The sequence below is a fragment of the Streptomyces resistomycificus genome, assembly GCF_001514265.1.
In the GTDB taxonomy this organism is placed as follows: domain Bacteria; phylum Actinomycetota; class Actinomycetes; order Streptomycetales; family Streptomycetaceae; genus Streptomyces; species Streptomyces resistomycificus.
In genome coordinates, this window is the sequence record NZ_KQ948993.1 from 259,335 (window position 1) to 361,262 (window position 101,928).

At 70.9% G+C, this 101,928-nt stretch carries 89 protein-coding genes and 5 pseudogenes; 48 read left to right on the forward strand and 46 right to left on the reverse strand.

Annotated elements, in window-relative coordinates:
• The first annotated feature begins 37 nt into the window (after positions 1 to 37).
• From AQJ84_RS22415 to AQJ84_RS22455, 9 genes are all read left to right on the forward strand, one after another.
• Positions 38 to 889, forward strand: a complete 852-nt coding sequence (locus AQJ84_RS22415) for a sugar phosphate isomerase/epimerase family protein (RefSeq protein WP_030044655.1) — start codon at positions 38 to 40, stop codon at positions 887 to 889.
• Positions 890 to 1,044: 155 nt separating this feature from the next.
• Positions 1,045 to 2,049, forward strand: coding sequence for a 5-dehydro-2-deoxygluconokinase (gene iolC / locus AQJ84_RS22420; RefSeq protein ID WP_053191773.1), 1,005 nt, complete (start codon positions 1,045 to 1,047; stop codon positions 2,047 to 2,049).
• A 4-nt stretch (positions 2,050 to 2,053) separates the two neighbouring features.
• Positions 2,054 to 2,926, forward strand: a complete 873-nt coding sequence (locus tag AQJ84_RS22425) for a Cgl0159 family (beta/alpha)8-fold protein (RefSeq protein WP_030044657.1) — start codon at positions 2,054 to 2,056, stop codon at positions 2,924 to 2,926.
• Entirely contained in the window at positions 2,923 to 3,804 is an 882-nt protein-coding gene (gene iolB / locus AQJ84_RS22430; RefSeq protein WP_030044658.1) for a 5-deoxy-glucuronate isomerase, read from the forward strand. Before AQJ84_RS22425 ends, iolB begins: the two co-directional genes overlap by 4 nt.
• The gene (gene iolD / locus AQJ84_RS22435) at positions 3,804 to 5,687 is read left to right on the forward strand and encodes a 3D-(3,5/4)-trihydroxycyclohexane-1,2-dione acylhydrolase (decyclizing) (protein ID WP_053191771.1); all 1,884 of its coding nucleotides are present in this window, start codon (positions 3,804 to 3,806) and stop codon (positions 5,685 to 5,687) included. The genes iolB and iolD overlap by 1 nt, the downstream gene beginning before the upstream one ends.
• 29 nt (positions 5,688 to 5,716) lie before the next feature.
• Entirely contained in the window at positions 5,717 to 7,213 is a 1,497-nt protein-coding gene (locus tag AQJ84_RS22440) for a CoA-acylating methylmalonate-semialdehyde dehydrogenase (protein ID WP_030044659.1), read from the forward strand.
• A 39-nt stretch (positions 7,214 to 7,252) separates the two neighbouring features.
• Positions 7,253 to 8,695 carry a sugar porter family MFS transporter gene (locus AQJ84_RS22445; protein ID WP_030044660.1) on the forward strand — a complete coding sequence of 481 codons (1,443 nt, stop codon included), beginning with the start codon at positions 7,253 to 7,255 and terminating at the stop codon, positions 8,693 to 8,695.
• A 27-nt stretch (positions 8,696 to 8,722) separates the two neighbouring features.
• Complete coding sequence (locus tag AQJ84_RS22450; protein ID WP_053191768.1) at positions 8,723 to 9,919, forward strand: Gfo/Idh/MocA family protein; 1,197 nt, start codon at positions 8,723 to 8,725, stop codon at positions 9,917 to 9,919.
• A 106-nt stretch (positions 9,920 to 10,025) separates the two neighbouring features.
• Entirely contained in the window at positions 10,026 to 11,039 is a 1,014-nt protein-coding gene (locus AQJ84_RS22455; RefSeq protein ID WP_030044662.1) for a sugar phosphate isomerase/epimerase family protein, read from the forward strand.
• Positions 11,040 to 11,335: 296 nt separating this feature from the next.
• On the opposite strand, the pseudogene AQJ84_RS22460 reads toward AQJ84_RS22455, so the two are convergent.
• A pseudogene (locus AQJ84_RS22460) lies at positions 11,336 to 12,216 on the reverse strand (helix-turn-helix domain-containing protein).
• Between the two features lie 142 nt (positions 12,217 to 12,358).
• On the opposite strand from AQJ84_RS22460, the pseudogene AQJ84_RS22465 reads away from it, so the two are divergent.
• Together AQJ84_RS22465 and AQJ84_RS22470 are read left to right on the forward strand one after the other, a co-directional pair.
• Positions 12,359 to 12,586, forward strand: a pseudogene (locus AQJ84_RS22465) (L-histidine N(alpha)-methyltransferase); the annotation flags it as partial.
• Positions 12,587 to 12,710: 124 nt separating this feature from the next.
• Positions 12,711 to 12,926 carry a dodecin gene (locus AQJ84_RS22470; RefSeq protein WP_030044664.1) on the forward strand — a complete coding sequence of 72 codons (216 nt, stop codon included), beginning with the start codon at positions 12,711 to 12,713 and terminating at the stop codon, positions 12,924 to 12,926.
• A 39-nt stretch (positions 12,927 to 12,965) separates the two neighbouring features.
• Here AQJ84_RS22470 and AQJ84_RS22475 read toward each other — a convergent pair whose 3' ends face one another.
• Positions 12,966 to 13,457, reverse strand: a complete 492-nt coding sequence (locus AQJ84_RS22475; protein WP_030044665.1) for a phosphatase domain-containing protein — start codon at positions 13,455 to 13,457, stop codon at positions 12,966 to 12,968.
• 98 nt (positions 13,458 to 13,555) lie between these two features.
• On the opposite strand from AQJ84_RS22475, the gene AQJ84_RS22480 reads away from it, so the two are divergent.
• From AQJ84_RS22480 to AQJ84_RS22495, 4 genes are all read left to right on the forward strand, one after another.
• On the forward strand, positions 13,556 to 14,785 hold the full coding sequence (locus AQJ84_RS22480) for a right-handed parallel beta-helix repeat-containing protein (RefSeq protein WP_030044666.1): 1,230 nt from the start codon (positions 13,556 to 13,558) through the stop codon (positions 14,783 to 14,785).
• A 64-nt stretch (positions 14,786 to 14,849) separates the two neighbouring features.
• Positions 14,850 to 15,254 (forward strand): (2Fe-2S) ferredoxin domain-containing protein, encoded by a 405-nt coding sequence (locus AQJ84_RS22485; RefSeq protein WP_030044667.1) that lies wholly within the window; start codon positions 14,850 to 14,852, stop codon positions 15,252 to 15,254.
• 131 nt (positions 15,255 to 15,385) lie between these two features.
• Complete coding sequence (gene rpmF / locus AQJ84_RS22490; RefSeq protein WP_030044668.1) at positions 15,386 to 15,556, forward strand: 50S ribosomal protein L32; 171 nt, start codon at positions 15,386 to 15,388, stop codon at positions 15,554 to 15,556.
• 6 nt (positions 15,557 to 15,562) lie between these two features.
• The gene (locus AQJ84_RS22495; RefSeq protein ID WP_030044669.1) at positions 15,563 to 16,717 is read left to right on the forward strand and encodes a GTP-binding protein; all 1,155 of its coding nucleotides are present in this window, start codon (positions 15,563 to 15,565) and stop codon (positions 16,715 to 16,717) included.
• On the opposite strand, the gene AQJ84_RS22500 is transcribed toward AQJ84_RS22495, so the two are convergent.
• Complete coding sequence (locus AQJ84_RS22500) at positions 16,678 to 17,391, reverse strand: nucleotidyltransferase domain-containing protein (protein ID WP_053191766.1); 714 nt, start codon at positions 17,389 to 17,391, stop codon at positions 16,678 to 16,680. The genes AQJ84_RS22495 and AQJ84_RS22500 overlap by 40 nt on opposite strands.
• Positions 17,392 to 17,591: 200 nt before the next feature.
• Between AQJ84_RS22500 and AQJ84_RS22505 the strand changes: the two genes are divergently transcribed.
• The 4 genes from AQJ84_RS22505 to AQJ84_RS22525 all read left to right on the forward strand — a co-directional run bounded on the left by AQJ84_RS22505 (position 17,592) and on the right by AQJ84_RS22525 (position 23,540).
• Entirely contained in the window at positions 17,592 to 18,590 is a 999-nt protein-coding gene (locus AQJ84_RS22505) for an LLM class flavin-dependent oxidoreductase (protein ID WP_053191763.1), read from the forward strand.
• 97 nt (positions 18,591 to 18,687) lie between these two features.
• Positions 18,688 to 21,066 (forward strand): ATP-binding cassette domain-containing protein, encoded by a 2,379-nt coding sequence (locus tag AQJ84_RS22510; RefSeq protein WP_030044672.1) that lies wholly within the window; start codon positions 18,688 to 18,690, stop codon positions 21,064 to 21,066.
• An 830-nt stretch (positions 21,067 to 21,896) separates the two neighbouring features.
• Positions 21,897 to 22,727 carry a hypothetical protein gene (locus AQJ84_RS22520; protein WP_051870249.1) on the forward strand — a complete coding sequence of 277 codons (831 nt, stop codon included), beginning with the start codon at positions 21,897 to 21,899 and terminating at the stop codon, positions 22,725 to 22,727.
• Between the two features lie 132 nt (positions 22,728 to 22,859).
• The gene (locus tag AQJ84_RS22525; protein ID WP_053191761.1) at positions 22,860 to 23,540 is read left to right on the forward strand and encodes a hypothetical protein; all 681 of its coding nucleotides are present in this window, start codon (positions 22,860 to 22,862) and stop codon (positions 23,538 to 23,540) included.
• Positions 23,541 to 23,774: 234 nt separating this feature from the next.
• Here AQJ84_RS22525 and AQJ84_RS22530 read toward each other — a convergent pair whose 3' ends face one another.
• The 5 genes from AQJ84_RS22530 to AQJ84_RS22550 form a co-directional block, all read right to left on the reverse strand.
• Positions 23,775 to 24,662, reverse strand: a complete 888-nt coding sequence (locus tag AQJ84_RS22530; RefSeq protein WP_051870250.1) for a lysophospholipid acyltransferase family protein — start codon at positions 24,660 to 24,662, stop codon at positions 23,775 to 23,777.
• Positions 24,662 to 25,432: a GNAT family N-acetyltransferase gene (locus AQJ84_RS22535; protein WP_030044676.1), complete on the reverse strand. Its 771-nt coding sequence runs from the start codon at positions 25,430 to 25,432 to the stop codon at positions 24,662 to 24,664. Before AQJ84_RS22535 ends, AQJ84_RS22530 begins: the two co-directional genes overlap by 1 nt.
• 289 nt (positions 25,433 to 25,721) lie before the next feature.
• The gene (locus tag AQJ84_RS22540; RefSeq protein WP_030044677.1) at positions 25,722 to 26,471 is read right to left on the reverse strand and encodes a succinate dehydrogenase/fumarate reductase iron-sulfur subunit; all 750 of its coding nucleotides are present in this window, start codon (positions 26,469 to 26,471) and stop codon (positions 25,722 to 25,724) included.
• Positions 26,468 to 28,417, reverse strand: a complete 1,950-nt coding sequence (locus AQJ84_RS22545; RefSeq protein WP_030044678.1) for a fumarate reductase/succinate dehydrogenase flavoprotein subunit — start codon at positions 28,415 to 28,417, stop codon at positions 26,468 to 26,470. Before AQJ84_RS22545 ends, AQJ84_RS22540 begins: the two co-directional genes overlap by 4 nt.
• 1 nt (position 28,418) lies before the next feature.
• Entirely contained in the window at positions 28,419 to 29,090 is a 672-nt protein-coding gene (locus AQJ84_RS22550; RefSeq protein WP_030044679.1) for a succinate dehydrogenase, read from the reverse strand.
• A 120-nt stretch (positions 29,091 to 29,210) separates the two neighbouring features.
• On the opposite strand from AQJ84_RS22550, the gene AQJ84_RS22555 reads away from it, so the two are divergent.
• Complete coding sequence (locus tag AQJ84_RS22555) at positions 29,211 to 30,095, forward strand: LysR family transcriptional regulator (RefSeq protein ID WP_030044680.1); 885 nt, start codon at positions 29,211 to 29,213, stop codon at positions 30,093 to 30,095.
• Positions 30,096 to 30,102: 7 nt separating this feature from the next.
• Here AQJ84_RS22555 and AQJ84_RS22560 read toward each other — a convergent pair whose 3' ends face one another.
• The 4 genes from AQJ84_RS22560 to AQJ84_RS22575 form a co-directional block, all read right to left on the reverse strand.
• The gene (locus AQJ84_RS22560; RefSeq protein WP_051870251.1) at positions 30,103 to 30,432 is read right to left on the reverse strand and encodes a nuclear transport factor 2 family protein; all 330 of its coding nucleotides are present in this window, start codon (positions 30,430 to 30,432) and stop codon (positions 30,103 to 30,105) included.
• Positions 30,433 to 30,536: 104 nt separating this feature from the next.
• Entirely contained in the window at positions 30,537 to 32,672 is a 2,136-nt protein-coding gene (locus AQJ84_RS22565) for a putative bifunctional diguanylate cyclase/phosphodiesterase (RefSeq protein ID WP_053191760.1), read from the reverse strand.
• A complete protein-coding gene (locus AQJ84_RS22570) occupies positions 32,669 to 33,481 on the reverse strand; it encodes an SAM-dependent methyltransferase (RefSeq protein ID WP_030044684.1) in 813 nt (270 codons plus the stop codon). The genes AQJ84_RS22565 and AQJ84_RS22570 overlap by 4 nt, the downstream gene beginning before the upstream one ends.
• Positions 33,482 to 33,787: 306 nt before the next feature.
• On the reverse strand, positions 33,788 to 34,747 hold the full coding sequence (locus AQJ84_RS22575; protein ID WP_030044685.1) for an SCO0930 family lipoprotein: 960 nt from the start codon (positions 34,745 to 34,747) through the stop codon (positions 33,788 to 33,790).
• A gap of 677 nt (positions 34,748 to 35,424) precedes the next feature.
• Here AQJ84_RS22575 and AQJ84_RS44760 point away from each other — a divergent pair.
• Positions 35,425 to 35,556 carry a hypothetical protein gene (locus tag AQJ84_RS44760; RefSeq protein WP_263972038.1) on the forward strand — a complete coding sequence of 44 codons (132 nt, stop codon included), beginning with the start codon at positions 35,425 to 35,427 and terminating at the stop codon, positions 35,554 to 35,556.
• A gap of 21 nt (positions 35,557 to 35,577) precedes the next feature.
• A complete protein-coding gene (locus AQJ84_RS22585; RefSeq protein ID WP_078632042.1) occupies positions 35,578 to 36,342 on the forward strand; it encodes a bestrophin-like domain in 765 nt (254 codons plus the stop codon).
• A 301-nt stretch (positions 36,343 to 36,643) separates the two neighbouring features.
• Here AQJ84_RS22585 and AQJ84_RS22590 read toward each other — a convergent pair whose 3' ends face one another.
• Positions 36,644 to 37,141, reverse strand: a complete 498-nt coding sequence (locus AQJ84_RS22590; protein WP_053190334.1) for a hypothetical protein — start codon at positions 37,139 to 37,141, stop codon at positions 36,644 to 36,646.
• A gap of 332 nt (positions 37,142 to 37,473) precedes the next feature.
• Here AQJ84_RS22590 and AQJ84_RS22595 point away from each other — a divergent pair, with 332 nt between their 5' ends.
• Entirely contained in the window at positions 37,474 to 38,145 is a 672-nt protein-coding gene (locus AQJ84_RS22595; protein WP_053190335.1) for a class F sortase, read from the forward strand.
• Between the two features lie 33 nt (positions 38,146 to 38,178).
• Here AQJ84_RS22595 and AQJ84_RS22600 read toward each other — a convergent pair whose 3' ends face one another.
• Positions 38,179 to 39,024, reverse strand: a complete 846-nt coding sequence (locus AQJ84_RS22600) for a polysaccharide deacetylase family protein (protein ID WP_030041773.1) — start codon at positions 39,022 to 39,024, stop codon at positions 38,179 to 38,181.
• Positions 39,025 to 39,146: 122 nt separating this feature from the next.
• Positions 39,147 to 42,425, reverse strand: a complete 3,279-nt coding sequence (lysX, locus tag AQJ84_RS22605) for a bifunctional lysylphosphatidylglycerol synthetase/lysine--tRNA ligase LysX (protein WP_053190336.1) — start codon at positions 42,423 to 42,425, stop codon at positions 39,147 to 39,149.
• 90 nt (positions 42,426 to 42,515) lie between these two features.
• Here lysX and AQJ84_RS22610 point away from each other — a divergent pair, with 90 nt between their 5' ends.
• The gene (locus AQJ84_RS22610) at positions 42,516 to 42,986 is read left to right on the forward strand and encodes a universal stress protein (RefSeq protein WP_030041770.1); all 471 of its coding nucleotides are present in this window, start codon (positions 42,516 to 42,518) and stop codon (positions 42,984 to 42,986) included.
• Positions 42,987 to 43,066: 80 nt separating this feature from the next.
• Here AQJ84_RS22610 and AQJ84_RS22615 read toward each other — a convergent pair whose 3' ends face one another.
• Positions 43,067 to 44,224, reverse strand: coding sequence for a CapA family protein (locus AQJ84_RS22615; RefSeq protein ID WP_053190337.1), 1,158 nt, complete (start codon positions 44,222 to 44,224; stop codon positions 43,067 to 43,069).
• Between the two features lie 213 nt (positions 44,225 to 44,437).
• Here AQJ84_RS22615 and AQJ84_RS22620 point away from each other — a divergent pair, with 213 nt between their 5' ends.
• The 3 genes from AQJ84_RS22620 (at position 44,438) to AQJ84_RS22630 (ending at position 46,436) form a co-directional block, all read left to right on the forward strand.
• The gene (locus AQJ84_RS22620) at positions 44,438 to 44,983 is read left to right on the forward strand and encodes a sigma-70 family RNA polymerase sigma factor (protein ID WP_030041767.1); all 546 of its coding nucleotides are present in this window, start codon (positions 44,438 to 44,440) and stop codon (positions 44,981 to 44,983) included.
• Between the two features lie 135 nt (positions 44,984 to 45,118).
• Positions 45,119 to 45,634 (forward strand): hypothetical protein, encoded by a 516-nt coding sequence (locus AQJ84_RS22625; RefSeq protein WP_030041766.1) that lies wholly within the window; start codon positions 45,119 to 45,121, stop codon positions 45,632 to 45,634.
• A 151-nt stretch (positions 45,635 to 45,785) separates the two neighbouring features.
• Positions 45,786 to 46,436, forward strand: a complete 651-nt coding sequence (locus AQJ84_RS22630; protein WP_053190338.1) for a zf-HC2 domain-containing protein — start codon at positions 45,786 to 45,788, stop codon at positions 46,434 to 46,436.
• A gap of 1 nt (position 46,437) precedes the next feature.
• Here AQJ84_RS22630 and AQJ84_RS22635 read toward each other — a convergent pair whose 3' ends face one another.
• The 3 genes from AQJ84_RS22635 to AQJ84_RS22645 all read right to left on the reverse strand — a co-directional run bounded on the left by AQJ84_RS22635 (position 46,438) and on the right by AQJ84_RS22645 (position 50,880).
• Entirely contained in the window at positions 46,438 to 47,301 is an 864-nt protein-coding gene (locus AQJ84_RS22635; RefSeq protein WP_053190339.1) for an Fpg/Nei family DNA glycosylase, read from the reverse strand.
• 36 nt (positions 47,302 to 47,337) lie between these two features.
• Complete coding sequence (locus AQJ84_RS22640) at positions 47,338 to 49,413, reverse strand: SpoIIE family protein phosphatase (protein WP_053190340.1); 2,076 nt, start codon at positions 49,411 to 49,413, stop codon at positions 47,338 to 47,340.
• A gap of 99 nt (positions 49,414 to 49,512) precedes the next feature.
• Entirely contained in the window at positions 49,513 to 50,880 is a 1,368-nt protein-coding gene (locus AQJ84_RS22645) for a DUF6777 domain-containing protein (protein WP_030041762.1), read from the reverse strand.
• A gap of 136 nt (positions 50,881 to 51,016) precedes the next feature.
• Here AQJ84_RS22645 and AQJ84_RS22650 point away from each other — a divergent pair, with 136 nt between their 5' ends.
• On the forward strand, positions 51,017 to 52,438 hold the full coding sequence (locus AQJ84_RS22650) for a lipase maturation factor family protein (protein WP_030041761.1): 1,422 nt from the start codon (positions 51,017 to 51,019) through the stop codon (positions 52,436 to 52,438).
• A 63-nt stretch (positions 52,439 to 52,501) separates the two neighbouring features.
• Here AQJ84_RS22650 and AQJ84_RS22655 read toward each other — a convergent pair whose 3' ends face one another.
• The 4 genes and pseudogenes from AQJ84_RS22655 to AQJ84_RS22670 all read right to left on the reverse strand — a co-directional run bounded on the left by AQJ84_RS22655 (position 52,502) and on the right by AQJ84_RS22670 (position 55,720).
• Positions 52,502 to 53,488 carry an aldo/keto reductase gene (locus tag AQJ84_RS22655; RefSeq protein ID WP_030041760.1) on the reverse strand — a complete coding sequence of 329 codons (987 nt, stop codon included), beginning with the start codon at positions 53,486 to 53,488 and terminating at the stop codon, positions 52,502 to 52,504.
• Positions 53,485 to 53,829 (reverse strand): annotated as a pseudogene (locus AQJ84_RS22660) (SDR family NAD(P)-dependent oxidoreductase); the annotation flags it as partial. The pseudogene AQJ84_RS22660 and the gene AQJ84_RS22655, both read right to left, overlap by 4 nt.
• Positions 53,830 to 53,900: 71 nt before the next feature.
• A complete protein-coding gene (locus AQJ84_RS40310) occupies positions 53,901 to 54,467 on the reverse strand; it encodes a TetR family transcriptional regulator (RefSeq protein ID WP_030041758.1) in 567 nt (188 codons plus the stop codon).
• Positions 54,468 to 55,246: 779 nt separating this feature from the next.
• The gene (locus tag AQJ84_RS22670) at positions 55,247 to 55,720 is read right to left on the reverse strand and encodes a small multi-drug export protein (protein WP_051870036.1); all 474 of its coding nucleotides are present in this window, start codon (positions 55,718 to 55,720) and stop codon (positions 55,247 to 55,249) included.
• Between the two features lie 80 nt (positions 55,721 to 55,800).
• Here AQJ84_RS22670 and AQJ84_RS22675 point away from each other — a divergent pair, with 80 nt between their 5' ends.
• The 4 genes and pseudogenes from AQJ84_RS22675 (at position 55,801) to AQJ84_RS22690 (ending at position 59,808) form a co-directional block, all read left to right on the forward strand.
• Positions 55,801 to 56,217, forward strand: a complete 417-nt coding sequence (locus AQJ84_RS22675) for a PPOX class F420-dependent oxidoreductase (protein ID WP_051870035.1) — start codon at positions 55,801 to 55,803, stop codon at positions 56,215 to 56,217.
• 138 nt (positions 56,218 to 56,355) lie between these two features.
• Positions 56,356 to 57,858, forward strand: coding sequence for an MFS transporter (locus tag AQJ84_RS22680; RefSeq protein WP_030041755.1), 1,503 nt, complete (start codon positions 56,356 to 56,358; stop codon positions 57,856 to 57,858).
• Positions 57,859 to 58,356: 498 nt separating this feature from the next.
• Positions 58,357 to 59,324, forward strand: a pseudogene (locus AQJ84_RS22685) (3-oxoacyl-ACP synthase III family protein).
• A gap of 268 nt (positions 59,325 to 59,592) precedes the next feature.
• Positions 59,593 to 59,808, forward strand: coding sequence for a hypothetical protein (locus AQJ84_RS22690; protein ID WP_030041754.1), 216 nt, complete (start codon positions 59,593 to 59,595; stop codon positions 59,806 to 59,808).
• Between the two features lie 245 nt (positions 59,809 to 60,053).
• On the opposite strand, the gene AQJ84_RS45115 is transcribed toward AQJ84_RS22690, so the two are convergent.
• Complete coding sequence (locus AQJ84_RS45115) at positions 60,054 to 60,308, reverse strand: hypothetical protein (protein WP_030041752.1); 255 nt, start codon at positions 60,306 to 60,308, stop codon at positions 60,054 to 60,056.
• Between the two features lie 248 nt (positions 60,309 to 60,556).
• Here AQJ84_RS45115 and AQJ84_RS22700 point away from each other — a divergent pair, with 248 nt between their 5' ends.
• On the forward strand, positions 60,557 to 61,894 hold the full coding sequence (locus AQJ84_RS22700) for an amidase (protein ID WP_030041751.1): 1,338 nt from the start codon (positions 60,557 to 60,559) through the stop codon (positions 61,892 to 61,894).
• Positions 61,895 to 61,900: 6 nt separating this feature from the next.
• Here AQJ84_RS22700 and AQJ84_RS22705 read toward each other — a convergent pair whose 3' ends face one another.
• Both AQJ84_RS22705 and AQJ84_RS42410 read right to left on the reverse strand, forming a co-directional pair.
• Positions 61,901 to 62,383 (reverse strand): GNAT family N-acetyltransferase, encoded by a 483-nt coding sequence (locus tag AQJ84_RS22705; RefSeq protein ID WP_030041750.1) that lies wholly within the window; start codon positions 62,381 to 62,383, stop codon positions 61,901 to 61,903.
• A 62-nt stretch (positions 62,384 to 62,445) separates the two neighbouring features.
• Entirely contained in the window at positions 62,446 to 62,619 is a 174-nt protein-coding gene (locus AQJ84_RS42410; RefSeq protein ID WP_107082809.1) for a hypothetical protein, read from the reverse strand.
• Between the two features lie 448 nt (positions 62,620 to 63,067).
• On the opposite strand from AQJ84_RS42410, the gene AQJ84_RS22710 reads away from it, so the two are divergent.
• Both AQJ84_RS22710 and AQJ84_RS22715 read left to right on the forward strand, forming a co-directional pair.
• Positions 63,068 to 63,517 carry a hypothetical protein gene (locus tag AQJ84_RS22710; protein ID WP_030041749.1) on the forward strand — a complete coding sequence of 150 codons (450 nt, stop codon included), beginning with the start codon at positions 63,068 to 63,070 and terminating at the stop codon, positions 63,515 to 63,517.
• 25 nt (positions 63,518 to 63,542) lie between these two features.
• Positions 63,543 to 64,418 carry an SDR family oxidoreductase gene (locus AQJ84_RS22715; RefSeq protein ID WP_053192566.1) on the forward strand — a complete coding sequence of 292 codons (876 nt, stop codon included), beginning with the start codon at positions 63,543 to 63,545 and terminating at the stop codon, positions 64,416 to 64,418.
• A gap of 95 nt (positions 64,419 to 64,513) precedes the next feature.
• Here AQJ84_RS22715 and AQJ84_RS22720 read toward each other — a convergent pair whose 3' ends face one another.
• From AQJ84_RS22720 to AQJ84_RS22740, 5 genes are all read right to left on the reverse strand, one after another.
• Positions 64,514 to 66,016 carry an SDR family NAD(P)-dependent oxidoreductase gene (locus AQJ84_RS22720; protein ID WP_030041748.1) on the reverse strand — a complete coding sequence of 501 codons (1,503 nt, stop codon included), beginning with the start codon at positions 66,014 to 66,016 and terminating at the stop codon, positions 64,514 to 64,516.
• Between the two features lie 104 nt (positions 66,017 to 66,120).
• A complete protein-coding gene (locus AQJ84_RS22725; RefSeq protein ID WP_030041747.1) occupies positions 66,121 to 67,449 on the reverse strand; it encodes a wax ester/triacylglycerol synthase family O-acyltransferase in 1,329 nt (442 codons plus the stop codon).
• A gap of 229 nt (positions 67,450 to 67,678) precedes the next feature.
• Entirely contained in the window at positions 67,679 to 68,899 is a 1,221-nt protein-coding gene (glgC, locus tag AQJ84_RS22730) for a glucose-1-phosphate adenylyltransferase (protein WP_030041746.1), read from the reverse strand.
• 80 nt (positions 68,900 to 68,979) lie between these two features.
• Positions 68,980 to 70,131: a glycogen synthase gene (glgA, locus tag AQJ84_RS22735; RefSeq protein ID WP_030041745.1), complete on the reverse strand. Its 1,152-nt coding sequence runs from the start codon at positions 70,129 to 70,131 to the stop codon at positions 68,980 to 68,982.
• A gap of 38 nt (positions 70,132 to 70,169) precedes the next feature.
• Positions 70,170 to 70,925: a (2Fe-2S)-binding protein gene (locus AQJ84_RS22740; protein ID WP_030041744.1), complete on the reverse strand. Its 756-nt coding sequence runs from the start codon at positions 70,923 to 70,925 to the stop codon at positions 70,170 to 70,172.
• Between the two features lie 210 nt (positions 70,926 to 71,135).
• Here AQJ84_RS22740 and AQJ84_RS22745 point away from each other — a divergent pair, with 210 nt between their 5' ends.
• On the forward strand, positions 71,136 to 72,383 hold the full coding sequence (locus tag AQJ84_RS22745) for a DMT family transporter (protein WP_030041743.1): 1,248 nt from the start codon (positions 71,136 to 71,138) through the stop codon (positions 72,381 to 72,383).
• Here the strand turns inward: AQJ84_RS22745 and AQJ84_RS22750 are convergent.
• Positions 72,373 to 73,563 (reverse strand): transglycosylase family protein, encoded by a 1,191-nt coding sequence (locus AQJ84_RS22750; RefSeq protein ID WP_030041742.1) that lies wholly within the window; start codon positions 73,561 to 73,563, stop codon positions 72,373 to 72,375. The two genes, AQJ84_RS22745 and AQJ84_RS22750, sit on opposite strands and share 11 nt — an antisense overlap.
• A gap of 57 nt (positions 73,564 to 73,620) precedes the next feature.
• On the opposite strand from AQJ84_RS22750, the pseudogene AQJ84_RS45120 reads away from it, so the two are divergent.
• The 3 genes and pseudogenes from AQJ84_RS45120 to gndA all read left to right on the forward strand — a co-directional run.
• Positions 73,621 to 74,136 (forward strand): annotated as a pseudogene (locus AQJ84_RS45120) (toll/interleukin-1 receptor domain-containing protein); the annotation flags it as partial.
• A 152-nt stretch (positions 74,137 to 74,288) separates the two neighbouring features.
• A complete protein-coding gene (locus tag AQJ84_RS22755) occupies positions 74,289 to 76,217 on the forward strand; it encodes a KGGVGR-motif variant AAA ATPase (protein WP_051870034.1) in 1,929 nt (642 codons plus the stop codon).
• Between the two features lie 151 nt (positions 76,218 to 76,368).
• A complete protein-coding gene (gene gndA, locus AQJ84_RS22760; RefSeq protein ID WP_030041740.1) occupies positions 76,369 to 77,808 on the forward strand; it encodes an NADP-dependent phosphogluconate dehydrogenase in 1,440 nt (479 codons plus the stop codon).
• A gap of 843 nt (positions 77,809 to 78,651) precedes the next feature.
• Here gndA and AQJ84_RS22765 read toward each other — a convergent pair.
• The 5 genes from AQJ84_RS22765 to AQJ84_RS22780 form a co-directional block, all read right to left on the reverse strand.
• The gene (locus AQJ84_RS22765) at positions 78,652 to 79,302 is read right to left on the reverse strand and encodes an aspartate/glutamate racemase family protein (RefSeq protein WP_053192568.1); all 651 of its coding nucleotides are present in this window, start codon (positions 79,300 to 79,302) and stop codon (positions 78,652 to 78,654) included.
• A gap of 23 nt (positions 79,303 to 79,325) precedes the next feature.
• Positions 79,326 to 79,670, reverse strand: coding sequence for a GNAT family N-acetyltransferase (locus AQJ84_RS22770; RefSeq protein ID WP_030041739.1), 345 nt, complete (start codon positions 79,668 to 79,670; stop codon positions 79,326 to 79,328).
• A 28-nt stretch (positions 79,671 to 79,698) separates the two neighbouring features.
• A complete protein-coding gene (gene panD / locus AQJ84_RS22775; RefSeq protein WP_030041738.1) occupies positions 79,699 to 80,118 on the reverse strand; it encodes an aspartate 1-decarboxylase in 420 nt (139 codons plus the stop codon).
• 444 nt (positions 80,119 to 80,562) lie between these two features.
• Positions 80,563 to 80,736 carry a hypothetical protein gene (locus AQJ84_RS43125; RefSeq protein ID WP_157875003.1) on the reverse strand — a complete coding sequence of 58 codons (174 nt, stop codon included), beginning with the start codon at positions 80,734 to 80,736 and terminating at the stop codon, positions 80,563 to 80,565.
• A 141-nt stretch (positions 80,737 to 80,877) separates the two neighbouring features.
• Positions 80,878 to 82,416 (reverse strand): carboxylesterase/lipase family protein, encoded by a 1,539-nt coding sequence (locus AQJ84_RS22780; RefSeq protein WP_053192570.1) that lies wholly within the window; start codon positions 82,414 to 82,416, stop codon positions 80,878 to 80,880.
• 98 nt (positions 82,417 to 82,514) lie between these two features.
• Here AQJ84_RS22780 and AQJ84_RS22785 point away from each other — a divergent pair, with 98 nt between their 5' ends.
• Positions 82,515 to 83,483 carry a helix-turn-helix transcriptional regulator gene (locus AQJ84_RS22785; protein WP_030041735.1) on the forward strand — a complete coding sequence of 323 codons (969 nt, stop codon included), beginning with the start codon at positions 82,515 to 82,517 and terminating at the stop codon, positions 83,481 to 83,483.
• A gap of 186 nt (positions 83,484 to 83,669) precedes the next feature.
• On the opposite strand, the gene AQJ84_RS43130 is transcribed toward AQJ84_RS22785, so the two are convergent.
• Together AQJ84_RS43130 and AQJ84_RS22790 are read right to left on the reverse strand one after the other, a co-directional pair.
• Positions 83,670 to 83,834 carry a hypothetical protein gene (locus AQJ84_RS43130; protein ID WP_157875004.1) on the reverse strand — a complete coding sequence of 55 codons (165 nt, stop codon included), beginning with the start codon at positions 83,832 to 83,834 and terminating at the stop codon, positions 83,670 to 83,672.
• Between the two features lie 438 nt (positions 83,835 to 84,272).
• A complete protein-coding gene (locus AQJ84_RS22790) occupies positions 84,273 to 85,403 on the reverse strand; it encodes an amidohydrolase family protein (protein ID WP_225889118.1) in 1,131 nt (376 codons plus the stop codon).
• Positions 85,404 to 85,605: 202 nt separating this feature from the next.
• Between AQJ84_RS22790 and AQJ84_RS22795 the strand changes: the two genes are divergently transcribed.
• Positions 85,606 to 86,082, forward strand: coding sequence for a MarR family winged helix-turn-helix transcriptional regulator (locus AQJ84_RS22795; RefSeq protein ID WP_030041731.1), 477 nt, complete (start codon positions 85,606 to 85,608; stop codon positions 86,080 to 86,082).
• 547 nt (positions 86,083 to 86,629) lie between these two features.
• On the opposite strand, the gene AQJ84_RS22800 is transcribed toward AQJ84_RS22795, so the two are convergent.
• Positions 86,630 to 87,430: an SDR family NAD(P)-dependent oxidoreductase gene (locus AQJ84_RS22800; RefSeq protein WP_037803305.1), complete on the reverse strand. Its 801-nt coding sequence runs from the start codon at positions 87,428 to 87,430 to the stop codon at positions 86,630 to 86,632.
• Between the two features lie 72 nt (positions 87,431 to 87,502).
• Here AQJ84_RS22800 and AQJ84_RS22805 point away from each other — a divergent pair, with 72 nt between their 5' ends.
• The 3 genes from AQJ84_RS22805 to AQJ84_RS22815 all read left to right on the forward strand — a co-directional run bounded on the left by AQJ84_RS22805 (position 87,503) and on the right by AQJ84_RS22815 (position 90,075).
• A complete protein-coding gene (locus tag AQJ84_RS22805; protein WP_051870032.1) occupies positions 87,503 to 88,015 on the forward strand; it encodes a MarR family winged helix-turn-helix transcriptional regulator in 513 nt (170 codons plus the stop codon).
• Between the two features lie 207 nt (positions 88,016 to 88,222).
• Positions 88,223 to 89,419 (forward strand): sensor histidine kinase, encoded by a 1,197-nt coding sequence (locus AQJ84_RS22810; RefSeq protein WP_053192578.1) that lies wholly within the window; start codon positions 88,223 to 88,225, stop codon positions 89,417 to 89,419.
• Complete coding sequence (locus AQJ84_RS22815; protein WP_030041726.1) at positions 89,416 to 90,075, forward strand: response regulator; 660 nt, start codon at positions 89,416 to 89,418, stop codon at positions 90,073 to 90,075. Before AQJ84_RS22810 ends, AQJ84_RS22815 begins: the two co-directional genes overlap by 4 nt.
• Before the next feature lie 229 nt (positions 90,076 to 90,304).
• Here the strand turns inward: AQJ84_RS22815 and AQJ84_RS22820 are convergent, their stop codons facing one another.
• The 6 genes from AQJ84_RS22820 to AQJ84_RS22845 all read right to left on the reverse strand — a co-directional run bounded on the left by AQJ84_RS22820 (position 90,305) and on the right by AQJ84_RS22845 (position 98,870).
• Positions 90,305 to 92,272, reverse strand: coding sequence for a glycoside hydrolase family 97 protein (locus AQJ84_RS22820; RefSeq protein WP_225889119.1), 1,968 nt, complete (start codon positions 92,270 to 92,272; stop codon positions 90,305 to 90,307).
• A 276-nt stretch (positions 92,273 to 92,548) separates the two neighbouring features.
• Positions 92,549 to 94,054 (reverse strand): RICIN domain-containing protein, encoded by a 1,506-nt coding sequence (locus AQJ84_RS22825; protein WP_030041723.1) that lies wholly within the window; start codon positions 94,052 to 94,054, stop codon positions 92,549 to 92,551.
• Between the two features lie 72 nt (positions 94,055 to 94,126).
• Positions 94,127 to 95,662 (reverse strand): arabinosylfuranosidase ArfA, encoded by a 1,536-nt coding sequence (arfA, locus tag AQJ84_RS22830; RefSeq protein ID WP_051870031.1) that lies wholly within the window; start codon positions 95,660 to 95,662, stop codon positions 94,127 to 94,129.
• 65 nt (positions 95,663 to 95,727) lie between these two features.
• On the reverse strand, positions 95,728 to 96,600 hold the full coding sequence (locus AQJ84_RS22835) for a carbohydrate ABC transporter permease (protein WP_030041721.1): 873 nt from the start codon (positions 96,598 to 96,600) through the stop codon (positions 95,728 to 95,730).
• Positions 96,600 to 97,580, reverse strand: a complete 981-nt coding sequence (locus tag AQJ84_RS22840; RefSeq protein WP_030041720.1) for a carbohydrate ABC transporter permease — start codon at positions 97,578 to 97,580, stop codon at positions 96,600 to 96,602. The genes AQJ84_RS22835 and AQJ84_RS22840 overlap by 1 nt, the downstream gene beginning before the upstream one ends.
• Before the next feature lie 15 nt (positions 97,581 to 97,595).
• Positions 97,596 to 98,870 carry an ABC transporter substrate-binding protein gene (locus AQJ84_RS22845; protein WP_030041719.1) on the reverse strand — a complete coding sequence of 425 codons (1,275 nt, stop codon included), beginning with the start codon at positions 98,868 to 98,870 and terminating at the stop codon, positions 97,596 to 97,598.
• Between the two features lie 319 nt (positions 98,871 to 99,189).
• On the opposite strand from AQJ84_RS22845, the gene AQJ84_RS22850 reads away from it, so the two are divergent.
• The 4 genes from AQJ84_RS22850 to AQJ84_RS22865 form a co-directional block, all read left to right on the forward strand.
• Positions 99,190 to 100,374 carry an ROK family transcriptional regulator gene (locus AQJ84_RS22850; RefSeq protein WP_053192572.1) on the forward strand — a complete coding sequence of 395 codons (1,185 nt, stop codon included), beginning with the start codon at positions 99,190 to 99,192 and terminating at the stop codon, positions 100,372 to 100,374.
• A gap of 137 nt (positions 100,375 to 100,511) precedes the next feature.
• Positions 100,512 to 101,003 (forward strand): type 1 periplasmic-binding domain-containing protein, encoded by a 492-nt coding sequence (locus AQJ84_RS22855; RefSeq protein WP_059198859.1) that lies wholly within the window; start codon positions 100,512 to 100,514, stop codon positions 101,001 to 101,003.
• A gap of 272 nt (positions 101,004 to 101,275) precedes the next feature.
• Positions 101,276 to 101,596, forward strand: a complete 321-nt coding sequence (locus AQJ84_RS22860) for a DUF6807 family protein (protein WP_059198860.1) — start codon at positions 101,276 to 101,278, stop codon at positions 101,594 to 101,596.
• Positions 101,593 to 101,928: cupin domain-containing protein (locus AQJ84_RS22865; protein WP_225889120.1), on the forward strand; the 336-nt coding region annotated here is incomplete at its 3' end. The genes AQJ84_RS22860 and AQJ84_RS22865, both read left to right, overlap by 4 nt.

The following is a 101,928-nucleotide window of genomic DNA, read 5'->3' on the forward strand; positions in this document are numbered from 1 at the left end:
TGATCCACCCTTCCTCCCGACCCGAAGGCAAACGCCCATGAAGATCGCCCTCGACCCCTACATGATCCGCAACGTCCCGCTGCTCGAACTGCCAGGCGTGGTGGCCGAGTTGGGCTACGAGTGGATCGAGCTGTCCCCCCGCGAGGACTTCATCCCCTTCTTCCGTCACCCCCGCGTGGATGACGCAACGGTCCGCAAGTTCCGTAAGGCGCTGGACTCGGCGGGCGTCGGCATCTCCTCCCTGCTGCCGCTGTTCCGCTGGTCGGGACCGGACGAGGACGCCCGTCAGGCCGCCGTACGGTACTGGAAGCGCTCCATCCAGATCGCCGCCGACCTCGGCGTGGACAGCATGATCTCGGAGTTCAACGGCCGCCCCGAGGACCCCGACCGCAGCGAGGCGCAGTTCTGGAAGTCCCTGGACGAGCTGCTGCCGGTCTTCGAGCGTGAGGGCATCAAGCTCACCCTGGAGCCGCACCCGGACGACTTCATCGAGAACGGCTACGACGCGATCAATCTGATCCGGGGCATCAACCACCCCAACGTCACCTTCCTCTACTGCGCCCCGCACACCTTCCACATCGGCAACGACGCCCCCGGCATCATCGAGTACGCGGGCGATCTGCTCACCCACGTCCACCTGGCCGACGCCTTCGACCACACCGCCTCCTCGGGCAACCGCTACATCCTCAACCCGCCCGGCACCACGGCCCGTATCCACCAGCACCTGGACATGGGCGAGGGCGAGGTCGACTTCGACGAGCTCTTCCGCGAGCTGCGCACCCACGGGTTCGACGGCACGCTGACCGCCTGCGTCTTCGCGTGGGAGGAACGGGCCAAGGAGTCCTCGGTGCTCATGCGCGAAAAGATCGCGGAGTACCTGGCGCGCTGACCTCCGTGGGAGCTCTGCCTCCCGTCGGCGAATTCTCGTCGTAACAACCTATTGACATGACATTTAAGGGAGGGCAAGGTCCTCCACAAGGCGTTTTTAAAGCGCTTTAAGCCCTCGCTCCACCTGCTGATTCCTCCGAAACGAAGGAAAGAACGATGCCGTTCGAAGTGCTCACCCTTGGCCGCGTCGGGGTGGATGTGTATCCGCTCCAGACAGGCGTGGGACTGGCGGAGGTCACCTCGTTCGGCAAGTACCTCGGCGGCAGTCCGACGAACGTGGCGGTGGCCGCCGCCCGCTACGGGCGCTCCGCGGCCGTGATCACGAAGACCGGCCGGGACCCGTTCGGCGACTTCGTACGGACGGCCCTGAACGGATATGGGGTGGACAGTCGGTACGTCGGTACGTCGGACATCGCGCCGACGCCGGTGACGTTCTGCGAGATCTTCCCGCCGGACGACTTCCCGCTGTACTTCTACCGGCTGCCGAAGGCACCCGACCTGGACATCCAGGCAGCTGAGCTGGACCTGGACGCGGTGCGGGACGCGCGGATCTTCTGGTTCACCGGCACCGGGCTGAGCGAGGAGCCGAGCCGGTCGGCCACGCTGGCCGCGCTGGCTCACCGGGCCAAGGCCGGGGCGACAGTCTTCGACCTCGACTGGCGTCCCATGTTCTGGAGCGACCCCGCTGAGGCGCGTTCCTACTACGCCGAAGCCCTGCGGCACACCACGGTCGCGGTCGGCAACCTCGACGAGTGCGAGGTCGCCACCGGCGAGCGTGAGCCGTACGCGGCCGCGAAGGCACTGCTGGCCGCCGGTGTGGAACTGGCCGTCGTGAAGCAGGGCCCGAAGGGGGTCCTGGCCATGGACCGGGACGGCACCACCGCCGAGATCCCGCCGGTGCCGGTAGACGTCGTCAACGGCCTGGGGGCCGGTGATGCCTTCGGCGGGGCGCTGTGCCACGGGCTGCTGTCCGGGTGGGACTCCGCACGCACGGTGTCCTTCGCCAACGCCGCCGGCGCGATCGTCGCGGGCAGGCTGTCCTGCTCCGACGCGATGCCGACCAAGGCCGAAGTCGACGCCAAGCTTCAGGAGGCCTCTCTCGCCTCCGCCGAAGCCGCCACCGAAGCCTCCGCCGAGGCGTCCACCGAACGAAAGGCGTGACGACGTGCTGTCCGACAACGTGAGCCGGATCGTGGCCGCCCGAGTGAGCGACCCGGGCGCTATCGCGGCCGCCGCCGCCCGCCGTATCAAGGCCACCTCGCTGTTCGGCGAGCACGGCAAGACCATGATCATCGCCGCCGACCACCCCGCCCGCGGCGCCAACGGCGTCGGCGGCGACCCCAACGCGATGGCCGACCGCGCCGAGCTGCTGGACCGGCTGTGCATCGCCCTGGACCGGCCCGGCGTGACCGGTGTGCTGGGCACCGCCGACATCCTCGAAGACCTGCTGCTGCTCGGCGTCCTCGACGGCAAGAGCGTCTTCGGTTCCATGAACCGGGGCGGGCTGGCCGGTTCGGTGTTCGAGATCGACGACCGGTTCACCGGCTACGACGCCGAGACGATCGCGGCGATGGGCTTCGACGGCGGCAAGACGCTGACCCGGATCGCTCTGGAGGACCCGGCGACCCCGTCGGTCTTGGAGAACACCGCCCGCGCGGTCAGCGAGCTCAATGACCGTCAACTCATCGCCATGGTCGAGCCGTTCCTGTCGGTCTGGCAGGACGGAAAGATCCGCAACGACCTGTCCACCGACGCCGTCATCAAGTCGGTCACCATCGCCTCCGGCCTGGGCCGCCGTACCGCCTACACCTGGCTGAAGCTGCCCGTCGTGCCCGACATGGAGCGTGTACTGGCCGCCTCGACGCTGCCCGCCGTGTTGCTGGGCGGCGAGGTCAAGGACGCCGAGGCCGCGTTCGCCTCCTGGGGCAAGGCCCTCAAGCTCCCCACCGCGCAGGGGCTGGTCGTCGGGCGCTCGCTGCTCTATCCCGCGGGCGGCGACGTCGCCGGCGCGGTCGACAAGGCGGTGAGCCTGCTGTGACCGCTGCAAGCAAGTACCACCTGCCGAAGGGGACTTCGGCCGACGGCCCCTACGACCTCCTGGTCACGCCCGAGTCGGCGGGCTGGGGATACTCCGGCCTCAGGATCCTGACCCTGAAGCCGGGCGAGGCGCACGCCCTGTCCACCGAGGACTCCGAGTTCCTGGTCCTGCCGCTGACGGGGTCTTGCACCGTCACCACGGACGGCAAGGCTTTCGAGCTCGAGGGCCGGACAGGCGTGTTCGCCTCGGTCACCGATTTCGCGTATCTCCCCCGCGAGTCGGAGGCCTTGATCAGCAGCGCGACCGGTGGAACGTTCGCGCTGCCCTCCGCCCGTACCGAGCAAGGGGGTCACTCGGCTCGGTACGGGCGCAAGGAGGACGTTCCCGTCGAACTGCGAGGCGCGGGCGCCTGCTCGCGCCAGGTCAACAACTACTGCCTGCCCGGGACGTTCGAGGCCGAGCAGTTGCTCGTGTGCGAGGTGCTCACACCCGGCGGCAACTGGTCCTCGTACCCGCCGCACAAGCACGACGAGGCCCATCCGGGCGTGGAGTCGGAGCTGGAGGAGATCTACTACTTCGAGGTCTCCGGCGGCGAGGACGGCTTCGGCTACCAGCGGGTCTACGGCACCCCCGAGCGGCCCATCGAGGTGCTCGCCGAGATCCGCTCCGGCGACACCGTGCTGATCCCGCACGGCTGGCACGGCCCCTCGATCGCCGCGCCTGGCTACGACCTCTACTACCTCAACGTCATGGCCGGCCCCGGCCAGGACCGTGCCTGGCTGATCTGCGACGACCCCGCCCACGGCTGGGTCCGCGTCACCTGGGACACGCAAGACATCGATGACCGGCTGCCGTTCGGGGCCGAGGAGAAGCACTGATGGAAACGATCCGGCTCACCACCGCGCAGGCCCTGGTCCGCTTCCTCGCCGCCCAGTACAGCGAGCGCGACGGCCAGGAGCAGCGCCTGATCCCCGGGGTGTGGGGCATCTTCGGGCACGGCAACGTCGCCGGCATCGGCCAGGCACTGCTGCAGGCCGCGGTCACCGAAGAGGCGGACCTGCCCTACTATCTGGCCCGTAACGAGCAGGGCATGGTCCACGCGTCGGTGGCGTACGCCAAGATGCGCGACCGGTTGGCCGCCTTCGCCTGCACCGCCTCCACCGGTCCCGGTTCGACGAACATGATCACGGGTGCGGCACTGGCCACCACGAACCGCATCCCGGTCCTTCTGCTCCCCTCGGACATGTTCGCGACCCGGGTCGCCGACCCTGTACTCCAGCAATTGGAGGACACCCGGGGCGGGGACGTCACCGTCAACGACGCCTTCCGCGCCGTGTCCAAGTACTTCGACCGCATCCAGCGACCCGAACAGCTCATCCCGGCCGCGCTGGCGGCGATGCGGGTGCTCACCGACCCGGTGGAGACCGGCGCTGTCACTCTGGCCCTGCCGCAGGATGTGCAGGCGGAGGCCTACGACTGGCCGGTGGACTTCTTCCGGCGGCGGGTGTGGCACGTCGGCCGGCCGGTGCCGGAGCCCGCCGCCGTCGAGCGGGCGGCCGCGCTGCTTCGCAACGCGAAGAAGCCCCTGATCGTGGCCGGTGGCGGGGCCGTGTACTCCGGCGCCGAAACGGCCCTGCGGGCCTTCGCCGAGGCCACCGGCATCCCGGTCGCCGACACCCACGCGGGCAAGGGCGCGGCGCCCTGGGACCACCCCTGCGCCGTCGGCGGTGTCGGGTCCACCGGCGCCTACGCGGCGAACGAGCTGGCTCGCGACGCCGATGTCGTGCTCGGCATCGGCACCCGCTACTCCGACTTCACCACCGCCAGCCACACCGTGTTCGGCAACCCGGACGTCGCCTTCGTCAACCTCAACGTCGCCCGCCTCGACGCCGTCAAGCACTCGGCGGAGCCACTGGTCGCCGACGCCCGGCTCGGTGTCCAGGCACTCGCCGGCGCGCTCACGGACTGGCAGGTCGACGAGGAGTACCGGGAGCGCACCCGCCAACTCATCGCCCGCACACGGGAGATCGAGGAGGAGTGCTTCGCCCCGGACCGCAACACCGGCGAGCTGCCTGCCCAGACGCAGATCCTGGGCGCCCTCAACGACACCCTGGACGACCGGGCCGTGGTCATCAACGCCGCCGGGTCCATGCCCGGCGACCTCCAACAGCTGTGGCGGGCCCGCGACCCCAAGGCCTACCACGTCGAATACGCCTACTCCTGCATGGGCTACGAAGTCGCCGCCGGCGTCGGCACCAAGATGGCCGACCCGACGCGTGAAGTCGTCGTCCTCGTCGGCGACGGCTCCTACCTGATGATGGCCCAGGAGATCGTCACCATGATCTCCGAGGGACTGAAGGTCATCATCGTCCTCGTCCAGAACCATGGCTTCGCCTCCATCGGCGCCCTGTCCGAATCACTCGGCTCCCAGCGCTTCGGCACCAAATACCGCTTCCGCGACGACCGTTCGGGCCACTTGGACGGCGGCATCCTGCCCGTCGACCTCGCCGCCAACGCCTCCTCGCTCGGCGCCGACGTCCTGCACGCCACGTCGGTGGACGAGTTCCGTACGGCGATGGAGAAGGCCAAGGCCGCCAGTCGCACCACGGTCGTCCACGTCGAGACCGACCTGTACGGCCCGAACCCGCCCGGCCACGGCTGGTGGGACGTCCCCGTCAGCCAGGTCTCCGCCCTCGACTCCACCCAGGCGGCGTACGAGACCTACGCCGCGAACAAGCGCGCCCAGCGGCACTACCTGTAAGTCCCGTCCCCGCAAAGGAAACCCGCACCGTGAAGACCATCCAGCACTGGATCGACGGCTCACCCACCCAGGGCTCCACCTCGGACACCCAGCCGGTGTTCAACCCGGCCACCGGCGCCGAGCAGGCCCAGGTCGTCCTCGGCGGCACCGCCGACGTGGACACCGCCGTCGCGGCCGCCGCGAAGGCGTTCGAGACCTGGTCGGAGTCCTCCCTCTCCCAGCGCACCCAGGTGATGTTCAACTTCCGTCAGCTGCTCGTGGAGCACGAGGAGGAGCTGGGCCGGATCATCTCCGCCGAACACGGCAAGACTGTCGACGACGCCCGCGGCGAGATCACCCGCGGCCGGGAGGTCGTGGAGTACGTCTGCGGTCTCGGCGACGTACTCAAGGGATCCTTCTCCGACCAGGTCTCCCGCGGCATCGACGTCCACAACTTCCGCCAGCCCCTCGGCGTCGTCGCCGGCATCACCCCCTTCAACTTCCCCGCCATGGTGCCCCTGTGGATGCACCCCGTCGCCATCGCCACCGGCAACACGTTCATCCTCAAGCCCAGCGAGCGCGACCCCTCCGCCGCCAACTTCGTCGCCGACCTCTACAAGAAGGCCGGCCTCCCGGACGGCGTCTTCAACGTCGTGCACGGTGGCAAGGACGCGGTCGACGCGATCCTGACCCACCCCGGCATCGAAGCGGTGTCGTTCGTCGGCTCCACCCCGATCGCCAAGTACGTCCACGAGCAGGCCACTTCGCACGGTAAGCGCGTCCAGGCCCTCGGCGGCGCCAAGAACCACGCCGTCGTCCTCCCCGACGCAGACCTGGAGTTCGCCGCCAACCACATCACCGCCGGCGCCTACGGCTCCGCGGGCGAGCGCTGCATGGCCGTCTCCGTGGCCGTTGCCGTCGGCGACGCGGCCGACGCCCTGGCCGAGATCCTGGAGCGCAAGGCCCGCGAGGTGAAGGTCGGGCCTGGTGACAAGCCGGGTGTGGAGATGGGGCCGTTGGTCACCAAGGCCGCTCAGGAGCGCGTGGAGAACGCCGTCGGCACGGCCGCCACGCAGGGCGCCACCGTCGTCGTCGACGGCCGTGGCCTCAAGATCGACGGGCATGAGGAGGGCTTCTTCACAGGTCCGTCCCTGCTCGACCACGTGACGGCGGAGATGGACGCCTACAAGGAGGAGCTCTTCGGCCCGGTCCTCGTCATCGTCCGCGCCGACAGCCTGGACGAGGCGATCGACCTGATCAACGGCAACCCCTACGGCAACGGCACCGCCCTGTTCACCGCCTCCGGCGAAGCCGCCCGCCGATTCCAGCGCAACATCAAGGTCGGCATGATCGGCATCAACGTCCCGGTCCCGGTCCCGATGTCGTACTACTCCTTCGGCGGCTGGAAGGACTCCCTCATCGGCGACAACCCCATCCACGGCCCCGAAGGCATCCGCTTCTACACCCGGCCGAAGGTCGTCACCACGCGTTGGCCCCAGCAGTCCCAGCAGGTCGCCGCGGGCTTCAACTTCCCCACCTCCAGCTGACCCCTGTCCCCCACACGCTTCGACTCACAGGAGGTGGCCATGGACGTCAGGGACGACACGACACCGGCCCCCACCACCGACGCGGCCGACACGGGACAGGCCTCGCCCGAGGTCTACCGGCGGCTGCGGACCATCACCGTCATCGCCACGTTCGGCGGGCTGCTCTTCGGTTACGACACCGGTGTCATCTCCGGTGCGCTCCCCTTCATGTCACGCTCGCCCGACGAGGGCGGGCTGGGGCTCACCGCGCTGGCCGAGGGGGTCGTCGCCTCGTCGCTCGTGCTCGGCGCCGCCTGCGGTGCCCTGTTCGGTGGTCGGCTCGCCGACCGGCACGGGCGCAGGCGGACGATTCTCGGGCTCGCGGTGCTGTTCTTCGTCGGTGCGCTGGGAACCGCGCTCGCGCCGGAACTCTGGACGATGGTGCTGTTCCGGGTGCTGCTCGGGCTGGCCGTCGGTGGCGCGTCGGCCACGGTTCCCGTGTTCATAGCCGAGCTGGCCCCGGCCGACCGTCGTGGCCGGCTGGTGACCCAGAACGAACTGATGATCGTCACCGGGCAGTTGCTCGCGTACACCTCGAACGCGGTCATCGCCCGGACCGTGGGCGAGGGGGGTGTGTGGCGCTGGATGCTCGCGATCGCCACGATCCCCGCCGTGCTGCTGTGGATCGGGATGCTCTTCGTGCCCGAGTCCCCCCGCTGGCTGGCCTCACGCGGCCGGTTCGAGGACGCCGAGCGCACCTTGGGCCTGATCCGCGACGCACGGCACGTCGACGAGGAGTTCGCCGAGATCAAGCGGCGGGTCACGGCGGATGCCGGGGAGCCGCGCGCAGGGTGGCATGACCTCGGCACGCCGTGGGTGCGGCGCATCGTGGTCTTCGGCTTCGCGCTCGCGTCCCTGACCCAGCTCACCGGCGTCAACTCGATCATGTACTTCGCACCGACGATCCTGCTGGACACCGGCCTCGGCACCCAGGCGGCCCTGACCGCCACCATCGCCAACGGCGTCGTGGCCGTGCTCGCCGTCTCGACCGGCATGTGGCTGCTGGGCCGGTACGGCCGGCGCCCGATGCTGCTGACCGGGCAGGTCGGCGTCACGTTCTCGCTGCTGCTGATCGCGTTCTTCTTCATGGTGCTGCCCGAGTCGCCCGCCCGCAGCTATCTGGTGCTCGGGGCCATGCTGACCTTCCTGCTGTTCATGCAGGGCTGCATCGCGACCGTGTTCTGGCTGATGCTCTCGGAGATCTTCCCGCTCCGGCTGCGCGGCTTCGCGATGGGCACGGCCGTCTTCGGCACCTGGATGGCCAACTTCGTGGTCACTCTGGTCTTCCCGCCGCTCATCGACGCGGTCGGCGGAACCACGTTCCTGCTCTTCGCCGCGGTCAACGCCGCCACGTTCGTCTACTACCTCCGTGCCGTCCCCGAGACCAGGGGCCGCTCCATGGAAGCCATCGAGTCCTACTTCCGTCGGCAATACGCCGCCTGATCACTCTTCCTTTTGAAAGGCACCGCCATGACCTCGTCCAGCAAGCCGATCTCCGTCGCGGTGATCGGGGCCGGTATGGCCGGCCGCAGCCACGCCGCCGGATACCGCAACGTCAACACCGTTTTCGGGGCCGGTCTGCCGCCGGTCCGACTGGCCGCGATAGCCGACGCCAACACGGCCCTCGGCGAGGACGCCGCCCGCCGGTACGGCTTCGAGAAGGCGCTCCCGAGCTGGGAGGCCGTCGCCGAGGACCCGACGATCGACGCCGTCAGCATCGTCGTAGGAAATGCTCTGCACCGCCCGATCGCGGAGGCGCTGGTCGCCGCCGGAAAGCACGTGCTGTGCGAGAAGCCGCTGGCCGGGTCGCTCGAAGACGCCCGCGCCATGGCCGAGTTGGAGCGCACCGCCGACGTCGTGACCGCCGTCGGCTACACCTTCCGCCGCTCCCCCGGCATCGCCGCGATCCGCGAGCATGTCCAGCGCGCCGAGCTCGGTGACCTCACGCTCTTCAGCGGCCGCTACTGGTGCGACTACGCCACCGACCCCAACGGGCCACTGAGCTGGCGGTTCAAGGGCGGCCCGGGTTCGGGTGCGCTCGGCGACGTCGGCTCGCACGTCATCGACGCCGCCGAGTACGTCGCCGGACCCATCGTCTCCGTCTCCGGTGCCGTGCTGTCGACGCAGATCACCAAGCGGCCCCTGCCGCTGGGCGCGGTCATCGGACACAACGCGGCCCCGGTCTCGGACGAGTTCGGCGAGGTCGAGAACGAGGACACCGCCTCCTTCACCGCCCGCTTCGAGTCCGGCCTGGTCGGCACCTTCTCCGTCACCCGCACCGGCTTCGGGCTGCCCAACGGGCTCGCCTTCGACGTCCTGGGCGTCGGCGGCCGGGCCGCATTCGACCAGCACCGGCCCGCCGAGTACCTCTTCGACGACGCCCAGCCCGACGCCCGTACCCGCGGCGCCCGGCAGATCATCGCCGGCCCGCAGATGCCGTACTTCGCGGGCGGTGTCCCGATGGAGGCACCCGGTGTCGGCGCCAGCAACGGCGACAACTTCACCTACCAGGCCCGAGCCTTCCTCGACCAGGTCGCGGGGGTCACCGAGCCGCTGCCGCCCTGCGCCACCTTCGCCGACGGCCTGCGGACCATGGAGATCATCCGGGCCGTCGTCGACTCCTCCCTCAACGACGGCGCCGTCACCGCCGTCCCGCCCGTCGCCTGAACCCACCCGTACCCAGACGGAACACGCACGTCCGGCGCCGGCTCCCCACCGGCGCCCCCCCTGCCGCCGACGCCACCGGCCCCGAGAAGGACTGAGGAAACACACCATGAAGCTCGGCCTCTACAACGCGGTCCTGCACGACCGCCCACTGCCGGAAGCGATCAAAGTCGTCGCCGACCTGGGCCTGACCGGCCTTGAACTCAACACCGGTGGCTTCCTGCCGGCGGTCCACGTGCAGACGTTCGACGACATCCTCGTCAGCGACACCGCACGCGACGACTTCCTCGGCCTCTTCGAGGGCACCGGCGTCTCCATCGCGGGACTGAACGCCAACGGCAACCCGCTGCACCCGAACCCCGTCATCGGCGACAAGCATGCCGAGGACATCCGCCGCTCCATCCGGCTGGCCGAGCGGCTCGGACAGAACCGCCTCGTGACCATGTCAGGACTGCCCGGCGGCGAGCCCGGCGCGACCCGCCCCAACTGGATCGTCAACGCCTGGAACTCCGCGGCCCTGGACGTCCTCGACCACCAGTGGAAGATCGCCGCGGACTTCTGGCGCGAGACCGACCGCCTCGCCCGCGACCACGGCGTCAAGGTCGCCCTCGAACTGCACCCGCAGAACCTCGTGTTCAACTCCGCCGACGTGCACAAGCTCATCGACCTCACCGGCGCCACCCATGTCGGGGTCGAGCTCGACGCCTCCCACCTGTTCTGGCAGCAGATGGACCCCGTCGCGGTCGTGCGCCACCTCGGCGAGCTCGTCTTCCACGCCGCCGCCAAGGACGTCCGCATCAACCCCGAGTACGCCGCCCTCAACGGCGTCCTCGACAACAGCTTCCGCCGTCTGTCGCCCGACGAGCCCCGCACCAACCTCGGCGGCGACGAGTGGGCCAACGAGTGGCCCAAGCAGTCCGCGTGGGACTTCGTCGCCCTCGGCAAGGGCCACGACGTCTCCTACTGGACCGAGTTCCTGCGCGCCCTGCACGAGGTCGACCCGGACATCCTCGTCAACATCGAACACGAGGACACCGAACTCGACCGCGTCGAGGGCGTCGCCGTGGCCGCCGAGGTACTCAAGGCGGCCGACGCGGCACTCCAGGAGTCCCTGCGATCGTGACCGCCAAGGCCCCCTGCAAGAGCCTGCCCGGCGCAGCAGCCGGACCGTAGTCCGGCCGTGCTGTACGGCCTCCCGCCCAATGTCGGGGCGCGAGGCCGTACCCGTCCTTGAATGCGCGGGGCCCATTTCGCCGTGGGGTCGAGGGCCGCTGTCGATACTTCGGTTCGTCGCGGCTGCACGCCCGATCACGATCGGCTAGTTGTGCCATCTCATGAGGTTGGTTCCACTGGTGTCCGCTGGGTCCAGCCGTGGTACGTGGTGCTGGAGCCGCCTGACGGGTCTGGCCGGTCGGGTGGTCACGGCGCCGAGAACAGTCCGGGCCCCGGACGGGGGGACCCGTCGGCGCCGGCTCCGTTCGTGACCCGGAGGAACTCCAGCCTTTCGGCATCGAGGGAGCCCGCGGCCACGGTGTAGACGACGAGGCGGATGTCGCAGCCCGGGACGGTGAGCACATCGCAGTCGCACGTCACCTCGCCGACCTGCGGGTGCACGACGGTTTTGCGGGCCGAGACATGCAGACCGACCGCGCCCTCGTCCCAGAGGCGGGCGAACTCCGCGCTGGTGGAGCGCAGTTCCTCCACGAGATCAACCAAGCCACGGTCGTGGGGATAGGTGACGAGAGCGGTGCGCAGATCGGCCACGAGGGCGGAGGTCAGGGTGTCGCCTTCCTGCTGCACGGGCCAGGCGGCGAGCCCGGTGGGCCCCGAGGCGAAGACCGCCCGCACCAGGTTCCGCTCCGCGTGTGTCCGCCCGCTGGGGTCGCCCAGCAGCGCCGCCCATGCCGGAGTCCAGGACAGCAAGGTCCAGTCGGCGCTGAACACGCCCACGGGGAACTCCCCGAGGCGAGCCAGCATCCGCTGGACCCCCGCCGGAACATGCGTGGAGATCGCCCCGTCGTGCGGGGGCAGGAGGCCGGCCAGCCGGTACGCGTAGTCGCGCTCCTCGGGTTCCAGCTGCAGTGCTCTGGCCAGGCTCGCGACGACCTGTGCCGAAGGGTTTGTGGCGCGCCCCTGTTCGAGCCGCACCACATATAGTCGACCGAGAGTCCGGCGAGCTCGGCCAGCTCCTCGCGCCTCAGCCCCGCCGCACGCCGTCCGGGCCGTGCGGTCCGCCCGATGTCTATGGGGGAAAGCCGGTCGCGCCAGCGGCGCAGTGCCGTGCCAAGGGTCTCGTCCACTCGGCCATTGTGTCCGCCGGACGGCCGCTGTGCCTGGTACCGGCAGTCCTACCGTCGCAGAGGGCACTGGCTCTCCTCTCGGCGTCAGCCGAGAGTGAACGCATGACGACCACATTCATCACAGGTGCCATCAAGTCCCTCGGAGTGGATCGAGATGCGGCTGCGCTCCCGTACGGCACAGACCGTGAAGATCCCCGCGCTCGACCTCGCGGTCGACTTCGCGGCGCGGGAGGAACTGCGCACCGAGGTGTCGGCGAAGTTCCGCAGGGACGGTGTCCGTGCGGAACTGTCCGCGGCGGGCCTGGATCTGGCCCACTGGTGGACGGACGGCGAGGGCCGGATCGCGCTGTCCCTCAGCGTGGCGCGGTGACAGCGGGCGACGGGCCGTCTCGCGCTCCGCCACGGCTTGGGGCACGGTGGAAATGACGCGCCCAGACGCGCCCGACACACCCGACACAGGTGACACCGTCGTCACCGCGGAGAGGAGCCCCCGCATGTCGAACCACACCTACCGGGTCACGGAGATCGTCGGTACCTCGCCCGACGGCGTCGACCAGGCGGTCCGCAACGGTATCTCCCGCGCCTCGCAGACCCTCCGCAACCTCGACTGGTTCGAGGTCACCCAGGTGCGGGGCCAGATCGAGGACGGTCAGGTGGCGCACTGGCAGGTCGGCCTGAAGGTCGGCTTCCGGCTGGACGAGTCGGACTGACGGGCGCGAGGTTCTGCGGAGCGTCGACGGGCCGGGCCCTCAGGTCCGGCCCTCCCGCTCCTGTGCCGCCTCGAGTTCCGCGGACCGGGCCGCCCAGCGTGCCCGCACGACGGTGAAACCCGCCCGTTCGGCGTCCTCGCACACCAGCTCGTCGTCGTCCACGAGCACCCGGATCTCGCGGGTGCGGGCGAGGCGGCGGAGGATCTCCAGCTTGGTGCGCCGGGCGGGCCTGCGGTCGTCGTTGCGCCGCATGTACACGCTGCCCTCGGGCAGCCCCTGCGCGGCGAGCCAGTCGAGCGTGTCGCGCCGGCAGCGCTCGGGCCGCCCGGTGAGGTAGACGACCTCGCACTCCCGCGCGCTCTCCTTGGCCAGCGCGATGCCCTCGGCGATCGGCGGGTCGTGCGGCGCGGCGGCGAAGAAGGCGTCCCAGTCGCGGGGTTTCCTCTCCAGGAACCGCTGCCGGTGGGCCGTGTCGGCGAGGGTGTTGTCCAGGTCGAACACGGCGAGCGGGCGCTTGTTGCTGTCGGTCACGGTGCCCACCCTAGACCGGCCCGCACCCCCGGCAACCTTCCCGCCCCGGGCGACCACTGCTGTGCGACACGGCAGGCACGGCGAGGGCGGGAGATCCCATGCGCAACACGTCGATCTGGACGGCGGCACTGGCGAGCGCGGCGTTGCTGACGGGCCTGGGGCCCGCGGGCGCAGCGTCCGCCGCGCCCGTGGGCGAGGCGTCCGCCGCCGCGACCACCCTGATCGTGGCCACGGGCGGCAGCGACTCCGCGGCGGGGACCCTCGCCCAGCCCCTGCGCACCGTCCAGCGGGCGGTGGACCTGGCCAGGCCCGGTGACACCATCGCGATACGCGGGGGTACGTACACCCTCACCGACAACATCACCCTCACCACCTCGGGCACCGCCTCCCAGCCCATCACCCTCGGCGCCTACCAGGGCGAGCGGGTCGTCATCGACGGCGAGCAGCTGCCCGCGAGCCACACCCCGGTCGGCGGCAGCATCCCGCGAGCCGAACGCGGAGCGATCCACCAGGAGGCGTCGTACTGGCGGATCTCCGATCTGGAGATCGTCAACGGCCCCTACGGCGTGTACTGCGACGGCTGCGACAACAACGTCTTCGCGCGCCTGAGGACCCACGACAACTACGAGTCCGGCTTCCAGCTCCAGGGTGCCTCCAGCAACAACCAGATCCTGAACCTGGACAGTCACTCCAACCGCGACCCGCGCAAGAACGGCGAGAGCGCCGACGGTCTCGCCGTCAAGGAGGGCAGCGGTACGGGCAACGTGGTGCGCGGCGCCCGGCTGTGGAACAACGTCGACGACGGCTTCGACAACTGGAAGTTCACCTCGCCGATCCTGGTCGAGAACACCGTCGCGTACGGCAACGGCTTCAACCGCTGGGGCTTCCCCGACTTCGCGGGCGACGGCAACGGCTTCAAGCTCGGCGGCGGCAGCCCGGCGCCGGCCGTGGCCCACGTCCTGCGCAACAGCGTCTCCTTCAAGAACGCGGCGCACGGTGTCACGGACAACGGCAACCCCGGCGCGCTGGCTTTGACCCGCAACTCCACCTACGGCAACGCGGGTACGGGCTTCGACGTGGACGTCTCGGGCGGCAAGGCCTCCCTCACCGCCAACCTGTCGGTCGCCGACGCGCGTGCCGTGGCGCTCGGTTCGGCGACCGTGTCCAGCGGCAACTCCTGGAATCTCGGCGGCACTTGGAACGCGGCCTCGGTGCTGAGCACCGACCCGGCCCCGCTCACGGGCGCGCGGACGGCGGACGGTTCGCTGCCGTCGGCACCGTCGTTCCTCGTTCCGCGGAACGGGGCGAGCGTCGGGGCACGCCTCTGACCGCGAACGCGTCCAGACCACCCCGGCGGCACCGGGTGATCAGTGGAGGACGCATGCTTCTCCCATGCCTTCGACGCCCCGTACGCTCCTGACCGGCTCCGGCTCCTGCACCCTCGTCGTCTGCCGGGGCTGCTGCTGCGGCAACGCCCGCAAGCAGCCCGGCACCGACCCCGTCTGGCAGCTCGAACTGCTGCGCGCGGGCGCGGCCGAGCACGGCTTCCAGGTCCGTACGACCGATTGTCTCGGCCCCTGCGACCAGGCCAACGTGATCGTCGTGCGCCCCTCGACCGCCGGGCGCCGGGCCGGCGGACGGGCCGTGTGGGTGGGGTTCGTGATGGACGACGACAGCACCGAGGAGGTCGTGCGGTGGGCGGCGGCCGGGGGCCCCGGTGTCGCCGAGCCGCCGCCCACGCTGGAGCTGCAGTTCATCAAGCCGCCTCGGGACGCGCGGGTGCGCTCCCGCCGCTGAAGGCCACCGGACCCCGCCGGACCCCGCCCGGCCCCGCCCGGCCCCGCCCGGCCCCGCCGGACCCCGCTAATTGTTAATGGGATCCATTTTCATGTAGCGTCCTCGGTGCTCACCCACCGAGGAGGACCGTCATGGCCGTACCCAAGCGGAAGATGTCCCGCAGCAACACCCGCCACCGCCGCGCGCAGTGGAAGGCCGCCACCCCCACGCTCGTACCCGTCACGATCGACGGCGTGCGTCACCTCGTACCGCAGAACCTGGTCAGGGCGTACGAGCGCGGGCTGCTGCGCCCCGAGGGCTGAGCGCCGGTGCCGCACGACCTGCTGCCCGTCACCGTGCTGTCCGGGTTCCTCGGAGCGGGCAAGACGACCCTGCTCAACCACGTCCTCGCGAACCGCGAAGGACTGCGCGTCGCCGTCATCGTCAACGACATGAGCGAGGTCAACATCGACGCCGCCCTGGTGCGGGGCGGCGAGGCGGCCCTGTCCCGGACCGAGGAACGGCTGGTGGAGATGACCAACGGGTGCATCTGCTGCACCCTGCGGGACGATCTCCTGGAGGAGGTCGACCGACTGGCCCGCGAGGGCCGCTTCGACCACCTGCTCATCGAGTCGTCCGGCATCTCCGAACCGATGCCCGTGGCGGCCACGTTCGCCTTCGCCCGGGACGACGGCGCCACCCTCGGGGACCTCGCCCGTCTGGACACCATGGTCACGGTCGTGGACGCCGCCAACTTCCTGCCCGAACTCGAGCGGGGCGACGAACTGGCCGAGCGGGGACTCGACCAGTACGAGGAGGACGAACGCACCGTCAGCGACCTGCTCGTCGACCAGGTCGAGTTCGCCGACGTCATCGTGCTCAACAAGCTCGACCTCGTCGACGAGGACTCAGCGGACCGGCTGAGGGCGGCGCTCGGCCGGCTCAACCCCCTGGCCCGTATCGTCCCGGCGCTGCACGGCCGGGTCGCCCTCGGCGAGGTGCTGGACACCGGCCTGTTCGACCTCGAGCGGGCCCAGCAGGCACCCGGCTGGGTGCGGGAGCTCAACGGCGACCACGTGCCGGAGACCGAGGAGTACGGGGTCTCCTCCATCGTCTTCCGCTCCGGACTTCCCTTCCATCCGGGCCGGTTGTGGGACTTCGTGACCGAGGAGCTGGACAGCGGCAGGTACGGGCGGATCCTGCGCTCCAAGGGCTTCTTCGCCCTGGCGAGCCGTCCGGGAGTGACGGGCCTGTGGTCCCAGGCCGGTTCGGTGGCGCGGTTCGAGCCGTCCGCCGCCCGCGATCCGGAGGCTCCGTACGCGCAGGAACTGGTCTTCATCGGGACCCGGTTGGAGGCCGAGGCGCTCCAGGACGCCCTGGCCGGCTGCCTGGTGAGGTCCGATGAGCCCCTTCCGCCCGTCGATCCGTTCCCCGGCTGGGACACCTACGGCATCGACGAGGCCTGCGACCACGCAGAGGTGTAGAAGAGGTCGCGCACCCGGTGCAACCACGCCTCGACGACCGTCTCGTCGGGGCGCTCCGGCAGCGCCGGGGTCGCCTCGTCGAAGGCGGTCTCGTAGTACCTGAGCAGCGGCAGCGCGGCCGACGGGTCGGCGGCGACCCGCTCACCGAAGGCGTGGTACTCCTCGGGATCCTCGACCCGGATCGCCAGCCGCCCGGTGGCGTACAGCTCCAGCCCCTGGTGGCACAGCCGCTTCAGGTGCCGGGCGTGCTTGGCGGTCCGCTTGCGGGTGTCCGCGGAGAACGAGCCGTCGCCGCGGTTCTCGAGGCGCCGGAACTGCTGGGTGGCGTAGCCGAGGTAGGCGTCCCGGACGCGCTGTGCGCACAGGAACGACGTGCGGATGCCGATCAGTTCGTCGCCGAGCGGGGTGCGCACCTCGTACAGCTCGTCAGGCAGCCACACCAGTTCCATGGCGGTCGGGTTGCCGCCGAGGGCGAGCCGGCACCACTTGGCGGCCTCGTGCAGCGTGCGGTCCGGTGCCGTGGTGACGTGGGACTCCTTCGGGCCGCGCAGGCCGTGCAGCTCGGCGGTGGGCGCGGCGAAGAGGCCGAGCCGGTCGACGTCGGATCCGGCGTGGGCGAGGCCGTACGCGGTGGAACCGACGATGCCGGACAGCAGGATGTTCGGGACGGTCACGGCGGGCCGCCTTCCGGTGCGGGATGACAGGGACGAGCGGCCGCCACGCGGACCTGGGCGGACGGGCGGCCACCGCGAAGACCGGGACGCACCTGGGCCGCCGCGGGGACCTGCCCCATTGTGGTGACCTGCCCGATCGCGGTCACGCGGTTTTCCGCGGGGCGCGGGAATGCCGCCGCCCCTCACGCGTTGAACCACCTGTGAGTTCTTCGATCGCCGGCACCCGCTTCTCCGTCCTCGACCGTTCCCGCACCCGCGAGGGCCGCCCGGACGCCGAGGCGCTGCGCGACACCGTACGGCTGGCGCAGGAGCTGGAGGAGCTCGGATACCACCGGTTCTGGGTCTCGGAGCACCACGGGGTGCCCGGCGTCGCCGGTTCGGCGCCGACCGTGCTGGCCGCCGCCGTGGCGGCCGCGACGCGGACGATCCGGGTCGGCACCGGCGGAGTGATGCTGCCCAACCACCGGCCGCTGGTCGTGGCCGAGCAGTTCGGGGTGCTGGAGTCGCTCTTCCCCGGGCGGATCGACATGGGCCTCGGGCGTTCGGTGGGCTTCACCGACGGGGTGCGCCGGGCGCTCGGGCGCGACAAGGGCGACGCCGGGGACTTCGCGGCGCAGCTGGACGAACTGCTCGGCTGGTTCCGAGGCACCTCCCCGACGGGTGTGCACGCGCGCCCCGCGGAGGGGCTGACCGTGCCGCCGTTCGTGCTGGCCATGGGCGAGGGCGCGACGATCGCGGCGCGCGCCGGCCTGCCGATGGTCATCGGTGATCTGCGCGGCCGCGAGAAGATGCGGCGCGGTATCGACCACTACCGGGCGCACTTCCGGCCCTCGCCCTGGGCGCGGGAGCCGTACGTCGTCGTCTCGGGCACCGTCGCCGTGGCCGCCACCCCCGAGGAGGCACGGCGGCTGCTGATCCCCGAGGCCTGGTCGATGGCGCACTCGCGCACCCACGGCACCTTCCCTCCGCTGCCGCCCGCCGAGCGGGTGGAGGCGCTGACGATGAGCGGCAGGGAGCGCGGCTTCTACGAGGCCGGGCTCGTCGGCCAGCTCGCGGGCACCGAGGAGCAGGTCGCCCACGAGCTGGAGTCCCTGCTCAAGGAGACGGGGGCGCAGGAGGTCCTGGTCACCACCAGCACGTACGACCGCGAGGCCCTCCGGGACTCCTACCGGCGGCTCGCGAGGATCACCGCCGGGTAGCCTCTGGAGACTGCCACCGGCACCGATCACGTAGAATTGTGTGGTTTGTCCCCGGCTCGGCCAGGTTCGGCCAGAAGACCTCGTACGGAGTTCCCCCATGCCCGACCCGAACGACCCTCAGGTCTCCCCGGACCCGCACCACGCCCCCGGCCCTCACGACCCGTACGTCCGCGTCCGCGGTGCGCGCGAGCACAACCTCAGAGCCGTGGATGTCGACGTTCCCCGGGACGTGCTGACCGTGTTCACCGGGGTGTCCGGTTCGGGGAAGTCGTCGCTGGCGTTCGGCACGATCTACGCCGAGGCGCAGCGGCGCTACTTCGAGTCGGTCGCGCCGTACGCGCGCCGGCTGATCCACCAGGTCGGGGCGCCCAAGGTCGGTGAGATCACCGGGCTGCCGCCCGCGGTGTCACTGGAGCAGCGCCGCTCGGCGCCGACGTCCCGTTCCTCGGTCGGCACGGTCACCAACCTCTCCAACTCCCTGCGGATGCTCTTCTCCCGCGCCGGCGAGTATCCGCCGGGCGCTCCGCGGCTCGACTCCGACTCCTTCTCCCCCAACACCGCGGTGGGTGCCTGCCCGGAGTGCCACGGCCTGGGGCGGGTCCACCGTACGACCGAGGAGTCGCTGGTCCCTGACCCGTCACTGTCGATCCGCGAGGGCGCGATCGCCGCGTGGCCGGGGGCCTGGCAGGGCAAGAACCTGCGGGACATCCTGGACGCGCTGGGTCACGACGTGGACCGGCCGTGGCGCGAACTGCCCGCCGGACAGCGCGAGTGGATCCTGTTCACGGACGAGCAGCCGGTCGTCACCGTGCACCCGGTCCGGGACGCGGACCGCATCCAACGCCCCTACCAGGGCACGTACATGAGCGCCCGGCGGTACGTCATGAAGACGTTCGCGGACTCCAAGAGCCCGGCGCTGCGGGCGAGGGCGGAGCGCTTCCTCATCAGCACGCCCTGCCCTGCCTGTGACGGCAGCAGGCTGCGTCCCGAGGCGCTGGCGGTGACCTTCGCGGGCCGTACGATCGCCGAGCTGGCGGCCCTCCCGCTGGTGGAGCTGGCCACGCTCCTCGACGCCGGCACGTCGCAGGCCGCCCGCGTCCTCACCGCCGACCTCAAGTCCCGCATCGCGCCGGTCGTCGAACTCGGCCTCGGCTATCTCGGCCTGGACCGCGCGACCCCCACCCTGTCGGCGGGTGAGCTTCAGCGACTGCGCCTCGCGACACAGCTGCGGTCCGGACTGTTCGGGGTGGTGTACGTGCTCGACGAGCCGTCCGCCGGACTGCACCCGGCGGACACGGAGGCGCTGCTGACGGTGCTGGCGCGGCTGAAGGCGGCCGGGAACTCGGTGTTCGTGGTGGAGCACCACCTCGACGTCATGCGCGGCGCGGACTGGCTGGTGGACGTGGGGCCCGGGGCGGGCGAACACGGCGGGCGGGTGCTGCACAGCGGTCCGGTGGCCGGGCTGGCCGACGTCACCGACTCGGCGACGGCCCGCTTCCTCTTCGACCGCTCCCCGGCTCCGGTACGCGAAGTCCGTCCGCCGCGCGGCCGGCTGAAGGTCGGTCCGGTCACCCGGCACAACCTGCGCGCGGTGACCACCGAGTTCCCTCTCGGCGTGTTCACCGCGGTCACGGGCGTCTCGGGATCGGGCAAGTCCACGCTCATCGGGGAGATCACCGAGGACCTCGAGGGCGTGGACCGGCTGGTCTCGGTCGACCAGAAGCCCATCGGCCGCACTCCGCGCTCCAACCTGGCGACGTACACGGGTCTATTCGACGTGGTGAGAAAGGTGTTCGCCGCCACCGACGAGGCCCGCTCCCGCGGTTACGGCGTCGGCCGCTTCTCCTTCAACGTCGCCGAGGGGCGCTGCGGGACCTGCCAGGGCGAGGGGTACGTGACCGTCGAGCTGCTGTTCCTGCCGAGCACCTACACGCCGTGCCCGGACTGCGGTGGGGCGCGGTACAACCCCGAGACGCTCGAAGTCACCTACCGGGGCCGGAACATCGCCCAGGTGCTGGACCTGACCGTGGAGGCGGCGGCGGAGTTCTTCGCGGACACACCGGCGGTCGCTCGCAGCCTCACGACACTGTTCGACGTCGGCCTCGGCTACCTGCGTCTGGGGCAGCCCGCGACCGAGCTGTCCGGTGGCGAGGCCCAACGCATCAAGCTGGCGAGCGAGTTGCAGCGGGGACACCGCGGACACACCCTCTACCTCCTGGACGAGCCGACAACCGGCCTGCACCCGGCCGACGTCGAGGTCCTGCTGCGTCAACTGCACGGCCTCGTCGACGCCGGCCAGACCGTCGTCGTCGTCGAGCACGACATGGCGGTCGTCGCCGGCGCGGACTGGGTGATCGACCTGGGTCCGGGCGGGGGCGACGAGGGCGGACGGATCGTGGCGGCGGGGGCACCCAGGGAGGTGGCACGGGCGGAGGGCAGCGTCACGGCGGCCTACTTGGGTCGGGTGCTTCGATAGGGCGCCGGGAGGCCGAGGGAGCGGGTGCGGTGGGGCGTCCTCACTGTTGGTGCCGGAGGGACGTCGGATCCGACGTGGCGCTGTGAAACGCAGGCCGCGCCTACCTCGTTCGCGTCGAACGCCGACACCTGGAAGGCCCGAGCGGCCACGCCCCGAGAACGGCCTCTTCGCCGGTCTGCGCTGATCCGCCCGCAGGACCGGCCGGCCGGCCGAGCAGGCACACCGACCGCACGGCTCGATGCGCTCGGCGAGCCGCCAGAAGCGGTACGCCATGCTCGGCTGTCTCACCCTGAGGTTGGCGAACTGACTCACTCAAACCGCAGTTGACTGCCGTACCCGTCTGCCCAGTTGCACCACGTATTAGACGGTAGGACCATCAAAGAGCAGGCTTGGCAACCTCTGGATTTCGGCCGGAGGACACCCCGGCCGGGCGGCCCCGGGATCCCCGGGGGGCGCATGCAGAGGCTGGTTATTCCCGTGATTCAAAAACCGTCAGCGGCCGCTCAGGCCGGTCGAGGGCCAGCCGTAACAAGACTGCCTGTTTCCAGTACGCCTTAAATACCCTTGCTCTGCAAGGTCGGCCATCTGCTTTTCGATTCTCCTAGGGTGTCGCGTTCATCACTGCATGATCAGCGGCCTAGGAACTCCAGTCAAAGGAATTAGCGATGACTCAGGTACATGGAGAAGGACAGAACGAAGCAGGAGTGCTCGGAGTGAGCGAGACGGAGGACGGAGTACTCGGTTTCGGGAAGGTTACCGGAAAGGCAGGCGTGGCCGGCGCAAACGACAACGGAGGTAACGGTGTATTCGGCAGGGGTCACAGTGGAGTCGTGGGCCACGGCAAGGCAGGGAATGGCGTCATCGGAGTAAGCGAGACGGAGGACGGAGTCCTGGGGATAGGGCAGATCTCCGCCAAGGCCGGCGTGGCCGGCGTGAACGACAACGGCGGCAACGGCCTGTTCGGGAGGGGCCACAACGGTGTGTTCGGAGACGGAACGGGCGGAGGCGGCAGTGGCGTCGTCGGGGTGAGCCAGACGGGAGACGGAGTCCTGGGGATAGGAAAAATCTCCGCCAAGGCCGGCGTGGCCGGCGTGAACGACAACGGCGGCAACGGCCTGTTCGGAAGGGGCCACAACGGTGTGTTCGCCGAGGGAATGCCGGGAGGAAAAGCAGGGGTATTCGTAGGTGACGTAGCGGTTACTGGCGACCTGATCCTGACGGGGGGCGATGTGGCCGAGCAGTTCGATGTCGCCACGGCCCTCCGCAGCGTTGACGAGGTCGGTCCGGGAACGGTCGTCGTCCTCGATGACGAGGGCGCGCTGGCGCCATGCACCCAGCCGTACGACTCGTGCGTGGCCGGTGTGGTCTCAGGCGCGGGCGACCGTGTGCCGGCCCTCATTCTCGACCGTCATGACGAGCCGACCGAAGCCGGCGGAGGCGCCGGGCAGCGAGAAGTCGCTGTCATGGGCAAGGTGTGGTGTCAGGCGAACGCGTTCGATCGGGCCATCCGAGTCGGCGATCTGCTGACCACTTCCTCCACGCCAGGACACGCGATGACCGCCGTCGACCGCGAGGCGGCTTTCGGAGCCGTACTCGGCAAAGCACTGACGCCCCTCGCAACGGGTGCAGGCCTGGTTCTCGTGCTCGTCGGTCTTGCCTGATCCGACCGTCTGATGACCTGGGACACGTCACCGCCGCCCTCCGTCATTTCACAAAAGGAGACGTAGAGCTGTGCGGACACGCAAGACCTCGAATGCACATTCAACCGTAAAGGTAGGCGGCACATGAGAAGCATGAGGCAGCTCGCCCAGGACGAAGGCCTGCAGGGCGATATGAGCCTGGCCACTTTGGTTCAGCGGTATGACGTCTCCAGCCTGGTGGCCCTGATCGGTGCTCACGATCAAGCGCGCGCGGCGTTGTCCAGCTTCACCTTCGACGACAACATATCAAGCGAAAACAGAAATACGTTGATCGCTCGACACTGGATTGCATTGTCTCGCGGCATTTCGACCAGCATTCTGTCGGCGACGGAAAAGCAGTCGCTCCAGACGGTGTACGGACGTGCGATTCACCACACGATCCTCAACGACCCGAATGCGAATGCCAGCGCGACTGTCGGGGGTTCGACTCTCAATGTGAACTTCAGTGTCCTGTTCCCACAGGGAAATGAGGAGATATCTCAGACGCTCATTCACGAGATGATGCATTGCGCCGGGTTCACACACCCCGTGAGGCGCAGACCGCCTCCCGGCCGCAACTGCTCTGCGCCCGACCCCAACCTTTTCGACTGCCCGAACGACAACGGGCAGTACTACGGGACCGTTCCTCTCCGGGCGGAGTTCTGCATAGCAGGTGACCAGAGCGACGAAATTTCAGTTCGTGAGGCGCGGTTCGTGCTGATCGAGCGCAAAGCCGGCGCCGAGAGCTGCGCAATCGATGACGAGGGCGTCGCCACCATCCGCACAACCGAGTAAAGAGGTGAAACCAAGCGAGGATCCGCAGCCGCCGACGGGTCGAAGGGGCTGTGACTCTCCTGCCACTTACCGGAGTTGTCGGGATTGACGGTGGTTCGGCGGCTGACGAACGCGACGGCGTAGTCCCAGCTGTTGAGCCAGCCGATCGCGCGCTGGACGGAGGGATCCATCGAACCGTCGCCCCGGACCCACGCCCTCATGCTGCTCCATGAGGGCGCGCCGGTCGCCCAGGGACTACGCCTCTTCCCCGACCCGATCGGCCACGCGCGCGAGCGGGCGACCGAGCTCCTCGACGGTCTCCCCGCAGGCGACCGGCCCTGGAGAAGGGGCCCCATGCGATCGCGTCGACTCCGGCAGCGTGTGCCGCTGCGCCGCCCGGGCGAGTGCGCGTCGGTCGGGGTGGGCGCCGGGGGCGAGGGCGGGCCGTACCTCGACCTCGGCCACCAGGTCGCGTGCCGAGGCCACCCGCCACAGCGAGGCGAGGAGGGTGTCCTCGCCGACGAAGGCGGGTGCCGTGCTGGCCGTGCCCCGGATCGTGCGGTAGTGGACGCGGACCGGCTGGACGGGGACGCCCGCGTCGAGCGCGGCCTGGAAGACCGCCCGGCGGAAGGGGCCCTGGGCGCGTCCGCACCAGGTGCTCCCCTCGGGGAAGGCGACGACGGCCAGGCCGCCGCGCAGTGCCTCGGCGACGCGGGCGACCGTGGCCGGGAGGGCGCGCAGCCGGTCCCGTTCGATGAACAGGGCGGCCCGGGCGGCCAGCGGCCCCGCCACGGGCCACCGCCGGATCTCGGCCTTGGCGAGCATCCTGGCCGGACGCACGGCACCCAGGAGCGGGATGTCCAGCCACGAGATGTGGTTGGCGACCAGGAGGAGCCCGCCGGTGGGCGTTGCGGAGCCGGTGATCCTCACCCGCACTCCCGCCGCCCGCACGACCGCCCGACACCACCGGCGCACCACGACGGCGGGGACGAGCCCGGCGAGCGGCGACAGCAGGACGCCGGCCCCCACCAGGACCGTGACCGCCGCCAGTCGCAGCACGGCGAGCGGCGCGGCGACCACCGGCCCGGCCGGCTCCACGCACGCTCGCGGAGTGCAGGGCGCGCAGGGCAGCCAGACGCTCATCAGGCGGGCACGAGGGAGAGGAAGTGCCGCAGGTAGCGCGGGTTGACCCGGCGCATCGACAGCAGCACGTACAGGTCGGCGACACCGAAGTTGGGGTCGTGGGCGGGCTCCGCGCACACCCAGGCGCCGAGCCGCAGGTAGCCGCGCAGCAGCGCGGGGAGTTCGGTGCGCGGGGGGACGGTCACGTCGTTCGGCACCCACGGCAGCAGCGGCCGTACCCGGAACTCCTCCGGCGCCAGATGCCTCTCCCGCACCCGGTCCCAGGCACCGGCCGCGGCCATTCCGCCGTCGGACAGCGGGATCGAGCAGCAGCCGGCGAGCCACTCGTGGCCGCGGTCCACCATGTAGCGGGCGATGCCGGCCCAGATGAGTCCGATGACCGCGCCGTCCCGGTGGTCGGGGTGGACGCAGGAGCGGCCGACCTCGACGAGGCCCGGGCGGATCGGGTCGAGCGGCGTGAGGTCGAACTCGCCCTCCGAGTACAGGCGTCCGGCGACCGCGGCGCGCTCCGGCGGCAGCAGCCGGTACGTCCCGACGACCTGGCCGGTGGTGGTGTCGCGCACGAGCAGGTGGTCGCAGTACGCGTCGAAGGCGTCGACGTCGAGTCCGGGCTGCGGGCCGGTCAGCAGGGCGCCCATCTCCCCGGCGAAGACGTCGTGCCGCAGCCGCTGCGCGGCCCGTACGTCGGCCTCGTCGCCGGCCAGGGCGACGGTGTAGCGGGTGGGGGCGGTCGACTGCGGGGGACGGTCGAGCGTGGAAACGCCGGTCATGGCTTACTCCTGGTCACGGGCCGGAGGCGGCGAGCGGTGCCGTGGTTCCAGTTGTGCCGACGGCGGTTGGCGTGTACGTGACCAGCGCCAGGAGAGCGGATGTGGGGTTGTTGAATGCCAGAAGCCCCTGACAGCGAGACGGGACCGGGCATGAGCACCACACCCGGTCCCGCCCGTCCGCACCTGTCGGCGAACGTTCACTTGTCGGTCGGCCCCGGTACCCCGGGGCGGCGCCGCTCGAGGCACCGCCCCTCAAGGCACCGCCCCTCAAGGCACCGCCCCCGGGGTGCTACCGCTTCCCCGCCTTCCGCGTGGCCCGCAGCCACTCCTTGTTCATCCCGGTGATGGACACCAGCGGAATCCCCTTCGGGCAGGCGGTCGCGCACTCCCCGGCCAGCGTGCAGCCGCCGAATCCCTCCGCGTCCATCTGCCCCACCATGTCCAGCACCCGTGTCTCCCGCTCGGGCGCCCCCTGCGGCAGCACGTTGAGATGGTTGACCTTCGCCGAGGTGAACAGCATCGCCGCCCCGTTGGGGCAGGCCGCCACGCACGCCCCGCACCCGATGCACTCCGCGTGCTCGAACGCGAAGTCGGCGTCCGGCTTCGGCACCGGTGTCGCGTGCGCCTCCGGTGCGGCACCGGTCGGCGCGGTCACGTAGCCGCCGGCCTGGATGATGCGGTCGAAGGCCGACCGGTCCACCACCAGGTCCTTGATCACCGGGAACGCGGACGCCCGCCACGGCTCGATGTCGATGGTGTCGCCGTCCTCGAAGGACCGCATGTGCAGCTGGCAGGTCGTGGTCCGCTCGGGCCCGTGCGCGTCACCGTTGATGACGAGCGAACACGCCCCGCAGATGCCCTCCCGGCAGTCGTGGTCGAAGGCGACCGGGTCCTCGCCGTTGAGGATGAGTTCCTCGTTGAGGGTGTCGAGCATCTCCAGGAACGACATGTCGGAGGAGATCCTGTCCACCTGGTACGTGGACATGGCGCCTTCGGCGTCGGCGTTCTTCTGTCGCCAGACGCGCAGGGTGAGCTTCATGCGTAGCTCCGCTGGGTGGGGTGGACGTACTCGAAGACCAGGTCTTCCTTGTGCAGGACAGGGGCGTCACCGGTACCGGTGAACTCCCAGGCGGCGGCGTAACCGAACTCGTCGTCCCTGCGGGCGGCCTCGCCGTCGGGCGTCTGGGACTCCTCGCGGAAGTGGCCGCCGCAGGACTCGGCGCGGTGCAGCGCGTCGAGGCACATGAGTTCGGCGAGCTCGAGGTAGTCGACGACCCGGTTGGCCTTCTCCAGGGACTGGTTGAACTCCTCGCCGGTGCCCGGCACCTTGATGCGGCGCCAGAACTCCTCGCGGATCTGGGGGATGCGCTCCAGGGCCTTGCGCAGTCCGCTGTCGGTGCGGGCCATCCCGCAGAACTCCCACATGAGTTCGCCGACCTCGCGGTGGAAGGAGTCGGGTGTGCGGTCGCCGTCGACGGCGAGGAGCAGGTTCAGCCGGTCCCCGGTCTCCGCCAACACCTCCTGCACGACGGGGTGTTCGGCGTCGATCTCGTCGTGGTGGGGGTGGCGCGCGAGGTAGTCGTTGATGGTGGCCGGCAGCACGAAGTAGCCGTCGGCGAGGCCCTGCATGAGGGCGGAGGCGCCGAGCCGGTTCGCGCCGTGGTCGGAGAAGTTGGCCTCCCCGATCGCGAACAGGCCCGGGACGGTGGTCTGGAGGTCGTAGTCGACCCACAGGCCGCCCATCGTGTAGTGCACGGCGGGGTAGATCCGCATGGGCACCTGGTACGGATCCTCGTCCGTGATCCGCTGGTACATGTCGAAGAGGTTGCCGTACTTGGCCTCGACCGCCTTGCGCCCCATCCGCTCGATGGCGTCGGCGAAGTCGAGGTAGACGCCCTGTCCGCCGGGCCCGACGCCCCGCCCCTCGTCGCAGACGTTCTTGGCCGCGCGGGAGGCGATGTCACGGGGCACGAGGTTGCCGAAGGACGGGTAGATGCGCTCCAGGTAGTAGTCGCGCTCGTCCTCGGGGATCCGGTTCGCCGGACGGTCGTCGCCCTTGGCCTTCGGTACCCAGATCCGGCCGTCGTTGCGCAGCGACTCGCTCATCAGCGTCAGCTTGGACTGGTGGTCACCGGTGCGCGGAATGCAGGTGGGGTGGATCTGCGTGAAGCACGGGTTGGCGAAGTAGGCGCCGCGCCGGTGCGCCCGCCAGATGGCGGTGGCGTTGGAGTTCATGGCGTTCGTCGACAGGTAGAAGACGTTGCCGTACCCGCCGCTCGCCAGGACGACGGCGTCCGCGAAGTACGTGTCGACGCGGCCGGTGACGAGATCCCGGGCCACAATCCCGCGCGCCTTGCCGTCGACGACGATCAGGTCGAGCATCTCGGTACGCGGGTGCATCTCGACGTTCCCGGCCGCGATCTGCCGGGACAGCGCCTGGTACGCGCCCAGCAGCAGTTGCTGGCCCGTCTGGCCGCGGGCGTAGAAGGTCCGGGAGACCTGGACGCCGCCGAAGGAACGGGTGTCGAGCAGGCCGCCGTACTCCCGCGCGAAGGGCACGCCCTGCGCCACGCACTGGTCGATGATCTCGACGGAGATCTGCGCGAGCCGGTGCACGTTGGACTCGCGCGCCCTGAAGTCGCCGCCCTTGACGGTGTCGTAGAACAGGCGGTGGACCGAGTCGCCGTCGTTGCGGTAGTTCTTCGCCGCGTTGATGCCGCCCTGCGCGGCGATGGAGTGGGCTCGGCGCGGGGAGTCCTGGTAGCAGAACTGGACGACGTGGTAGCCCTGTTCGGCGAGTGTGGCACCCGCCGAGCCGCCGGCGAGGCCCGTGCCCACCACGATCACCGTGTGCTTGCGCCGGTTGGCCGGGTTGACCAGCTTGGCCTCGAAGCGGCGCTTGTCCCAGCGCTCGCCGACCGGGCCCTCGGGGGCCTTGGTGTCGACGACCGGCTCGCCGGTCGGGTAGTTGGCGTAGGTACTCATGTCAGCTCACCACTCCGGTCATGACGCCCACGGGTACGGCGATGAAACCGGCCGTGAGCAGCAGCGCTAGGACGTTGGCGACGGTCTTCAGGGCGCGGTCGCGGGCGCGGCTGCCGACGCCGAGGGTCTGGGCGGCGCTCCAGAAGCCGTGCCGGACGTGCAGCCCGAGCGCGAGCATCGCGACGACGTAGATGACGTTGCCGTACCACGTGGAGAAGGTGTCCACGACGTTCTGGTACGGGTGCCCCTCCTGGAAGCCGCCGGAGTGCACGGTGCCGGTCGTCAGGTCGAGGATGTGCCAGACGATGAACAGGGCCAGGATGATCCCGCCCCAGCGCATGGTGCGCGTCGCGTAGCTCGCCCGCGGCTTCTTGTGCACGTACTTGTCGGGCCGCGCCTTGATGTCGCGGCGGCTGAGCTGGTAGGCGGAGGTGGCGTGCGCGACCACGGCGAGAACCAGCACGATCCGGACGAGCCAGAGCGTCCACTCGTAGTGCATGAACGGCTCGCCGACGGTGCGCAGCCAGTGCGCGTAGTGGTTGAACTCGCCCGCCCCGAAGAAGATCTTCAGGTTGCCGATCATGTGCACGACCAGGTAGAGCAGCATGATCAGGCCGCTGACGGCCATCACGGTCTTCTTGCCGACGGAGGAGTCCCACACGGTTCGCGCCATCGACGGCCGTCGGTCCGTCCGCGTTGCCAGAGCCATGTCACAGGACGTTACGGGCGCGCTGCCCGATCGGTCCAAGACATGGTCCGGCTTGAATCCATAGGCTGCGGCTATCGTGTGGCCATGCAGTTCCAGCAGCTCCAGTACTTCGTGGCCGTCGCCGAGACCCGGCACTTCACCCGGGCCGCGGAGCTGGTCCATGTCGCCCAGCCGTCCCTGTCGCAGCAGATCAAGGCGCTGGAGCGGGAGTTGGGCGCGGATCTGTTCCTGCGGGCGCGGGGCAACATCACGCTCACCGACGCGGGCGAGGCGCTGCTGCCGCTGGCCCGGCGGATCCTCGCCGACGCGGACACCGCCCGGCACGAGGTGCTGGAGCTGGTGCAGCTGCGCAGCGGCCGGATCCGGCTGGGCGCGACCCCGAGTCTGTGCACGGGGCTGCTGCCGGACGTGCTGCGTGCCTTCCACGACCGCTATCCGGGCATCCGGCTGCTGATCGAGGAGGGCGGCTCCCACGATCTCGTACGGGAACTCGCCCGCGGCGCCCTCGACCTGGCCCTGGTCGTCCTCCCCCTGCCGACGCCGTCCCCCGCGCTGACCACGGTGGAGCTGCTGCGTGAGGATCTCGTCGTGGTGTCGTCACCGGACGCCCCGAGGCCGGGCCGCAGCCGACGCGGCGTACGCGTCGCCGACCTGGAGGGCGAGCGCCTGGTGATGTTCCGGCACGGCTACGACCTGCGGGAGCTGACCGTGGCCGCGTGCCGCGCCGAGGGCTTCGAGCCGGACCTCGCGGTGGAGGGCGGCGAGATGGACGCCGTGCTGGGCTTCGTGCGCGCGGGTCTCGGCCTGGCCGTCGTGCCGCGCATGGTGGCGGCCCGGTCCGGGCGCGGGCTCCGGGTCACCCCCCTGGCCCGGCCCGGTCTGCACCGCACGATCGCGCTGGCGCACCGCAGCGACGTGGCGCCGCCGCGGGCCGCCAGGGAGCTTCAGCGGATGCTGCTGGAGCGGTGAGCGGTGCTCAGGCGACCTCGGGCGGCACCGGGGTGCCCTGGTGGTAGTACATCCGCCAGCCCGTCCGTTCGTCGCGCTTGCGCCACAGGGAGCTGCGGCGGGCGCGCCGGCCGTCGAAGACCGTCTCGAACGTGAGGTGCACCAGGCCGGGGGCCAGCAGGACGCCCGTGATCGCCGACGGCTCGTAGCGCGGGCCGTCCGCCGAGCTGCCGGGCTTGTCGGGCAGCTCGGCGACCGTCTCCTCGTACGTGTAGCGCCGGCCCGAGGCGCCGACCTCCACGAACTCGGGGTCGAGCAGCCGGGCGCCCTCGGCGGAGGCACGGATCGCGGGGTCCATGAGACGCAACTCGGCGGCGATCGCCTCGTTCACGTCGGCTGAGTCCTGGTTCACCCGCACATGATCGCGTGCACCCCCGGTGTCCCCGCAACCGGGTTACGGCCTCACCCGGTCGCGTCCACCAGCGCCAGCTCGTGCAGCCTCTCCGGCGGGCCCGGGCGGGCGTAGTACCAGCCCTGCGCGGTGTCGCAGCCCAGTATCCGCAGCTGCTCGGCCTGGGCGCCGGTCTCCACGCCCTCGACCGTCACCGCGAGGTTCAGGCTGTGGGCGAGCGCGACGATCCCCTCGACGATCTTGAGGTCGACGGGGTCGGCCGGGAACTGCTGCATGCTCTGGGTGAAGGAGCGGTCGAGCTTGAGGATGCTCACCGGGAGGCGGCGGAGGTTGGCGAGGTTCGAGTAGCCGGTGCCGAAGTCGTCCAGGGCGATGTCGACGCCCATCTCGGCGAGCCGCCGCAGCGGCTTCAGCAGGTCGTCGTCGGCTCCGATCAGCGCCGACTCGGTGACCTCCAGGCAGAGCGCGTCGGGCTCGACGCCCATCCGCTCCAGGATGTCCACGGTGTCCTGCACCAGGCCGGGGTGGGTGAGCTGGCAGGGCGAGAGGTTGACGTTGATGCGGAGCGGTCCGGCCTGGTCGTAGCGCTCCCGCCAGTCCCGGGCCTGGCGCACCGACTGTTCCAGGACCCAGCGGCCCAGCGGAACGATGAGGCCGGTGTGCTCGGCCAGCGGGATGAACCGGTCGGGTCCCAGGACACCGTGCTGCGGATGCAGCCAGCGCACCAGCGCCTCCGCACCGCGCACGCTGCCGTCGCCGAGGTGGACCAGCGGCTGGTACTCGATGAAGAACTCGCCCCGGTCCAGGGCGGTCGGCAGCGCCGTGGTCAGCCCGTGCCGGGTGATCGCGCGGGCGTCGGCCTCCGGGTCGGCCAGCTCGAAGCGGTTGCCGCCGGCCGACTTGGCCCGGTACATGGTGATGTCGGCGCTGCGCAGCACCTCCGCCGGGCTGCGCTCCCCTGCCGGTCCCTCGACGATGCCGATGCTGCCGCGCACGGTCAGCTCACGGCCGTCGACGCTGATGGGGGCGACCATCGCGTTCATGATGCGGGCGGCGAGGTCGTCGACCTCGCGCTCGGTGTCGGGTCCGGTGGTCAGCGCCACGAACTCGTCGCCGCCGAGCCGGGCGACCATCTCGCCGGGGGCGGTCGCGCAGGACTGCAGCCGGTCGGCGACCTCGACGAGCAGCCGGTCGCCGGCCGCGTGCCCGAGGCTGTCGTTGACGGTCTTGAAACCGTCGAGGTCGAGGTAGCACAGCCCGAAGCGCTGGCCGGCCCCGGCGCCCAGCGCCTTCTCCAGGCGTTCGAAGAAGAAGGTGCGGTTGGGCAGGCCGGTGAGCGCGTCGTGGGTGGCCTCGTAGCGCAGCCGCAGGTTGAGCAGGCGGCGCTCGGTGGTGTCCTCCATGAGGGCCAGCTGGTACTGCGGGTTGCCGTCGGCGTCCCGCAGCAGGGAGACCGTCAGGTTGGTCCACAGGACCGTTCCGTCGGGGCGGTAGAACGCCTTCTCGACGTGGTAGTGCTCGCGTTCGCCGCGGACGAGCTCGTCGTAGAGCTTCCAGACCTGGGGCGCGTCGTCGGGGTGGGTCCACTCCGGGACCCGGCGCCCGCGCATGGCCGTGTCGGTGAGCCCGAACATCCGCAGCAGCGCGCCGTTGACCTGAAGGATGTTGCCCTCCAGGTCGGCCATGCCGATGCCTATGGCGGCCCCCTCGAAGACCGCGCGGAAGCGGGCCTCGCTCGCGTGCAGGGCCTGCGCGACGATGCCCTGCGCCTGCAACGCCGCCTGGGCGATGGCCTCCTGCTCCGCCAGCGTCCGCTCACGCAGCGCCTGCGCGAACCCGGCGGCCATGGCGTGCTGGATGCGCGCGGCACGCGCCCGCAGGTCGTCCTGGACGCCGTCCTGTCCGCAGTACAGCACCAGGTAGGCGTCGACGCAGTCCAGGGTGCAGGTCAGCGCGTCCGGGTCGGTACAGTGCGCGGCCACCAGAGCCGCGCCCACCGCCTTCGCCTCGTCCGCGTCGAAGATCCTCGCCCTCAACGCCTGACTCAACCGCCTCGCGAGCGGCAGCAGTTGTTCCTCGAACTCCGGCCGGGTCGCGGACGTCGAGGTCACCGGGAACACCGCCCGGCTCCAGATCGTCGCGAACCGCCGCAGTCTGTCCTCGGTCCCGTCCGGTTCCGCGCTCACGCCGTGCGTCCCACGCCGGCGAAACCGGAGAACGCGTAAGGATCCTCGTCCTCCGGTGCGGTGTCCGGCCGCCAGTGCGGCGGCGGCACCAGTCCGGGTTCCACCATGTCGTACCCCTCGAAGAACCGCGCGATCTCCTCGCGCGAACGCATGGTCAGCGGGTTGCGGATGTCCTTGTATACGTCCACCGCGCCCTCCGCCCGCTCGGGCGGCAACGGGATTCCCTCGTACGAGGCATGCGTCAGCAGCAGCAGGCTGCCGGGCGCGAACGCCTCGCGCAGTTCGGCCACCGCTCCGTACGGGTCGTCCGCGTCTTCCACGAAGTGCAGTATGGCAACGAGAAGCAGCGCCACTGGCCGGTTCGGGTCGATCAGCCGCTGTACTTCGGGGCTCGCCAGGATCTCCTGGGGCTTGCGGAGGTCGGCCGCGACCACGCCCGTGCCCTCGGTCCCGGCGAGCACCGCCTCGCTGTGCGCCACCGCCACCGGGTCGTGGTCGACGTACACCACGCGGGCGTCGGGCCGGGCCGCCTGGGCGACCTCGTGGACGTTCTTGGTGGTCGGGATGCCGGAGCCGATGTCCAGGAACTGCGTGACGCCCTCGTCGACCGCGAAACGCACCGCGCGGCGCATGAACGCCCTGTTCGCCTGCATGACCTTGGGAAGTCCCGGCATGAACTCCATGGCCCTGCGTCCCGCTTCCCGGTCGACCTCGAAGTTGTGCGAACCGCCCAGGTAGTAGTCGTAGATACGCGAAACGCTCGGCACCGAGATGTCGATGCTTCGTGGGGCCCAGGCGGGACGCTCCATCTATCTCTCCAAGGCGTAGGCGACAGGCGTAGGCGATCCGGTGTTCGAGCAGAGGCTACTGATCGCCCGCCAATGGAGCGAGCAGAAACGGAAATTGACCGTCCGTTCCCGGTCACTGCCTGCGGCACGTGCCGCATTGATGCCCCGCCGCTTCCACCACGAAAAGTACCGGCGACACTCCGCAGCGTTTCGGCCAGAAGGCGAACCAAGCCACGAATCGTAGGGAGTTGGGGTGAACGACGACAGACCGGTCCGCCCCCTCCGTGCGGCGCGGAGGGGGCGGACCGGTTGATCGGGCACTCCTGACTAGTCCTGCTCAGGCGCTCCGACCGGCTTGCCGTCGGGGGCCACGGCGTACCACGTGCCGCCGACTCCCTGACCGTTGGTGTCGCCGGCTTCCTTGTCACCGGCGAACGTGTAGATGGGCGAGCAGTTGACCGTCATCTGCTTGACGCCGTCGGACCGGGTGAAGCTCATCAGGCCCTTCTTCTGCACGTCCTTGGTGTCGTTGGTCGCGACGGGCGCGACGGCCGGCCACTTCTCCAGGCAGGCACCGTTGCAGTTGGAGACCGGCTTGGGCCACGCCTCGTCCTTCATGAAGCGGTAGACCGTCATGCCGTTCTTGTCGACGACGATCTCGCCGAGGGTCGGGTCCTTGCGGGTGGACAGCCCGGGAAGGTCGCTGAGCTTCGCCTTCTTGCCGCTGGGGGCCAGCGCGTACCACTTGCCGCCGACACCCTGACCGGTCACGTCGCCGGCCTTGGTGTCCTTCGCGTAGCGGTACGCCGGCCAGCCGCCGATCGTCAGCTGCTTGCTGCCGTCGGCGCGGGTGACCTCGCCGAGCAGTGCCTCGTCGACACCGGCGCCGGCCTCGGCGTCGTCCGCGGGGACCGGCGGCCAGGCGGTGGCGCAGTCGCCGTCACAGTTGGTCTTCGGCGGTTCGGCCGTGTCCTGGTCGAACCGGTAGAGGGTCAGGCCCGCGCTGTCGGTCAGGACATTGCCGAGTTCCGCGTTCGTGGAGACGTTCAGCTCGCCCGCGGTCCCGTTCTGGGGCGCGGCGCTCGGACTGGCCTCCGCGCCTGCTCCGGCGCCAGTGCCGGTACCGATGCCGGTGCCACCGACGCCGTAGTCGCCCGCAGCGGCCGTCGCGCCGACGTTCTGGCTGCCTGTCGACGGTGTGCCGCCTTCCTGGCCACACGCCGTCGTCAGCGCCAGCACCGCCGCAGCGCTCGCCACGAGTGAGGCGCTCCGCCAGGAGGTCTTCATCGTCAACTCCTCATAATTTCCAAGGTGTTGCAACGCCCTGCTGCGCCGCCGCACGACCATGGATACGCAGGGGAGCAGCGGTTGTGTTCAACCGCCTCGCATTTTTCTTTCCGAAACCCGTGTCGCCGCCGTTCCCTCTTTCGGACCAATCCCCCCGTGCCCGAGCGCGCGGCGGCGCGTTAAGCCTCATGATCTCGGTCGTGCATCGACCCGAACCGACCCAATCCGCCCCGGCCATACGGGTGTTTGCCCTGGTGACACTGACCTGGATGCTCGTGGGCGCTCCGGCCGGCGTGGCCGAGGCCGACGCCTGCGCCTACGCCTCGACGGGGCCGGACGGCACCCAGGCGGTCGCGGTCGCCGGCAGCCTCACCTGGCCGACTCCCCCGCCGTGCTCGCCACCTCCGCCCCCGCCCCCGCCCCCGCCGTGCCCGACACCCACCCCGACACCCACCCCGACCACCCCGCCGCCCTCTTCTCCACAACCCACCCCGACGCCGACCCCGACGAAGCCGCGGCCCACCCCGACACCCGAGCCGACACCGCCGCCACAAACACGACCGCAGCCGGCGCCACCCCGCCCGCGACCGACCCCGCCGTCCTCGGCTCCCACCCCCACACCGACCCGCACCCCGACGAAGTCCGCCGAGCCGACCCCGCGCCCCTCCGCCTCTGCGGTGACCTATCCGCGCTACCAGGCCACCACCACCCGCCCACGACCGTCGAACGGCACCACGTCGCCGGTCACCTACGTCCTGCTCATCACCGCGCCCGCGGTGGCCGCCGTCGCCGCTCTGCGGCCCCGCTAGTGCCGACCCTGGAGGCATCCCTTGCCGGAATGGCTTGTTCTCACCCTCGCGATGCTGGCCGCCTGTGTCGTGGTGGTCCTCATCACCCTCGTCAGGCACCGCACGGCACCCCTGGACGAGGACCCCAGCGAGACACCGGACGTCATCGAGTACATGACGATGTGGATCGGTGTGGTGTACGCCATCGTCCTGGGTCTGGCCATCGCCGGCGTCTGGGAGGCGCGCAGCGCGGCACAGGACCACGTCCAGGCGGAAGCACAGGCGCTGCACGAGATCTCGGAGCGTGTCCGGGTCTATCCGGCCGATGTCCGTGACCGCATTCGGGGCGATGTCAACGCTTATGTCGGACACGTCGTCAACACCGAGTGGAAGGCGATGGCCGACACGGGCCAGGTGACCGACCGGGGCGCCGAACTGCTGGGGCAGGTCCGCGTCGACGTCACCGACTACGAGCCGAAGACCGACTTCGAGGCCCAGGCCTACCAGCCGGTCCTCGACCAGATGGCCGCCGCGGACCAGGCACGCAACGCCCGCGCGGACTCGGCCGCGCCCACCATGCCGGGCGTGGTGTGGTTCGGGCTGATCGGCGGCGGGGTCGTCACCATCGGGATGATCTTCGCGCTGCAGATCCGGCGCACCCCGCGCGAGCTGATCCTCGCCGGGCTGTTCTCCGCCCTGATCGCCTTCCTGCTCTTCCTGATCTGGGACTTCGACGCGCCCTACAGCCGCGGCGTGACGGCGTCGGCCGACCCGTTCCTGAGCCTTTTCCCGGACATCAAGGGCTGACGGCGGCCCAAGCGGCTCATCCGGACGGCCGCGGAAAGGCCCCCCGCCACAAGGTCGGCCGGAGGGACGCCCGCCACACCGCGGGCGTCCCCCGGTCGCCGGAACACGATTCCCCGAGCGGCCCACACGCTTGCCCCATTCGCGCGACTGCGATCGCGCAGACGCACGCAGGTTGATCGGCCTGGGGGCCGCGCTCATCGCGGGGTCGCTCGGGGCGGCGTACCACTTCTCCCGGCGTCGTAGCGGCGAGGACGGCGCCTGACCTCGCCGCTACGGACCGGCCTTCCGAAGGGGACGGAGGTCAGATCCGCCGCTCGGCGCGGCGGCGCATCCAGAACACTCCGCCGCCCACGACGGCTGCGGCGACCAGCCCGCCGCCGATGGCCATGTCGGTCGGCGTGGCCCCGCTGGAGCTGCTGCCGCCGAGACCGCCCTGGACACCGCCGATGACGGTGAACGCCGCCGGGTTCGTCAGGGTACGGCCGTTGCAGTTGACCGTGATGCTGTGCGAACCGGGGCGGGCGTTGTGGTTGACCGTCGCGGTGCCTCTCGACGTCTGGTTGGCGCCGCTGATCGGTGTCAGCGCCGTGCTGCGGAACGCGTCGGAGGTCATGGTGCCTCCGGAGGGGCAGCCGTCGACGGTGACGGTCAGCTGCCCGCCGCGGGCGATGACACTGGGCAGGGCGACGATGTTGCTCGGGCTGGTGGGCATGCCGTCGCGGGCGACGGCCGCGGGTGCGGCGATCCCGAGGGCGGCGACGGCGGCGCCTGCGGCCGCAAGGGCACGAGTAGTACGCATGTGATCCTCCGCGGGAGACACCCCGGGACCCGTCCCCGGTCGATCGGCGAGAAAGCGCCTCCCAGAAAGACCCTCAGACGCGTTGCGCGCGCCCGCATTTCGGCGATGGTCCGTCCTGGTGAGGCGACACGCCGAACGAAAACCCGACAGTCCGATATCACCGCAGGTCACGGACCGTCAGAAAATTCCTGGGGGCTGCAACTCGGATGGCGCACCACGGGTGGCGCGGGCCACCCGTTCGCGTCCGTGCCGTCGCCGGATTCCCTGCCGGCACTTAGCGTTCTCGTATGCGCGAATGACGGGGCGACGGCCTCGTCGAGAGGGGAAGTCGAATGTCTGCGTCCGAACTGGCCGAACTGGCCGAAGAGGAGGAGCGGCGGAAGAAGCGCGCTCCTTGGGGCGTAATAGCGCTTGTTCTGCTGACCGGCCTCGCGCTCATTCGCAACGGCTCGGGGGAATTCGACATCGGGCCCCCGCAGCCCGCGTCGGCGGCCGCGGCCGGTACCCGCCTGTCCGACGGCACCTTCGGCAAGGCGCCCCCGCCGCTGGCGTACTCCCTTCCCGACCGGGTGAGGCTCTCGACGATCCAGGTCGACGCGCCGGTCATCCCGGTGGGCCTGGACGCGGACGGCTGGGTCGGCGCGCCCCCGCCGGAGGACCCGAACCTGGCCGGCTGGTTCACCGGATCGGTGACCCCCGGCGAGAAGGGCACCGCCGTCGTCGTCGGGCACGTCGACAACAATCAGGGCCCCGCCGTGTTCTACGGACTCGGGGCCCTCAAGAAGGGAAGTCTCGCCGAGATCGTCCGCAAGGACGGAAAGACGGCGGTCTTCGAGGTCTACGGCATCGAGGTCTTCGAGAAGAACAACTTTCCCGGCGACCGCGTCTACGCCTCCAAGGGCAGTCCCGAATTGCGCGTCATCACCTGCGGGGGCGGATTCTCCCAGCAGAACGGCTACGACGGGAACGTCGTCGCTTTCGCCCGCCTGGTCGAGGTCCGCTGAGCGTTCCCGGTCCCGGCGGGCGGTGCGATCCGCTCAGGTGAACTGCCGTCGCGGGACGGTGATGTGATAGCCGGAGTCGAGCAGTCGCGGCAGATAGTCACGCAGCGCCCGGACACTCTGGGTGCGGTCGCCCCCGGCGTCGTGCGAGAGCACCACGACGCCGGGGGCGGCGCCGTTCTCCACCCGTCCGACGATGGTGCGGGTGCCCGGGGTGGTCCAGTCGAGGGTGTCGACGGTCCAGGCCAGCGGCTCCATGCCGAGTTCGGCGCCGAGCTGGAAAGCGGCCCGGTTCCAGGCTCCGTAGGGCGCGCGGAACCACAGGGGGCGCTCGCCGTACGCGTGCTCGATGACGTCGCAGGTGCGTTCCATCTCGGAGCGGATCCGCGCGCGGCTCAGGCGGGTCAGCAGCGGGTGGGACCAGGTGTGGTTGCCCACGACGTGTCCCTCGTCGGCCATGCGGGCCAGCAGGTCCTGGTGGTCGGCCGCCATCTCCCCGCACACGAAGAACATCGCGCGGACGTCGTACTCGGCCAGCGTGTCCAGGATGTCCGGGGTGTAGCGGGGGTCAGGACCGTCGTCGAAGGTCAGGACCATGAAACGGCCGCGTCCGGACACCCGCAGGAACGGCTCGCGCCGGACGAGGGGCCGGCCGGGGGCGGTACGGGGCGGACCGTAGCCGGTCAGGGGCTGGAGGCGGTAGGCGGAGGGCTGGAGCGCGCGACGGGCCTTGGGGCCGGCGGCGGGGAGGGCGCGCCGGACCGGCTCGCCGGTGACCGCGGCCAGCACACCGGCGGCGCCGGCGGCCCCGACGGCGGCAGCGCCGGTGAGCAACGCCCCGCGCCGGGTGAGCAGCCGTGTGAGCAACTGATCCTTCGTCATGACTCATGAGTCGCCCAAGGCGGACCCGACGCACCACGACAACACCGGTGCGGCGGCACGAATCCACCCGGCCGGCCCACCTCGGAGGGACGTGCCGCCACCCGCCCGGCGCAGCGAGTGGGTCAGCGGCGGCGCACCAGGGGGAACGGCAGGGTCTCCCGGATCGTCCGGCCGGTGAGGAACATGACCAGCCGGTCGACGCCGATGCCGAGACCGCCGGTGGGTGGCATGGCGTATTCGAGGGCGTCGAGGAAGTCCTCGTCCAGTTCCATCGCCTCGGGGTCTCCCCCGGCGGCCAGCAGGGACTGGGCGGTGAGGCGGCGGCGCTGTTCGACGGGGTCGGTGAGCTCGGAGTAGGCGGTGCCCAGTTCGGTGCCGAAGGCGACGAGGTCCCAGCGTTCGGCGAGCCGCGGGTCGGTGCGGTGCTGGCGGGTGAGCGGGGAGACGTCGGTCGGGAAGTCCTTGTAGAAGGTCGGCAGCTGGGTCCGCTCCTCCACCAGCCGCTCGTACATCTCCAGGACGACGTCCCCGCGGCCGTCGTCGTCGGTGTACGGCACGTCCGCGCGATCGCACAGCCGGTGCAGCGCGGGCAGTTCCGTGTCGGCGTCGACCGTCTCCCCGAGGGCCTCGGAGATCGCCCCGTAGACCGTCTTGACCGGCCACGGCCCGGAGATGTCGTACTCCTCGCCGTCCTTGCGGGCGACGGGCGAGCCGAAGGCGGCGCTCGCGGCGCCCTGGATGAGCTCGCGGGTCAGGTCGAGCATCACGTCGTAGTCGGCGTACGCCTGGTAGGCCTCCAGCATCGTGAACTCGGGGTTGTGTTTGTAGGAGACGCCCTCGTTGCGGAAGGTACGGCCCATTTCGAAGACCTTCTCCAGGCCGCCGACGCACAGCCGCTTGAGGTACAGCTCGGGGGCGATACGCAGGTAGAGGTCGAGGTCGTAGGCGTTGATGTGGGTGGTGAAGGGGCGGGCGTTGGCGCCGCCGTGGATCTGCTGGAGCATCGGCGTCTCGACCTCCAGGTAGCCGCGCTCCAGCAGGCCCTGGCGCAGGGCCTGTACGGCGGTGGAGCGGGCGCGCACCACCTCGCGGGCGTCCAGGCCGGCGACCAGGTCGAGGTAGCGCATCCGGACCTTTGCCTCGGGGTCGGTCAGGCCGCGGTGTTTGTCGGGCAGCGGGCGCAGGCATTTGGCGAGGAGCTGCCAGGAGGTGACGAAGACCGTGGGCTCGCCCCGGTCGCTGGTGCCCGCGGTGCCGGTCGCCGTGATGTGGTCGCCGATGTCGGTGTCGGCGGTGAAGCGGTCCAGTGCGGGGCCGGAGTCCTCGCGGGTGAGGGCCAGTTGGTGGTCACCGGACCAGTCGCGCAGGGTGACGAAGACGATGCCGCCGAAGTCGCGCACGAGCATGATCCGGCCCGCGACGGTGACCGGCTCACCCCGGCGGACGTCGGCGAGGGCGTGTGTGCGGGCCGTGACGCCCACCGGGTAGGGGTCGGTGCCGTCGGCGCGCAGCCGGTCGAGGGTGCGGTGCCGGATGCGGACCTGTTCGGGCAGGTCCGCATCCGGCTCGCCGGCCCCGGCCTCGTCCCCTCCGTCGAGGCCGAGTGCCGAGAGCGACGGCAGGCCTTGAGTGGTGGCCGGCCGGTGCCCGCCCTTCGGGTGCCCTTTTCCCCAGAGTTTGCGCAACGACGGTACGGAGACGAATCCTTCGGCGATGCCGGAGGCGAGGCCGACGCGGGCTAGGGCACCCGTCTCGCCGTAGCAGATGAAGCGCGGGTACCAGACGGGGCGGTACTTGGCGTTGGAGCGGTAGAGGGCTTCCAGCTGCCACCACCTGGAGAAGAAGAGGAGCAGCCGCCGCCAGAGTCTGAGCACCGGTCCGGCGCCGATGCGGGCGCCCTCCTCGAAGACCGAGCGGAAGACGGCGAAGTTGAGGGAGATTCGGCGGACGCCCAGTTTGGGGGCCGCGGCGCACAGTTCGGCGACCATGAACTCCATGACGCCGTTGGGGGCGCCGCCGTCACGGCGCATCAGGTCGAGGGAGATGCCGTCCCGGCCCCAGGGCACCAGGGAGAGCAGGGCGAGCAGGTGGCCGTCCGGGGCGAGGGCCTCCACGAGGAGACAGTCGCCGTCGGCGGGGTCGCCGAGGCGGTCGAGGGCCATGGAGAAGCCGCGTTCGGTCTCGGTGTCCCGCCAGGCGTCGGCCTTGTCGATCACCTCCTCCATCTCCTCGTCGGTGAGGGCCGAGTGCCGGCGGACCCGGCAGGTGGCGCCGGTGCGGCGGACCCGGTGCACGGCCTGCCGGGTCACTCGCATGTCACGGCCGTTCAGATCGAAGTCGGACACGTGCAGGACGGCCTCGTCCCCGAGCTGGAGGGCGCCGAGTCCGGCGCGGGCGAAGGCCTTGGCGCCGTCCTCGGAGGCGCCCATCGCGGCGGGGGCCCAGGCGTGCCGGCGGGCGACGTCCAGCCAGGCGTCGATGGCGTGCCGCCAGGCTTCCCGGTCGCCCACCGGGTCGCCGCTGGCGAGGCACACTCCGGCCTCGACGCGGTAGGTGACGGCGGCCTTGCCGCTGGGCGAGAAGACCACGGCCTTGTCGCGGCGGGTGGCGAAGTAGCCGAGGGAGTCCTGGTCGCCGTACCGGCCGAGCAGGGCGCGGATGCGGGCCTCCTCGTCGCCGTGCAGGGCCGCTTCGAGACGCTGGGAGCGGAACAGGGTGGCGGCGGCGTTCAGCAGGGCGAGCGCGCCGAACAGGCCGAGCAGGAAGAACAGGGGGCGGGGCGGGCGGCCGTCGTAGGAGCCGCTGGACGCCAGGCCGCCGCAGACCCGGTCCGCGGCCCACGCCAGGCGCCGGCCGCGCGGCAGTGTGCCCGGGAAGAGCTCGACGAGCCCCCATCCGGCCAGGATCCCCACCGCCAGCCCGGCGAACAGGACGACCAGCGCCCGGCGTACGGCGGCCCGGCGTGAGGCGGCGTAGAACTCCCGGCGGGCCACGATCAGCAGGGCGAGCGCGAGGGCGCACACGACGAGGGACGGGATCGAGTCACCGTACAGGCCCACGGCGATGCCGAGGGCGTCGGCCAGGACCAGCAGGCCGAGATAGACGACCACCAGCCACCAGGCGATCTTCTTACGGGCGGCGGTCGCGGCGGCCAGCAGGAACAGGAAGACGGCGTAGGCGAGGTTGGCGCTGAGGGGGACGAGCAGCTGGTCCAGGAACCGGACGACCGGGCGCAGCGCGGTGCGCAGGGGCGGGATGAGGGCGAGGAGCACACAGAGCAGGGCGAGGGCTCCGAAGAAGGCCGCGAAGGCCTCCGGCACCCTGCCGAGGAATCCGGTCCCGGGCGGCCGTGTCGGGCCCGTGGTGTCCTTGGCCGGCGTGGCCTCCACGGTGGCACTCATGTTCCGACTGTAGGAACAGCCCGGCCGCGCCGCCCGTCGAGACGTCCCGGGGCGGCTGCGGGACCTGCGGGTTCCGATAGCCTCGCAGCCGTGACGGAACAGCAGCACTCGCCCGCGCACCGGTTCGAGCGGGGCACGGACGGACCCAAGGTCATCGTGGTCGGTGTGGACGGCTCGGACTCCTCGCTCCGCGCGGCGGCATATGCCGGTGGCCTCGCCCGGCGCCAACACGCGTTGCTCGCCGTGGTGTACGTGCAGCCGGTGCTCGCGGCGGGCGCCGCCCTCGGGGCGCCGGTCACCGACACGACCGACGCCATCGCCGAGGACCTCGTGGCGCAGATCCGGGAGGCCACCGAGCGGACCAAGGGGATATTCGACGTGCGCTGGGAGTTCCACACCTTCCGCGGCGACCCCTACAACGGCCTGGTGAAGGCGGCGGACGACCTCAAGGCGGACGCGGTCGTCGTGGGCGCCTCCGAACAGGCCGGCCACCGCATCATCGGCTCGGTCGCGATCCGGCTGGTGAAGGCGGGGCGGTGGCCGGTGACGGTGGTTCCGTAGGGGGCGGCGTACGGAGATGCCGAGGACCTTCGACCACGCGGACGTGGACTGACCCGGCCGCGCAGGGGGCGGCGGCCCGGCTACTTCCCCATCACGAGCCCGTCCGCGGCCGCGCCCCGGCTCAGCACCACGTCCCGGATCCGGTCGCGCACCCCGCGCACCTCCGCCCCCTGGGCGAGCGCCCGGTTCAGGTCGACCACCCGGCCGGCGTCCACGTCGAACAGCTGCGGCACGAACTCGGCCTTCGTGACCCGCCAGCGCTCACCCGGCCGGGCGGGCGGGGCGAAGGTGAAGCGGCCGAGGGTGGACTGGTTGCCGCGCGGGTCCTGGACGCCGTCGTGGTTGGACATCGCGCCGGCGATCTGGTCGCCCATCCCGTAGATCACCCAGGTTCCGTTGACCTTCTCGTACGCCTGCGGGACATGCGCGTGGGTGCCGAGGACCAGGTCGACGTCCGGTCGGCCCCCGGTTCTGGCGGCGGTGAGGGCGCGGGCCAGGGCGAGTTGGTTCTCGTCGGGCTCGTCCTGCCACTCGGTGCCCCAGTGCACGGACACGACGACGACGTCGGCGCCCGCCGCACGGGCCGCCCGGGCGTCCGCGATCATCTTGTTCTCGTCGATCAGACCGACGGCCCAGGGTTGTCCCTGCGGCAGCGGGAAGCCGTTGGTGTCGTACGTGTACGCGAGGTGCGCGACCTTCGCCGGACCGGCCCGCAGGAGGGTGGGCGTACTCGCCTCGCTCTCGGTGCGCGCCGAGCCCGCGTGCCGTACGCCCGCCCGGTCGAGGGCGTCCAGGGTGCGGCTGATCCCCTCGGCGCCGTCGTCGAGGCTGTGGTTGGAGGCGGTGGAGCAGCTGTCGTAGCCGGTGGCGGCGAGGCCCGCGGCCACTTCGGGCGGGGACTTGAAGGTGGGGTAGCCCGTGTAGACGCCGTTCGCGCCGTAGACGGTCTCCATGTGACACAGCGCCAGATCGGCGCGGGAGACGACCGGTTCGACGCCGGCGAGCATGGGCCGGAAGTCGTACCCGGTGCCGCCGGCGTCGAAGCGGGCCCGGTCGATGATGGAGCTGTGCGGGAGGACGTCGCCGGAGGCGACGAGTGTGAAGCCGCGGGGTCCCGCGGCGGACGGGGCCGGGTGTCCGGACCCGGTGGGCGGGCCGTGGTCCTTGGCCTGGCAGGCGGCACCCGCCGCGAGGAGGGCCGTGAGGGCCAGGGCAACCTGCCGTCTGCGTGCAATCATCCGCTCACCCCACTGTGATCATATTTACTCACAAATAGGTACGATGCGGAGCACACCCCCAAACAACCCGAAGGCCCTCTTTAACCCGTCCGGTGCGCGCGAACGGCGGGATGCGGACCGTTCGTCGAACCGTTCGTCGACGCGATCGACCGTCCGCCGCAGAGCCGTGCGCCCGCACTGTCCAGAAACGGTCCCCTGTTGTGCCATACGGCCATGACGGCCGGAACCACTCTCACGAACGGGACGACCGCCGAGCACGAGCTCGCCGCACTGCAGCGGGAGCACGGCCGGCCCCTCTTCGCGCTCCTGCTCCGGCTCTGCGACGGCGACCGGCAACGCGCCGAGGACCTCGTCCAGGAGACCCTCGTCCGCGCCTGGCAGCATCCCGAGGCCCTGCGCGCCGACGACTTCGAGTCCGTACGGCCGTGGCTGCTGACCGTGGGCCGGCGGCTCGCCATCGACGCGCGGCGGGCCCGCCAGGCGCGCCCCGCGGAGGTCGGCGACGCCGTCCTGGAGAACGCCCGGGTGTGCGGCGACCACGCCGAGCGGGCGGCCGCCGCCCTCGACGTGCGCGAGGCTGTGAAGACACTCACTCCCGAGCACCGTGAAGTCCTGGTGCTGGTGTACTTCCAGGGGGCGAGTGTGGCGGAGTCCGCCGAGATCCTCGGGATCCCGCCCGGTACCGTGAAGTCCCGCGCTTACTACGCGCTGCGCGCCCTTCGCCGGGTGCTTCCCGGATACGCGGCCGACCTGCGGTGAAACCCATGGCCGAGTCAAACCTCCGTAAAGCGCCTTGCCGCTGACCCCGGTTGAGTAATCCGCTGTCCTCATCCGTGTTCCGCACTGGGGCCCGGCATCGGGCAGCGCGCACGCACCGGAGGAAGGCAGGAAGGGATGCTGCACAGAGGTCACGAGAGCACGGACGGCGCCGGTGGCGGCGAACTCACCGTCCCCATGGCCTGGTTGTACGCCGAGTACATCGCCGACGAACTGCTGCGGTCGGGGGATCTGATGCCGCCGACGTCCTTCGAGTTCCGCGCGGGACGGGACGCCCTGGCACTGACCATCTTCCTGTCCGACACCGACGGCGAGCTCTCCGGCATCCAGGTGGTCTCCCAGTTGGAGAACTGGCTGTCGCTGACGGCGTACGACCAGCCGTGGCAGGACTGGGTGGACGAACGGATGACCGCGCTCGCCGCGGACTGCGTCGACGACGGCGGCCCCTCACCCGACCTGGACCTGGCCCGGGCGGCCTGGCGCTGGCTGGAGGAGACCGAGCTGCTCGCGCCCGATCTGAACGCCGTACCGGGCGGTGGTCCGGTGGTCGGCGAGGACGACGGACCCAAGGTATGGACGCCGGCCTGGCAGCTCGGGTTGCCCCTGGGACACCTGGCCATCCACCTTTTTTAGCCTCGTTTCGATCCGGACCAATCCGGGGGCCCGGCCGCTCCGAACTCCTTGGTTACGATTCTGTATGGGCCTTGAGTGATTCGGCTGCCGGGTGCGTACCGGTGGGAGCAAGGAGTAACCCCACCCGCACCCAAAGGTACGAGGATTCGGCATGAGGTCCCTGGAAAGGCATCGCGACGTCGGCGCGTACGCGCTCGGCGTGCTGGACGAGGCGGACGCCTTCCGCTTCGAGGACCACCTCATGGAGTGCCCCCGCTGTGCGGCACACGTGACCGAATTCGGGCCCGCGACCCGGCAGTTGATGCTGTACCGGCGGGCCACGCCCCGGGTGGTGAGCCCGCTGACCCAGCCCGGTCCCCGGCTGCTGGACCGGTTGGTCTCCGAGGTCGCCGCACGACACCGGGCGCGGCGCAGGAGGCTGTGGTTCGCCCTGGCCGCCTCGGTGGTGCTCGCCGTGGCGGGGCCCGGCGTCGTGCTCCTCGCGGGCGACGCCGACAGCGCCGTACGGGTCACCGCCACCGACGAGCGCTCGGGTGTGTGGGCCGAGGTCACGACCGAGGACGAGGTCTGGGGCAGCCAGGTGCAGCTCAAGGTCAAGGACGGTGCGGGTCCCCGCGCCTGCCTCCTCGTCGCCGTCGGCCACGACGGCTCCGAACAGACGGTCACCAACTGGAACGTGCCCGACCACGACGCCCGCCCCAACACCATGCGCGGCGGCACGACCATGCACCCCGACCAGATCGCCCGCTACGAGCTCCGCACGACCGGCGGCGAACACCTGGCGACGCTGGAGTCCGACTAGCTCACTTCAGGAGCCGTGACAGGCGGCGGTCCGCCAGGGGTTTGCCGCCGGTCTGGCAGGTGGGGCAGTACTGGAGCGAGGAGTCGCTGAAGGAGACCTCGCGGATGGTGTCACCGCAGACGGGGCACGGTTGGCCGGTGCGGCCGTGGACGCGCAGGCCGCTCTTCTTCTCGGCCTTGAGACGGCCCGCCGCGACACCGCGGGAACGCTCGATCGCCTCGAAGAGAGTCGTCCGGAGAGCCTCGTGCAGCGCTCTCGTCTCCTCCGGGGTGAGGGAGGAGGTCGGTTTGAAGGGGGACATCTTCGCGGCGTGCAGGATCTCGTCGCTGTAGGCGTTGCCGACGCCCGCGATGAGGCTCTGGTCGCGCAGGGCGCCCTTGATCTGACGCCGCTCCCCCTTCAGCAGGGCGGCCAGGCGGGACGCGTCGAAGTCGTCGGCGAGCGGGTCCGGGCCGAGGCGGGCCACACCCGGCACCTCCTGGGGGTCCTGGACCACGTACACCGCCAGGCGTTTCTGCGTGCCCGCCTCCGTCAGGTCGAAGCCGGCGCCCGTCTCCAGGGCCACGCGCAGCGCGAGGGGGCCCTTGCCGGGCCGGGGCGGGCCGTCGGGTAGCCGGTCCTTCCAGTGCAGCCAGCCGGCACGGGCCAGGTGGGTCACCAGGTGCGGGCCGCCGTCCGTCTGGAGGTCGAGGAACTTGCCGTGCCGGTGCACGGCGCTGACCTGGTGGCCCTCCAGAGCGGTGAGCGGAGGGTCGTAGGTCTTCAGGACGCTGATCGCGACGGGCAGCACCCGTACGATCTCGAGGCCGACGAGGTTGTCGGTCAGGAAGTCCTTGAGCGCTTCGACCTCGGGAAGTTCCGGCATACGTCCAGAGTGCCACCGCATGCCCGGCGGCTCAGGTCAGCCCCGGTCGGGCACCACGAACTCGCACCACACGCACTTGCCGCCGCCCCGCGCCTCGACGCCCCACACGTCGGCGAGCAGGTCGACGAGGAGCAGGCCCCGGCCGGAGACGCCCGACTCACCGGCCTCACGGCGGCGCGGGAGGGCGCTGGAGGAGTCCTCGACCTCGACCCGCAGCCGGCGGTCACTGCCGCTGAGGACCCGCAGGGTGACGATCGCCGAGCCCTCGGTGTGCATCAGGGCGTTGGTGATCAGTTCGTCGGCGGCGAGTTCGATCTCGTCGGAGAGGTGACGGTCGCCCCACGCGCCGACGGCGGCGCGGATCATGTGCCGGGCCTCGGCGAGTGCCTCGGGGTCGCCGGGTGCCACGTGCTGCTGGAGCCGTCCCACGGGCCGCGGGGTGTCGCCGCCGCGGCGGCGCAGCAGGAGCAGGGCGACGTCGTCGTCGCCACCGCGGTTCTCGGCCACGTCGATGAGGCAGTCGGCGAGATCGCGGACGTCGTCCGGTCCGGCGGCGATGAGCGCCGCGAGGGTACGCATGCCGTCGTCGAGGTCGGCGCCGGGCTGCTCGACCAGGCCGTCGGTGCACAGCAGCAGGGCGTGACCGGGGTCCAGTTCCAGGGTGGCGACGGGGTATTCGAGGCAGCCGAACTCGGCCGACAGTCCCAGCGGCATGCCGCCGTCGACGGGAACGCGGCGGCAGCTGCCGTCGGGGCGGCGGACGAGCGGGTCGATGTGCCCGGCCCGGACCACCTGGACCACGCCGGTGGTCAGGTCGGCCTCCGCGTACAGGCAGGTCGCGAAGCGTTCGGTGTCGAGTTCGTGGAGGAAGACGGAGGCACGGGCCATCACCGTGGCCGGGGGGTGGCCCTCGGCGGCGTAGGCCTTGAGGACGATGCGCAGCTGGCCCATGACGGCGGCGGCGTGGGTGTCGTGCCCCTGGACGTCGCCGATGACGGCGCCGACGCGTCCGCCCGGCAGCGGGATCAGGTCGTACCAGTCGCCGCCGATGTCCCGGCCGAGCGAGGCGGAACGGTAGCGGACGGCCACGTCGGCGCCGGGGACGCTGGGGATGGTGCGCGGCAGCATGGCCTGCTGGAGGCCGGTGGCGAGGTCCTTGTCCTGCTCGTAGAGCATGGCCCGCATGAGACTCTGCGCGATGCTGCTGCCGAGGGCGATCAGGACGTTGCGGTCCTCGGGTGAGAAGCCGCGCCGGTCGCTGTAGAGCAGGCCCATGGCGCCGATCGGGCGGGCCTCGGCGATGAGCGGGAGGTAGGCGGCCGAAGTGATGTCGAGGCCGGTGATGTGCGGCCACAGGATCGGGTAGCGGGCCGCGAACTCCTCCGGCGACTCGATGAAGCGGGGGCTGAGGGTGCGGACGGCCTCGCTCATCGGATAGGGCTCGTCGATCCGGGTGATGTCGGTGCCGGGCACGAAGCTGCCCTCGGGGCCCTCGGCGATCAGCCGGATGCGGCCGGCCTCGACCAGTCCGAAGACCAGGCTGGTGGCGCCGAGGTGGGTGAGGCCGTGGGTGTCCTTGAGGATGTCGATGACGTCCTGGACGGTACGGGCGTGGGCGAGGGCGGCCGTGGTGAGCTGCACGACGTTGGTCTGCCGGCGCCGGGCCTCGTCCTGGGCTGCCTGCTCCCGGCGGTCCTCGAGCTCGCCGACCTCGTCGGTGGCGTCGCGGACGATGCCGATGATGCGGCGCGGGCGGCCGGTCTCGTCGCGCCGGATGTAGCCCTGGGTGTGGGTCCAGCGCAGGGTCCCGTCGCGGCAGCGGATACGGAAGTAGGTGCCGTAGTTCTCGCTGCCGTCCTTGATGGCCTGCGCCACCAGGGCGTCGAGCCGATGCCCTTCGGCGCGCGGGATCCGCACGACCAGGGTCTCGGGGTGGTCGTCGAACTCGTCGGGGCGCAGGTCGAACACCTCGTGGGCCTGGGCGTCCATGTGGAACAGGCCGTTGTCCAGGTCCCAGTCGAAGCTGCCCATGCGGTTGAGCGCCAGGATCGGATCCGGGTGGGCGGGCCAGTCGTCCGGGAGTGCCAGGGCGCTCGCTCCCCGATCAACCATGGGGCCACCTTGCCAGGATTTGCCCGATTCTTCGACCGGGGGGAGGCGTGCGGGACATGGGGCGAGGGGTCGGTGCGGTCGGCTGCCGGCGGGATGCCGTCAGCTGTCGAAGACGTCGGTGGGGCTGCCGAAGACGCTGTCCGTGCCGGCCGGGTCGTCGGGGATCAGTCCGCCGCCGTCGGGCAGGTCGGGGGTGTCCGGTACGGCCTCGGGGCCGACCTCGTCGGTGGCGTCGAGGGAGTCCGGGGAGGTGCCGGGGTCCGCCACAGTGGGCTCGTCGAAGGGCGGGGCGTCGGGGATCGCCGTTCCGAGGTCGGGTACGGCGGTGCCGCCCGAGGGGGCGAGGGGGGTCCCGGGGACGGTGGGGGGTGGCGTGGCGGTGGGGGTGCCGGGGACGGTTCCGGTGGGGCAGTCGGTCGGCTCCGTCGGGGGCTCCCACGTCGGCAGGCCGGTCGGGGTGTCCGTGAGAGGGCCGGTCGGCGTGTCCGTGAGAGCGCCGGTCGGCAGGTCGGTGGTGGGCGTGACGGTCGGCGTGGCGGTGGGCGTACCGGTCGGCAGGTCGACCGGCGCCTCTCCGGCGCTCTCCGGCGCGACGGTGGGCGTGGGGGTCACGCAGTCGGTCGCCCCGGGGGAGGCGCTCTCGTCCGTGGGGGACCCGCTCGGCGAGGTACCGGACGCGCTGTCGTCGGGGGTCGGCGCCGGCGGGGTTGGCACGGGCACCACGCGGTCGTGGCGGACGTCGTGACCGATGCGCCGCTCGATCCAGGTGCGGTGGACCGGGTCGATGATCGTGACATCGGTGACGACCTGGGGGGTCGGGACCACCGCGACCATCCGGGTGGTCAGGTATCCGGGCCAGGCGCGGCCGCCGGTGCCCGGGTTGCCCGGGGTCACCGCCGGCGGCTTCAGGGGGTTGCCGCAGGCGCAGCGCACGCGTGGCAGGCCCCGGTTGTCGACGAGGACCGCGGTGCCGGCCTGGAGGACGGACTGGTAGGAGGTCGTCCGGCCCTCGCGGTAGCCGTGGTTGGTGACCCGCGTGTCGGCGCGCAGCACGACCGGGGCCAGTCCGCGCAGAAAGTCCGGGATCGCTTCCAAGGAGATGCCCTCGGCCTCGGCGAAGGCGCGCGCCCGGGCCGGGTCACGGGTCAGGTGGTCGGCCTGCCGGGCGACATCGCAGCTGGCGACCCGCGCGGTCCCGCCGTAGAGGCCCGGGGTCCCGCCGGACAGGGACCGTACGCCGGTCTCAGCCGAGGGACCCGGTTGGGTCGTTCGGGTGAGCGCGGGCGACGGGGCCGTCGGGGCCGCGGTGGAGTCCGTGAAGGGATCCGGCCCCTGGGCCGCGGCCGGCTGGAGAAGGAGTTCTCCGCTCGGTTCCGTGTCCTCGCCCCCGGCGGCGGCGCAGCCGGCGACGAGGAACGCCGCCGAGAGCGCGCAGGCCGCGACGAGGGTTCCGGTGGGTTTGCGCACCACTCTCTCCCGTCCATCCCGGGCAGTTCGTCACTATTGTCTGCTTCACTCACTTGGGTTACGCAAGCGGAGGCCGCGGTACACGGAGCGTCACACGGGCTTCCGGCGCGACAATGGACGGGAGGAGCGCACGGACGTGAACTGGTTCAACGCACCGGACTTCTGGATGAGCCGATTGGTCTTCCAGCGGGGCCTGGCCGCCCTGTACGTCGTGGCGTTCGTGACGGCGGCCCTGCAGTTCCGTGCACTGATGGGCGAGCGGGGCATGCTGCCCGTCCCCCGCTTCGTCGAGCGGACGCCCTTCAAGCGGGCTCCGAGCCTCTTCCACCTGCACTACTCGGACCGGTTCTTCGCCGCGTGCGCCTGGGCGGGCTGCGGGGTGTCGGCCGCGCTGGTGGCCGGCCTCGACTCACAACTCCCGCTGTGGGCCGCAATGGTGCTGTGGCTGGTGCCGTGGCTGCTGTATCTGTCGATCGTGAACGTCGGCCAGACCTGGTACGGATTCGGCTGGGAGTCCCTGCTGCTGGAGGTCGGGTTCCTCGCCGTCTTCCTCGGCAACGACGAGGTGGCCCCGCCGGTCGTCGTCCTGTTCCTGCTGCGCTGGATCCTGTTCCGCGTCGAGTTCGGCGCGGGTCTGATCAAGATGCGCGGCGACGCGTGCTGGCGGAAGCTGACGTGCCTGGACTTCCACCACGAGACGCAGCCCATGCCGGGCCCGCTGAGCTGGTTCTTCCACCATCTGCCCCGGCCCCTGCACCGGGCGGAGGTGGCCGCCAACCACGTCACCCAACTCGCCGTGCCCGTCCTGCTGTTCACCCCGCAGCCGGCGGCCACGGCGGCGGCCGCCCTGATGATCCTCACCCAGTTGTGGCTGGTGCTGTCGGGCAACTTCTCCTGGCTGAACTGGATCACGATCGTCCTGGCGCTGTCGGCGGTGAGACTCCCCGGCGATCCACCGCCCCTCCCGGGCACCCCACTCTGGTACGAGGTGCTCGTCCTCGCGGTCGCCGCGCTGCTCGTCGGACTCAGCTACCAGCCGGCCCGCAACATGCTCTCCCGCCGCCAGGTCATGAACCGCTCCTTCGACCCGCTCCACCTGGTCAACACCTACGGCGCCTTCGGCAGCGTCAGCCGGATCCGCTACGAGGTGATCGTCGAGGGCACGGCGGACGAGGTCCCGCGCGAGGACTCCGAGTGGCGGGAGTACGAGTTCAGGGGCAAGCCGGGTGATCCCCGGCGCTGGCCCCGTCAGTTCGCGCCGTACCACCTGCGGCTGGACTGGATGATGTGGTTCGCCGCGCTGTCCCCCGCGTACGCCGGATCGTGGTTCGGCGCGATGGTGGAACGGCTCCTGGAGAACGACCGCGACACCCTGCGACTGCTGCGCCGCTCCCCGTTCCCGCCCGACTCCCCGCCCCGCCACATCCGTGCCCGCCTGTTCCGGTACCGCTACACGACCTGGGACGAACTGCGGGAGACGGGCGCCTGTTGGGAGCGGACGTACGTGCGGGAGTATCTGCCGCCGACGCGGCTGGCGGGGGTGGCTCAGAGGTCGTAGAGGCGGAGGGGGTGGCACCTTCTCCGGCTCGGCGAGGAGGCCGGCCCTGGTCCTCGGGCACGCTCACGACGGCTCGTCGGTGGGGACCGGGGCGTCGGCCGGCAGCAGGCCGGCCTCGCGCAGCTCCTGCCAGAACGCGGCCGGGACGGCGGCCGCGAACTGGTCGGCGCAGTCGTGCATCTCGGCCGCCGAGCGGGCGCCGACGAGGACGCTCGCGACCGCGGGATGGGCGGCGCAGAAGCCCAGCGCGGCGGCACGCAGGGTGGTGCCGTGGTGTTCGGCGACGGACTTGAGCCGCAGAGCGCGTTCCAGCAACTCGGCTGGCGCCTCGGCGTAGTTGTAGGTCGCTCCCGGTTTCGGGTCCGCCAGCAGACCCGAGTTGAAGGCGCCGCCGACGACGACCGCGATGCCCCGTGTCACGGCCGCCGGGAGCAGTTCGGTCAGCGCGTCCTGGTCGAGCAGGGAGTAGCGGCCGGCGCACAGCACCACGTCGACGTCCGTGTCGCGGACGAAACGGGTGAGCATCTCCGTCTGGTTCATGCCCACGCCGATCGCGCCGACCACGCCCTGCGCGCGGAGCCTCTCCAGGGCCGGATAGCCCTCACGGAAGGCCTGTTCGGCGTGGTCGTCGGGGTCGTGGAGGTAGACGACGTCGACGCGGTCGAGGCCGAGCCGTTCCAGACTGGCCTCCAGGGTGCGGCGTACGCCGTCGGCGGTGAAGTCCCAGACGCGGCGGTGGGCCGCGGGGACCGCGAAGCCGTTCGCGAGGTCGTCGCCGCCCGCCGTCGTGGGTTCCAGCCGGCGGCCGGCCTTCGTGGACACCGTGTACTCGGCGCGGGGGTGTGCGCGCAGGGCCGCACCCAGTCGGCGCTCGGACAGGCCGAGGCCGTAGTGCGGGGCGGTGTCGAAATAGCGGACGCCCCGCTGCCAGGCCGCGGTGACCGCCTCGTGCGCCTGCTCCTCGCCGACCTCGGTGAAGAGGTTGCCGATCGCGGCCGCGCCGAAGGCGAGCGCGCTGACCTGGACGCCGCTGCGACCGAGGGTGCTCACCGGCCCGCCGGCCGCATCCGCAGGCCCTGCATGCCGCCGTCGACGGCCAGTGAGGTGCCGGTGGTGGCGCCGGACAGCGGGCTCGCCGAGTAGGCGACCGCGCTCGCGACTTCGTCGGCCGTCACGAGGCGGCCGGTGGGCTGGCGGGTCTCCAGGGCGGCCCACTCCGCGGCCGGGTCGGCGGCCTTGGACAGCAGGCGGCCGATCCACGGGGTGTCGGCCGTACCGGGGTTGACGCTGTTGACGCGGATGCCCTCGCGGACGTGGCCGGCGGCCATGGCGAGGGTGAGGGAGTGCACGGCACCCTTCGTCGCGCTGTACAGCGCGCGCTGCGGCAGGCCCGGCCGCGGCGGCCCACCACGCGGCCGCGGACCTCTCGTACGCGGCGGAGGCGAGTGACGCACGCTGTCCGTCACAGGATGCGCCGCACGGCCTCCACGATCGCGCTCCGGCATTCCGCCGGGTCCGACGTCAGGAGAGTCGTCGCCGGCATGCTCGCGGCATTCGTCGGGCTCCAGGCCGAGGCGATGGCCAGGACGAGGGTGAGAAGCGTGGCCGGGGCGAAGCCCGATGTGCCCACTTGGTCCTTCCGGACCGCTTCCAACGAGGCGAGCTTGTTGTTGCGGGTCGGCTCGGCGACGGCAGGGTCCCGTTCCACGGCAGTGCCGCGTTCCAGTCGGTGCCAGGTCGCCAGGCGGAGCACCTCGGGGTGCTTCTGGTAGAAGTCGAACAGTCGCCCGGCGTAGTCCGGCAGGTCGTCAGGTGTGAAGGGCACCATGTCGAGGCCTCGCCCGACGTGTGCGTCGAAGACGGCGTCGAAGAGCCCGTCCTTGTTGCAGAAGTAGACGTATATGAGGTTCTTGTTCGCCGAGGCGGCCTTGGCGATCCGGTCGACTCGGGCTCCCGCGATCCCGTATGCCGCGAACTCCTCCGTCGCCGCCTGGAGGATGCGCGCCTTCGTGGCTTCGGCTCGGGACATGGGGGTCATGTTAACAGCGCCTAATGGGTCTTGCCGTGGCGAAGAGACTCGGTGCCGGTGCCGTCGGCAGATGAGCGCTCCAGCCGCCGGAACCGGTGAGTTCGGGGGGTCAGACCGTGCCCCGATGGTCGGCCGGGAGGCCGGACCGCTGATGGGGTGGCGTGCCTGCCCCTGGTGGTGTGAGCACTGAATCCATGAGGCCGTGTGCCGCCTCACGTAGGCCGCGGAGAGCGAAGTGCCGGAAAGAGCAGCCGAGTTGCCCCTGATCGGCGATGGCTGGGACGAAGGCCGACGCGATGTGGAGACCGGGACGAGGCGGGCCGCAAGGCCACAGCGAAGCTGCCCGAGGGAGTGGAGGGCATCGTGAAGCCGCACCAACTCGTCGCGCGGCACGGCGGGGGGGACCTGGTTCCGGCCGGGGTGGTAGTGGGGATCGAGACCGGCCGCGGTTCGCGGGTGCAGGCCCTGATCGCCTCCGGTTACCAGGGAGGACGAGGTGGCTCGCCGGAGGCGTACTGCCTCCGGCGATGTCGCACGCGGTCCACTACCTGGTGGACACGGCGTCAAGTGGCGAGCGATGCCGTTGGGCGCCCCGCCGTGGAATCCTCCCGGCCCACGCCCTCTTCCTACGCCGGCGTGACCATGGTCCGGTCATCGAGTTCCACGACTGGCCGCGCGGGAAACTCCGTGCGAAGGCGGGCCGGGCTCGGCGCCGAGTGTCCGTGTGATCGACTCCCGGCCGGTGAAGGCGGACGCCGTCGTGGGCCCGGCGGGTGTCGTCACCTCAGTCCGAGTGCGTCGATCAGTGCCTCGGAAGCGAGCAGCATGACGGTGCACCACAGGGTGACGCCTGCCATGAGCCAGCCGATCAGCTGCCACCGAGGCAGGCCCAGCGCCGTGCCCAGCATGGCCGATCCCCAGGTGCCGAAGAGCGCCGGCCCGATGATGCCGAAGCCGATGACGCCGTACCGGTTCACCACGCGCCGGGCCCGTCGGCCGGTGGGGCCGTCGAGTCGGTTCCGACGTTTCCCCGGCGGTGCCCCGGCGGTGACGGGTCGCCGCTTCGAGCGCCAGACCTGCCAGCGGGTACGCAGCCATCCGACCGTGAAGACGGCGGACAGCAGGCACCCGGCCGCGCCGAGAAGCACGGCGAGGAGCGCGATGGGCGGTGCGAGGGAGATCGAGAGGCCGAACGGCACGGCCGGGGTACCCAGGGTGAATCCGGCGAGCACGGCCAAGGCGAAGTTCAGCACGTATCGCTCCTCGTCGGGTGGGACGGAAGCCGCGTCGGATTGCGGCGACAGTGTGTTAACTAACCAGTTATGCTAGCGCGGTGACCACCTCACCATTCCCCTCAGCACCCTTACCGAGCGGCTCCGTTGAGCGACTGGCGGCATGCAAGTACGTACTTCTCACGACATTCCGCAGGGACGGGCGGGCGGTGCCCACTCCGGTGTGGGTGATGAGGGACGGGGACTGCCTGGCGGTGTGGAGCGTAGCCGACGCCGGCAAGGTCAAACGGATCCGAAACAGCGGCCGGGTGACCGTCGCCCCGTGTGACTGGAGGGGGACTCCGAAGGGAGAGTCCGTGTCGGGTGTCGCCGAGCTGCCCGCGGAGCAGGACACCCTTCACTACCTCGACTTGATGAAGCGCAAGTACGGTCTCGTCGCGCGGGTCGGCTTGCTCGGTAGTCGACTGAAAGGGCCCGGGCACCGCACGGTGGGCATCCGGATCCGACTCACGGAGTGACCCTCGCGACCCCTGGCCGTGTCCGGCCCTCACATCCCCGTCCGAACCCTTGTTGACGGGCCCTCAAATCTCCGGCAGCCTTGCGCCAGAAGGCTAACCATCTAGTTAGTCAAATATTTCGAACGGAGTGGCCCCGCCATGTCGTTATCCACCGGCGAATCCACCAGCGTTCCGCCCGGGTCAGGACCATCGTCCCCGCGGTCCTCGCGGCGGTGGTGGGCGCTGGCCGTGATCGCTCTGGCCCAGCTGATGATCATGCTGGACGCCACCATCGTGAACATCGCGCTGCCGTCCGCACAGGCCGACCTGGGCTTCTCCGACAACGACAGGCAGTGGATCGTCACCGCCTACGCACTCACCTTCGGTAGCTTGCTGCTGATCGGCGGGCGTATCGCCGATCTCTTCGGCCGCAAGGAGACCTTCCTCGCGGGTGTCGTCGGTTTCGCCGCCGCCTCGGTACTCGGCGGAGCCGCCGGCAACTTCGAACTCCTGGTGCTGGCCAGAGCGCTCCAGGGCGTCTCGGGTGCCCTGCTGGCGCCGGCGGCTCTCTCTCTGCTGACGACCATCTTCACCGACGTCAAGGAACGAGGCCGGGCCTTCGCGATCTTCGGTGCCATCGCGGGCGCCGGCGGGGCGCTCGGCAACCTGCTCGGCGGCGTGCTGACCGAGTACCTCACCTGGCGTTGGACCCTCTACATCAACCTGGCGTTCGCGGCGGCGGCGTTCCTGGGCGGTCTGCTGCTGATCGAGCGTCAGCCCCGGGCGACCCAACGCGCCAAGCTCGACGTCCCCGGCGCGGTGCTGGTGACCCTGGGACTCTTCGGCCTGGTGTACGGGTTCTCCAACGCCGAGTCGCACGGGTGGGGTTCTCCCGCCAGCTGGGGTCTGCTGGTCGGGGGTCTCGCCCTGCTCGCCGTCTTCACGTACTGGCAGTCGACGACGGACCGGCCGCTGCTCCCACTGCGCATCCTCCTCGACAGGGACCGCGGAGCCTCGCAGATCGCCATTCTGGTCGCCACCGGAGGCATGTACGCGGTCGCGTTGTTCCTCGCCTACTACATGCAGCAGACACTCATGTACACCCCGGTCGAGGCGGGACTCGCCTTCCTGCCCATCCCGGTCGCCCTGGTCGTTGCCTCCGGCCTGGCCGTGGGAGTCCTCATGCCCCGGGTGGGACCGAAGATCGTGATCCCCCTCGGGATGGCGCTGCTGGGTGTGGGTATGGTCTGGTTCACCCGCCTGGAGCTGGACAGCACTTACGTCGGAGGCATCCTGCCGCCGCTGGTCGTCCTGGGCCTCGGTCTCGGCATGGTCTACGCGCCGGCGATCGACCTGGCCACCTACCGGGTGCACGAGGACGACTCCGGTGTGGCCTCTGCGGCGGTCAACACCACGCAGCAGATCGGTGGTTCGCTGGGGATCGCCGTCCTCAACACGATCGCGGCGAGCGCCGCGGGCAGCTATCTCAGCAGCCGGCAGGCCACGCCCGAGGTGATCGCCGAGGCGGCGTTGCACAGCTACTCCACCGCGTACTGGTGGGCGGCCGGCCTCGCAGCCGTCGGCCTCGTCGTGACCTTCCTGCTGTACCGCCCCGGCGTTCGGGAAAAGTCCCCCGACGCGGCGAAGACCGTCGCCATGTGACGACCTGCTCCACGAAGTCCTCTCCAACCTCGAACAGGAAGCAGCCCCCCGGGGGGCCGTCGCGCGCCCGCGCCGACGGTCACACCTTGGGGGGCTGCTTGGTCTGGCGGCCCTTGAACGACTCATGAGGGAAGCTGAGCACTGCGCCCACGGTCCGCCCTGGGCTCCGGGGCGGCACGGCGCGGAGCCCGCTTGGGCCCGACGCCTCGGAATCGCTCTACCGGAACTCCTGCGTCGGCAGGACCGAGGGCCACCGGTACCGAGCACCCTTGATCGTCACGGACCGCGTCGCACCGGACGGGCCGTACCCCTCGCTGAGACATCGACGCCGCGGCATGACCGTCCAGGCCGTCCGAGCCGCGATCTCCTGAGCGGACCGCACCGGGTCCGGTGGCGCCACCTCCCGGATGGCTTCCCGCCCTGGGCCACGGTCCGCGGCTCCACGGAACCGGCGGATGGCAATTCCGATTCCGGCCTGCGGTCGAAATTAGTCATGCGATGCAGGTCATATGTCAGAATCATGTGCCGGAGCGAATCGTGTCCAATGACGAGGTCGCCGCGGCGGCGGGGGTCGACGACGCGTGGATCACCGGCAAGACCGGCATCCGGGAACGGCGATGGGCTGCCGACGGCCAGGCCACCTCGGACCTGGCCACCGCCGCGGGGCGTGCCGCGCTGCGGTCGGCCGACCTCACCGCCGAGGACCTGTCCGTGATCGTGGTCGCCACATCCACACCCGACCGGCCGCAACCGCCCACCGCCGCCTACGTCCAGCAGCGGCTCGGCGCGATCGGTGCAGCCGCGTTCGACGTCAACGCGGTCTGCTCCGGCATGGTGTTCGCGCTCTCCGCGGCCGAGGGCGTACTCACCCGCACCGGCGGCCACGCACTGGTCATCGGAGCGGACCTGTACTCCCGCATCCTGAACCGGGCCGACCGCAGGACCGTGATCTTGTTCGGGGACGGCGCCGGAGCGGTGGTCATGGGGCCGTCGGTCGGCCACGGACCACGTATCCGGCACCTCGCGCTGCACTCGTTCGGCGAACTGTCGGGTCTCATCGAGGTGCCCGCCGGCGGCAGCCGCATGCCCGTGGACCAGACAGTCCTCGACGCGGGGCTTCAGTACTTCGCGATGGACGGGCGAGGTGTGCGGAACTTCGTCGGTGACCACCTGCCGCAGCTGGTCAAGGGATCCTGCACGAATGCGATGTCGTACCCGACGACGTCGACCACTTTGTACCGCACCAGGCCAACGGCACCATGCTGGACACCGTCTTCGCCGACCTGGAACTGCCTCGCGCGACCATGCACCGCACAGTGACGCACTACGCCAACACGGCAGCCGCCTCCATCCCCATCACCCTGGACGCGGCCGCCCGCGCCGGTGTCTTTACCCCCGGCGACCTGATCCTCATCGCCGGCTTCGGCGGCGGCATGTCGGCGGGATTCGCGCTGGTTGAGTGGTGAGAGAACCCAGGCCGGTGGGTTGGTGGGTGGGTGTCTGCGTGAGAGAGGTGCCCGGTGGCAGGTGACACTATCTGCCGCCCCTCGCCTACCGGTCGGCCGGGAGCACGGCTCAGGGACCACCGCTACCGCAGCTCGAACCTGGGTGGCTCGGAGTTGCCGGTGACGCTCGTTGCCGAGGCGTGTTCCGACCGTATCGCGGGGGCGACGGGAAGAAACCGCTGATGAGCGTCGAGGCGAACATGTCGAGGACGTCCCGCTGATCGCGGACGTGGTGTCAGTCTCCTCGGCGCGCAACGACTACGACGACCGCACCGCCGAATACGGCCGCCACGCCATCCCCGTCAACCTGGCCGACGGACGCATCTCCACCCTGGACCTGGACAAGCGGCGGCCTCTGCCAGTTCATGATCACGTGGCAGGCGCACCGACCCGGCCGCACGTGAGAAACGGGCGCGCGGGGATCCTGATCCGGCTCGCCCCGTGACCCCCGCCAATTCCGGTGGCAGGCGCAGACGCCGACCCCCCGCTCCTGGTAGCGGGGCACGTCGACGGTGCGTCCCGCGGGGATCCGGTCGCCCCGCGCGAGGAGTGGGAGGAGGGTCCGGGTGCCGTAGAAGGCGCCGGTCACGGCGAGACGCCGTCCCGCGCGCAGTTCGCAGCCCTCGTCGCCGAGCGCCGCCCGGGACGGCCGGATGTCGATAACGATGTCACCGGTGCGGGCGCCGCCCTTCACGAGCGCGACCGTGCCGTGGCCGCCGCCCGCAGATCGTCGGTCAGGGTGCCGGCGACCCGGCGTTCTGCGGGGTCGTCCGCCACCAGACGGGCGCCCGGCCCGAGGGCGTAACTGCCGGAGGCGGGTGTCCAGTCGAACAGGGCGGGCACGGTGACCGGCGGTCCGGGTTCCTGCCCCGCGACCGCCGGAACCGGTGCCAGGAGCAACATCAGCGCCGCCGTGACGCCGACCAGTCTCAGCCGTTTCCTCATGAGCGACTCCCCATTCATCGGAGGGCTGATGATTGGCTCGGGCCCTCAGCCTGTCAATGGGGGCCGACAGCACAGAGGTTGGGGTATTGATCGGATGACCTGCGGGTCAGCGGACACAGTCGGCCGCCGGACCGCGAAAGGTCCAAGAGAACCGGCCTGAATGTCCAAGCGCGATCGCTCTCGACGCGGCGTCCACTGCCGGGCAGAGTTCTCCCTACGTACCCACCAGTAGCCGCCGAGGAGCGCCCGTGACCAGCTGGGTCGGCCGGACCGCCGCCGAGATCGCCGCCGCCGTACGGGAGAAGCGGGTCACGCCCCGCGAGGTGGTGGCCGAGCATCTCGCCCGTATCGAGCGGCTCGACGGTCGTGTCGGCGCCTTCCGGGTGGTCCGCGCCGAGGCCGCACTCGTCGAGGCCGACGCGGTGGCCGCGCGGGACGACCTGGGGGAACTGCCGCTGGCCGGCGTCCCCGTGGCCGTCAAGGACAACCTCGCCGTGCGCGGCGAGACCATGCGGGTCGGTTCCGCGGCGACGCCGGACACGCCCGCCGCCGACGACCATGTGACCGTGGCCCGGCTGCGGGCGGCGGGCGCGGTGGTGGTGGGGCTGACCACCGTTCCCGAACTGTGCGTGTTCGGCACCTCGGAGGGCGTCCACGGCACCGCCCGCAACCCGTGGGACACCTCGCGCACCGCGGGAGGATCGTCCGGCGGGAGTGCGGCGGCGGTCGCGGCCGGCCTGGTTCCGATCGCCCTGGGCAACGACGGGATGGGCTCCCTGCGCATACCCGCCGCCAACTGCGGACTGCTCACCCTGAAGCCGGGCCCGGGCGTGGTCCCCGCGGGTACCAGCACCTGGTTCGGCATGTCGGAGAACGGCCCTCTCGCCACGACGGTCGAGGACGCCCGCCTGATGCTCTCCGTCCTCGCGGACACCAGATTCGTACGACGGGACGCGCCCGCCACACACAGGGTGGCCGTCTCCCTGCGCAGCCCGATCGCCGGGGTCGCCATCACCCGGCCGTACACGAACGCGGTCCGGGAAGCGGCGGAGCTGCTGATGAAGGCGGGCCACCAGGTGCGCCGGGCGGATCCGCCCTACCCGCTGTCGCTGAGCTTCACCTCGCTCGCCCACTGGACGGCGGGCACGGCACTGGACGCCCGGGACCTCGACCGACGGCGGCTCACCCGGCGCACCCGGGTGCACGCGACCATCGGGCGCCGGTTCGTTAACACGGCCCGGTCCGGAGGAAGCCGCGAGGCGCTGCGGCGGCGCCTGGCCCCCTTCTTCGACGAGCACGACGTGCTGCTCACCCCGGCGCTCGCCCGCCGCTCCCCCCAGGCCGCGGCCTGGCACGAGCGGGGCTGGCTGCGCAACGTCCTGGCCAACACCAACTACTCGCCGCTGACCCCGCCGTGGAACCTGACCGGCTGGCCGGCGATGTCCGTCCCGTTCGGCACTCTGCCCTCCGGTACCCCGTGCGCCGTACAGCTGGTGGGGCGGCCCGGCTCGGAGGCGGATCTGCTCGCCCTGGCACAGCAGGTGGAGGAGCGGCATCCGTGGCAGCGGACGGCGCCGCTGCGGTGAAGGCGTCTAGAGGGCCTTGTACATGATGTGCAGGCCCACCCGGCCGTGCCGGGGGTGGTCGAAGGCGTCCGGGACCGTGCCGAGGATCGTGAAGCCGAAGGAGGTCCACAGCTTCACGGCCGGGTTCGTCTCGACGACGGCGTTGAACACCATGCCCCGGTAGCCCTGGGCCTCGGCCGCGGCCAGGATGTGTTCGGCGAGGGCCCGGCCGATGCCCCGGCCGCCCTGCCCGGGGTCGACCATGAAGCCGGCGTTGGCGATGCGGGCGGCGGGCCCGGCGTAGTTGGGGGTGAGGTAGGCGGAGGCGACGAGGGCCCCGGTCTCGTCCTCGACGACGTAGACGCGCTTGGCCGGGGCCATCCACAGGGCGCGGGCCGCTTCCTCGGAGGTGTCCGGGTCCCAGGTGTAGGTCTCGGCGGCGGCGACGATCCGGTGCCAGAAAGGCCAGATCCGTGGCCAGTCCTCGGCCACGGCTTCTCTGATCAGCATGGGCGTGAGTCTCGCACGCCCATGCCATCGGCGATCGCGACGGGTCCTGTCCCGCGCGGGGGTCAGTCCACGCTGGGCAGGATGTGGGGCTCGGCCAGGTCGTCCTCGTAGCCCGCCAGGCGGATGGGGGCGGACCGGGCCCACACGTCGAGGCTGCCGATCTCTCCGGGCCGGCGGCCCGCGCGCTCCGTGCGTTCCTTGGGGCGCTGCTCGCGATTCGTCTTCTCCGGTGTCACCGCGCACTCCTTATGTGTCGGGTCACCCTCGGGGCGGGCCGGTCCATTCGACGGCGTGGTTCCCGGCGCCCGCTCGGGTCTGGCTCAAGGCAGTTCGGACGCGGTGGCGCCGGTATCTCGTGGAGATCAGGCCGTTGTGAAGCGGCGGTCCCATGACGGACCTTGGGTGTGGGTAGAACCCGGTACTGCTGTCCGTCGGCTACAGATTAACCAAATGAGCGGCCGTCCGCTCGATAGCGCTGAAAACAAAGGGTAACTATCCGAAGTCATCCCGTGTTCCACCAAGCAGGATATGCACCTGTCCGGCACATCATGACCGTTTTGAGAGTCGCCCGTATGGCCTACTGAGCCGAACAGGCGACGTAGTTCAGATCCCGTTGGCCGAATCGCAAGCCGTCCATGGTCTGCTGACGGACGGCAACGGCCTGTCCGGCGGGAGGACTGACGCATGGAGCTGCGCAGTGTCGAAGAGCTGATGGATCTGCTGAGCGCCTGTCGGGGCGCGCGGGCCGCGCCGGGTCTCGGGGACGGGCGGGTGGATCCGCAGCAGCACGCGCTGCGGACCGCCGCGCTGCTGCGGCGCGGCCGCCCCGCCGACAAGGAGCTCCAGGTGGCGGGGCTGGTGCACGCGATCGGCCCGCTGCTGCGGCCGGGCGACGGCTTCGCCCAGGCGGACTGCGCCGCCGACGCGGTCCGCGCCCTGCTCGGCGAGCGCGTCTACCGCCTGGTCCGCGGCCGCGCCCCGGGCGCGGGCCTGGCCGACGACGATCTGCTGCGGCTGCGCCAGGCCGGCGAGGAGGCCCGCACGGCCGGGTTCGACGCGGGTGTCCTGGAGGACTGGCGCACCGTGCTGGAACTGGTGGCGGCACGGAACTCGCGCCTCGGGGCTGTCGACTGACGGTCCGTCATGAGACGGTACGCCGATGACGTCGTCGTACGGACTTCGCGGCCAGCATCCTCTCCAGGGGCTCCAGGGGCTTCAGGGGCTCCAGGGCAGGGCCGCGATCGTCACCGGGGGCACACGCGGGATCGGGCGGGCCGTGGCCGGACAGCTGGCCGAGGCGGGGGCGCTGGTGTGCGTGACGGCCCGCGACGCCGACGCCGTGCGCCGGACCGCCGAGGAGCTCGGCGGCGTCGGACTGGCGGGCAGCGTCGCCGACCCGGCCCATCCGCGGGCGGTCACGGAGCTGGTCCTGCGGGAGTTCGGACGGCTCGACGTCCTGGTCAACAACGCGGCCACCAACCGCCCGTACGGACCGCTGATGGCAGCGGACCCGGACGAGTGGCGCGAGGCGTTCGCCCTCAACGTCGAGGCACCCCTGCGGCTGGTGCAGTGCGCCTGGCGGACGTGGATGGCCGAACACGGCGGCGCGGTGGTGAACGTCTGCACCGAGGGCGCCGCCCACGTCGGTCCGAACGTCGGGGCCTACGGCACCACCAAGGCCGCCCTGCTCCACCTGACGCGGCAGCTCGCCGGCGAACTCGCGCCCGGAGTGCGGGTCAACTCCGTCTCCCCCGGCCTGGTCCGCACCGAGATGGCGCGCTTCGTCTGGGAACCGGGCGAACGTGAGGTGGCCGCGGGACTCCCGCTCGGCCGGATCGGGGAACCGGAGGACGTCGCCCGGGCCGTGGTGTGGCTGGCGTCTGACGCGGCCCAGTGGGTCACCGGGGCCGATCTGCTGGTGGACGGGGGGACGCGGGTACGGGCCGCGTACGCGTCGACGCCGTACGCGGTCCACGACCGGCTGCGGTCCGGGGCGCCTACGGACACCGGACCGGGCTCACCCTCAGGCCGCTGACGCCGCATGCGCGGGTGCCCGAGGACGAGGCGGCCGCACGGCCGCGCCCGACCGGGCGAACAGGCGGGGGGCGGGCCGGCCACCGGATGAGCGGCCTACCACTTGCCGGGCGCGTAGTCCTTCAGGAAGACGCCGTACAGGTCCTCGCCCTCCTCGCCGCGCACGACCGGGTCGTAGACGCGGGCCGCGCCGTCGACCAGGTCGAGGGGGGCGTGGAAGCCCTCCTCGGCGAGGCGCAGCTTGTCGTAGTGGGGGCGCTCGTCGGTGATCCAGCCGGTGTCGACCGAGGTCATGAGGATGCCGTCGGTCTGGAACATCTCCTGGCCGCTGGTCCGCGTCACCATGTTCATCGCGGCCTTGGCGGCGTTGGTGTTCGGGTGGCCCGCGCCCTTGTAACCGCGGCCGAAGACGCCCTCCATCGCCGAGACGTTCACGACGTACGCGCGCCCGCTCGTCGCCTTCTTCGCGGCGGCGGCCATGACCGGGCGCAGCGCGCTGATGAGGATGAACGGCGCCGTGTAGTTGCACAGCTGGGTCTCGAGAAGCTCCACCGGGGAGATCTGCTCGATCGTCTGCACCCAGGTGTTGCTGTCGACGACGTCGGGGACCAGGCCGCCCGCGTCGATGGCGGTGCCGTCGAGGTGCCGGGCGACGCTGGCGTTGCCCGCGATCAGGGCGAGGTCGGCGACCTTCTGCGCGTCGAGGTCGCTGGCGCCGACGGGGAGCGCGGCCGCCCCGGTCAGACCGTCGACCGCGCCGGAGTTGAAGGCGCCGATGACGTGGTGGGCGGGGAGCTCTCCGGCGGGCAGCGGGGCGCTTTCGCCCTCGACCAGTGCGGCGTAGGCGGAGGGCAGGCGGCGCACGGTCTGCGTCGCGTTGTTGATGAGGATGTCGAGGGGGCCCGCCGCGGCGACCTGGTCGGCGAGGGCCACGGCCTGGGCCGGGTCGCGCAGGTCGATGCCGACGACCTCGAGGCGGTGCATCCAGTCCGCCGAGTCGTCCATGGCCCGGAAGCGGCGGATGGCGTCCTTCGGGAAGCGCGTGGTGATCGTGGTGTGCGCGCCGTCCCGCAGCAGCCGCAGCGCGATGTACATGCCGATCTTGGCGCGGCCGCCGGTGAGCAGGGCGCGCTTGCCCGTGAGGTCGGCGCGGGCGTCGCGCTTGGCGCGGTTCAGGCGGGCGCAGTCGGGACAGAGCTGGTGGTAGAAGTAGTCGACCTCGACGTACCGGGTCTTGCAGGTGTAGCAGGAGCGCGGGCGCTGGAGTATCCCCGCGACCTGGCCCTCCTCGGTGCCCGACGACGGGAGGATGCCCTCCGTCTCGTCGTCGATCCGCTGGGCGGAGCCGGTCGCAGTGGCCTCCGTGACCGCCTTGTCGTGCGCGGTCTTGGCGGCCCGGCGCTCCTGACGGCGGCGCTGCTTCACGGTCCGGTAGATGCCCGCGGTGGCGCGGCGGACGGCGATCGCGTCAGGGTGGTCGACGTCCAGCTTGTCGAGCTCGTCGAGCACGCTGAGGCAGACGGCGAGCCGCTCCGGGTCGATGCCGGGACCGTGGACGATCTCGTCCGTGGTCGCCGAGCCGTTGTCTGTCACCGTCATGGCCGCTGCCGTTCCCTGGGTGTTTCGCGCGGCGCTCCGACGACGACCGCTTTCGAACGGGGAATTTTACGGAGCACCGGGCCGCAGCGCCAAACCCGCGACGATCATGGGTCGCAGGCAGTGATCAGCGTCTCCACCTCCTCGGAGACCGCGCGGGCCAGCCGGTCCAGATCGGGAACGGCCTCGGCGTCGGCGACGAGGCCGTAGTGGACGCGTCCTCGGTACGTGGAGATGGCGATGGCGAGGGACTGTCCGCGGGCCAGCGGGGCGAAGGGGTAGACCTCGGTGACCTGGTTGCCGCCGAGCTTCAGCCCGATGCCCGGCAGGGGCACGCTGGTGACCAGGATGTCGAACCAGAGCCGGGCGGCCTGGCTGACCAGCGGGCCGCCGAGCCGGTGGCCGAGCGCCGGGACGTGGTCGGCGAGCAGCGCGACGGCGCCGGCGCCCCGGTTGGGTCCGGCGTCCTTGTTGCGGTCCATGGCCGTGCGGACCGTGGCGAGCCGGCCCAGCGGGTCCGGGTCGGCGACGGGAAGCCTTATCAGGTACCCGGAGAGCCGGTTGCCCTGTGGGTGGGCGGTGCGCGGGCGGCGCCTGGAGACCGGGATCAGGGCGCGGGGCGCCACGCCGTCGCTGCCGTCGCCGCGTTCGTCCAGCCAGCGCCGCAGGGCGCCCGCGACGACGGCGATCAGTACGTCGTTGACGGTGCCGCCGACGGCCTTGCGGACGCGGTGCACGTCGTCGATGTCGACGACCACCCCGGCGGTGCGGCGGGTGCCGGTGGCCCTGGCGGTGAAGGCGGCCGAGCTGCGTACGTCCAGGGTGGAGCGGGCGACCGAGGTGCCGATGTCGAGGGCCCGGCCCACGTCGGAGAGGGCACCGCGCACCAGGTCCGGCAGTTCGCGGACGTCGGGAAGGCCGCGGGCCGGCGCGGCGGGGCGGGGACGGCGGGGCGCCACGTCCATCGGGTCCAGGATCGCGGCGGCGAGCGTCAGTGCGCGCAGCCCGTCGGCGAGGGCGTGGTGGAACTTGAACAGCACGGCGTAGGAGACCCCGTCCTCCCCCGGCAGTACGTGCGCCTCCCACGGCGGCCGGTCCCGGTCCAGCGGCCGTTGCATCAGCCGGCCCGCCTCGGCCTGGAAGTCGGCCGTCGGGGCGTGCAGCAGGACGTGGTGGAGGGGATCGAAGCCGGGGTCAGGGACGCGGGCGGCGCCGCCGAGCACGGGTGGCAGAGCGAGCGGCTGCCACACGTCCCGGATCCGCATCCGCAGCCCGGGCACCGCGGCGGCCCTGGCGGCCAGCAGATCGGCCGCGTGAGCGCCCGCGGCGGGCGAGGGCGCCGTGAAGACACCGAGGGCACCCAGGTGCATGGGGTGCTCGGCGGACTCCATGTTCCAGAACGCCAGGTCGAGAGGTGCGAGCAGGTCAGAAGTCAATGGCTTGCCTCGCGTCGACGAAGGGTGAGTCAGCAGTCAATCGCCCACTGGCGATTACGGTCAAGTACGATCAAGCTACGCACAGTTAACAACGCATTAAGTCCCGCCCCCTGGGAAGGGCGGGACTCATGTTTCGCGTGTCGCCTCAGCCGTCCGCGATCCCGGTGTACACCACGCCGCCTCCGCAGCGGCGGACGGCGCGCCCACCGGGACTCCTCAGGGGCCGGCCCTAGGGCACCTGCTGGTCCTTGCCCAGCGCGATCACCCCGCCCTTGGAGACGGTGTACAGCTCCGAGTCGCGCTCCGGGTTCACCCCTATCGTCGCGCCCGGCGGCACCTCGACGTTCTTGTCCAGTACCGCCCCGCGCACCACCGCGCCCCGCCCGATGTGCACGTTGTCGTGCAGCACCGAGCCCTGGACGACCGCCCCCGGGTCGACCACGACCCCCGGGGAGAGCACCGACCGGGTGACCTGGCCGCGGATCAGGCAGCCCGCGCTGATGATGGACTCGCTGGCGATGCCGCCGGCGTTGAAGCGGGCCGGGGACAGCTGGCCGGAGTGGGTGTAGATGGGCCACTGCCGGTTGTAGAGGTTGAAGGTGGGGCGCTCGGCGATCAGGTCCATGTGCGCCTCGTAGTACGCGTCGAGCGTGCCGACGTCCCGCCAGTAGCCCTGGTCGCGGGTGGTCTCGCCGGGCACGTGGTTGGCGCTGAAGTCGTAGAGCTGGGCCTCGCCGCGGTCGGTGAGCTGGGGCAGGATCGAGCCGCCCATGTCGTGTACGGAGCCGGGGTCCTCGGCGTCCCGCTGCAGCGCCTCGATGAGGGCCTTGGTGGTGAAGATGTAGTTGCCCATCGAGGCGAACACGCAGTCGGGGTCGTCGGCGAGACCGGCCGGGTCGGCGGGCTTCTCCAGGAAGCGTTCCACCGTCTGGCCGTCGGAGGCGGGGCTGATCACGCCGAAGGACGACGACTCGCCGCGTGGGACGCGTATCCCGGCCACCGTCACACCCGCGCCGCTCTCGATGTGCTGGGCGAGCATCTGACGCGGGTCCATGCGGTAGACGTGGTCGGCGCCGAACACGGCGACGTACTCCGGCCGCTCGTCGTAGACGAGGTTCAGGGACTGCAGGATCGCGTCCGCGCTGCCCAGGTACCAGCGCGGGCCCAGGCGCTGCTGGGCCGGGACCGGGGTGACGTAGTTGCCGAGCAGGCTGGACATCCGCCAGGTGGTGGTGATGTGCCGGTCCAGGGAGTGCGACTTGTACTGCGTCAGGACGCAGATGCGCAGGATGTCCGCGTTGACGAGGTTGGACAGCACGAAGTCCACCAGGCGGTACGTGCCGCCGAAGGTGACCGCGGGTTTCGCGCGGTCCGCGGTCAGCGGCATCAGGCGCTTGCCCTCTCCGCCCGCCAGCACGATTCCGAGCACCGAAGGACCACCACGACGCATGGCCTCTCCCCTCACCCTGGTTGATCCATGCCTGCCCCCGCGCACCACGGAATACGCCTGTTCGGCGAACTCCTGTCGCACTAACCCTGTTTGAGAATCTCCTCGTAGAGCCGCACCGTGCGCCGGGCGACCGCGTCCCAGCCGAACTCGCCCACCGCGCGCTCCCGCCCGGCCTCGCCCATCTCCCGCGCGGCCGCCGGATCGCCGAGGACCGAGTCCAGTGCGCGCGCGAGCCCCGTCTCGAAGTCGTCGTCCACGGACACGAGCACTCCCGTCCTGCCGTCCTCCACGACCTCGGGGATGCCGCCGACCCGGGAGGCCACGACGGGGGTCCCGCACGCCATCGCCTCCAGGTTGACGATGCCCAGAGGTTCGTACACCGAAGGGCAGACGAACACCGCGGCGTGCGTCAGCAGTTGGATCACCTCGGGACGCGGCAGCATCTGCGGGATCCAGTGCACGCCCTCGCGGACCCGGCTCAGCTCCTGGAAGAGCTCGCGGAACTCCTGGTCGATCTCGGGGGTGTCGGGAGCGCCGGCGCACAGCACGACCTGCGCGGCCGGGTCGATGTCCCGCACCGCGCGCAGCAGATGGGGCACGCCCTTCTGGCGGGTGATGCGGCCGACGAACAGGACGTACGGGCGGGCCGGGTCTAGTCCGACGCGACGCAGGGCGTCGGTGCCGTGGTCGGGGCGGTAGAGCGTGGTGTCGATGCCGTTGTGGACGACGTGGACCTTGGCCGGATCCAGTGCCGGATAGCAGCCGAGGATGTCGTCACGCATGGCGCCGGAGACCGCGATCACCCCGTCGGCGGTCTCGATCGCGGTGCGCTCGGCCCAGCTGGACAGCGCGTATCCGCCGCCGAGTTGCTCGGCCTTCCAGGGGCGCAGGGGCTCCAGGGAGTGCGCGGTCATCACGTGCGGGATGCCGTACAGGAGCTTGCCGAGGTGGCCGGCCAGGTTGGCGTACCAGGTGTGGGAGTGGACGAGTTCGCGGCCCTCGAGGCCGGCGGTCATCGCGAGGTCCACGGAGAAGGTGCGCAGCGCGTCGTTGGCGCTGTCCACCGCCGACCAGGGCCGGTGGCGGATCACGCCCTCCGTACGGCCCTCGCCCCAGCAGTGCACGTCCAGCTCGACGAGGGACCTCAACTCCCGGGCGAGGAACTCGACATGGACACCCGCGCCGCCGTACACGTCCGGCGGGTACTCCCGGGTCAGCAGTCCCACTCGCACCCGGAACCCCCTGTCTCGTCGGCTGGTTGCTTTCATGGTCACCCAGATGCGCCGCGCGCGGAAGACCGCGGGGGTCGTGTGAAGCAACAGTCGCCACAGACGCCTCCACCGGGCACGCGGTAGTAGAGGCAGCAGCTGCGGCGCCGGAAGGCGGTGCCGGTGAGGGTGCCGGTGCCGGCGAGGAGGGGGTGCGCCAGGAGCTGCCCGGTGAGGGCGCCGGCCGACACGGCCACGTCCGTACGGCCGTGAGCGCGCGCCCAGCCGTCCAGCTGCCGGGCGGCGCCGGCCAGCGCGGAGGCGGCGTTGCCCCACAGCAGGCCCCGGGCGACCCGGTACCGGGCGTGCAGGTGATCGGCCAGCGGCTGGAGGTGGGCGTGCAGGACGACGTCCGCGAGGGTCTTCGCGTCGCCGGGCAGGGGCCGTACGGTGGACAGCCACAGGTCGTCGGGGGCGCTGCCGTCGGGATCCCAGTGCAGCAGCCGCGGGTCGAGGTCGGGGACCCCGCCGTAGAGGGCGGCACTGCCGAGGGCCGCCGACCACAGGCGGGCCGCGAAACCCTGCTGCGCGACCGAGGCGGCGATCCGGGACTCGGGGGCGGCCAGCGTTTTCGCTACCTTCCTGACCCGGAAAGTCATAGAATTCTCGTAAAAGTCCGAGAAACCGATCTCGTACACGTGAGCGAGCGTCGGCGGCGCCGGATGCGGTGCTCCGGTGGTGCGCAGTACGAAGAATCCGCCCAGCGGACGAAGCGCGGCGAGATCGGGGTCGAGGTCCACGAAGAGCAGTAGTACCAAGGCCCCTAGGGGGTGCGACCCCGGGGTCTGCGCTCCGGGTCACCCACCTTGGGGATGATGGGGTCCGATTCGTACTCCATCGGCAGTAGGACCCATTGCCTGCTCAGGTACGACGACGGGAAGAACTTTTCGCGGGATCGTGTTGGTCATGGAAGCCGACCGTACGCCGCGCCGGGCCCAGGGCCCCCGCCTCACGCAGAGGAGCCGCTCATGAGTGCCCTCGCGTTGTCCGTGCTGCTGTCGTTCGTCTCCGCCGTGGCCTACGCGGGCGGAGCGATCGTGCAGGAGCAGGTCGCGGTGTCCTCTCCCTCCCAGCAGTACGCGCCGCTGCGCCGGCCGACCTGGTGGGCGGCGGTCGCTCTGAACGGCCTGGGCGGACTGCTGCACGTGGTGGCACTCGCCTACGGCCCGCTGAGCCTGGTCCAGCCGCTGGGCGCACTCACCATCGTCTTCGCCCTCCCCATGGCCGCGCTGTTCGTGGGCCGCAGGGCGGGCGCCACGGCGTGGCGCGGCGCGATCATGGCGACGGTCGGCCTCGCCGGTCTGCTGTCCCTGGTCGGCGCGTCCGACGCGCGGTCCCTGGACACCACCCAGCGGGTACTCGTGGCCGTGGTCACCGCCGTGGCGGTGGTCGCGCTGATGATCGCCGGCCGGGCCGCTCACCGGCACCCGGCGGTGCGCAGCATCCTGCTCGCGACCGCCTCCGGTATCGCGTTCGGCATGTCCTCGGTGTTCACGAAGACCGTCGCCGTCGACTGGACGGGCGGTGTCTCCACGGCCGACGTGCCGTCGCTGGCCGTGATCGGCATCCTGGCCACGGCCGGCATGCTGCTGTCCCAGGCCTCCTACCGCGGCGCGGGGCTCGCCGCCCCGCTGGCCACGCTCACCGTCGTGAACCCGGTGGTGGCGGCCGCGGTCGGCATCACGATGTTCGGCGAAACCTTCCGCTACGGCACGACCGGCACCGCTCTCGCGCTGAGCTGCGGTGTGGTCGCGGCGGGCGGTCTGATCCTGCTGACGACGGAGCGGATGGAGCGCGCGCACGCCGACTCCGCGACGGACAGGGAGCCGGAGCCGGCCCGGACCCCGGCCGCCGATCTCGTCGTCCAGCCCGTGGAGCTCCGGCCGGCGCTCGCGGCGGGGGCGGTCACCACCTCCGCCGGACCGGTCCTCGTCGAAGGGCCGGCGGCGCGGGTGCCCGTACCCGAGCAGCCGGTCGCGGTGGGGGTACTGGAAGACGTGTTCATCCCGAGCCCGGCGGCCGCGGCGGCCCCGGTCCGGGGCCCGGGAGGCGAGCTGCGGGACACGATCCCGCCGGCCTTCCGGGGCACCGACGCCCCGGACGGCGGGGAGCCGGCGCAGCCCGGGATCCCGGCGTACCTCTACGGCCCCTTCTACGGCGGCCCCTTCATCCCGCTGCCGGCCCTCGACCGACACCGTACGCGCGTCAGATCCTGACGCCGCCGGCCCTGAGATAGGCGACCGGATCGATGTCCGTACCGAAACCGGGCCCCGTCCGCACCTCGAAGTGCAGATGCGGGCCCGTGCTGTTGCCGGTGGAGCCCGAGCGGCCGAGCCGCTGTCCGCCGCCCACTGTCTGCCCGGTCTTCACGGAGATCGCCGACAGGTGGGCGTACTGGGTGTAGCGGCCGTCGGAGTGCCGCACCACCACCTGGTAGCCGAACGACCCGCCCCACCCGGCGGTGACGACCTTGCCGGACGCGACCGCCTTCACGGACGTGCCGGTGGGCACGGCGAAGTCGACGCCCGTGTGGTAGCCCTTCGACCAGGAGGACCCCGCCTTGTGGTAAGGCGTGCCGGCCGCGGCGTTCACCGGGGAGACCAGCGCGTCGCCGGACGTGGCCTTGTCTTCGGTGTCCTTGGTGTCCTTGGTGTCCTGCGAGCCCTGTGTACCCGAAGACGCCTTCTCGCCGGTCGACTTGCCGCCGGTCGAGGTCGTCGTGGTGGTACCGGCCGCTTCCTGGCCCCGCAGCTTCAGACGCTGACCGGGAAGGATCAGGTCGGGGTCCGGTCCGATGGCCTTCCGGTTGGCCGTGTACAGGCCACGCCACCCGCCCCGTACCCGCTGGGTGTCGGCGATCTCGGAGAGCGAGTCGCCGTGGACCACCGTGTACATCTCGGCGGTCCCGGCCCGGGACTGGGGCGTGGTCTGGGGCTGTACGTCCGCCACCGAGCCGCGGCCCGACGTCTTCGCGGTGCTCTGGCCACTCCCGGCGGGCCGGATGTCCGGGGTGTCGCCGCCCCGCGTGAGCCCGGCCCGTACCGAGCACACCGGCCAGGCATCCGGGCCCTGGCCGTCCAGCACCTTCTCCGCCACCGCGATCTGCTGGTCCTTGGTGGCCAGATCCGCCCGCGGCGCGTACCGCGAACCGCCGTACGCCTCCCAGGTGGACTGGGTGAACTGCAGCCCGCCGTAGTAGCCGTTGCCGGTGTTGATGTTCCAGTCGTTGCTCGACTCGCACGCGGCGACCTTGTTCCAGGTGTCCACGTCGGCGGCCTGAGCCACCCCGGCGCCGATGAGCGGCATCGCCATCCCGGCGCCGCCCGCCGTGACGGTGAGCGAGGCACGGTTGATCCTGTTCGGCTGATACCGGCGGTGCCGGCCGCGTACGGCCATGAAAGGTCCCCCTCGACATGCGTCAGGAGGGGCAAAAGTAAGCGCTGCGAACAGGCCATGACAAGGCGGCAATCGGCCGCCCTCCTTTACCCCCCGACTTCCCCCCTCAGTCAAACCGGTTGCGGGAAAGCCCAGTTGATCGACCATGGGGCGGTTACACTCCGTCCCACCAGGGGCGGAGTCGCGTTCAGGGGGGTTCCTGAGCACGGGAATGGGGCGGCGGTGGACTACGAGTTCGACGTGTTCATCAGTTACAGAAGAAGCGCGGGACACGTCAGGGAATGGGTCTGGAATCATTTCTTCCCGATCCTCAAGGGATGCCTGGAGGACGAGCTCGGGAAGGCCGAGATCTTCATCGACCGCAATCTGAACGACAAGATCGGCATTCCGTGGCCCGACGAACTCGGGGGATCGCTGCACCGGAGCAAACTGCTGGTACCTGTTCTGTCCGCCCCCTATTTCCACTCGGAGTGGTGCACGGCCGAGTGGGGGACGATGGAGGAGCGGGAGAAGCTGACCCGGCGACGGGGGCTCATCTTCCCCGTGGTGTTCGCGGACGGCGAGAACTTTCCGCCGGAGGTGCACGACCGGCAGCTCGACAACGCGTTCAAGAAGTACAGCGTGCCGCACCCCAAGTACCGGGACTCCGAGTCCTATCCGGCCTTCCACCGGGAGGTGCAGCGCCTCGCGCGAGACATTCGCGAACGGCTGGAACAGGTGCCCGAGTGGCATGCGGACTGGCCGACCCTGACCCCGGCGGCCGCCGAACGCCGGCCCGCCCCGCTTCCCCGGTTCGGAGCCTGCTGGAGACCGGCCAGATCGTCACGTTCTACTCCTACAAGGGTGGCGTGGGCCGCAGCTTCGCCCTCGCCAACACGGCTGTCCTGCTCGCGCGGTGGGGCTACCGGGTGCTGTGCGTCGACTGGGACCTGGAGGCGCCGGGCCTTTCGTACTTCTTCGACCTCCACCCGGACTCGTCGCCCCGGGCAGGCCTGTTGGAGATGGTCGAGGAGGCCCGCGACACGTCGGTGGGCCCGTCCCTCGCCCTGAAGTACCGCACCGCGGTCCGGCTGCCCGACGAGGTGCGGCTGGATCTGATCGCCGCGGGCCGCCAGGACGCCACGTACATCTCCCGCCTCCAGGAGGTCGACTGGGAGAAGCTGTACACCGACCACGATTTCGGTGACACCCTCGAAGCGTGGCGGGCCGAGTGGATGAAGAACTACGACATCGTCCTCGTCGACAGCCGCACCGGCATCACCGACTCCGGAGGCATCTGCACCTCGCAGGTCCCCGACGTGCTCGTCTTCGCCTTCACCGCCAACCAGCAGAACGTCGACGGCGTCCTGGACATCGTCGACCGCGCCATGAAGGCCAGGGACGGTCTCCCCTACGACCGGCCGCGCCTGCTGACCGTGCCGCTGCTGAGCAGGTTCGACGCGCAGCCCGAGTACAGCAAGGGCGAGACCTGGCGCCGCACACTGGCCGAACAGATGGAACCGCGGCTGCGGGACTGGGCCCCGCGGGGCAGCACCGCCGCCGAACTCCTGCAGCGCGTCACCATCCCCTACTTCCCCGTCTGGTCCTTCGGCGAGTCGCTGCCCGCCCTCACCGAGAGCCATCGCAACTCCGAACAGGTCACCTACAGCATCGCGTCCCTCGCCGCGCTGCTCGCCCGCCGTCTGGAGGACGCGGGCCTGCTGATCGAGAACCGGGACTCCTACGTCGACAGTGCGCGGCAGGCGGCGCGCCGGACCTACGAGGCGGACCTCTTCGTCAGCTACAGCGGCACGACCGCCAAGCTGGCCCGGCAGTTCCTCGCGCTGCTGCACGAGAACGGGGTGACGACGCGTCCCCACCGGGCCGACGGACCGGAGGACATGTTCTGGTCCCCCGAGCGCCGACAGCAACTCATGGACGAGTGCCGCCACTTCGCGATGCTGGTGGACGGGCACTCCTCCTCGGAACAGGAACAGGACCTCGGCTACTTCCTGCGCCGTTCCGTCAGCGGGGTCACCCCACGGCTCACGCTGCCCGTGGTGACCTCGTCCGAGGCGTTCGAGAACCTGCCGCACATCGCCCGGTCACTGCAGGCGTTCAACCTGGAGCACGGCACCCTGGCCCTGGCCGCCCGTGCCGTCGCCGCCCAGCTGCGAAAGGACCCGGACGAGGAGTTCGGTGCGCCCCGGCGTACCGCCGAGCACCGGTTCGACGTCTTCCTCTCCTACGCGCACGCGGACCGGGACTGGGCGCTGGCCCTCGCGGAGAACCTGCAGCGGCTGGGGGTCAGTGTGTGGGTGGACCAGTGGAACAGGGTGCCGGGGGAAGAGTGGACGTCCCGGCTCCAGGACGCGCTGGCGAACTCCGAGGTCCTGGTGTCCGTGGTGACACCGCACTGGACACGGTCGCAGTGGGCGGTCGAGGAGTTCCTCGAGGCGCGGCAGAGGCAACGGGTGATCCCCGTGGTCCTGGATGAGCCCCACCCACCCCAGTTCGTCGTCGAGCAGCCCTACGTCGACTTCGGCGGGGCGCGCTCCCCGATGACCTATGTGCGAGAGGTCGAACACCTGGCGCGCCTCGTGCTGGGCCTGCCCGCCGACCGCCCGCTCCCCCGCAGGGCCTCGTTCGTCCTGCCGGACTCCCTCCTGTACTGAGCCACGCGGGGCTCGGATCCGTATCTGCGTACGCACCTCCGGCAAAAGCCGGACGTGCCGGTGGGTGCCGGGCGCGTCAGGACGGCCAGGGGGCAGTATGGGGCGTACACGACCGGCATCACCGATTCCCGCACTAACAGGAGCCAACCGAATGACTGACTCAGCCCAGATCGGCGTCACCGGACTCGCGGTCATGGGACGCAATCTCGCCCGTAACTTCGCGCGCAACGGCTACACGGTCGCCCTGCACAACCGGACGGCGTCGCGTACGCACGCGCTGGTGGAGGAGTTCGGGAGTGAGGGCGACTTCGTCGCGGCCGAGACGGCCAAGGAGTTCGTGGCGGCGTTGGAGCGGCCCCGGCGCCTGGTCATCATGGTGAAGGCCGGGGACCCGACGGACGCGGTGATCCAGGAGTTCGCCCCGCTGCTGGAGCCCGGCGACATGATCATCGACGGTGGCAACGCGCACTTCGCCGACACCCGGCGCCGCGAGCGCGAACTGCGTGAGCAGGGCATCCACTTCGTCGGCATGGGCGTCTCCGGCGGCGAGGAGGGCGCGTTGCACGGACCGAGCATCATGCCGGGCGGGCCGAGGGAGTCGTACGACTCGCTGGGTCCGATGCTGGAGAAGATCTCCGCGAAGGCGGCGGACGGGGCTCCGTGTGTGACCCACGTGGGTCCGGACGGCGCCGGGCACTTCGTGAAGATGGTGCACAACGGCATCGAGTACGCCGACATGCAGCTGATCGGCGAGGCGTACCAGCTGCTGCGGGACGTCGCCGGGTACGAGCCCGCGCAGATCGCCGAGATCTTCCGGACCTGGAACACGGGCCGGCTCGACTCCTACCTGATCGAGATCACGGCCGAGGTGCTGTCGCACGTGGACGCGGCGACCGGAAAGCCCTTCGTGGACGTGGTGGTGGACCAGGCCGAGCAGAAGGGCACCGGTCGCTGGACCGTCCAGATCGCGCTGGACCTCGGTGTGCCGGTGTCGGGCATCGCCGAGGCGGTCTTCGCGCGCTCCCTGTCCGGTCACGCCGCGCTGCGGGACGCCTCGCGGGGGCTGGCCGGGCCGACGGCCACGCCGCTGAGCGAGGCGGAGGCGGGCGCCTTCGCGGACCGGGTGGAGCAGGCGCTGTACGCCTCCAAGATCGTGTCGTACACCCAGGGCTTCCACGAGATCGCCGCGGGCAGCGAGGAGTACGGGTGGGACATCGACCTCGGCGCCGTGTCCGCGCTGTGGCGGGGCGGCTGCATCATCCGTGCGGCCTTCCTGGACCGGATCCGCGCCGCCTACGACGCGCGCGCCGACCTGCCCAGCCTGCTGTCCGACGAGACGTTCGCGCAGGAGATCGCCGCGGCGCAGGACGACTGGCGTGAGGTCATCATCGCCGCGACCCGCCAGGGCGTCCCGACGCCGGGCTTCGCCGCGGCCCTCGCCTACTACGACGCGCTGCGCGCGGAGCGGCTGCCGGCGGCGCTCACGCAGGGGCAGCGGGACTTCTTCGGCGCGCACACGTACCGACGCACCGACCGGGACGGTTCGTTCCACACGCTGTGGGGCGGGGACCGCTCGGAGATCTCCGCGTAGCACCCACCGGGTGCGGTGGTTGTGAGGTGGTTCTGACGTGGTTGTGACGCAAGTCTGACGTGGTCCGCGGGTGGTGCGGGTGGCGTGCGGGCGGTTCCCGCACTTCCCCGCGCCGCTTCGTCCACGGGAGCAGGGGCGGGCGGCGATCGACTCGCCGCCCACCCCTGCGTGTTTCAGCTGAGCGGGGGTCCCGGTTCCGGGGCCGGCACGGGTTCCGGGCCCGGCGGGACGGGGGACGGCCCCGGAGCGGGATCGGGCGGCGGGGTGGGAACCGGTCCCGGCGCGGGCGGCTGGGGCACCGGCTCCGGGACCGGATCGGGGTAGGGCTCCGGGGGCTGCGGGTCCGGGCCCGGTGCGGGCCCCGGCCCGGGACCCGGCACGGGGTCCGGGTGGACGGGGTCGGGGTACGGGTGCGTCATGGCGTCCTCCGGCCAATCGGTCGACGTCGGCTCTGGACTACTCCCCCGCGTACCCGAGGGCGGCGCCACCACTCACCCGGCCGCGTGAAGGGGGTGAGCCGGGTGGGTCTGCCGACATGCGGCGCGACGTCGGTCGTCGCCGTGTCCGGGGGCGGCGAGGGCCGGAGCACCGGGGGCGGGCTGGGTGGTGGGCGCGGGGCGCGGTGGTCGGCGGGCGCGGGGCGCGGTGGATGGCGGGCGCGAGTCGCGGTGCTCGGTGCGCGTAGGCCGGACTCTCGGTGCGCGTAGGCCGGACTACTCGGTGCGCGTAGGCCGGACTACTCGCTGAGAAGCGCGGGCGCGGTGCACGGCGCGCTCGGGTCTCACCGCTCGCCGCGCCTAGGCCGGACTGCTCACCGAGCGCGGGGCGCGGTGCACGGCGCGCTCAGGCCGGGCCCTGCTTGGCGTGCGCGGCCCTCGCCGCCGCGGCCAGGCCGAGGCGTGGGCTGGACAGGACCGGAACCCGGGTGGTCGTCAGGCGCTCGGCCGGGGCGATGGAGACCTGGGCCAGGACGATCGCGTCGGCGTCGGTGATCGCGTCGGCGGCGGTCGCCACGAGTCGGGCGCACCCGTCGGTGTCACCCGCCGCGAAGCGCTGCCATGCGCCGGGCACCACATGGGTGCGTACGGCCACGGGGCGTCCGGCCCGGTGGGCCTCCTCCTCGATGAGGTCCGCCGTCGGACCGAGTGTGCTCTCCACGGTGGCGAGGACGGCGACGCGAGGGCCGGTGGCCACCGCGGCTGCCGCCATCGGGCGGTCCACCCTTAGGACCGGGGCCCCGGCTTCCGCGGCGGCCGCCTCAGCGATGCCACCGATGGTCGAGCAGGTGCACAGCACGGCCCGGGCGCCCTCGGCGACGGCTTGTGAGAGCACGGCGCGGACGTCGTCCGCCACCGCGTCCGGGCCCTCGACGCGGGCCCGGGCGAGCAGCTCCTCGTCCACGAAGTGCCGTAGCTCCAGCCCTTGGTGGGTCTCGTCGCGCAGGGCGTCGAAGACCGGGACGTGCAGGAACGAGGTCTGGAGCAGTGCGAGCACGGATGGATCTCCTTCCGGACGGCTCAGAACCGTCCGGGGTGCGCCGCCAGCCACGCCTTCGCCGAACGCAGCAGCTCGGGGTCGGCGGCCGGTGCCTCGTCGGGGTGGCGTTCGGCCCACTTGACGACGTACGGGCACAGCGGGGCGACGACGACGCCCTCGCGCTTCGCGACGGCGTACAACTCCCGCGCCAGCGAGCCCGCGATGCCCTTCCCCTCGTGGGCCGGTTCGACGATCGTGTGGACCGGGACGAGCGCGCCCGCGGGGGACTCGAGGACGAAGTACTCGATGTGGCCGACGACTTCACCGTCACCGACCGCCTCCAGGCGGCCCGCCGCCCGGTCGTCGCGGATCTCGATGTCGCTCATGGGCACGCTCCTGGTCCGGAGGTCGGGGTCAGGCCACCACGGCCTGCGGGCTGCGCTCCTGGTCCGAGCCCGGCACCGGTTCGGAGGGGTCGGTTCCGAGGGCCACGACGCGGTTGTCGCGGTCCACGTGCACGACCCGGGGTTCGAGTGCCCGCGCCTCGGCGTCGGTCACCTGAGCGTAACTGATGATGATCACCAGATCGCCGGGGTGGACGAGGTGGGCGGCCGCCCCGTTGATCCCGACGACACCGGAGCCGCGCTCGCCCTCGATGACGTACGTCTCGAGTCGGGCGCCGTTGGTGATGTCGACGATGTGCACGAGCTCGCCGGGCAGCAGGTCGGCGGCGTCGAGGAGGTCGGCGTCGATGGTCACCGATCCCACGTAGTGCAGGTCGGCCTGGGTGACGGTGGCCCGATGGATCTTGGACTTGAACAGAGTACGCAGCACTTTGGACTCCTGGAAGACGGCTCCCTGCCTGCTTTGTGCAGGTCAAAGGCATCGTTCACTGTACACGGGCACGCGTTGAACTCGAAGATATCGAGGAACATCGGTTGACTCTCACGAGAAGGCTCTCCACCTGCACTTTCACGAGAGACTGGCTGCCGTGACAGCGCTGATCCGGCATCTGTTCGGACAGCCTTTTCGGACTGTCCAGATGGGCGGCCTCTCAGCACACAACACGAGCGGCTCCTCGTTGAGCGTCGGGAGTCGAGCGGCCTGCCTGACGGTGGGTGCGGCAGTGGCCTCGGTGGCGGGCGCGTCCACCCTCGTGGCGAGCGCACCAGCACCGACGTCGGCACGCCTCGTGCAGCCGCCGCCACCGGCCGACCTCGTTCCCGTCCCGCCGGCGACGCCGGCACGACATGCCCGACCGGCACCTGAGGTCCGCCCTCAGGCCCAGGAACGAGAGCGTCGCGGACGTCCTACCAGCCGGGTCGGCGCGTAGACGGGCAGGTTCGCCGTCATCCCCCTCTCGGCCGCGCGAGCGGCGGCAATGTCGGAGACCGACAGATCGTTGATCGCCGGGACCCAGGGGGCCAGCTCGGCTTCGAAGGCGTAGGACATGGTTCTCTGCTCCTCGGAAACCTCTCACCCGCGCGATCGTCGGGACGGCAGCCAGCGCCCCGCGCCATAGGTGACACCCAGCGTCAGCATCCCCGCGGCGTTTCCGTGAAGGCGGCCGGTCGCATGGGATCCCCCGGTGCGTCAGGTTGACGGGGTGGGCCAGAGGGCGGTGACGTCGTCGGCCGGAGGTTCCGTGATCATGCGGCCGGCGTCGGCCGGGGAGCCGCCGATGGCCCGGGAGTTGCCCTCGGCTTTCGCGGCGTACGGCGGCCAGCCCGGGGAGCCGGTGGCGGCGAAGGCGGCCCAGGAGCCGACGAGGGTGTCGCGGGCGGTGAGGTGTTCGGGCGTGTCGGCGCCGACGAGGGACAGTTTGTCGAAGACGTGGAGCAGGTCGGCGCCGTGGAAGGCGCCCATGGCCGGTCCGCACGGTTCGTCGAGGAGGAGGTAGTGGTAGGCGCGGCCTCCGGCCCCTGCCTGGGCCTGAGCCAGACGCGTGGCCGGGATCCGGTAGAGGGCGTCGGTGAGGAAGGCACCGCGCAGGGCTGACAGGTCGTCGGGGTCAGCGATGCGGCTCCGGTAGGCGTTGAGGAGCTTCTCCGGTTCCGTGACACCGGCGCGCCGCATCTCGGTGTACAGGGCTGTTTCGCCCTCGGGGCGGAAGGAGTCACCGCCGATCATCTGGAAGACGCGGACTTCGTCGCGGGTGGCGCCGACGAGCAGGGGGATGTCGGCGGCGGCGCCGTCGGCGACGGCCTGCTGCGGGGCGACGGGCAGCACCCCGCCGTCGAGTACGGCACCCCAGGAACGGCCGCCGGGCAGGTTGCGGCGCCCGATGTCGCCGGTGACGACAGTGCCCTGGGCGTCCAGGATCCGCTGACAGGTGACGGTGAGCAGGTCCTCGGCGTCATCGAGGCGGAGTGCGGTGATCAGATCCTCGGCCATGGTGGTGGCGGTGGCCCGGTCGAAGATCCGGGACGTGCTGCCGCTCTGCAGGATCGCCTTGTGGAAGAGGCCGGCGGCCGCGGGTGCGGCCAGCAGGGCTCCGATGGAGAAGGCACCGGCGGACTGCCCCGCCACGGTGATGTTGCCGGGGTCACCGCCGAAGGAGGCGATGTTTTCCCGCACCCAGCGCAGAGCGGTCATCTTGTCCTGCAGGGCGAGATTGGTGGACCCGGCCCACTGGCTGCCGAGGTCGGCCAGGTGCAGGAATCCGAGGGCTCCCAGGCGGTAGTTGGCGGTGACGACGACCGCGCCGGTCTGCCGGGCGAGCGCGGCCCCGTCGCTGTAGGGGGGTGCGGCGGAGCCGGCGTCGTACCCGCCGCCGTAGACCCACACGATGACGGGGCGGACAGCGTCCTCGGCCGTCGTCGTGGGGGTCCAGACGTTGAGATACAGGCAGTCCTCGGACGTCTCCCGGATCTCCGCCGTGGGGAAGGTGGGGAAGGAGGACTCCTGGCTCGCCCCCGGCACGAGGGAAGACGCGCCCTGCGCGGGCGCCGGTGCGAAGCGGTCGGCCCGGCGGACACCCTGCCACGGCCGGGGCGGCTGGGGCGGGCGGAACCGCAGCTCGCCCACCGGGGGTTCCGCGAAGGGGATACCGGCAAAGAGACGACCCCCGCCGGGACGTGCGCATCCGCGAACGGTGCCCGCGGCGGTATCAGCCAAAAGTGTGTCTGTCATGGGCGTGAGCGGCCTTCCCAAGGATGCGAGGTCAGGTGGGCGGAGGTGAGCATTCCACCCCTACGTGACATCGTCCGTCAGGATTTACGCTCGTTTTCGTGAAAGCCGACCGACTGCTGTCCATCCTGCTGCTCCTCCAGAGTCGCGAGCGGATCTCCCACGTCGAGCTCGCCGAACGCCTGGAGGTCTCGGTCCGCACCGTCTACCGGGACGTCGAAGCACTGTCCGCCGCCGGTGTCCCGGTGTGGACGGAGCGCGGACGCAGCGGCGGTGTGCGGCTGCTGCCCGGCTACCGCACCGACGTCACCGGGCTGACCAACGACGAAGCACGCGCCCTGTTCGTCCTCGCCGCCGAGGGCACGCACGACGCGCTCGGCCTGGGCGAGGCGATCCGCTCCGCGCTGCGGAAGGTCATGGCCGCGCTGCCCGCCCCGCACCGCGGCGAGGCCGAGCGCACCAGTGAGCGCGTCCTCGTCGACCCCGTCCGCTGGATGCACGGCATCGAAACGGCCTCCGACGCCCATCTCGCGGAGCTCCAGCACGCCGCCTTCACCGACCGCCGGCTCCGGCTGACCTATCGCAGCGGCGACGCCCGCGAACCGCGCGGTCACACCGTGGACCCGTACGGGCTGGTCAGCAAGGCAGGCGTCTGGTACCTGGTCGCCGACCGGGACGGTGAGCCCCGGCTGTTCCGCGCCGACCGCGTCCTTGCCGCCGCGGTCACCGACGAACCCGTCCACCGCCGTCCCGGCCAGAACCTCGCCACCGTCTGGGCCCTGCTGCGCGAGCGCTTCGAGAGCCTGCCGGACGGCCTCCGCGTCCACTGCCGCGTACACCGCGAGCAACTGGAGCTCTTCCAGCGCCTGTTCGCCTCCCAGCTGGTCGCGCCGCCCCACCCCACGGACGGCGGTTGGGCCCGCGCCGAACTTGCCTTCCGCGAACTTCCCGACGTACGCGGCCTGCTCTCCCTGGGCGCCACCGTCGAGGTCCTCGACCCGCCCGAGGCCCGCGCCGAACTCGCCGCCGTGGTCGCCGAGCTCGCCACCCTCTACAGCGCACCCGCCTGACGCCACCGACCGACCTGCGGCGGTTGGCGGCGGTCCCTCGTGGCCGCGGCTCGGCCTTCCGTCGCGAAGGGAGCCGGCTCATGCCGATGGCGCCGGTCAAGAGGGCCTTCCCAGCGGCGCTCCGTCCGCTTCCGGATGCGTTCCGGGGAAAGAGGAGCTGGAGGGCTGCGGGGAAAGGCTGGACGGTTACGACCGTGCGGGCCCCTGCACCGGGCCGCGTGCGGAGTGGGCCAACAGCTTGGTCACCAGCTCGTGCAGGACCAGCCGCTCGACCAGGGTGAGCGGCTCCACGAGGTCGGCGGTGACCTGCGGGCCATGCGCGGCGAGGGCGCGTTCCAGTAGTTCAGGCAACAGCTGACGCTCTACGCCGGCGAGGCGACCGGGACACCCTCCCCGGGCTGGCTCGGCCTGCACCCCGGGCGCTGACCGGGACGGCGGCCCCACGCCACGAATCTCCGGCCGGCGTCTGCTTCCACGGGTTCGGCGGCTCGTCAGCAGCAAGAAGGACTCCCGGCGGCTTACTTGACTCTCGTCGGGATCTCGGAGGGCGTTTTCGCCCCGGTGCTTCATCCCGTAACTGGTGATTGATCCAGAGGTATCGGGTCGCGCCAGGAGATGGTGGCTCGCCGGCGCCGCGAGACGGTCGTGGCCTGCGACGCCCGCCACGATCGCATCCACGAGGCACAAGCGGCCAGATCAATCACACCGCGAGTGCTCGCGTGGTTGGGTTGACGGCGCACACGTGTGCGCCGTCAACCCAACCACACTCCTCACCTGCTGCGGTCCTGATCAGAGGTTCAGCAGGTGTGCCGCGTTGCGGTGCGCGATGCGCTTGAGGTCGGCGCGGGAGAACGGCGCTGTGCGGAGGAACTCGACTGCCTCGGCCGTAGATTCGTAGGGGTAGTCGACGGCGAACAGCAGCCGGTCGGCGCCGAGGGCCTGGACGGCTCCGAGGAGGGCCGCGTGGGAGAAGACGCCGCTGGTGGTCGCGTAGAGGTTGTTCCGCAGATAGTGGGAGGGCAGTTGTCGCGGCCTGCTCTTGGGGCCGGCCTGGTGGTAGCGGCTGTCGAGCCGGGCCAACTGGAAAGGCAGCAGTTCTCCCATGTGCCCCAGCGTCACCGAGGCTCCGGGGAACTCGTCGAACACTCCACCGTAGATCAGGCGAAGTGCGTGGGCACCGACCTGCGCTGTCCATCCCCAGGACGGCCCGCTCAGCACGGGGTGCCCCTGGAACACCCGCCACTGATCGGCGGGGAAGAGCGCGGGATGGATGTAGAGCGTCACGCCGAGCCGTTCAAGCTCGGCCCACACCGGCCGGAACTGCGGCTCGTCGAGGTAGTGGCCCAGAACGTGGTCGTTGTGCAGGACCCCCTTGAGTCCGAGTTGCTCCACCGCCCGGCGCAGCTCGACCACGGCGGCCTTCGGGTCCTGCAACGGCAGGGTGGCGAAGCCGGCGAACCGTGTCGGGTGGGCGGCGACCACGTCGGCCAGGTGGTCGTTGACCCGGCGGGCCGTGGCCACGGCCTCGGCGGGGTCCTCGATGGCCTCCACGCCGGGTGAGGTGAGCGACAGGATTTGCATGTCCACGCCATGCTTGTCCATGTCCGCCAGCCGCAACTCCGTGAGGTCGGCGAGCCGGCGCCCCCACTCCTGCCCCCAGCCGGGAGGCATCCGGGCTTCGCCTGGCCACGGGATCAGCTCCGGAACGGAGAACGCCTCTTCGACCGCGATCACCTTCATGCGGCGCCCCGGGCCGCCGGCGGGGGTCCCGGCCGACGTGGAGGGGGCGGCCTGCGCGGGGGCGGGCGAGGCGGCGAGGGCTGCCCCGCCGGCGGTGGTGCCGGCCGCGGCGGCCAGCAGGCGCCGCCGCGAGGTGCCTGCGGTGAGGGGGGATTCAGACGATCTTGGCGTCATCGTCATGCCTTTCCATCGGTTTACGGGAAGCAGGCGCATGGGTCGATAGGTGGGGTTCGATTTCGGACTCCACCATTAGGTAACCTACTCATAGGCTACCTAATAAAGAAGGACCTCGGAAGCTCCGGCGATGTTGGGCACCAGACCTGACCGGCCTACGATCGACAGACCGCGCCGAACCGACCGCCCACCGCGAAAGCAGAACCACATGCCCTCCTCCCCGCCTGACCCCGAGCCGCTCATCCGGCTGCTGTGGCGCGCACACAACTGGTTCCGAGCCGCCCTGACCACTGCGTTCGAGGCCCAGGAAGACGGGTCCGCCATCAGCGCGGCACACGTGACCCTGCTCAGTCAGCTCCCGCCAGAAGGGGCGAGCATCGCCGAGCTGGCCCGGCGTCTGGGCGTCAGCGCCCCGACAGCGCACCAGTGGGTCCACGAACTTGTCGCCCTGGGCGTGGTGACCGTGGAGAGCGATCCGCACTCCGCCCGGTCGAAGCTCGTACTCCTCACGGAGGCCGGTGTCCGGCGCCGCGCGGAGACGATGCAGATACTGGCCGGGCTCGAAGCCGCACTCGCCGAGCGCGTCGGTGCGGATGCCGTCATCGCACTTCGGGTCGCGCTGGAGGAACCATGGGGATCTCCGGAATCGACGGTAGCGGAACTCCCCAGCCCTTCCACGCCTTAACGCTGTCGGCTCCCGGGCACAGTGGCCGGCCCCTCCCCGGGCAACAGGCCGCCAGGCCACCACACGCCGACCGCATGACCGGTCCGGCGGGAACCCGCAGGACAGTCAGACGCTGGAACGTCTACGGAATCCCTGCCGCCCCGGCCGCCGCCCGCGCCACCGTCGGCTGACCAACCTCTACGCTGACAAGGGATATTACGACCGCCCGCGCCACTCGCCCCGCAAGCGCGGTGTCACCCGCAAGGGCATGGAGCCCTCGAGCCGCCTGGGCCGCCACCGCTGAACGACGGAACGCACCGCCTCCTGCCTGACCGGATGCCGCCGCCTGCGCCCTCGTCCGGTTCCGCCGGCTCACCGACTGACCTTGTTGCACCAGGTGCTGCAAGCCCGCCCGCCGGGCGGGCCCCGAGCTCTTCACAACAGGCGGATGAGCGTGCCGCACGGGTGGCCGGAGGCACTCCGCTGACGGGCCTTGGCGGCGTCGGCGATCAGGGGGGATCACGCAGGTCACAGCGACGCTGCTGGACTCCTCCCGCGGGCCCGGCCCTCAGCGTGTGGGCTGGGGGTGCGGGTGGCTGTAGCGAGCGGCGGGAGTGGGGCGGTTGCCGCCCGCGAGCAGGGCGGCCTCGGCGGCCAGGAAGGCCTCGAGCGCGGCGGTCTGGTCCTCCAGGCCCGGTACGCAGATCGTCTCCCCCAGGCGCAGGCCGGCGAGGCTGGCTCCGGCCACGCCCTCCGCAGTCATGGCGGAGGGAATGTTTCCGTATCCGCCGGCGAACTCCGTCGCCACGATGCCTGGGCAGACCACCTGGGTGCGGATGGGCGTGTCGGCGAGTTCATGGGCGAGGGTGCGGGTGAAGGCAACGGTGGCGGCCTTGGCGGCGTTGTAGATGGTGCGGGGCGGCATGTGCGGGTTGCTCTGCCCGGCGCTGAAGGCCAGCAGGGAGGCGACCGTGACGATGGTCCCCTCCCCCGCGGTCAGCATGCCGGGCAGGGCGGCGCGCGCGAGCTGGATGGACGCCACGCCGTTGAGGGTGAGCAGGCGGTCGATCTCCTCCGGGGCGACCTCGGCGAGCGGCGCGTAGCCGCCGTCTCCCGCGTTGCTGATCAGCAGCCGGACATCACCGGCTGCCAGGCGCTTGGTCACCGCAGTGAGGCCGTCGTGGTTCCCGAGGTCCGCGGGAAGGACCTCCACGGCGGCGCCGGCCGCGCGGAGTTCGTCCGCGAGCGCGGAAAGGCGGTCGGCCCTTCGGGCCACCAGGACGAAGTCGCAGTCGGCCGCGAGGAGGCGGGCGTAGGCGGCGCCGATACCGGAAGAGGCGCCGGTGATGAGAGCAAGAGTACGAGACATGAGGACAGCTTTATTCAAACGCCTGCGTCATGTCAAACGTTTGATGGTTGGCCAGTGTCGTATTCTCCCCGCATGACGCTGCATGACGAGGGCCCCGTCGGCGCCGACGCCCTGGACCGAGTGACCTGGGCACTGCGGCGGGCGGAGTTGGCCGTGACAGCCCTGAAGGAGCAACGGCTGCGCTCGCTGGGCATGGCGGCGGCACACTATTCCCTGCTCATCGCCGTCCACGTCGATCCCGGCCTGGCCGGAGCGGAACTGGCCCGCCGCCTCAACGTCACCCCGCAGGCGGTGGCCTCCCTGGTGGCCCGACTGGAGGGCCGGGGCCAACTGGAACGCCGGCCACACCCGCGCCACCGTCACGTGCAGGAGCTCCACCTCACCGACGCCGGCCGCGACGCGCTGCGCAAGGCCGACTCCGTGATCGCGGAGATCGAACAACAGATCACCGAGAAGCTCGACACCAAGAGCTCCAGCCAACTGAAGGCTCTTCTCGACCAGGTGACCGACGCGATACAACAGGTGCAACCGGCAGACCCCCTCAACAGACCCGTCACCTTGCGCAAAGACGGCACACCGGGGTGATCGCGCAAGAAGCCGGCACGGACGAGGAAGCCCAGCGTCATCAAACCAGCCTGCACCTGTCGGACGAGGGTGCGCGTCAGGTGCATGCCGTCCACGATCGGGGCGCCCGGTTCCCGGCAGGCTCGGCCGGACGGCCGATTGTGGTGGCCGGACATCGGCCATTCGGCCGAGTCCGCCGGGAATCGCCGCTTCCGTATCCTGCCGGGCGTGAACTCCAAGACTCCGCTGCTCCGCCGGACGCTGACCGCCGTCGGCTGGATCAGCCTCGGCCTGCTGGGACTGCTCGACGTGTTCGCCAACGGGACGCCCGACTACCGCTGGACGAGCTTGCTGCCGATGGTGTCCGGCCCGCTTGCCTGCATGGCGCTGCTGTGGCCCGCTCGTCGGCCGAGCGTGCAGGTACGTGCCGTGCTCGTCGCGGGCGGCTCGCTGGTCCTCACGGCCGTGATCGCCACGTGGGCGGGCCCGGACATTGCCACTACGTTCGGGGCGCTGGAGAGCGTCGCTCTGCTGGTGCTGCTGTCCCGCGCGGTGTGGGCGGTGCAGGGCCCGAGGACCGCGGCGGCCGTTTCGGCCGCACTGAGCGTGGCGGCCATCGTGATCCCGCTGCGCTTGCTGCCGGCGGACATCCAGAGCGACAGCCAGAACGCCCCCGACGGGTCCCTGCTGATGGCGCTCGGCGCCGGCCTGGCTCTCGCCTGGGGCCTGCGGAAACGGCTGCTGGAGGAGCGGCGGGCCCGCGACATCGCCGCCGTACGCCAGCGCGAGCGCCTGGAACTCGCCCACGACCTGCACGACTTCGTCGCCCACCACGTCACCGGCATCATCGTCCAGGCCAATGCCGCGCTGGCCCTTCAGCACACCGCACCGGAACAGGTCCGACCGCTGCTGCAGAACATCACCCGGTCCGGATCGGAGGCACTGGACTCGATGCGCCGTCTGGTGCGGGTCATGCGCGAGGACGACCACGCGGGCGTGCGGCCCGGCGAGGTCTGGGCGGAACTCGCCCGCCTGGTCTCCGCGTTCTCCGGAGACGAAGAGGACGCCCAGTTGCACGTGGCGGCGGCGGCCCGCGAGGTGCGGCTCGCCCCCGAGGTGGAGACGTCCGTGCACCGCGTGGTGCAAGAGGCGTTGACCAACGTACGCCGGCACGCGCCCGGCGCCGCGGTCACCGTACGGGTCGATGTGGACGGGCACCGGCTGCGGGTCGAGGCGTACAACACGGCACCGGCCGCGCCCCACTCCGGCCCGGTCGGCGGGCGTGGCGGCTTCGGCCTGGTCGGCCTGCGGGAACGCGTCGAGGCGGTGGAGGGCACGCTGACCGCCGCCCCCACCGACGACGGTGGCTGGCGGGTGACCGCCGCCTTCCCGGTGCTGGCCGCTGTGGCAGGATCACCGGTGTGAACGCTGCGGCGATCCGGGTGCTGATCGCGGACGACCAGGAGCTCGTCCGCATGGGCTTCCGGCTGATCCTCGGCGCCCAGCCCGGCATCGAGGTGATCGGGGAGGCCGCCGACGGCGCCGCCTGCGTGGAACTCGCCCGCCGGCTGCGGCCGGACGTGTGCCTGGTCGACATCCGGATGCCGAAACTGGACGGTCTGGACGTCACCCGGGCGCTGGCGGGCCCCGGAGTCCACACCCCGATGAGGGTCGTCGTGATCACCACGTTCGACCAGGACGACTACGTGCACACCGCGCTGCGCAACGGGGCCTGCGGCTTCCTGCTCAAGGACGCCCCGCCCAGCCTGCTGATCGAGGCGGTGCGGGCCGCCGCCCGTGGCGACGCGCTGGTCTCCCCCGCCGTCACCGTCCGGCTGCTGAAGGAACTGTCCTCCACGCGGCCCGATCCGGACGCCGCCTGCCCGCTGACCGAACGGGAACTGGACGTGGCCCGGCTCGTCGCGGTGGGCCGGACCAACCAGGAGATCTGCGACCAACTGGTGGTGTCGCTGTCCACCGTCAAGACGCACCTGGCCAACATCCAGCAGAAGATCGACGCCCGCAACCGGGTCGAGATCGCCGCCTGGGCATGGGAGCGCGGCATGGTCCGGGAGCGATAGGGGCGGCTGCACAGCCGCTGCGCCGGAGCTGTTCACGGTGGCGTCGGCAGCTGAAGAGCACGGGTTCGGTGGGCCGCCAGGCGGCCGGCTGCCGCGGCCGCCCAGCGGGCGGAGTGCCTTCGTGTGCGACGAGGGCGTACGAACCTCCTCAGGCGAGTGCCGGGCCGGAGCGGAGAAGCCCAGGCCCGGCAGCGGGCGTGACAAGGGCCGATGCCCTCAGGAGGGCCTGTCAGCTCGGCTTGAGGATGATCGCCTGACCGCCCGCGGGGGCCATGGCCACGTCCAGCGTGGTGGCCGAGGTGACGGTTCGGGTACTGACCACGACCGGGGTCTGGTACGGGCTGGTGCCCGGCGTGCCGTCGGCGTAGACGGTGGCGGTGTAACTGACCCCGCTGTCCAGGAAGGACAGCGGGAGCGACAGCGTCCGGGCCGCCTCGTTGGTCATCGCCCCCAGGTACCAGGTGGTCCCCCGCCGGCGGGCCACGGCGACGAACTGGCCGATCGATCCGGCCAGGGTACGGCTCACGTCCCAGGTCGTGGGGACGGCGTTGAACCAGGGCAGTCCCGGCCAGTTGGCGGTGTTGGCGTACTTGGACGTCTGCTTGTCGTACCAGAAGAGGAAGTTCAGCGGCTGGTAGTACACCGCGGCCATCGCCATCTGGTGGGCGTTCGTGGTCTTGTTGCGGGACTGGCCGTAGCAGATCGTGTAGTCCAGGGGGCCGCCGATGTTGCGGGCGAAGGGCAGGGTCACGTTGTGGGTGGCGGTCGGGAACTGCTCGTTGCCCCGGACGCCTTCCATGCTGAGGAAGTTCGGGTACGTGCGCTCGTAGCCGAACGGGCGGATGTTGTCGTGCATGTCGATCAGCAGCTGGTACTTCGCGGCCGTCTTCGCCCAGCCGGTGATCTGGTTGGTCATGGCCTGGGTGCCGTCGAGGACGAAACCCAGCTTGACGCCCGCTACGCCCCAGCTCTTGTACAGCGCGAACAGGGAGTCCACGTCGCCCAGCGCGGCGCGGTCCGCGTAGAGGATGACCCCGATGCCGCGGTCGGTGGCATAGGAGATGACCGAAGGAAGGTCGATCTCGGGAATCGGCTGCCTGGCGGGCGAGGTGACCGGTCCGTACCATCCGCCGTCGTACTCGATGTACTGCAAGCCGCGCGCGACGGCGAAGTCGACGCCCTGGATGCCGGCGGCGGTGGTGAGTTCGCAGCGGAAGACCTTGCCAGGCTTGATCCACGAGGTGTCGGCGAGGGCGTTGGGCGGGGCCAGGTTGAGCACCAGCTCGGCGTTGTCGACCAGCTCGGCGTGGGTCGACCCGATCACCACCGCGCGCCACGGCGTCGCGAACGGTGTGGTGACGGTGGAGGTCGTCGCGACCGGGCCGCTGCCGCGTGCGGTGTGCTCCATCAGGAAGGCGGACAGGGCGCTGGGCTGCCCGGAGACGGAACTGAGCATCATCCGGGGGAAGTTCACCCGGGAGGACTCGCAGACGCACGCGATGACCCCACTGGGCAGAGTCGCGGTCAGCGGCAGGTCGGTCAGAGGGCCGTTGTCCGTGCCGGAGGTGCCGGTGACCGGGATGGAACCGGGGGCGAGCGGGATGTAGTCGGCCTCGTCACGGGCGCTGTAGACCAGCGTCTTGTCCGGGAAGGTGAACGTCGTCAGCTCGTCGGAGATGGTGGCGGTGCCGGCGCCGAGCAGGACGTAGCGGAGGGCGACGCCGGCGTTGTAGGCGCGGGCCTGGACGCTGAAGCGGACCCCGGAGACGGTGTCCTCGAGGTTCCAGCGCTGCTCCTGGTAGTGGTCGGTGACGGTCGAGTTGCGGCCGTAGACCGGATTCCAGGTGGTGTTGGTGGTCCAGTGCTGGTTCTGGGTCACCGTCACGTTGCTGCCGAGGGTCGTCCCGTTGCCCAGCCTGAGACCGAGGGGTGAGGTGGCGATCACCGTGGTGCCGCCGCGCAGGACGGACCACCGGAGCGCTCCGCCCACCACCGACAAGGTGAGGACCGTCCTGCCGTCCGGCGAGGTCGCTCTGACGGAGGCGTCCGCGGCGTAGGCGGGCCATGTCGCCCCCAGCCCCGCCGCCGTTCCGGCGGTGATGATCACGCCCTTGAGTATTCCCCTGCGGGAGACGGTCGCCGAGTTCTCGACGGAATCCACATCGGGCTCTTCCTGCTCGCCTGCACTACGCATCATGAGTGGGGCCTCTTCCTTGAGGACCGCATGACAGCGGACCACACATCGAATGGAACCAACCGGTCGTAGACGTCTGAAGGTGTCGGGAAAGTGGTAGGGGTGTCCGAATCGGGCCGCGCCTTCGTATCCGGCGGGGCCGGCCGCGGCGGGTCGTAAGGGGTGACCCCGTGGCGACCCACTGCCCACCCGTTGCCTGTCACGAATGGCGCCGCATCACTTCGGTGTACGGCAGTGCCCCGGCGCCCCCTTCGATGGCGGGGTCGCCGGGGCACGCGGTCAGGAGAGAGTCCAGGTCTCGCTGTTGACGCTCGCGCTGCCGCCGAGCTCCTGGTCCACCGCCGCTCCCTGGGTGGTCGAGCCCGCGACACCGATGTGCAGGCCGCTGCCGATGTTCACCAGCATGTAGTTGCTGCCGGTGTAGCTGCCGGTCAGGTCCAGGGCCCACTGCTGGTTCGTCCCGCCGTTGCAGGTCCACTGCTGCAACTGGACGCCGGCGGTGGTCGACCGGCTCGGGACATCCAGGCACAGGCCGCTCTTCACGCCCTTGAGCGTGAAGATGTTGTCCGCCACCCGGTTGAGGGTCCACTGCTGGTTGGTACCGCCGGTGGACGGCCACTGGATGATCTTGGCGCCGTTCGCGGTGGAGCCGCTGGCGACGTCCATCAGCATCGAGCTGCCGACGTTCTTCAGCGTGTGGACCCCTTCCGACGGGATCCCGCTGCCGGCCGTCCATGTACCCGCGTCCACGTCGAGGGACCAGGTCGGGTACTGACCGAGGTTCACCGTCGTGCCCCGGATGGTCAGCGGCAGCCAGATCAGCTTCGAGGCGCCCAGGTTGGTGGCGTCCCAGCGGTCGCCCGCGTAGATGTACGTGGTGCCGGAAGTGCCCTGGACCGTGATGATGTTCGCCGTCTGGCTGCCGTAGGTGCGGGTGCCGGGGGCGGCGAAGTTCCGGAACGCCGACCAGGGGCCGCTCAGCGAGGTGGCGGTGGCGTAGACGTTGTCGTTCAGGCTCCAGCCGGTCAGGCGGGAGCCGAGGACGTAGTACATCCCGTCGATCTTCACCATGGCGGGCGACTCGACGCTGCCGCTGCTGCCGGCGCTGCCCAGCACCGCCACCGCGCTGTCCACGGAGAGGTAGTCGGCGGAGAGCTTGTAGATGCGCAGGCCGTTGTTGCGGTCCTCGCTCAGCAGGTAGCCGGTGCCGTCGGTGTCCTGGAACAGGCCGATGTCACGGCTGAGGTTGCCCATCGGCCGGAAGCTGCCCCGGTAGGTGTACGGGCCGCACGGCGTGCTGCTCGTGGCCACACCGACCCTGGCCTCGGCGTAGTTGGTGCTGTCGATGTGCATGTACATCACGTACGTGCTGGTCGACTTGTTGTAGATGACCTTCGGCCGCTCCACGATGCGGCTGGGACCCAGGTCACCGCTGGTCTGCCGGCTCAGGGCCTGACGCTCGAAGGTCCAGTTCGCCAGGTCGGTCGAGGAGTAGCAGGTGATGTTCTGGAACGACGTGTCCGCCGACGTCTTGCCGGTCTTGTCCTCGCCGAAGCCATACCAGGTGTCGCCGACCTTGACGATGCCGAGCCCGTGCAACTGCAGGGTGTTGCCGTTCTGGTCGGTTCGTGCGGCGCCCGTCGTGAAGGTCACCGTGGCCGCGTGTGCCTGGGTGGCGGGCACGAGCAGGGCGGCGAGGCTGCCCAGCAGGGTCAGGAACGTGGCCATGGCGGTCCGCCATCGGGCGCGCGGTGGCGGTGTGCGATGTGCTGTGGTGTCGGACATGGTGTCACCTCTCCGTCGAGGTTCGGGGATGGTGCGGGGGGTGCGGGTCGAGCGGTGGGATCCTGGGGCCGCTCAGGGGGCGAGCGGGATGGTGAGGGTGTTCCAGGACATCGGTGGCAGCAGGGCGCTCAGCCGTCCGCCGTCCGTGACGGTGCCGGTCACCGACTTCGGCGTCACGCGGTCCTGGTGCTGGAGCGTGTTGGCCGCGTGGCGGTCGGGGTCGGCCAGGGCGGTGTGCGTCACCTGCCCGGCCACCGGGTTGCACGCCCGCAGGTCGGCGGTGAGTTCGAGCGGCTTCGTGGTGTCCCGGTTGACGGCGAAGACGGTGAGCGTCCCGTCCTCCTGCTGGACGGCGGTCGCGTGCAGCAGGGGCACCTCGCCGTAGCGGGCGGTGTCGTGGACGGGGCTGTCCAGGGCGAGCCGGAGCACCTGGCCGCGGCCGTGGCGGGCCGCGTCGGCGAAGGGGTGGAAGATGGTCTGCCGCCAGGCCGGGCCGCCGGGCTCGGTCATGATGGGGGCGATGACGTTCACGAGCTGGGCGAGGCAGGCCGCGGTGACGCGGTCGCAGTGGCGCAGCAGGGTGATCAGCAGGCTGCCGACCACGACGGCGTCGGTGACGGTGTAGACGTCCTCGAGCTGGCGCGGGGCCACGCTCCAGTCCGGGGTGTCGGTGTTGTTGACCGGTCGGCTCTGGTACCAGACGTTCCACTCGTCGAAGGAGAGGTTGATCCGCTTGCCGGAGCGGCGCTTGGCCCCGATGTGGTCGGCGGTGGCGACCACCCCGTCGATGAAGGCCTCCATGTCGGCGGCCGAGGCGAGGAAGCTGTCGACGTCGCCGTCGCTCTCCTCGTAGTAGGCGTGGCAGGAGATGAAGTCGACGAGGTCGTAGGTGTGCTCCAGGACCGTCGCCTCCCAGGCGCCGAAGGTCGGCATGGAGCGGTTGGAGCTTCCGCAGGCGACCAGTTCCAGGCCGGGGTCGACGTCGCGCATGGCCTTGGCGGTGACGGCGGCCAGGCGGCCGTACTCGTCGGCGCTCTTGTGGCCGAGCTGCCAGGGGCCGTCCATCTCGTTGCCCAGGCACCACAGCCGGATGCCGTGCGGCTTGTCCACGCCGTGCGAGCGGCGCAGCTCCGAGAAGGCCGTGCCGGCGGGGTGGTTGGTGTATTCCAGCAGGTCGAGTGCCTCCTGCAGGCCGCGGGTGCCGAGGTTGACGGCCTGCATGGGCTCGACGTCGGCCTTGGCCGCGAAGCGCATGAACTCGTTCAGCCCGAACCGGTTCGTCTCGACGGTCCGCCAGGCGCCGTCGAGCCGGCGGGGCCGCTGCTCCACCGGACCGACGCCGTCTTCCCAGCGGTAGCCGGAGACGAAGTTGCCGCCGGGGTAGCGGACCATGGTGACGCCCAGTTCCCGGATCAGGGCCAGGACGTCGGTGCGCAGTCCGTCCTCGTCGGCGCTCGGGTGGTCCGGTTCGAAGACGCCGGTGTAGACGCAGCGGCCGAGGTGCTCGACGAAGGATCCGAACAGCCGGGGATTCACCTCGCCGACGGTGAAGTTGGGGTCCAGATGTATGGACCCTGCGAGCGGCGGCTGGCCGGCGGGGTTGGGCATGGGTCACTCCGTGTTGGATCGGTGCGAAGAGTGGCGTTCGGTACGGTTGCCGGGGTGCTCCGCGGTCAGCCTTTGATGCCGGTGTGCGCGACGCCTTCGACCAGGTATCGCTGCAGGAAGAGGAAGACGAGCACCAGCGGCAGGATGGACACGGTGGCGGCGAGGAACAGCTCGTGGATGTTGACGGTCTGCGCGGTGGTGAAGGTCGACAGCGCCACCTGCACGGTCCAGCTGGACTGGTCCTGGCCGATGACCAGCGGCCACAGGAAGGCGTTCCAGTTGGTGATGAAGGTGATCACCGCGATCGCCGAGAAGAAGCCACGGGAGTTGGGGACGACGATCCGCCAGTACGTGCCCCAGCTGCCGAGACCGTCGATCCGGGCGGCCTCCTCCAGTTCCTTGGGGAAGCCGAGGAAGTACTGCCGGAAGAGGAAGGCGGTGAAGCCGCTGAACAGGCCGGGCACGATCAGGCCTTGGAGTGAGGAGACCCAGCCCAGTGACGACACGAGGACGAAGCTGGGCACGAAGGTGACCGCGCTGGGGATCATGAGGGTGGCCAGCACCGCGTAGAAGATCTTGTTGGCGTGCCGGTACGGGACGCGGGCGAGGGCGTAGCCGGCCAGGGAACAGACCAGCAGCTGCCCGGCGGTGCCGAGCACCCCGACGACGAGGGAGTTCCACATGCTGCGCGCCATGGGAACCGCGGGGTCGTTGAACAGCTCGGGGATGTTCTCCCAGTGCAGCTCGGTCGGGAAGAACTTCCAGTTCGTCCCGGTGATGTCGGCGTCGGTGGCCAGGCTGTTGCGGATCAGCAGGTAGAACGGGATCAGGAACAGCAGCGCCGTGACGACGGCGACGGTGTAGAGGGCGGCGTTGCCGGCCCGTTCCCTCGCTGTGCGGGGGCGGCCGCGGACGTGGGTGGTGGAGGAGGTGGCCATCAGCCGTCCGCCTTTCCGAAGCCGAAGATCCTGCCCTGCAGCAGCGTCACCATCGTGATGAGCGCCGACAGCACCAACGCCCCGGCGCTGCCGTGGCCGAAGTCCTGCCCCTGACCGAGGGCCGTGTAGTAGAGGTAGACCAACGGCGGCCTTGCGTAAGGGGTGTTGGGCAGCAGGTTGTAGAACTCGTCGAACGCCTGGTAGGCCGCGATCAGCAGGAGGAGCACCACGGCGACCGAGGTCGTGCGCAGCTGCGGCAGGGTGATGTGCCGGAAGGTCTGCCGGCCGGGTCGGGCGCCGTCCGTCCAGGCCGCTTCGTACAGTTCCTTGGGGATCTGCTGGAGGGCGGCCAGGAAGAGGATCATGTAGAAGCCCAGCTGGAGCCAGAGCCGTACGGTGACCAGCACCATCCAGTACCAGGGCGGGGAGACGGTGCCGATCCAGGCGATGGGTTCGACCCCGAACCAGCCCAGGACGGTGTTGGCGAGACCGAAGCGCACCCCGTTGAAGATCGACAGCTTCCACACCATCGAGGCCACGACGTAGGAACACGCGGTGGGTATGAAGAACACCGAACGGAAGAAGGCACGGGCGACGCGGATGCGATGGACGAGCAGCGCTAGCGCCAGAGCCAGGACATAGGTGAGAGGGACGACGATCAGCGCGAAGAGCGTGAAGGTCCACAGGCTGTCGGTGAACGGCCCTTCGGTGAGGATGTCCGCGTAGTTGTCCAGGCCGACGAACTTCGTCGGGGTGACCGTGTTCTGGGCCTGGAAGAGGCTCAGGTAGAAGCTCCAGCCGACCGGCACGTAGACGAACAGCAGGAGACCGGCCAGGAAGGGACCCGCGAAGAGCCAGAAGGTGCGGGTGCTGCCTCGCACCCCGTGCCCGACACGTCTCGCCTTCGCCTTCGCCTTCGCCGCGGGGCCGGGTGACGCGATGGCGCCCGGACGGGCGCCACCGGTGGTGGTGGTTGTCATGCCTGTCAGGGCCCCTCAGGCGATCTTCTTGAGTTCGGCCTCGACCCGAGTGCGAGCCTTGGCCACCTCGGACTCGGGGTTCTTTCCGCTGACCACGGCGTTGTTCACCATGTCCTGGGAAATCGTCATCATGCCCTGGGTCCAGTACGGGTCGTCATAGTGCCCCTTGGTGTCGAAGAGCTTCACCGCCTCGGCGGCGGTGCCGCTCTGCAGCTTGGTGGCCTTCGCCGCGAGGCTCTTGCGCGGGGGGATGTGGAAGCCGTAGGAGGTGCACCAGTCCTCCTGGAACTTCGTCTGCTCGATCCACAGCCACTTCACGAACGCCTTGGCCGCGTCGACGTCCTTGGCCTTGGCGCTCACGTAGGTGGACCAGCCGCCGTTGTAGACCACCTGGCGGCCGGCGCTGCCGATGGCGGGCAGGGGGACGATGCCGAAGTCCTCACCCAGTGCCTTCTGGATGCCGGGCATCGCCCACAGGCCGCACCACTGCATCGCCGTCAGGCCCTGGATGAACGCCGACGGGTCCCACCAGTCGGTGGGGGCGCCGAGCAGCAGCGTCTTGCTGGTGTAGAGCTCGCGCATCTTCTTCAGACCCTCGACGGTCGCCGGGGTGTCGAAGGCGACCTTGTGGTCGGCGGTCAGCAGCTCACTGCCAGTGGCCCAGATCAGGGGACTGGCCAGGATGTCGCTGCCGCCCTTCAGGCCGAGGTACAGGCCCTTGACTCCGCCCTTGTCGAGCTTGCGGGAGACCTCTATCAGCTCGTCGAAGGTGGTCGGGGGCTGGACGCCCGCCTTCTCCAGCAGGCTCTTGCGGTAGTACAGGAACTGCGGGTCGTCGATCATGCGGATGCCGTAGACCTTGCCGTCCACCGAGTTGGCGGCCAGATCCTTCTCCGTGAAGTCGGACTTCACGTCCGCGATGATGTCGTCCAGCGGCACGATCTGCCCGGACTTGGCCATCTGGACGTCGGGGTGGAACTCGAAGACGTCGGGGCCGTTGCTGGAGACCAGGCCGCTGGAGAGCTTGGAGGCGTAGTCACCGGGGATCCACTGCACCGACACGTCGGCCTTGGTGTACGCCTTCGCGTACCGCAGCGCCGCCTGCTGGGTGCCCGCCTCGCCGTATTGGTGGTACCACTGGCTGATCGCCGCCTTACCGCCGGTGGAGCCGCTGCCGCGACCGGTGTTCCCGCCGCACGCGGCGAGGAATCCCGCCGCCGCCACGGTGCCGGAGGCGCGCAGGAGGGATCTGCGGCCGAACGATCTGCTGGGGTTCTGTTCAGGGGACATGGCTACCTCTGCTGTGAAGAACGGGCGTGGGACCGGGCCTTGGCGGCGGGGCCGCGACGGCGGGTGATGACGCTGTGGACAGCCGCGGAGTGCGGCCGGGAAGAGCGCGACGCGAAGCCCGCGGGGTGAGGGGCACGCAATCGGAAGGGGGAATTCCTGCCGCTGACGGGGTTGCACCGAGCGGAGCGAGACGCAGGTTATGCGCGCTACACCCCTTCGTCAACAAGCCAGAAAAAGTCTTTGCCGGGCAGTTCCAACGGCGTGCACGCCGCGGTTACGATCAGGGCGTCCCACCCCGATCGAGCACAGGACGGCGCCGTTGAAGCGGACGTACCAGGACATTCGTCGGACCAACCGTTTCGCGGTGATGCGGCATCTCATCGCCACGGCGCCCGTCGTCAGGCGCGACATCGCCGCGGCCACGGGCCTGTCGGTGGCCACCGCCTCCGACATCGTCAGCGAGTTGCACGAGCTGGGACTTCTGGCCGAGATCGGACAGCAGGCTTCGGGGGGCGGACGCCCGCGGAACCTTCTCGCACCCGCCCGCGAGGGACCCCGACTCATCGGCGTCGACATCGCCGAGACCTACGTCCACGTCGAGGTCTTCGATCCCGCTCTGCGGGTCTTGGCCAGAGCCGAGTACGAACTGCACCCGCACGCCAACTCACCGGACTACGTCGTGGACCACATCGTCCGCGGAGTCGACGACGCGATCGCGCAGGCCAAGGTGGAGCGCGGCAGGGTTCTCGGGATCGGCGTCAGCATTCCCGGCCAGGTACGGCCGGACGGCACGGCCTCCGTCTTCGCCCCGAACTGGCAGTGGAACGACGTGCCACTGCTGGCCCTGCTCACCGACCGGGTCCCTGATGTGCCGGTCCTCCTCGACAACCCGCTGCGTGCGAGCACCGTCGCCGAACTGTGGTTCGGTGCCGCCCGCGGCCGCGACGACGTCGCTGTCCTCACCCTGGGAACCGGCGTCGGCGCGGGCCTGGCCGTCCACGGAGCCCTCTACCGCGGGGCCACGAACACGGCCGGCGAATGGGGCCACACCAACCTGGTCATCGACGGCCGCGAGTGCCGCCGCGGATGCGTCGGATGCGTGGAGACCTACGTGGGCGCACCCGGCATCATGCAGCACCTAGCGGAGGCCGACCCGGACAGCCCGCTCCTGCACCCCGCCGACCAGACGGCGACCATCCACGCCCTGGCCACCGCTCACGCGGCCGGCGACCCCACCGCACAGCAGGTGATCGCCACGACCGGCCGCTACCTCGGCATCGCCATCGCCAACCTGATCAACCTGTGCAACCCGCAGACCATCGTGCTCACCGGTTGGGTCGCCGACACACTGGGAAGCGCCGTCCTGCCGCACGTGCGCGCCACCGCCGCCCGTTACGCACTCGCCGAACCCTGGGAAGGCACCGAGATCAGCCTCTGCCCCATCGACCGCAACCCGGTCAGCCTCGGCGCGGCGACCCTCGTCCTGGAAGGGTTCCTGTCCTGACGATCCGGCTGTGAGCGGTTCCGACCTGGCCTGGTGCGAGGAGTACGGCCTCAGGCGGGAACTCCTGTGGTTCGGCCACGAATCGACCGGTTCCTATCGAGCGGGCCGTCGCCGAGCTGGACTACCGGCTCAACCACATGGCGCGGTCGGCGGACGGGGTGCTGTCCCCGGTGCCGCTGGGGGACCTCGCCGGCAGCCAGGGCGCCGGGCAGCGGCCCGTGGTGGTGCTGGGCGAGTACGACGACAACCTCCAGTCCCGGGGACGGCTGGCCGACGGACGGCCCGCCGAGGAGATCCTGCGCCACCTCGCCGACCGGGGACACCGCCGGTTCCTCCACGTCGCCGGCTCGCAGGACTGGGCCTCGGCACGCAACCGGAGGGCGGTCTACGTGGAGGCGATCGAGCGACTTGGGTTGGAGTCCTACGGCGTCGCCGACGGCGACTGGTCCGTGCGCTCCGGCTACGAGGCCGCGGGACCTGCCCGCCGACTCCGGCGTGACGGCCGTACTGGCCGCCAGTCGATGCTGTCGCTGCTCGCTCTTCTGCGTGGCGAGCCCGAGCCGGAGGGCGAGGTCACGGATCTGTTCCACCTCGTGCCGCGTGGGTCGAGCGGTCCGGCCCCTTGCTGAGTCCCTCCGGTGTCCCCCCGGGACGTCACGCGAAAAAGTGAACGATCACTACGCAACTCTTGACCGTCAAGGTGACCGTTCACTACGTTCATTCTGCCGCCGCGTTCACGTCGGCAAGAGAGCCGAGTTCGTCCGACAGAGCCGCTCTCCTCGACTGCACGGTGACGCGCGCACGCCTTGGGCAAGCAGGTCGAACCGACCTGGTTCGTCAGCGATTGACGAACCCCCGATGCCGCGCCCAGGCACCGCCCGATCTTCCACGAAAGAGCCACATGACTGAGTACAGCCAGCCCGCGCGGGTGGCGATCGTCGGCGCAGAAACCATCGCCGACGGTTACCAGACCGGTGAGCACGATGAACTCGACGGCGGCGCCACGGTCCTCGCCTACGCAGGCACCACCAGCGCCTCCACCCCACTGACGTGGTTCGCCCGCACCAGCGCCTTCGCCTGCCTCAACCCCTCGCCGGCCTTCGACACGGAGATCAAGCTGGAACCCGGTCAGACGCTGCGCCTCAACCACCGCCTCGTGTTCCTCGACCGCATGGTGGATCGCCACGAACTCGAACCGATCGCGCAGGAGTTCGCGCTGTGACCTCACTCCCCGACTTCCCCGGAGCCGTGGGACTCAGCCAGCTCGAGGCATACCCCTGGCCCACAGCGGACGACGAACACGGCGGCTCACCGCACATGCACCTCACCTGCACGGAGTGCTACATCGTCATCAGCGGCCGCGGCCGACTGGAGACCCTCAACCACAAGGGACTCACGACGACCGAACTACGCCCCGGAGACGTCGTCTGGTTCACCCCCGGCACGATCCACCGAGCCATCAACGACGAGAACCTGCACGTGATCGTCGTCATGCAGAACAGCGGCCTCCCCGAAGCAGGCGACGCCGTCATGACCTTCCCCCCCGAGTACCTG

Coding starts and splice junctions, on each gene's coding strand:
- AQJ84_RS22415 (WP_030044655.1), top strand. CDS start 38: ATGAAGATCGCCCTCGACCCCTACATGATCCGCAACGTCCCGCTGCTC.
- iolC (WP_053191773.1), top strand. CDS start 1,045: ATGCCGTTCGAAGTGCTCACCCTTGGCCGCGTCGGGGTGGATGTGTAT.
- iolD (WP_053191771.1), top strand. CDS start 3,804: ATGGAAACGATCCGGCTCACCACCGCGCAGGCCCTGGTCCGCTTCCTC.
- AQJ84_RS22445 (WP_030044660.1), top strand. CDS start 7,253: ATGGACGTCAGGGACGACACGACACCGGCCCCCACCACCGACGCGGCC.
- AQJ84_RS22450 (WP_053191768.1), top strand. CDS start 8,723: ATGACCTCGTCCAGCAAGCCGATCTCCGTCGCGGTGATCGGGGCCGGT.
- AQJ84_RS22455 (WP_030044662.1), top strand. CDS start 10,026: ATGAAGCTCGGCCTCTACAACGCGGTCCTGCACGACCGCCCACTGCCG.
- AQJ84_RS22470 (WP_030044664.1), top strand. CDS start 12,711: ATGTCGAACCACACCTACCGGGTCACGGAGATCGTCGGTACCTCGCCC.
- AQJ84_RS22480 (WP_030044666.1), top strand. CDS start 13,556: ATGCGCAACACGTCGATCTGGACGGCGGCACTGGCGAGCGCGGCGTTG.
- AQJ84_RS22485 (WP_030044667.1), top strand. CDS start 14,850: ATGCCTTCGACGCCCCGTACGCTCCTGACCGGCTCCGGCTCCTGCACC.
- rpmF (WP_030044668.1), top strand. CDS start 15,386: ATGGCCGTACCCAAGCGGAAGATGTCCCGCAGCAACACCCGCCACCGC.
- AQJ84_RS22510 (WP_030044672.1), top strand. CDS start 18,688: ATGCCCGACCCGAACGACCCTCAGGTCTCCCCGGACCCGCACCACGCC.
- AQJ84_RS22525 (WP_053191761.1), top strand. CDS start 22,860: ATGAGGCAGCTCGCCCAGGACGAAGGCCTGCAGGGCGATATGAGCCTG.
- AQJ84_RS22530 (WP_051870250.1), bottom strand. CDS start 24,662: ATGAGCGTCTGGCTGCCCTGCGCGCCCTGCACTCCGCGAGCGTGCGTG.
- AQJ84_RS22535 (WP_030044676.1), bottom strand. CDS start 25,432: ATGACCGGCGTTTCCACGCTCGACCGTCCCCCGCAGTCGACCGCCCCC.
- AQJ84_RS22540 (WP_030044677.1), bottom strand. CDS start 26,471: ATGAAGCTCACCCTGCGCGTCTGGCGACAGAAGAACGCCGACGCCGAA.
- AQJ84_RS22545 (WP_030044678.1), bottom strand. CDS start 28,417: ATGAGTACCTACGCCAACTACCCGACCGGCGAGCCGGTCGTCGACACC.
- AQJ84_RS22550 (WP_030044679.1), bottom strand. CDS start 29,090: ATGGCGCGAACCGTGTGGGACTCCTCCGTCGGCAAGAAGACCGTGATG.
- AQJ84_RS22555 (WP_030044680.1), top strand. CDS start 29,211: ATGCAGTTCCAGCAGCTCCAGTACTTCGTGGCCGTCGCCGAGACCCGG.
- AQJ84_RS22560 (WP_051870251.1), bottom strand. CDS start 30,432: ATGGACCCCGCGATCCGTGCCTCCGCCGAGGGCGCCCGGCTGCTCGAC.
- AQJ84_RS22570 (WP_030044684.1), bottom strand. CDS start 33,481: ATGGAGCGTCCCGCCTGGGCCCCACGAAGCATCGACATCTCGGTGCCG.
- AQJ84_RS22575 (WP_030044685.1), bottom strand. CDS start 34,747: ATGAAGACCTCCTGGCGGAGCGCCTCACTCGTGGCGAGCGCTGCGGCG.
- AQJ84_RS22590 (WP_053190334.1), bottom strand. CDS start 37,141: ATGCGTACTACTCGTGCCCTTGCGGCCGCAGGCGCCGCCGTCGCCGCC.
- AQJ84_RS22595 (WP_053190335.1), top strand. CDS start 37,474: ATGTCTGCGTCCGAACTGGCCGAACTGGCCGAAGAGGAGGAGCGGCGG.
- AQJ84_RS22600 (WP_030041773.1), bottom strand. CDS start 39,024: ATGACGAAGGATCAGTTGCTCACACGGCTGCTCACCCGGCGCGGGGCG.
- lysX (WP_053190336.1), bottom strand. CDS start 42,425: ATGAGTGCCACCGTGGAGGCCACGCCGGCCAAGGACACCACGGGCCCG.
- AQJ84_RS22615 (WP_053190337.1), bottom strand. CDS start 44,224: ATGATTGCACGCAGACGGCAGGTTGCCCTGGCCCTCACGGCCCTCCTC.
- AQJ84_RS22620 (WP_030041767.1), top strand. CDS start 44,438: ATGACGGCCGGAACCACTCTCACGAACGGGACGACCGCCGAGCACGAG.
- AQJ84_RS22625 (WP_030041766.1), top strand. CDS start 45,119: ATGCTGCACAGAGGTCACGAGAGCACGGACGGCGCCGGTGGCGGCGAA.
- AQJ84_RS22630 (WP_053190338.1), top strand. CDS start 45,786: ATGAGGTCCCTGGAAAGGCATCGCGACGTCGGCGCGTACGCGCTCGGC.
- AQJ84_RS22635 (WP_053190339.1), bottom strand. CDS start 47,301: ATGCCGGAACTTCCCGAGGTCGAAGCGCTCAAGGACTTCCTGACCGAC.
- AQJ84_RS22640 (WP_053190340.1), bottom strand. CDS start 49,413: ATGGTTGATCGGGGAGCGAGCGCCCTGGCACTCCCGGACGACTGGCCC.
- AQJ84_RS40310 (WP_030041758.1), bottom strand. CDS start 54,467: ATGTCCCGAGCCGAAGCCACGAAGGCGCGCATCCTCCAGGCGGCGACG.
- AQJ84_RS22680 (WP_030041755.1), top strand. CDS start 56,356: ATGTCGTTATCCACCGGCGAATCCACCAGCGTTCCGCCCGGGTCAGGA.
- AQJ84_RS45115 (WP_030041752.1), bottom strand. CDS start 60,308: ATGAGGAAACGGCTGAGACTGGTCGGCGTCACGGCGGCGCTGATGTTG.
- AQJ84_RS22705 (WP_030041750.1), bottom strand. CDS start 62,383: ATGCTGATCAGAGAAGCCGTGGCCGAGGACTGGCCACGGATCTGGCCT.
- AQJ84_RS22710 (WP_030041749.1), top strand. CDS start 63,068: ATGGAGCTGCGCAGTGTCGAAGAGCTGATGGATCTGCTGAGCGCCTGT.
- AQJ84_RS22715 (WP_053192566.1), top strand. CDS start 63,543: ATGACGTCGTCGTACGGACTTCGCGGCCAGCATCCTCTCCAGGGGCTC.
- AQJ84_RS22720 (WP_030041748.1), bottom strand. CDS start 66,016: ATGACGGTGACAGACAACGGCTCGGCGACCACGGACGAGATCGTCCAC.
- glgC (WP_030041746.1), bottom strand. CDS start 68,899: ATGCGTCGTGGTGGTCCTTCGGTGCTCGGAATCGTGCTGGCGGGCGGA.
- AQJ84_RS22745 (WP_030041743.1), top strand. CDS start 71,136: ATGAGTGCCCTCGCGTTGTCCGTGCTGCTGTCGTTCGTCTCCGCCGTG.
- AQJ84_RS22750 (WP_030041742.1), bottom strand. CDS start 73,563: ATGGCCGTACGCGGCCGGCACCGCCGGTATCAGCCGAACAGGATCAAC.
- gndA (WP_030041740.1), top strand. CDS start 76,369: ATGACTGACTCAGCCCAGATCGGCGTCACCGGACTCGCGGTCATGGGA.
- AQJ84_RS22770 (WP_030041739.1), bottom strand. CDS start 79,670: ATGAGCGACATCGAGATCCGCGACGACCGGGCGGCGGGCCGCCTGGAG.
- AQJ84_RS43125 (WP_157875003.1), bottom strand. CDS start 80,736: ATGTCCTACGCCTTCGAAGCCGAGCTGGCCCCCTGGGTCCCGGCGATC.
- AQJ84_RS22780 (WP_053192570.1), bottom strand. CDS start 82,416: ATGACAGACACACTTTTGGCTGATACCGCCGCGGGCACCGTTCGCGGA.
- AQJ84_RS22790 (WP_225889118.1), bottom strand. CDS start 85,403: ATGACGATGACGCCAAGATCGTCTGAATCCCCCCTCACCGCAGGCACC.
- AQJ84_RS22795 (WP_030041731.1), top strand. CDS start 85,606: ATGCCCTCCTCCCCGCCTGACCCCGAGCCGCTCATCCGGCTGCTGTGG.
- AQJ84_RS22800 (WP_037803305.1), bottom strand. CDS start 87,430: ATGTCTCGTACTCTTGCTCTCATCACCGGCGCCTCTTCCGGTATCGGC.
- AQJ84_RS22805 (WP_051870032.1), top strand. CDS start 87,503: ATGACGCTGCATGACGAGGGCCCCGTCGGCGCCGACGCCCTGGACCGA.
- AQJ84_RS22820 (WP_225889119.1), bottom strand. CDS start 92,272: ATGATGCGTAGTGCAGGCGAGCAGGAAGAGCCCGATGTGGATTCCGTC.
- AQJ84_RS22825 (WP_030041723.1), bottom strand. CDS start 94,054: ATGTCCGACACCACAGCACATCGCACACCGCCACCGCGCGCCCGATGG.
- arfA (WP_051870031.1), bottom strand. CDS start 95,662: ATGCCCAACCCCGCCGGCCAGCCGCCGCTCGCAGGGTCCATACATCTG.
- AQJ84_RS22835 (WP_030041721.1), bottom strand. CDS start 96,600: ATGGCCACCTCCTCCACCACCCACGTCCGCGGCCGCCCCCGCACAGCG.
- AQJ84_RS22840 (WP_030041720.1), bottom strand. CDS start 97,580: ATGACAACCACCACCACCGGTGGCGCCCGTCCGGGCGCCATCGCGTCA.
- AQJ84_RS22845 (WP_030041719.1), bottom strand. CDS start 98,870: ATGTCCCCTGAACAGAACCCCAGCAGATCGTTCGGCCGCAGATCCCTC.
- AQJ84_RS22855 (WP_059198859.1), top strand. CDS start 100,512: ATGGCGCGGTCGGCGGACGGGGTGCTGTCCCCGGTGCCGCTGGGGGAC.
- AQJ84_RS22860 (WP_059198860.1), top strand. CDS start 101,276: ATGACTGAGTACAGCCAGCCCGCGCGGGTGGCGATCGTCGGCGCAGAA.